92 protein-coding genes, 1 tRNA gene and 2 pseudogenes (2 of these 95 cut by a window edge) are annotated in these 115343 nt (G+C 63.1%); 40 read left to right on the forward strand and 55 right to left on the reverse strand.

The genetic code is table 11. The annotated features are described in order from the left end of the window. The 4 genes from rpoB to MTAI_RS06385 all read left to right on the forward strand — a co-directional run. Positions 1-1718 carry the 3' portion of a DNA-directed RNA polymerase subunit beta gene (gene rpoB, locus MTAI_RS06370; protein WP_027886727.1) on the forward strand. It extends 1657 nt beyond the left edge of the window, so the window shows 1718 of its 3375 coding nt (coding positions 1658-3375); the start codon falls outside the window, past its left edge; its stop codon occupies positions 1716-1718. A gap of 93 nt (positions 1719-1811) precedes the next feature. Further along, positions 1812-6389 carry a DNA-directed RNA polymerase subunit beta' gene (gene rpoC, locus MTAI_RS06375; protein ID WP_027886726.1) on the forward strand — a complete coding sequence of 1526 codons (4578 nt, stop codon included), beginning with the start codon at positions 1812-1814 and terminating at the stop codon, positions 6387-6389. A 196-nt stretch (positions 6390-6585) separates the two neighbouring features. Continuing rightward, positions 6586-7407 (forward strand): purine-nucleoside phosphorylase, encoded by an 822-nt coding sequence (locus tag MTAI_RS06380; protein WP_027886725.1) that lies wholly within the window; start codon positions 6586-6588, stop codon positions 7405-7407. Between the two features lie 66 nt (positions 7408-7473). Beyond that, positions 7474-8109, forward strand: coding sequence for a YggS family pyridoxal phosphate-dependent enzyme (locus tag MTAI_RS06385; protein ID WP_027886724.1), 636 nt, complete (start codon positions 7474-7476; stop codon positions 8107-8109). A 5-nt stretch (positions 8110-8114) separates the two neighbouring features. Here MTAI_RS06385 and MTAI_RS06390 read toward each other — a convergent pair whose 3' ends face one another. The 11 genes from MTAI_RS06390 to MTAI_RS06440 form a co-directional block, all read right to left on the reverse strand. Next, entirely contained in the window at positions 8115-8909 is a 795-nt protein-coding gene (locus tag MTAI_RS06390) for a DeoR/GlpR family DNA-binding transcription regulator (RefSeq protein WP_027886723.1), read from the reverse strand. 18 nt (positions 8910-8927) lie between these two features. Next, positions 8928-9761, reverse strand: a complete 834-nt coding sequence (gene iolB / locus MTAI_RS06395; protein ID WP_027886722.1) for a 5-deoxy-glucuronate isomerase — start codon at positions 9759-9761, stop codon at positions 8928-8930. Next, a complete protein-coding gene (gene iolG / locus MTAI_RS06400; RefSeq protein ID WP_051349787.1) occupies positions 9758-10762 on the reverse strand; it encodes an inositol 2-dehydrogenase in 1005 nt (334 codons plus the stop codon). Before iolG (MTAI_RS06400) ends, iolB begins: the two co-directional genes overlap by 4 nt. A gap of 15 nt (positions 10763-10777) precedes the next feature. Continuing rightward, on the reverse strand, positions 10778-11587 hold the full coding sequence (locus MTAI_RS06405; RefSeq protein ID WP_036196800.1) for a sugar phosphate isomerase/epimerase family protein: 810 nt from the start codon (positions 11585-11587) through the stop codon (positions 10778-10780). Further along, on the reverse strand, positions 11587-12600 hold the full coding sequence (gene iolC, locus MTAI_RS06410; protein WP_027886719.1) for a 5-dehydro-2-deoxygluconokinase: 1014 nt from the start codon (positions 12598-12600) through the stop codon (positions 11587-11589). The genes MTAI_RS06405 and iolC overlap by 1 nt, the downstream gene beginning before the upstream one ends. Further along, the gene (locus MTAI_RS06415; RefSeq protein ID WP_027886718.1) at positions 12597-13523 is read right to left on the reverse strand and encodes a TIM barrel protein; all 927 of its coding nucleotides are present in this window, start codon (positions 13521-13523) and stop codon (positions 12597-12599) included. The genes iolC and MTAI_RS06415 overlap by 4 nt, the downstream gene beginning before the upstream one ends. Before the next feature lie 11 nt (positions 13524-13534). Next, the gene (gene iolD / locus MTAI_RS06420; protein WP_027886717.1) at positions 13535-15409 is read right to left on the reverse strand and encodes a 3D-(3,5/4)-trihydroxycyclohexane-1,2-dione acylhydrolase (decyclizing); all 1875 of its coding nucleotides are present in this window, start codon (positions 15407-15409) and stop codon (positions 13535-13537) included. A gap of 60 nt (positions 15410-15469) precedes the next feature. After that, the gene (gene iolG / locus MTAI_RS06425; RefSeq protein WP_119361771.1) at positions 15470-16480 is read right to left on the reverse strand and encodes an inositol 2-dehydrogenase; all 1011 of its coding nucleotides are present in this window, start codon (positions 16478-16480) and stop codon (positions 15470-15472) included. Between the two features lie 113 nt (positions 16481-16593). Continuing rightward, positions 16594-17436 carry an ATP-binding cassette domain-containing protein gene (locus MTAI_RS06430; protein ID WP_043982465.1) on the reverse strand — a complete coding sequence of 281 codons (843 nt, stop codon included), beginning with the start codon at positions 17434-17436 and terminating at the stop codon, positions 16594-16596. A 3-nt stretch (positions 17437-17439) separates the two neighbouring features. Next, positions 17440-18474, reverse strand: a complete 1035-nt coding sequence (locus tag MTAI_RS06435) for an ABC transporter permease (protein ID WP_043982463.1) — start codon at positions 18472-18474, stop codon at positions 17440-17442. Between the two features lie 82 nt (positions 18475-18556). After that, positions 18557-19471 (reverse strand): sugar ABC transporter substrate-binding protein, encoded by a 915-nt coding sequence (locus MTAI_RS06440; protein ID WP_027886713.1) that lies wholly within the window; start codon positions 19469-19471, stop codon positions 18557-18559. 238 nt (positions 19472-19709) lie between these two features. On the opposite strand from MTAI_RS06440, the gene MTAI_RS06445 reads away from it, so the two are divergent. Further along, entirely contained in the window at positions 19710-20195 is a 486-nt protein-coding gene (locus MTAI_RS06445) for a DivIVA domain-containing protein (protein WP_043982460.1), read from the forward strand. A gap of 14 nt (positions 20196-20209) precedes the next feature. Here the strand turns inward: MTAI_RS06445 and MTAI_RS06450 are convergent, their stop codons facing one another. The 3 genes from MTAI_RS06450 to MTAI_RS06460 form a co-directional block, all read right to left on the reverse strand. After that, positions 20210-20605 carry a DUF6069 family protein gene (locus MTAI_RS06450; RefSeq protein ID WP_051349786.1) on the reverse strand — a complete coding sequence of 132 codons (396 nt, stop codon included), beginning with the start codon at positions 20603-20605 and terminating at the stop codon, positions 20210-20212. Positions 20606-20764: 159 nt separating this feature from the next. Beyond that, positions 20765-21295: a YdcF family protein gene (locus MTAI_RS06455; RefSeq protein WP_027886711.1), complete on the reverse strand. Its 531-nt coding sequence runs from the start codon at positions 21293-21295 to the stop codon at positions 20765-20767. 9 nt (positions 21296-21304) lie between these two features. Continuing rightward, positions 21305-21886 (reverse strand): HAD family hydrolase, encoded by a 582-nt coding sequence (locus tag MTAI_RS06460; protein WP_027886710.1) that lies wholly within the window; start codon positions 21884-21886, stop codon positions 21305-21307. Positions 21887-22077: 191 nt separating this feature from the next. Between MTAI_RS06460 and hflX the strand changes: the two genes are divergently transcribed. Beyond that, positions 22078-23763 (forward strand): GTPase HflX, encoded by a 1686-nt coding sequence (hflX, locus tag MTAI_RS06465; RefSeq protein WP_027886709.1) that lies wholly within the window; start codon positions 22078-22080, stop codon positions 23761-23763. 8 nt (positions 23764-23771) lie between these two features. Here the strand turns inward: hflX and MTAI_RS06470 are convergent, their stop codons facing one another. Further along, positions 23772-24038, reverse strand: a complete 267-nt coding sequence (locus MTAI_RS06470) for an acylphosphatase (RefSeq protein ID WP_027886708.1) — start codon at positions 24036-24038, stop codon at positions 23772-23774. A gap of 255 nt (positions 24039-24293) precedes the next feature. Between MTAI_RS06470 and MTAI_RS15270 the strand changes: the two genes are divergently transcribed. The 6 genes from MTAI_RS15270 to dnaG all read left to right on the forward strand — a co-directional run bounded on the left by MTAI_RS15270 (position 24294) and on the right by dnaG (position 41331). Beyond that, complete coding sequence (locus MTAI_RS15270) at positions 24294-24656, forward strand: hypothetical protein (RefSeq protein ID WP_245453138.1); 363 nt, start codon at positions 24294-24296, stop codon at positions 24654-24656. An 8-nt stretch (positions 24657-24664) separates the two neighbouring features. After that, positions 24665-32641, forward strand: coding sequence for a translocation/assembly module TamB domain-containing protein (locus MTAI_RS06475; RefSeq protein ID WP_245453146.1), 7977 nt, complete (start codon positions 24665-24667; stop codon positions 32639-32641). A gap of 77 nt (positions 32642-32718) precedes the next feature. Next, positions 32719-35295 carry a BamA/OMP85 family outer membrane protein gene (locus MTAI_RS06480; protein ID WP_027886706.1) on the forward strand — a complete coding sequence of 859 codons (2577 nt, stop codon included), beginning with the start codon at positions 32719-32721 and terminating at the stop codon, positions 35293-35295. A gap of 255 nt (positions 35296-35550) precedes the next feature. Continuing rightward, positions 35551-36012: a hypothetical protein gene (locus MTAI_RS06485; RefSeq protein ID WP_027886705.1), complete on the forward strand. Its 462-nt coding sequence runs from the start codon at positions 35551-35553 to the stop codon at positions 36010-36012. Positions 36013-36281: 269 nt separating this feature from the next. Continuing rightward, positions 36282-39419 carry an ATP-binding protein gene (locus MTAI_RS06490; RefSeq protein ID WP_223299638.1) on the forward strand — a complete coding sequence of 1046 codons (3138 nt, stop codon included), beginning with the start codon at positions 36282-36284 and terminating at the stop codon, positions 39417-39419. Between the two features lie 133 nt (positions 39420-39552). Continuing rightward, positions 39553-41331, forward strand: a complete 1779-nt coding sequence (gene dnaG / locus MTAI_RS06495) for a DNA primase (RefSeq protein WP_027886703.1) — start codon at positions 39553-39555, stop codon at positions 41329-41331. Here the strand turns inward: dnaG and MTAI_RS06500 are convergent. From MTAI_RS06500 to ligA, 12 genes and pseudogenes are all read right to left on the reverse strand, one after another. After that, the gene (locus tag MTAI_RS06500) at positions 41328-42086 is read right to left on the reverse strand and encodes a 3-hydroxybutyrate dehydrogenase (protein WP_027886702.1); all 759 of its coding nucleotides are present in this window, start codon (positions 42084-42086) and stop codon (positions 41328-41330) included. The two genes, dnaG and MTAI_RS06500, sit on opposite strands and share 4 nt — an antisense overlap. Positions 42087-42111: 25 nt before the next feature. Further along, positions 42112-42816, reverse strand: a complete 705-nt coding sequence (locus MTAI_RS06505) for an ABC transporter ATP-binding protein (protein WP_027886701.1) — start codon at positions 42814-42816, stop codon at positions 42112-42114. Next, the gene (locus MTAI_RS15710) at positions 42813-43040 is read right to left on the reverse strand and encodes an ABC transporter ATP-binding protein C-terminal domain-containing protein (protein ID WP_378989544.1); all 228 of its coding nucleotides are present in this window, start codon (positions 43038-43040) and stop codon (positions 42813-42815) included. Before MTAI_RS15710 ends, MTAI_RS06505 begins: the two co-directional genes overlap by 4 nt. A 9-nt stretch (positions 43041-43049) precedes the next feature. Beyond that, positions 43050-43529 (reverse strand): annotated as a pseudogene (locus MTAI_RS06510) (ATP-binding cassette domain-containing protein); the annotation flags it as partial. Further along, the gene (locus MTAI_RS06515) at positions 43522-44430 is read right to left on the reverse strand and encodes a branched-chain amino acid ABC transporter permease (protein ID WP_027886699.1); all 909 of its coding nucleotides are present in this window, start codon (positions 44428-44430) and stop codon (positions 43522-43524) included. The gene MTAI_RS06515 and the pseudogene MTAI_RS06510, both read right to left, overlap by 8 nt. Next, a complete protein-coding gene (locus tag MTAI_RS06520; RefSeq protein ID WP_027886698.1) occupies positions 44427-45284 on the reverse strand; it encodes a branched-chain amino acid ABC transporter permease in 858 nt (285 codons plus the stop codon). The genes MTAI_RS06515 and MTAI_RS06520 overlap by 4 nt, the downstream gene beginning before the upstream one ends. Before the next feature lie 126 nt (positions 45285-45410). After that, complete coding sequence (locus MTAI_RS06525; RefSeq protein WP_027886697.1) at positions 45411-46574, reverse strand: ABC transporter substrate-binding protein; 1164 nt, start codon at positions 46572-46574, stop codon at positions 45411-45413. Positions 46575-46593: 19 nt separating this feature from the next. After that, positions 46594-46998, reverse strand: coding sequence for a MaoC family dehydratase (locus MTAI_RS06530; RefSeq protein ID WP_027886696.1), 405 nt, complete (start codon positions 46996-46998; stop codon positions 46594-46596). Next, complete coding sequence (locus MTAI_RS06535) at positions 46995-47798, reverse strand: alpha/beta fold hydrolase (protein WP_027886695.1); 804 nt, start codon at positions 47796-47798, stop codon at positions 46995-46997. The genes MTAI_RS06530 and MTAI_RS06535 overlap by 4 nt, the downstream gene beginning before the upstream one ends. Continuing rightward, positions 47791-49266, reverse strand: a complete 1476-nt coding sequence (locus MTAI_RS06540; RefSeq protein ID WP_027886694.1) for a class I adenylate-forming enzyme family protein — start codon at positions 49264-49266, stop codon at positions 47791-47793. Before MTAI_RS06540 ends, MTAI_RS06535 begins: the two co-directional genes overlap by 8 nt. Next, entirely contained in the window at positions 49257-50267 is a 1011-nt protein-coding gene (locus MTAI_RS06545; protein WP_027886693.1) for a 3-oxoacyl-ACP synthase, read from the reverse strand. Before MTAI_RS06545 ends, MTAI_RS06540 begins: the two co-directional genes overlap by 10 nt. A gap of 68 nt (positions 50268-50335) precedes the next feature. Next, positions 50336-52336, reverse strand: coding sequence for an NAD-dependent DNA ligase LigA (ligA, locus tag MTAI_RS06550; protein ID WP_027886692.1), 2001 nt, complete (start codon positions 52334-52336; stop codon positions 50336-50338). A 186-nt stretch (positions 52337-52522) separates the two neighbouring features. Between ligA and MTAI_RS06555 the strand changes: the two genes are divergently transcribed. Both MTAI_RS06555 and MTAI_RS06560 read left to right on the forward strand, forming a co-directional pair. Next, positions 52523-53656 carry a BMP family lipoprotein gene (locus MTAI_RS06555; RefSeq protein ID WP_027886691.1) on the forward strand — a complete coding sequence of 378 codons (1134 nt, stop codon included), beginning with the start codon at positions 52523-52525 and terminating at the stop codon, positions 53654-53656. A 126-nt stretch (positions 53657-53782) separates the two neighbouring features. Further along, positions 53783-55360: an ABC transporter ATP-binding protein gene (locus MTAI_RS06560; protein ID WP_036196798.1), complete on the forward strand. Its 1578-nt coding sequence runs from the start codon at positions 53783-53785 to the stop codon at positions 55358-55360. Here the strand turns inward: MTAI_RS06560 and MTAI_RS06565 are convergent. The 4 genes from MTAI_RS06565 to MTAI_RS06580 form a co-directional block, all read right to left on the reverse strand. Then, positions 55348-56337 (reverse strand): DUF5666 domain-containing protein, encoded by a 990-nt coding sequence (locus tag MTAI_RS06565; protein WP_027886689.1) that lies wholly within the window; start codon positions 56335-56337, stop codon positions 55348-55350. The genes MTAI_RS06560 and MTAI_RS06565 overlap by 13 nt on opposite strands. Position 56338: 1 nt before the next feature. Then, positions 56339-57253, reverse strand: coding sequence for an LptA/OstA family protein (locus MTAI_RS06570; RefSeq protein WP_027886688.1), 915 nt, complete (start codon positions 57251-57253; stop codon positions 56339-56341). Between the two features lie 344 nt (positions 57254-57597). Further along, the gene (locus MTAI_RS06575) at positions 57598-58167 is read right to left on the reverse strand and encodes a hypothetical protein (protein ID WP_027886687.1); all 570 of its coding nucleotides are present in this window, start codon (positions 58165-58167) and stop codon (positions 57598-57600) included. 162 nt (positions 58168-58329) lie between these two features. Further along, on the reverse strand, positions 58330-59052 hold the full coding sequence (locus MTAI_RS06580) for a GntR family transcriptional regulator (RefSeq protein ID WP_027886686.1): 723 nt from the start codon (positions 59050-59052) through the stop codon (positions 58330-58332). 108 nt (positions 59053-59160) lie between these two features. Here MTAI_RS06580 and MTAI_RS06585 point away from each other — a divergent pair, with 108 nt between their 5' ends. The 5 genes from MTAI_RS06585 to MTAI_RS06605 are packed head-to-tail and all read left to right on the forward strand — an operon-like array spanning position 59161 to position 65967. Continuing rightward, the gene (locus tag MTAI_RS06585) at positions 59161-60897 is read left to right on the forward strand and encodes an ABC transporter substrate-binding protein (protein WP_027886685.1); all 1737 of its coding nucleotides are present in this window, start codon (positions 59161-59163) and stop codon (positions 60895-60897) included. A 37-nt stretch (positions 60898-60934) separates the two neighbouring features. Then, on the forward strand, positions 60935-61903 hold the full coding sequence (locus MTAI_RS06590; RefSeq protein WP_027886684.1) for an ABC transporter permease: 969 nt from the start codon (positions 60935-60937) through the stop codon (positions 61901-61903). 4 nt (positions 61904-61907) lie between these two features. Beyond that, positions 61908-62990 (forward strand): ABC transporter permease, encoded by a 1083-nt coding sequence (locus tag MTAI_RS06595; protein ID WP_027886683.1) that lies wholly within the window; start codon positions 61908-61910, stop codon positions 62988-62990. Positions 62991-63003: 13 nt separating this feature from the next. After that, complete coding sequence (locus MTAI_RS06600) at positions 63004-64773, forward strand: ABC transporter substrate-binding protein (protein ID WP_027886682.1); 1770 nt, start codon at positions 63004-63006, stop codon at positions 64771-64773. Positions 64774-64824: 51 nt separating this feature from the next. Then, positions 64825-65967, forward strand: coding sequence for an exo-beta-N-acetylmuramidase NamZ family protein (locus MTAI_RS06605; protein ID WP_241768727.1), 1143 nt, complete (start codon positions 64825-64827; stop codon positions 65965-65967). Here MTAI_RS06605 and MTAI_RS06610 read toward each other — a convergent pair. From MTAI_RS06610 to cysK, 4 genes are all read right to left on the reverse strand, one after another. Continuing rightward, positions 65956-68568: a hypothetical protein gene (locus MTAI_RS06610; RefSeq protein ID WP_027886680.1), complete on the reverse strand. Its 2613-nt coding sequence runs from the start codon at positions 68566-68568 to the stop codon at positions 65956-65958. The two genes, MTAI_RS06605 and MTAI_RS06610, sit on opposite strands and share 12 nt — an antisense overlap. Positions 68569-68658: 90 nt before the next feature. Then, positions 68659-69726, reverse strand: a complete 1068-nt coding sequence (locus MTAI_RS06615) for a PIN/TRAM domain-containing protein (RefSeq protein ID WP_027886679.1) — start codon at positions 69724-69726, stop codon at positions 68659-68661. Then, positions 69723-71039 (reverse strand): DNA repair protein RadA, encoded by a 1317-nt coding sequence (gene radA, locus MTAI_RS06620; RefSeq protein WP_027886678.1) that lies wholly within the window; start codon positions 71037-71039, stop codon positions 69723-69725. The genes MTAI_RS06615 and radA overlap by 4 nt, the downstream gene beginning before the upstream one ends. 53 nt (positions 71040-71092) lie before the next feature. After that, the gene (gene cysK / locus MTAI_RS06625; protein ID WP_027886677.1) at positions 71093-72028 is read right to left on the reverse strand and encodes a cysteine synthase A; all 936 of its coding nucleotides are present in this window, start codon (positions 72026-72028) and stop codon (positions 71093-71095) included. 128 nt (positions 72029-72156) lie between these two features. Here cysK and MTAI_RS06630 point away from each other — a divergent pair, with 128 nt between their 5' ends. After that, positions 72157-72627: an FKBP-type peptidyl-prolyl cis-trans isomerase gene (locus MTAI_RS06630; protein ID WP_027886676.1), complete on the forward strand. Its 471-nt coding sequence runs from the start codon at positions 72157-72159 to the stop codon at positions 72625-72627. 409 nt (positions 72628-73036) lie between these two features. Here the strand turns inward: MTAI_RS06630 and MTAI_RS06635 are convergent, their stop codons facing one another. Then, positions 73037-73582: a hypothetical protein gene (locus MTAI_RS06635; RefSeq protein ID WP_027886675.1), complete on the reverse strand. Its 546-nt coding sequence runs from the start codon at positions 73580-73582 to the stop codon at positions 73037-73039. Next, positions 73569-74333 carry a bifunctional demethylmenaquinone methyltransferase/2-methoxy-6-polyprenyl-1,4-benzoquinol methylase UbiE gene (ubiE, locus tag MTAI_RS06640; RefSeq protein ID WP_027886674.1) on the reverse strand — a complete coding sequence of 255 codons (765 nt, stop codon included), beginning with the start codon at positions 74331-74333 and terminating at the stop codon, positions 73569-73571. Before ubiE ends, MTAI_RS06635 begins: the two co-directional genes overlap by 14 nt. Before the next feature lie 133 nt (positions 74334-74466). On the opposite strand from ubiE, the gene MTAI_RS06645 reads away from it, so the two are divergent. The 6 genes from MTAI_RS06645 to MTAI_RS06670 all read left to right on the forward strand — a co-directional run bounded on the left by MTAI_RS06645 (position 74467) and on the right by MTAI_RS06670 (position 80724). Further along, complete coding sequence (locus tag MTAI_RS06645; RefSeq protein ID WP_027888924.1) at positions 74467-76341, forward strand: ABC transporter permease; 1875 nt, start codon at positions 74467-74469, stop codon at positions 76339-76341. A gap of 3 nt (positions 76342-76344) precedes the next feature. Beyond that, complete coding sequence (locus MTAI_RS06650) at positions 76345-77256, forward strand: ABC transporter permease (RefSeq protein ID WP_027888923.1); 912 nt, start codon at positions 76345-76347, stop codon at positions 77254-77256. 276 nt (positions 77257-77532) lie between these two features. Further along, complete coding sequence (locus MTAI_RS06655; RefSeq protein ID WP_027888922.1) at positions 77533-77787, forward strand: Sec-independent protein translocase subunit TatA/TatB; 255 nt, start codon at positions 77533-77535, stop codon at positions 77785-77787. 12 nt (positions 77788-77799) lie between these two features. Then, entirely contained in the window at positions 77800-78552 is a 753-nt protein-coding gene (gene tatC, locus MTAI_RS06660; RefSeq protein ID WP_027888921.1) for a twin-arginine translocase subunit TatC, read from the forward strand. Between the two features lie 48 nt (positions 78553-78600). Next, positions 78601-79680, forward strand: coding sequence for a bifunctional 3-deoxy-7-phosphoheptulonate synthase/chorismate mutase (locus tag MTAI_RS06665; protein ID WP_027888920.1), 1080 nt, complete (start codon positions 78601-78603; stop codon positions 79678-79680). A 78-nt stretch (positions 79681-79758) separates the two neighbouring features. Beyond that, positions 79759-80724, forward strand: coding sequence for a 4Fe-4S dicluster domain-containing protein (locus MTAI_RS06670; protein ID WP_027888919.1), 966 nt, complete (start codon positions 79759-79761; stop codon positions 80722-80724). A gap of 9 nt (positions 80725-80733) precedes the next feature. Here the strand turns inward: MTAI_RS06670 and MTAI_RS06675 are convergent, their stop codons facing one another. Then, positions 80734-81204: an Lrp/AsnC family transcriptional regulator gene (locus tag MTAI_RS06675; protein WP_027888918.1), complete on the reverse strand. Its 471-nt coding sequence runs from the start codon at positions 81202-81204 to the stop codon at positions 80734-80736. 127 nt (positions 81205-81331) lie between these two features. Here MTAI_RS06675 and MTAI_RS06680 point away from each other — a divergent pair, with 127 nt between their 5' ends. From MTAI_RS06680 to MTAI_RS06710, 7 genes and pseudogenes are all read left to right on the forward strand, one after another. Then, the gene (locus MTAI_RS06680; protein ID WP_043982261.1) at positions 81332-81682 is read left to right on the forward strand and encodes a hypothetical protein; all 351 of its coding nucleotides are present in this window, start codon (positions 81332-81334) and stop codon (positions 81680-81682) included. Positions 81683-81774: 92 nt separating this feature from the next. After that, positions 81775-82934: pseudogene (locus MTAI_RS06685) on the forward strand (integrase core domain-containing protein). After that, a tRNA-Gln gene (locus MTAI_RS06690) sits at positions 82920-82993 on the forward strand. The pseudogene MTAI_RS06685 and the gene MTAI_RS06690 overlap by 15 nt, the downstream one beginning before the upstream one ends. A 159-nt stretch (positions 82994-83152) precedes the next feature. Then, a complete protein-coding gene (locus MTAI_RS06695; protein ID WP_027888744.1) occupies positions 83153-83545 on the forward strand; it encodes a response regulator in 393 nt (130 codons plus the stop codon). Positions 83546-83606: 61 nt separating this feature from the next. Then, positions 83607-85853 carry a transglycosylase domain-containing protein gene (locus MTAI_RS06700; RefSeq protein ID WP_027888745.1) on the forward strand — a complete coding sequence of 749 codons (2247 nt, stop codon included), beginning with the start codon at positions 83607-83609 and terminating at the stop codon, positions 85851-85853. Between the two features lie 178 nt (positions 85854-86031). Then, complete coding sequence (locus MTAI_RS06705; protein WP_027888746.1) at positions 86032-87030, forward strand: aspartate-semialdehyde dehydrogenase; 999 nt, start codon at positions 86032-86034, stop codon at positions 87028-87030. Positions 87031-87065: 35 nt separating this feature from the next. Continuing rightward, positions 87066-87515, forward strand: coding sequence for a hypothetical protein (locus tag MTAI_RS06710; RefSeq protein WP_027888747.1), 450 nt, complete (start codon positions 87066-87068; stop codon positions 87513-87515). Between the two features lie 106 nt (positions 87516-87621). On the opposite strand, the gene glpX is transcribed toward MTAI_RS06710, so the two are convergent. The 4 genes from glpX to MTAI_RS06730 all read right to left on the reverse strand — a co-directional run bounded on the left by glpX (position 87622) and on the right by MTAI_RS06730 (position 91429). Next, positions 87622-88590, reverse strand: coding sequence for a class II fructose-bisphosphatase (glpX, locus tag MTAI_RS06715; protein WP_027888748.1), 969 nt, complete (start codon positions 88588-88590; stop codon positions 87622-87624). An 83-nt stretch (positions 88591-88673) separates the two neighbouring features. Next, a complete protein-coding gene (gene hisIE / locus MTAI_RS06720) occupies positions 88674-89309 on the reverse strand; it encodes a bifunctional phosphoribosyl-AMP cyclohydrolase/phosphoribosyl-ATP diphosphatase HisIE (RefSeq protein WP_027888749.1) in 636 nt (211 codons plus the stop codon). Between the two features lie 28 nt (positions 89310-89337). Continuing rightward, positions 89338-90123 carry an imidazole glycerol phosphate synthase subunit HisF gene (gene hisF / locus MTAI_RS06725; RefSeq protein WP_027888750.1) on the reverse strand — a complete coding sequence of 262 codons (786 nt, stop codon included), beginning with the start codon at positions 90121-90123 and terminating at the stop codon, positions 89338-89340. Between the two features lie 67 nt (positions 90124-90190). After that, on the reverse strand, positions 90191-91429 hold the full coding sequence (locus MTAI_RS06730) for a class I SAM-dependent RNA methyltransferase (RefSeq protein WP_027888751.1): 1239 nt from the start codon (positions 91427-91429) through the stop codon (positions 90191-90193). Between the two features lie 98 nt (positions 91430-91527). On the opposite strand from MTAI_RS06730, the gene MTAI_RS06735 reads away from it, so the two are divergent. The 3 genes from MTAI_RS06735 to MTAI_RS06745 all read left to right on the forward strand — a co-directional run bounded on the left by MTAI_RS06735 (position 91528) and on the right by MTAI_RS06745 (position 95096). Next, entirely contained in the window at positions 91528-92475 is a 948-nt protein-coding gene (locus tag MTAI_RS06735) for a TAXI family TRAP transporter solute-binding subunit (protein ID WP_027888752.1), read from the forward strand. Between the two features lie 159 nt (positions 92476-92634). Further along, positions 92635-94683 carry a TRAP transporter permease gene (locus MTAI_RS06740; protein ID WP_027888753.1) on the forward strand — a complete coding sequence of 683 codons (2049 nt, stop codon included), beginning with the start codon at positions 92635-92637 and terminating at the stop codon, positions 94681-94683. After that, a complete protein-coding gene (locus MTAI_RS06745) occupies positions 94680-95096 on the forward strand; it encodes a hypothetical protein (RefSeq protein WP_131455684.1) in 417 nt (138 codons plus the stop codon). The genes MTAI_RS06740 and MTAI_RS06745 overlap by 4 nt, the downstream gene beginning before the upstream one ends. Here the strand turns inward: MTAI_RS06745 and MTAI_RS06750 are convergent. Then, complete coding sequence (locus tag MTAI_RS06750; protein ID WP_027888755.1) at positions 95010-95927, reverse strand: patatin-like phospholipase family protein; 918 nt, start codon at positions 95925-95927, stop codon at positions 95010-95012. The two genes, MTAI_RS06745 and MTAI_RS06750, sit on opposite strands and share 87 nt — an antisense overlap. Before the next feature lie 157 nt (positions 95928-96084). Between MTAI_RS06750 and trpC the strand changes: the two genes are divergently transcribed. The 3 genes from trpC (at position 96085) to MTAI_RS15090 (ending at position 101386) form a co-directional block, all read left to right on the forward strand. Continuing rightward, the gene (trpC, locus tag MTAI_RS06755) at positions 96085-96864 is read left to right on the forward strand and encodes an indole-3-glycerol phosphate synthase TrpC (RefSeq protein ID WP_027888756.1); all 780 of its coding nucleotides are present in this window, start codon (positions 96085-96087) and stop codon (positions 96862-96864) included. 69 nt (positions 96865-96933) lie between these two features. After that, a complete protein-coding gene (locus MTAI_RS06760) occupies positions 96934-100203 on the forward strand; it encodes an ATP-binding protein (protein WP_027888757.1) in 3270 nt (1089 codons plus the stop codon). A gap of 169 nt (positions 100204-100372) precedes the next feature. Next, positions 100373-101386, forward strand: a complete 1014-nt coding sequence (locus MTAI_RS15090) for a hypothetical protein (protein WP_210210037.1) — start codon at positions 100373-100375, stop codon at positions 101384-101386. A gap of 175 nt (positions 101387-101561) precedes the next feature. On the opposite strand, the gene MTAI_RS06770 is transcribed toward MTAI_RS15090, so the two are convergent. The 7 genes from MTAI_RS06770 to MTAI_RS06800 all read right to left on the reverse strand — a co-directional run bounded on the left by MTAI_RS06770 (position 101562) and on the right by MTAI_RS06800 (position 107892). Continuing rightward, complete coding sequence (locus tag MTAI_RS06770; RefSeq protein ID WP_027886931.1) at positions 101562-102167, reverse strand: superoxide dismutase; 606 nt, start codon at positions 102165-102167, stop codon at positions 101562-101564. A gap of 71 nt (positions 102168-102238) precedes the next feature. Next, positions 102239-103630, reverse strand: a complete 1392-nt coding sequence (gene fumC, locus MTAI_RS06775) for a class II fumarate hydratase (protein WP_027886930.1) — start codon at positions 103628-103630, stop codon at positions 102239-102241. A 27-nt stretch (positions 103631-103657) separates the two neighbouring features. Then, positions 103658-104779, reverse strand: coding sequence for an MFS transporter (locus MTAI_RS06780; RefSeq protein WP_051349792.1), 1122 nt, complete (start codon positions 104777-104779; stop codon positions 103658-103660). Between the two features lie 217 nt (positions 104780-104996). Beyond that, positions 104997-106082, reverse strand: coding sequence for a glycosyltransferase family 4 protein (locus MTAI_RS06785; RefSeq protein WP_223299697.1), 1086 nt, complete (start codon positions 106080-106082; stop codon positions 104997-104999). Then, positions 106054-107256: a lipid-A-disaccharide synthase-related protein gene (locus tag MTAI_RS06790; protein ID WP_027886927.1), complete on the reverse strand. Its 1203-nt coding sequence runs from the start codon at positions 107254-107256 to the stop codon at positions 106054-106056. The genes MTAI_RS06785 and MTAI_RS06790 overlap by 29 nt, the downstream gene beginning before the upstream one ends. Further along, entirely contained in the window at positions 107253-107657 is a 405-nt protein-coding gene (locus MTAI_RS06795; RefSeq protein WP_027886926.1) for a type II toxin-antitoxin system VapC family toxin, read from the reverse strand. The genes MTAI_RS06790 and MTAI_RS06795 overlap by 4 nt, the downstream gene beginning before the upstream one ends. Next, the gene (locus tag MTAI_RS06800) at positions 107644-107892 is read right to left on the reverse strand and encodes a ribbon-helix-helix domain-containing protein (protein ID WP_027886925.1); all 249 of its coding nucleotides are present in this window, start codon (positions 107890-107892) and stop codon (positions 107644-107646) included. Before MTAI_RS06800 ends, MTAI_RS06795 begins: the two co-directional genes overlap by 14 nt. Before the next feature lie 132 nt (positions 107893-108024). Between MTAI_RS06800 and mfd the strand changes: the two genes are divergently transcribed. Then, positions 108025-110988: a transcription-repair coupling factor gene (mfd, locus tag MTAI_RS06805; RefSeq protein ID WP_027886924.1), complete on the forward strand. Its 2964-nt coding sequence runs from the start codon at positions 108025-108027 to the stop codon at positions 110986-110988. A gap of 8 nt (positions 110989-110996) precedes the next feature. Here mfd and MTAI_RS06810 read toward each other — a convergent pair whose 3' ends face one another. The 5 genes from MTAI_RS06810 to MTAI_RS06830 all read right to left on the reverse strand — a co-directional run. Then, complete coding sequence (locus MTAI_RS06810; protein WP_027886923.1) at positions 110997-111383, reverse strand: HEPN domain-containing protein; 387 nt, start codon at positions 111381-111383, stop codon at positions 110997-110999. Next, a complete protein-coding gene (locus tag MTAI_RS06815; protein ID WP_027886922.1) occupies positions 111373-111690 on the reverse strand; it encodes a nucleotidyltransferase domain-containing protein in 318 nt (105 codons plus the stop codon). Before MTAI_RS06815 ends, MTAI_RS06810 begins: the two co-directional genes overlap by 11 nt. 9 nt (positions 111691-111699) lie before the next feature. Beyond that, positions 111700-111969 (reverse strand): hypothetical protein, encoded by a 270-nt coding sequence (locus MTAI_RS06820; protein ID WP_027886919.1) that lies wholly within the window; start codon positions 111967-111969, stop codon positions 111700-111702. Positions 111970-111984: 15 nt separating this feature from the next. After that, positions 111985-114564 carry a type I DNA topoisomerase gene (gene topA / locus MTAI_RS06825; protein WP_027886918.1) on the reverse strand — a complete coding sequence of 860 codons (2580 nt, stop codon included), beginning with the start codon at positions 114562-114564 and terminating at the stop codon, positions 111985-111987. Between the two features lie 254 nt (positions 114565-114818). Further along, a protein-coding gene (locus MTAI_RS06830) for an acetyl-CoA hydrolase/transferase family protein (RefSeq protein ID WP_043982167.1) crosses the window boundary here: on the reverse strand, positions 114819-115343 show its end. It continues 855 nt past the right edge of the window; 525 of the gene's 1380 nt are visible here — the last part of the coding sequence; its start codon lies off the right edge, out of view — the gene reads right to left on this strand; its stop codon occupies positions 114819-114821.

The raw sequence follows: 115343 nt of genomic DNA on the forward strand, positions 1-115343 counted from the left end.
CCTTCCTCGAGCACGACGACGCCAACCGTGCCCTGATGGGCTCGAACATGCAGGCCCAGGCGGTGCCGCTCTTGCGTGCACAAAGCCCGGTGGTCATGACCGGGGTGGAGGAGCGGGTGGTGCGCGACTCCCTCACCTCGCTGTATTCCCCGGTGGATGGGGTGGTGGAGTACGTGGACGGCTCCAAAATCCTGGTCAGGGGTGAAGACAAGGGCCTGTACGAGTTCAATCTGCGCCGCTTTATCCGTTCGAACCAGGGCACGGCCCTCGACCAGCGGCCTCGAGTCTCCAAAGGCCAGAAGGTGCGCAAGGGCGAGCTGCTGGCCGATGGCCCGGCCTCCGAGGAGGGCTACCTGGCCTTGGGACAAAACATCCTGCTAGCCATCATGCCCTTTGATGGCTACAACTACGAAGACGCGATCGTCATCTCCGAAGATCTCCTGCGCCGCGACTTCTACACCTCGGTGCACATCGAGCGCTACGAGATCGAGGCCCGCGACACCAAGCTGGGCCCCGAGCGCATCACCCGCGATATCCCCAACCTCTCCGAAGCCGCTTTGCGCGACCTGGACGAGGACGGCGTGGTGCGGATTGGGGCCGAGGTCAAGGCCGGGGATATCCTGGTGGGCCGCACCAGCTTCAAGGGTGAGACCGAGCCCACCCCCGAGGAGCGGCTGTTGCGCAGCATCTTCGGGGAGAAGGCCCGCGACGTGAAGGACACTTCCCTGCGGGTGCCGCCCGGTGAAGGTGGCATCGTGGTGCGCACCCTGCGCCTGCGCCGGGGCGACCCTGGGGTGGAGCTCAAGCCGGGTGTGCGCGAGGTGGTGCGGGTGTATGTGGCCCAGAAACGCAAGCTTCAGGTGGGCGACAAGCTGGCCAACCGCCACGGAAACAAGGGGGTGGTCTCCAAGATTCTGCCGCCCGAAGATATGCCGCACATGCCCGACGGCACGCCGGTGGATATCGTGCTCAACCCGCTGGGCGTACCCAGCCGTATGAACCTGGGCCAGATCCTGGAAACCCACCTGGGGCTGGCGGGTTACGAGCTGGGCCTGAAGTTTATTACCCCGGTATTTGATGGTATTACCGAGGAAGAGATCAAGCAGCTGCTGGGCAAGGCCTTCGATAAGAAGTGGGAAGCCCGCATCCAGGCTGGTTTTGGCCTGGATAACCGCGAGCGGGAGGTGCTGGCTCGAGCCGCCAAGCTGGGGCTGGTGAGTGCCGAGGCCAGTGAGGTGGAGCAGCTGCGTGAGGTGTTCCAGCAGGGTAAGAGCGTGCTTTACGACGGCCGCACGGGTGAGCCCATCGAGGCCCCAATTGTGGTGGGCGTGATGTACATCATGAAGCTTTACCACATGGTGGAAGACAAGATGCACGCGCGCTCCACTGGCCCCTACTCGCTCATCACCCAGCAGCCCCTGGGTGGCAAGGCCCAGTTTGGTGGGCAGCGCTTCGGGGAGATGGAGGTGTGGGCGCTGGAGGCCTACGGAGCGGCCCATACCTTGCAGGAAATCCTCACCATCAAATCCGACGATATTGAAGGGCGCAACGCGGCTTACGAGGCCGTGGTCAAGGGCGAGGATGTGCCCGAGGCCAGCGTGCCGGAGAGCTTCAGGGTGCTGGTGAAGGAGTTGCAGTCGCTGGGTCTGGATGTGGAGACCTACGACGAAAATTCCCGCCACCTGGATATCTTTGAAGGGCTGGCCAGCAGGCGATAGGCATTGATGCTCGAAGGTCAAGCCCTATAGCGAGGGTACCAACTGCAAGGGGCCCAGATCTATTGAAAGAGGCAGTGCACGGAGTGAGCGATGATTAAACGAGAAGTTCGTAAGGTACGAATCGGCCTGGCCTCCCCCGAGAAGATTCGGAGCTGGAGCTATGGTGAGGTTGAAAAACCCGAGACCATCAACTACCGCACCCTGAAGCCTGAGCGCGACGGGCTTTTTGACGAGCGCATCTTCGGGCCGCAAAAGGACTACGAGTGCGCCTGCGGCAAGTACAAGCGGCAGCGCTTCGAGGGGAAGGTGTGCGAGCGCTGTGGGGTGGAGGTTACCAAGAGCATCGTGCGGCGCTACCGCATGGGCCATGTGGAGCTTGCTACCCCGGTGGCCCACATCTGGTACGTCAAGGACGTACCCAGCAAGATCGGCACCCTACTCGACCTGTCGGCCCAGGAGCTCGAGCAGGTGCTGTACTTTGCCAAGTACATCACCATCGATCCCAAAGGGGCCATGCTGGGCGGTGTGCCGGTGCAAAAGCGCCAGCTCCTCACCGACGACGAGTACCGCGAGCTGCGCTTTGGCCGTCAGGAAACCTACACCATCCCAGCCGGGGTTGAGACCTTTGTCAAAGACGGGGACGAGGTGAAGAAGGGCCAGGAACTGGCCCCCGGTGTGGTGAGCAAGATGGACGGGCTGGTGCTCTTCCGCTTCCCCCGCCGCATCCGCCTGGAGTACATCGAGACCGAGCGGGCCAGCCTGACCCTGCCCAAGGCAGCCTGGATTGAACAGGAGACCTACAAGCCGGGTGAGCCCCTGGCCGAGCTCGAGGACTCCTACCAGATCGTGAGCGAGCACGCGGGCGTGGTGAAGGTGGAGGAGATCGGCGATGGGGCCCTGCTGCACATCCTCGACCCGGATAACGAAGACCTTGTCGCCACCTACCTCATCCCTGCCGGTATGCACCTCAAGGTAGGGCAGGGTGAGCTGGTTGGTAACGGCGATGTGCTGGCCCAGGGCAAGGGGCAGCTCCGGATGCCCCGGGGCCGCAAGGTTGTAAAGCTGGTGGCCGATGCCTCCAAAAAAGAGGTGCATCTCAGCCTTACCCTCGAGCGCGTCCGGGTGGTGGACTACCCCCTCCAGCCCCATATGCACGTGCTGGTGGGGGAGGGCACCCAGGTACGCAAAGGCGACAAGCTGGTGGGGGCCATTGAGCCGGAGGAAGAGGTCTACGCCGAGGCCGACGGGGTGGTGCACCTGCACGAGCCGGCCTCCATCGTGGTGATGAAGGCCAAGCTCTACCCCTTCGAAGACGATGTGGAGGTGACCAACGGTGACCGGGTCTCGCCCGGCGATGCCCTGGCCGATGGCGGCAAGGTGACCTCGGAGATCTACGGCCGGGTGGAGGTGGACTTCATCCGCATGGCGGTGCGGGTGATCGAGTCCTACGACATCGACGCCAAGATGGGGGCCCAGGCCATTCAGGAGCTGCTCAAGGAGATTGACCTGGGCGTGCTCGAGGCCGAGCTGGTCGAAGAGATGAAACACCCCAGCCGGGCCCGGCGGGCCAAGGCTAGAAAACGCCTGGAGGTGGTACGGGCCTTCCGCGACTCCGGCAACCGCCCCGAGTGGATGATCCTCGAGGCCGTGCCGGTGCTGCCGCCCGACCTGCGCCCCATGGTGCAGGTGGACGGCGGGCGTTTTGCTACCTCCGACCTCAACGACCTCTACCGCCGCCTGATCAACCGCAACAACCGCCTGAAAAAGCTCCTCTCGCAGGGTGCGCCCGAGATGATCATCCGCAACGAGAAGCGGATGCTGCAGGAAGCCGTGGATGCCCTGCTGGACAACGGGCGCCGGGGCACGCCGGTCACCAACCCCGGCTCCGACCGGGCCCTGCGCTCCCTCACCGACATCCTCTCGGGCAAGCAGGGCCGCTTCCGCCAGAACCTGCTGGGCAAGCGCGTGGACTACTCGGGCCGCTCGGTGATTGTGGTGGGGCCGCAGCTCAAACTGCACCAGTGCGGCCTGCCCAAGCGCATGGCCCTGGAGCTCTTCAAGCCCTTTTTGCTCAAGAAAATGGAGGAGAAGGGCATCGCCAACAACGTCAAGAGCGCCCGCAAGATGCTGGAGCGTTCCCGTGACATCAAAGACGAGGTCTGGGACGCTTTGGAAGAGGTCATCCACGGCAAGGTGGTGCTCCTGAACCGTGCCCCCACCCTGCACCGCCTGGGCATTCAGGCCTTCCAGCCGGTTCTGGTGGAGGGGCAGAGCATCCAGCTGCACCCCTTGGTCTGTGAGGCCTTCAACGCCGACTTCGACGGCGACCAGATGGCCGTGCACGTGCCGCTGTCCAGCTACGCCCAGGCCGAGGCCCGCGTGCAGATGCTCTCCTCGCACAACATCCTCTCGCCGGCCTCGGGGGAGCCGGTGGCCAAGCCGGCCCGCGATATCATCCTGGGCCTGTACTACATCACCCAGCTGCGCCGTGAGAAGAAGGGCCAGGGCCTGGAGTTCGCTACTCCCGAGGAGGCCATCCAGGCCTATGAGGAAGGCCGGGTGGCCCTCAACGCCCGGATCAAGGTGGCCGGCAAGGAGACCAGCGTGGGCTGCCTGAAGTACGTCTTCAGCAGCATCGACGAGGCCCTGCTGGCCGTGCAGAGCGGGGTGGTGGATCACCAGGACGTGGTCACGGTGCGCCTGGGCGACAAGCTTTTGGAAACCTCGCCGGGCCGGATGCTCTTCCTGCGGATTGTGAGCGAGGCCATCGAGGACCCCGAGAAGGCCCAGGAGCTGGTGAACCTCGAGGTGGCCCAGGAGAAGAACTCGCTCAAAGACCTGGTCTACAAGAGCTTCCTGCTGCTGGGGATCGAGAAAACCGCCAAACTGCTGGACGCCCTCAAGTACTACGGCTTTGTGCTTTCCACCACCTCGGGCATCACCATCGGGATCGACGATGCGGTGATCCCGGCGGAGAAGAAGCAGTACCTGCAGGAGGCCGATGCCAAGCTGGCCCAGATCGAGCAGGCCTTCGAGATGGGCATGATGACCGAGGAGGAGCGCTTCCAGCAGATTCTGCAGCTCTGGAGCCAGACCACCGAGAAGGTCACCAGCGCGGTGTTCAAGAACTTCGAGGAAAACTACCCCTTCAACCCGCTTTATGTGATGAGCCAGTCGGGGGCCCGGGGGAACCCCCAGCAGATCCGCCAGATCTCCGGGATGCGCGGCCTGATGGCCAAGCCCTCCGGCGAGACCTACCCGGTGCCGGTCAAGGCCTCCTTCCGCGAGGGTCTCACGGTGCTGGAGTACTTCATCTCCACCCACGGGGCTCGTAAGGGTGGGGCCGACACCGCGCTGCGCACCGCCGACTCCGGGTATCTCACCCGCAAGCTGCACGACGTGGCCCACGAGGTGATCGTGCGGGAGGCCGACTGCGGCACGCCCGACTACATCTCGGTGCCCCTCCTGCAGTTCGACGAGGCCTTCCGCAACAAGCGCCTGCGCAAGAAGAGCGACATCGAGTCGGGCCTGTACGGCCGCACCCTGGCCCGCGAGATCGAAGTGAGGGGCCGGGTCTTCCCCGAGGGGCACCAGCTCAGCCTCGAGGACGTGGGCTTCATCATCAAGGCCGCCGAAGAGCGCCTGATCGAGGAGGTGCCGGTGCGCTCGCCCCTGACCTGCCGCACCCGCTACGGGGTCTGCCAGCAGTGCTACGGCTGGGATCTGTCGGCGGCCAAGCTGGTCTCGATCGGCGAGAGCGTGGGGGTGGTGGCCGCCGAGTCCATCGGCGAGCCCGGCACCCAGCTCACCATGCGCACCTTCCACACCGGCGGTGTGGCCACTGGCACCGACATCACCCAGGGTCTGCCCCGTGTGATCGAGCTCTTTGAGGCCCGCCGGCCCAAGGTCAAGGCGGTCATCGCCGAGATCGACGGAACCGTGCACATCGAGGAGCTCGAGGACAAGGTGATCATCTACGTCACCAGCGAGGGCTTCTCCAAGGAGTACAAGGTGCCCAAGGACGCCCGTATTACCGTCAAGGAGGGCGAAACGGTGGAGGCCGGCCAGCCCCTGACCCGTGGGGCCATTGACCCCCACCAGCTTCTGGAGGCCAAAGGCCCCGAGGCGGTGGAGCGCTACCTGACCGACGAGATCCAGCGCGTCTACCGGGCCCAGGGCGTGAAGCTGCACGACAAGCACATCGAGGTCATCGTGCGGCAGATGCTCAAGTACGTCGAGATCACCGACCCCGGCGATAGCCGCTACCTGGAGGGCCAGGTCATCGAGAAGTGGGATGTGGAATCGGCCAACGAAGCCCTGATGGCCGAAGGCAAGACCCCGGCCAGCTGGAAGCCCGTGCTGATGGGGGTGACCAAGAGCGCCCTCTCCACCAAGAGCTGGCTCTCGGCGGCCAGCTTCCAGCACACCACCCACGTGCTCACCGAGGCCGCCATTGCCGGCAAGCTCGACGAGCTCATTGGCCTGAAGGAGAACGTGATCCTGGGCAAGCTGATTCCCGCCGGTACCGGCTCCGACTTCGTGCGCGGCACCCAGGTGGTGGATCAGAAGACCCTCAAGCGCCTCGAGGAGGCCCGCCGCGAAGCCGAGCAAGCGCCCCTGGCCCCGCGCCGTCCGGGGGTGCGTCCGGAACAACCCGTGCGCGAAGCCTAAGAGCGGCTGTTTGATCCACGGGCTGTAGGCCACAGGTCTACAGCCCGTGGTCTGTATCGGCCCCTACAAGTATGATCGATGTTTGTCAGGCATTTACCACACCGGCCTGCCTGTGATCAAAAGAACAGCCTGGGTATCTATTTGAATCCGGTATTACCCTGCTCCCGGGGCTATGTTTGCGGTAGATTGTGGGGGTATGCGCTCGACTTACGACCAGATTCAAGAGACCGTCAACCACATTCGCGCCCAGACCGACTTTGTACCCGAGGTGGGCATTGTGCTGGGCTCGGGGCTGGGGCCACTGGGGGACGAGATTGAGGTGGTGGCGAGTTTTCCGTATGTGGAGCTGCCCAACTTCCCCCAGTCCACCGCGCCGGGGCACGAGGGCAGGCTGATTTTGGGGCGGCTCGAGGGCAAAAACGTACTGGCCTACAAGGGCCGGGTGCATTGCTACGAAGGCTACACCGCAGCGCAGGTCGCATTTCCCGTGCGGGTGGGCTTTTTCCTGGGAGCAAAAACCTTTTTCATCACCTCGGCGGCCGGGGGGCTCAACCCCAACTGGAACGCCGGGGAGCTGATGCTGCACAACGATTACATCAACTACGCGCCCCTCTCACCCCTCACTGGCCCGAATGACGAACGCCTGGGGCCGCGCTTCCCCGTGACCTTCGACGCCTACGACCCAGAGCTGCGGGCGCTGGCCCATAAGGTGGCTCGAGCCCAGGACTTCACCCTGCGCGAGGGCGTGTATGCCTGGTGGCCGGGGCCGCAGTTTGCCAGCCGGGCCGAGCTTAAGCTGCTGCGCACCCTGGGGGCCGACGCCATCGGGATGTCCACCGTGCCCGAGGTGATTGCCCTGCGGCACCTGGGGGCCCGGGTGCTGGGTCTTTCCACCATCACCGATATGGCCGTGCCCGAGCGTGACCACCACGCCACCGAGCAGGAGGTGCTGGCTACCGCGGCCCGGAGCGGGGCGCTGTTCCGCAGGTTTGTGCGGGGGATTCTGGCAGCCATCTGAGGCGGCCCGGGCTTTTAGGGCCTCGAGCCGTCCAAGACCCTGCAAATTTCCAATAAAGTACCCACCATGAGTCTTCCCGCTGTCCTGGAGCGTATTGCAAAAGCCTGCGGCCGTGTGGGTCGGGATCCGAAGGGTGTCCGGCTGGTGGCGGTTACCAAGGAACACTCGGTGGCCGAGATTCAGGAACAGGTGCTGCGCTATGGTCGCTTCCCTTTGGGAGAGTCGCGCATTCAGGAGGCCCTGCCCAAGATGGAGGCGCTCGAGGCCGAGTGGCACTTTATCGGGCCCTTGCAGCGCAACAAGGCCAAGTTTGCAGTGCGCTTCGAGCTAATCCACTCCATAGACTCGCTGCGCCTGGCCGAAGCGGTGGCCCGCAAAGCCCTTGAAAATGGCAAGGTGCAGCGGGTGCTCCTGGAACTCAACCTGGGGCGCGAACCCCAGAAGCATGGTTTTTTGGAAGAAGAACTGCCCCAGGCCATGGCCCAGATCCAGGCCCTGGAGGGGCTGCGGGTGGAGGGTCTGATGACCGTGGCCCCCTATACCGACAACCCCGAGACGGTGCGGCCCATTTTTGCCCAGCTTTCCCGGCTGGCCGACCGCTATGGGTTACCCGAGCGCAGCATGGGGATGTCGGGCGACCTCGAGGTGGCGGTGGAGGAGGGGGCCACGCTGGTGCGGGTGGGGCGGGCGATCTTCGAATAGGCGACCTACACCGCTGCGGGGTGGGTTTCGGCCCGCAGCGGGGCCAGCTTGTAGGGCAGGTTGCGCTGTTCTAGCTGGGCCAAAAAATCCCTGGGGGCCCCCTCGTCGCTGATGAGCAGGTCTATCTCGTCCAGGGCTGCAAAACTGGCCAGGGTGGCCCGGCCCAGCTTGCTCGAGTCCACCAGGGCGTAGCGGGTATCGGCGGCGCGGAGCATGGCCTGCTTGGTCTGGGCCTCGTAGGGGTTGGGGGTGGTGTAGCCGGTCTGGAGGGAGACCCCGGTGGCGCACATAAAAGCCTTGTCGGCATGGTAGACCTCGAGGGTGCGCACCGCTGCAGGGCCGATCAGGGCCATGCTGTGGTGGCGCACCAGTCCGCCGGTCAAAAGCAGCTCCCAGCGGGTCTCGGAAAGCTCGGAGGCGATGGGTACCGAGTTGGTGATGATGTACAAGGAACGAAAAGCCCGCTTCATCAGGCGCACCAGGGCTAGGGTGGTGCTTCCGGCGTCCAGAATCAGGGTGTCGCCCTCCTCGATCAGCTCCAGCGCAGCTCTGGCAATGGCCTGTTTCTCGGCCTGCTGGAGGTGGATTTTTTCCCTGAAGGAAGGGTTGAACAGGCTCTTGTGGGTGTAGGTGGCCCCGCCGTGGGTGCGGTGCAGAAGACCGCGGGCCTCGAGCTCGCTCAAATCTTTACGGATGGTGACCTGGCTGACCTCAAACAGGGCCGCCAGATCCTCGACCAGTACCGAGCCTTTTTGCTCCAGCAGCTCGATGATTTTGCTGCGGCGTTCCTCGCTGCGCATACCCCTCCCAACATACGCTTACTTTTGGCCGATGGGTAGTGTGATGGGTCGTCCCGACCAGTCCTGTCGCATCCAGGCCCAGTCGGGTTCGTCTACCGGGGGGGTGGCCCGCTGTTCGCACAGGGCTTCCCCGGCCATGTAGTTGAGGTAGTAGACGTTGGAGCCGGGGGGGGCCACCACCGGATGGTACCCTTTGGGGGCCAGGATCAGGTCGCCGTCGTGGGCCAGCAGCAGCTCGTCCAGGCCATCCTCGGGGCTGTAGTTGCGGTGGATGGCCCAGCCGCTCTTGGGGCTCACCTTGTAGTAGTAGGTCTCCTCAATGTACAGCGAGCCCATCTGCCCATCGTGCCGGTGGGGGGGCCAGCCCGACCAGGTGCCCGAAGGGGTGTAGACCTCGTAGAGGATCAGCCGCTCGGCGGGCAGGTGGGGCCCCAGGATGTGCGAGACCTGGCGCAGCGCAGGGCCTCCACCCCGCATCTCCACCCGCATCTCGGGGGGTTGGAACAGGCGCAGGGGGTAACGCCCCTCGGCGGGGGCCCCGCCCCAGGCCAGCTCGCTTGCTTGCAGGGCCGTCACCCGGTAGGTGCTGGCCGGCGGCAGGTAGAGCACCGAGGGCAGCGCGCTGAAGACATCCTGGCGCTTCAGGTGGAACAGCGCCGAGCCAACCTGCACTTCCAGCTCACCAGTTATGGGCACCAGGGCCACCTCGAGGCCCCCGGTCTGTCCTGTGCGGCTTTCTCCTTCCTGCAGCGCCCAGACCCCAAACGACAGGTAGCGCCAGCCCGCCGTGGCCGGGGTGACCTCGAGCGGGGTGGGGCCCGCCACAGGTCTGAAGTGGTGCCCGGTGCTCATACCACCTCCGAAAGCCGCACCACCCGGCCCTCCCGCAGGCTGCGGGTGGCTGCCACGGCGATGCGCAGGGACTCGAGGGCATCCCGAGGGCCGGGCGTGGGGGCCACCCCCTGGCTCAGCGAGCGGAAGAAGGCCTCGAGCTCCAGCCGGTAGGCCTCCTTGAAGCGATCCATAAAGAAGTGGTAGTGGTCGGCGCTGATGCCGCTGCCGTACTGCCACAAAGGGGTTTTGGGGGTGGCGTCCATCACCAGCTTGCCCCTGGCCCCGAAGACCTCGGTGCGCACATCGTAGCCGTAGACGGCGCGGCGGGAGTTCTGGATCACCCCCAGCACCCCGTTGGCGAAGCGCAGGCTCAGGTTGGTGGTGTCCACATCGCCAACCTCGCCAATCCGGGGATCCACCCGCACTGCGCCCCAGGCCTGCACCTCCTCCACCTCGCCTACCAGAAACCGGGCGCAGTCGATATCGTGAATGGCCATATCTACAAAGAGCCCGCCCGAGGTGCGCAGGTACTCCAGGGGAGGCGGGGCCGGGTCGCGCATCACCGCGATGAACTGCTCGACTGGCCCAATCTCGCCGGCCTCGATCTTGCGCTTGGCCTGGGCGTAGGGGGGGTCGTAGCGGCGCTGGAAGCCAATCTGGAAGGGTACGCCCTTCTGCTCTACCACTTCCAGAACCCGCCGGGTTTCCCCCAGCTCCTTGGCCACCGGCTTCTCGCAGAAGATGGCCTTGCCCGCCAGGGCCGAAAGCTCGATGTAGCGGGCGTGGGTATCGGTGGGTGTGGCGATCACCACCGCCTCCACGCCGGGGTGGTGGATGGCCTCCTCGGGGTCGGGGTAGGTCTTCTCGGCCCGTAACAAGAGCCGGGCGGCCTCGGCGGCCTGCAGGTTGGGGTCGGCTACGGCCAGTACCCTGGCCTCGGCAATTCCCAGCAGGGTGCGGGCATGCTCCATGCCCATCCTGCCTGCACCCAGCAACGCTACACCAAAAGATCTGGACATATCACTCTTCCTCCACTACTGCGCCCTGGCCCGTAGCCAGCGCAGGCTTTTGCTCAGATCGGCTTCCAAAGTTTGGAGATACCCTGCCCCCTTAACCGGGGTGAAGGGGTGGGGGCCGGGGGCGGTGGCCTCCAGGATGAGGGGGCCGGTATAGCCCACCTCCCGCAGCGCAGCCCAGATGCCCTCAAAGTCGGTATGCCCATCCCCAATCCCCCGGCGGTTGGAGTCGGCCAGGTGAAAGAGGCCCAGGTGGGGGCCGGCCTGGCGGATGGCCGTGGGCAGGCTGGCCTCTTCGATGTTCATGTGGTAGGTATCCAGCAGCACCTTCAGGTTGGGCTGGCCTACCTGCGACAACAGCGCCAGGGCTTCCTGGGTAGTGTTTACCAGGTGGGTCTCGTAGCGGTTGAGCACCTCGAAGACCACCGTGAGCCCCAAGGCCCTGGCCTGCGAACAGATCTGACCCACGCCCTCTACCAGCCAGGCCCATTCCTGGGCTTGCGTCGCCAGCGGGGCAAAGCGCCCCACCGCCCCGTGGCAGGAGACCAGCGGGCAGCCTGCTTCTGCGGCAAACTCGAGCAGCCGATGGTAATAGTCCAGGGCCTCGAGCCGCCGGGCCGGGTCGGGATGGGCCAGGTCTACGTTGGCCGGGGTGAGGGAGAAAAGCCTGAGCCCATGCGACTCTAAAACGGCCCGTACCTTGCTGGCCTCGAGCGGCAGCTCACCCAGCAGCTCCACCCCGTCAAACCCCAGATCCTGGAGCCTCGAGGCGATCTGTTCTAAAGGCAAAGGGCCAAACGTCCAGGTGCAAACCCCCACTGGCTGCATCAAAAACCTCCCTTTTGCTCGATGAACTCCAGAACTTCCTCCAGGTAAGGGGTAAAGTCGGCACAGCCGATGCGCGTGACCACGATGGCCCCACAGGCGTTGCCCATGCGAGCGCTGCGGTACCAGTCCCAGCCCCGCAGGCGCCCGTAGATGAAGCCCGCCGCGAAGGCATCGCCCGCCCCCAGCACGCTCAGCACCTCCACCGGAAAGCCCGGTGCCCGTACCACGCTGCCGTCCGGTAACCAGACCTCCGAGCCCCGGGCCCCCCGCTTGACCACCAGGGCCCCCGGGCCTTTAGCCAGCAGCGCGCGAATATTGGCCTCCAGGTTCCCGCGAACCTCCGGGGCGGTAATCTGCGAGTCGCGGATGGTGAGATCCTCGGGGCGGCGCAGCATGGCCGCGTTGACCTCCTCCTCGGTGCCGATGGCCACATCCACCAGAGGCAGCAGCGCCCGCACCTGCACCCCGTAGGCGCGGGGATCGTGCCACTGGTCGGCCCGGAAGTCCAGGTCGAGAAAGACCGTAACCCCGGCGGCTTTGGCCTCTTCAGCGGCGAAGAAAGTGGCGCTGCGGCTGGGCTCCTTGGCCAGGGCCGCCCCCGAGAGCTGGAGGGCCCTGGAAGCGGCGATGGGGGTGGCCAGCACGTCGTCAATGCCGAGCTGGATATCGGCGGCGTTCTCCCGGTAGAAGGTGATGGGGAAGCGGTCGGGTGGCTGGATACCCAGCACCACCGCGCTGCTGCGGGTGCCGGGTTTCTGGGGGATGAAGCGGGTCTCCACCCCTTCGCGCCTGAGGCGCTCCAGGATGAACTCCCCCACCTTGTCGGGCCCCACCGCGGTCAGAAGGGCGGTTTTGAGGCCCAGCCGCCGTGCGCCCACCGCGATGTTCAGGGGGCTTCCACCGATGTAGGCCCCGAAGGCGGTGATATCGGGGAACGCCGCGCCGATGTCGGTGGAGTAGAGGTCGATGGACGAGCGCCCAATGGTGATCAGGTCGAACTCGAGCGCCTTCACAGCCCGGTCACCCTCCGCAGATAGTCGCGGTTGCGCTGGGCGCTCTCTTTGGGCTGGCCCATGCCGGGCAGTACGTCCTGCTCCACGGTAATCCAGCCATCGTAGCCCAGTGCTTGTAGCTTCCGGGTCACCGCGCCAAAATCGATCTGGCCCTGGCCCAGCTCACAGAACACCCCCTGGCCGATGGCCTCCTTGTAGTTCCAGCCCTCGCGGCGGGCCCGGCTGGCAATTTGGGGGTGGCAGTCCTTGTAGTGCACGTACCAGAGCCGATCCTTGAAGCGCTCGAGGCCCTCCAGCACACCTTCTGGCTCATTGAGGCCGGTACCGTACAGGTAGTGCCCGGTGTCGAAGACCAGCCCCAGCACCCGTTCGTCGGTGTGCTCGAGCAGGGCCTCGATCTCCCAGGGGGTCTCCACATAGCCGGCGCAGTGGTGGTGAAAGACCGTGCGCAGCCCGGTTTCATCGTGGACGGCTCGGGCGATGCGGCTGGCCCCTGCGGCAAAAACCTTCCACTGCTGGGCGCTCAGGCTCTGCTCGGGCCGGATTCTTCCGGCGTGCTGGAAGCGCACCGGGTCGCGGCTGTGCTCATCGGCCAGCACCACCAGGGGCGACCAGTTGTCGTTGAGATCGGCCACGCTTTGCAGCAGGCGGGCGGTCCGCAGCACACGGGCCTCGCCGGCGGCGTGCTCGCCGGGCTCGAGCAGGTAGACCCCCTCGTAGGCCCCCAGCATGCTCAGGCCGCGCGTTTGCAGCTCCTGGCGAAGCCGGGCGGGCTCGGTGGGCATGTAGCCCCAGTCGCCCAGTTCGGTGCCGTGGTAGCCGCTGGCCTTGAGTTCGTCGAGCATCTGGCTGTAGCCGATGCCCTGTCCCCAGCCTTCGATGGTGCCCCAGCTACAGGGGGCGTTGCCAAAACGGATCGCCATGCAGGTTCCTTTCAAAAGTGACGTTGTTTCTTCAGGTGGGCCTCGTAGGCCTGGCGGGCCTTCTGCACCTCGGGCTGGTTCGAGACCTCGGCCACCGGCACGTCCCACCAGCCCTCGAAGCTGGGAACCCGATCCTCCAGGCTCACCGGCACCACGATTACCCGCACCCCCCGGGCTGTGCGGGCCTCCCGCAGGGCCTCTTCCAGCGCCTGGTAGTTCTGGGGGTTCCACACCCGCGCCCCCATGGCCCGCGCGTGGGCGGCAAAGTCCAGCTCGAGCACCGCCCCGTCGGTGCGGCCTGTCCGGGCGTCGCGCCGCCGCAGCTCGTTGTTGAAGGAGGGGGAGCCCACCGAGAGCTGCAGGCCGCGGATGGAACCAAAGCCCTTGTTGTCTACCAGAACGACCGTGAACTCGAGCCCCTCGGCCACCGCGGTGACAATCTCCGAGTTCATCATCAGGTAGCTGCCGTCCCCCACAAAGACCACCACCTCGCGCCCCGGCTCGGCCAGGGCCACCCCCAGCCCGGCGGGAATCTCGTAGCCCATGCAGGAGAAGCCGTACTCGAGGTGATACGCCCTGGAATCCTCGCAGCGCCACAGCTTGAGCAGGTCGCCCGGCAGGCTTCCCGCCGCGCAGATGACCGTGGCCTGGGGGCCGAACACCTCGTTGACCAGACCAATCACCTCGGCCTGGGCCATCTGTGCTTTTTCGGGCCTGGGCGTGCGGTAGTGCTGCACCAGTGCGTCCCACTCCTGCTTGAGCTGGGCCACCTCTGAGCGGTAGGCGGCCTGGGTGCCAGCAAAGCCGGCCAGGGCCGCCTCGAGGGCCTCCAGGGCCCGCCGGGCATCGGCCACCAGGGCAAGGCCGCTAAGTTTGGCCGCATCGAAGGGCAGCACGTTCACCCCGATAAACCTGACCTCTGGGTGCTGGAAGGCGGTTTTGGAAGCGGTCACAAAATCGCCCAGCCGCGTACCGATAGCGATAACCAGATCGGCCTCGCGGGCCAGGCGGTTGGCCGCGGTTCCGCCGTTGGCGCCCACCGGCCCCACGCACATGGGGTGGTTCCAGGGCAGGGCTCCCTTGCCGCCCTGCGACTCGGCCACCGGGATGCCAAAGCGCTGGGCAAAGGCCGCAAGCGCCTCCTGGGCTTCGGCATAGAGCGTGCCCCCGCCGGTCACGATCAGCGGGCGCTGGGCTCGCCGGATGAGCTCGGCGGCCTGGGCTACCAGCTCCGGCTCGGGGGCGGGTCGGCGGATGCGCCAGACCCTGGGGGCGAAGAAAGACGCGGGCCAGTCGTAGGCCTCGGTCTGCACGTCCTCGGGCAGGCAAATTGTAACGGCCCCGGTCTCGGCGGGGTCGGTGAGCACCCGCATGGCCTCGGGCAGGGCCGAGAGCAGCTGGGAGGGCCTGGTGATGCGGGTGAAAAAGCGGCTCAGGGGCCGGAAGGCATCGTTGACGCTGACGTCGTGCTCGGTGGGGTGCTCGAGCTGCTGCAACACCGGGTCGGGCAGGCGGTTGGCAAAGTAGTCGGAGGGCAGGAGCAGCACCGGCAGGCGGTTTACGGTGGCGGTGGCCGCTGCGGTCAGCATATTGGTGGAGCCCGGCCCCACCGAGGCGGTGCAGGCAAAGGTACTCAAGCGGCGGGTGTGTTTGGCATAGGCGATGGCGGCGTGCACCATGGCCTGTTCGTTCTGCGGGTGGTAGGTGGGTAGGCCGACCTGGTCACCGTACTCTTCCAGGGCCTGCCCCAGCCCGGAGACGTTGCCATGCCCGAAGATAGCCCAGACCCCTCGGATAAGCCGCTGCTCTTTGCCGTCCCGCTCGGTGTGTTGCGCGGCGAGGAACTGAACCAGGGCCTGGGCTACGGTAAGACGTTGGGATTTCAATCGCTACCTCCTTCTAGGGCTCTAACCTCAAACATTTTCATGGGCAGGGTTCCGCATTCTTCACTCCAAAGAACCAAGGGCGGCCACCTGTACCGTACGCCCCGTCTCCAGGGCTTGCTGGGCGGCCAGGGCCAGGCGCAGCGAGTACCAGGCCTCGCGGGCATCGGGCTGCAGGGGCTGGCCGGTCTGTAGATTCTGGGCGAAGGCCTCCAGCTCGGCCCGGTAGGCCTCGGCGAAACGCTGCTCGAAGTTGCGCGGGCGCTCAAAATGGCCCCCTTGCGCGTCGTAGAGGGTGAGCTGGGGTTTGCGGTCGTACTCGATGTGGATGCGGCCCTTTTCCCCCAGCACCTCGCAGCGGATGTCGTAGCCGTAGGCGGTGCGCAGGGCCACCTCGAGCGTCCCCACCGCCCCGTTCTCAAAGCGCAGGGTAGCCACCGCGGTGTCGAAGAGGCCATATTCCCGCAAGCCCGGCTCGGCGAGGGTGCCCCCGATGGCCGAGACCTCGAGCACCTCGCCCAGCAAAAACCGGGCCGAGTCCAGGTCGTGGATGCCCATATCCACCAGCAGGCCCCCACTGCTCTTGAGAAACTCCAGGCTGGGTGGGTGGGGGTCGCGCCCCACCAGCCGGATGCCCTCCAGGCGGCCCAGGGCTCCCTGCTCGATCAGCGCCCTGGCCCGCTGGTAGGCCGGGTCGTAGCGGCGCTGGAAGCCTACCTGGCACGGCACGCCGTGCTTTTCGATGGCCTGCACCACCCGTCTTCCGGCCTCGAGGCTCTCGGCGATGGGCTTCTCCACGAATATCGCCTTTCCGGCCCGGGCTGCGGCCTCCACCACCTCGGCGTGGGTGGGGGTGGGCGTGGTGATGATCACCGCATCCACCGAGGCATCCTGCAGGGCCTCTTCCAGACGAACGCCGGCTTTGGCCCCCAGATCGGCGGCCACCGCGCTGGCTCGAGCCTCCGCCGCATCCACCACCCAGACCACCCGGCAGTGCCAGAGGCCGGCCAGCACCCGGGCATGGGCCTGCCCCATGCGACCCGCCCCAATCATGGCTACGTTAAGTCGTTTCACGCCTTCTAAACCTCACTTCTAGGGCGATAACCCAGGTTCTATTAGTAAAGTTCCACATTACCAAAGGTTGCAAAAGGACTCTTGTGAAGCTCTGGCTGTGTATAGCCCAAGTTCTAGCTGGGTTTGTGTAGCTCCTCTGCGGCCTGGTGTTCAGCGGCGGCGGCAGCGCTGGGGTCTTTTTTGGCAATCAGGTCCAGCTCCACCGCCAAGGCCTCGAGCTCCTCCCCGCCGGCCATCATCTGCAAAAGCTGTTCCCGGCTCACCTCATTTTTGCTGAAGGTGCCGTAGCTTCTGCCCCGGTTGAGCACGGTGAAGGTGTCGCCCACCGCCCAGGCGTGGTGTACGTTGTGGGTGATGAAAATCACCCCCAGGCCGCGCAGCTTGGCCTGCACGATGTACTTGAGCACCACCGCCGACTCCTTGACCCCCAGGGCCGAGGTGGGCTCGTCCAGAATCAGCACCTTGGCCCCAAAGTAGACGGCCCGGGCAATGGCCACCGACTGCCGCTCCCCGCCCGAAAGGGTGCCCACGGGCTGGTCGGGGTCGCGAATGTCAATCCCGATCTTCTTCATCTCCTCGCGGGCCACCCGAGCGGCAAAAGCCGCGTCGTAGATACTAAAGGGCCCCACCTTGCGCCTGGGCTCCCGGCCCAAAAAGAAGTTCCGGCTGATGCTCATCAGGGGTAGCATGGCCAGGTCTTGATAGACCGTGGCGATGCCCCTGTCCAGAGCATCGCGGGGCGATTTGAAGACCACCGGCTGTCCTTCCATGTAAATCTGGCCCTCCGAGGGCTGGTGCACCCCGGAAAGGGCCTTAATCAGGGTGCTCTTGCCCGCGCCGTTGTCGCCCAGCAGGCAGTGCACCTCGCCGGCGTAGACCTTCATGTCAATGTCTTTGAGCGAGACCACCGGCCCAAAGTACTTGCTTACCTTGCGCAGTTCGATGAGGGGGGTCATGCTCTACCTCCGTACCTGCATGGAGAGCTTGCGCAGGTGGTTGTTGAGGATCACCGCGCCCAGAATCATCCCCCCCACCATCACCTTGAACCAGTCCAGGTCGATGTTGGTGTAGATGATGCCCTGCTGCACGATGGCCAGAATCAAGGCCCCGATGCCGGCCCCGATCACCGAGCCATACCCCCCGGTGAGCAGGCAGCCGCCGATCACCGCTGCGGCGATGGCCTCGAGCTCCTTCCCCTGGCCCTGCAGCACGTTGGCCGAACCCAGCCCCATCACCTGAATGGTGGCCAGCAGGGTGGCGGCGGCCGCGGTCAGCATGAAGAGGGTGATCTTGACCCGCCGCACCGGCACCCCCACGTTACGGGCGGCGTTGGCGTCGCCACCCGCCCCAAAAATCCAGTTGCCAAAGGGGGTTCGTAACAGCACAAAGCTGAGCACCCCCGTCACCCCCAGCCACCACCAGACCGCCGCCGGCAGGCCCAATAGCGTGCCGGTAAACAGATGGGCGATGGGATCTTGGGCGATTTTCTCGTTTAGGCCCGAAACGATGGTGAGCTTGGTGATGAGTTTGGTAAACCCGATGTTGGCCCCGGCCAGGATAAACATCATGGCCAGGGTCACGATAAAGCTGGGCAGGCCCGTGCGCAGCACCAGGTAGCCGTTGAGGTAGCCCACCGAAAGGGCCAGGCCCAGGGTGAGCAGGATGGCCAGCCCCAGGGGCAGGTTGCCGTAGTCGGGGTGGGCCAGCAAGGCCATGCTGACGGCCGCCACCCCGATCATCGAGCTCACCGAGAGGTCGAACTCCCCGGCGATCATCAGCAAGGCCACCGCCGAGGCCAGGATGCCGAGCTGGGCGGCGACCTCGAGGTAATTGCGGGTTCCGGCCCAGGTTAGAAAGCCACTGCTGCCGGCCATCAGGGCAAAAAACGTGAAAACCACAATCAACCCGGCAATCGAGCCCAGCTCGGGCCGCAACAGCAGCCGTTGCCAGAGGCCAATGGGTTGTAACCGTTCGTCGCGTGACTGCGCTGTCATGTTTCCTCCGGAGCACGGGGGCTCCCCGATATACCCCCCAGGGAGCCCCCAAGCCAAGCCAGTCTTCGCTTTCTCGAAGCGCTTAGCGGATGCCCTTCTTGGAAAGCTCAATTACCTGGGCCGCGTTCTCCGGGGTGACAAAGCCGGGGCCGGTCAGGATGACCGGGTTGGCCGGCAGCAGACCGTACTTGATGTAGTTGTTGAGGATGATGATGGGCAGGTAGCCCTGGAGCCACTGCTGCTGGTCAATGGCGAAGGCCATCTTTTTCTGGCTGAGCGCGGTCAGTACCGCCGGCGAAAGGTCGAAGGTGCCGAAGGTGACTTTTTTGCCCTCCAGGGCTTGCAGCACCGGCTCGGCGGCCGTGGGGCCCAGGGTCAGCACCCCATCGATGGTGGGGTCTCTCTGTAAGGCGGCGGCTACGGCGTTGCGGATGCCGGTGGGGTCGCCGATCTTGACCGGAATCACGTTGGCCTTAATGCCCAGTCCATCGAAGAAACCCTTGCAACGCAGGTCGAGGGCCACGTTTCCCACTTCCTGGTTGATGCAGATGGCGTTCTTAACCCCGGCAGCCTTCATGCGCCTACCAGCGCCCAATCCCGCTTCGTACTCGGTCTGGCCCACGTGAACCAGCACCCCCAGGCTTTCGGCCACGTCGGAGCCGGAGTTCATCGAGATTACCGGGATGCCGGCCCGCACCGCTGCCCGGATGGAGCGCTCGAGGGCCTTGCCATCGGGAATCGAGACCACAATGCCGTTGGGCCTCGAGGCCACCGCCGCGTCAATGAGCTGGGCCATGCGCACCATGTCGAAGGTCTCGGGTGCCCGGTACTCCACCCGAGCCCCGGTTTCCTTGGCGGCGGCGTCCACCCCGTTTTTCACCACCGACCAGAACGGATCCGAAGCCTGACCGTGGGAGATTACCACGATCCGCACCTGCTGGGCCAGCGCCAGGCCCATCCCCAAAACCAACAAAGCTGCCAACCACACCTTTTTCATGCCAGACACCTCCCTGCCAAAAACCGAGGCTACACCGCTAAAGCCCCTTTCTTGGCCATGACCGTTAACTCTGAGGTCGAGGGCATTGTATGCCCCAGACTTTCGTTTGTCAAGATTTTACTTACGTAACGAAAGATAAACGAAATATAAAGTTTCGATTACGAAAAGCCAGGGGCTGGCCCACGCCTTGTGGAAATACCCGAAGCCTGACGGGTGGTGGGTGTAGTAGTCTAAGGCCGTGGAAGATCGTATAACCGGTGAGTTACGCAGCGAACGCAGCGACCTAACCCCCCTGGACATCCGCTACCAGGAGTTTCGCCAGGGCTTGCGCGGCTATTTGGTGGCCGAGGTGCGGGAGTACCTGGGCCGGGTGGCCGATGCCCAGAGCGCCCTCATCGAAGAAAACGAGCGCTTGCGCAGTCATATTCGTGAGCTCGAGGCCCAACTGGCCAAGGCCAAAGAGGGCGAGGCCGAGCTCAAACGGGCCGTGGTGGCTGCTGAGCGCATTGCCCGTGAGATCAAGGCCCAGGCCGAGCGCGAGGCTGAGCTCATCCGGCGGGAGACCGAGTCCGAGCGCCAGGCTGCGCTACAGGAGCTCATCGAGCAGATGAAGCGGATCAAAAACGACATTGAACAGGTGCGCAATGAGCGCGACCTGTTTGTAAGCCAGTTTCGCGCCCTGCTCGAGGGCTACCTGGCCTCGCTGGATCGCTTCAAACGCTGAGGCCCGGGGTTACCTCAGGGTACCCGGGTAAACCTCCAGAGCGCTCCCACAATCGCCACCGCTGCGACCACGTGCATCAGGTTCAGCACCAGCTTGGTGGTGGTGTCGGCCGGTATGTTGAGTGGTCCGCCGAAGGAAAGCAGGAGAAACACGCCCGAAATACCCAAAAACACCGGCCAGGGATTGCGCGCAAAGCGGCCTAAAATTGCCAGCAAGCCCCCTGCAAACAGTGCTGGAATCAGGCTCGCCCAAATCACCTGTCCAGCCGTGAGTGGGACAAGGGTAGTTGAACCCGGCGCAGACGGAACTTGCAGGTTTGCTCCCAGAACATTTGCGATAGCAAAAACCAGCAGATTTCCCCCAGCCGCCAGTCCACCCCCCAGCAGCGCCGCCCACCAGATCTTGCCCATTGCTACCGTAGAGACTGTTCTCTCAACCGTGTTGGGCATTTTCAACCTCTGCTAACAATGGACTCAGAAATATCAAAAATAAAAAATAGCCCTAGTCGGCTGAGTGTTTTGTGTCAGGGGCTTCCATTGACCGGCAGAGCCTCGAGCCCAAAGGTCGGCTCAGCGTATCCCCAGCCGGGCTAAGAGGGCCAGCAAGCTTTCCCGATACCGGTAGGATTCCTTAAAGTTTCCGTGTACGGCAAACCCTGTGGCCTGAAGGCCGAGCTGTTCAGCCAGGATGAGGGCGCGGGGTAGGTGTGGCTCGTCGGTGACGATAATGACCTGGGATTTGCCGACCACCGGGGCAATGTTGGTGAGGTTTTCAACGGTGCGCCGGCTTTCCTGCTCGCAGTAGAGGGCCGTGGGCGGAACCCCCCTGGTTTCCAGATACGAACAGCCCACCCCGCCCTCGCTGTAGCGGTCGCCGGGCGCACGGCCTCCGGTCACGGCGATGCGGGGGGCATAGCCTTGGCGGTAGAGGTGCAGGGCAGCCTCGAGGCGGTTGCGGAAAATTGCCGAGGGCTCGCCGTTGTACTGTGCGGCCCCCAGCACCACAATCCAGTCGGCCTTTTGCAAGGTACCGGGCGAGGCTTTGGGGCTAAAAAACAACAGTCCCACCGCCACAAACAACAAGGCCCACCACACGCGCATGCCTGAATTTTACCCCCAATTTTGCATAAGCGAGCGCAACAGATGCGCGGGACGCTCGAAGCGGGGTTGTAAGGTCTGGTTGTGCGGCGTGGCTAGAAACCACACCGGCAGGCCGATGGCCTGCGCTGCTTGCCAATCGCCCTCCGAGTCCCCGATGTACAGGGCTTCGTGGGGTTGCAAGCCAAAATGCTCCAGGGCCCGCTCTAAAAGGGCCGGGCTGGGTTTGGGCGCGGCATCCTCGCGGGTGAGCACCAGGGTAAAGGCCAGGCCGTGCTTTTGCAAGGCCAGCTCGGTGGCGGCCCGGTGGTTGTTGGTGAGCAGGGCAGTGGGTAGTCCCAAGGCGGCCAGCGCCTCGAGCAACTCCCGCATACCTTCACGCACCTCTGAACTGGCCGCCAGGGCCTGTTCGTAGGCCAGCAGCCACTGGTGCAGTTTGGCCTGCTCGTGGGGTGGGCGCAGCGCGATGCCGTCCAGGATGAGCAGATGAGCCGGAAGCTGGTGGTCTTGCTTGAAGGCGGCCCAGGGGTTGGTGGCCCGTGGGGCCAGTACGGTATCGTCTAAGTCGAAGAAAACAGCCCTGGGTCTTCCCACAGCGCCAGCCTATCAGGAAGGTGAATGATAAATAAAAGCCCAGGAAGCCCTACTGCTGTAACCTTTATCATCTTTTCCTGACAAAACAGGTGCTATACTCTTGGCAAGTTGAGACTGCGTACCGCGCTCCTTGAAGCCCGAAAGGTGGAAGGAGCGGGTTTGTCTTTTGGCTCAGCTTAGGTGATCAATTAGTGGAGAAAATCTTCGGTCGCACCAACGGTCTGAAGCCCAGCGAAAAGAAGCGCCTTGCCAACCTGTACAACCGCCGCGTGGGGGCCAACCGGCTGCTTACCGCTGAGCTGGCCCGTACCCTGGCGGCATTGTCGGGGGAGCTCGAGAAGCCCATCAGCCTGCTCTTCGACCGGGGCGGGCGGGTGATGCGGGTGGCGGTGGGGGATGCCAAAGAGCTGCCGGTGCCCGAGAGGGCCCTGGTGGAGACCCGGCTCTCCGGGTATCGCATCCTGCACACCCACCTGGGCCCGGGGGGGCTTTCGCGCCCGGATCTCTCGGTGCTCTTCCTGCACCGCCTGGATGCCATGGCGGCCCTCGAGGTGGAGCAGGGCCACCCCGGCCGGCTGCATCTGGCCCAGCTCTCACCGCCCAAGGCCGAGGAAGAAGACTGGCGGATCTTCCCCTCCAAGCCCTACCACGAGTACCTCGAGTGGGATCTGGCTGCTTCTGTGGCGGCGCTGGAAGAGGAGCTCTCGCGCCAGGCCCGCGGCCTGGATCTGCGCGACGGCTCGGGGGAGCGGGCGGTGCTGGTAGGGATCGACCGGGGCGAGGGGGTGCAGGCCGAGGTGGATCTGGCCGAGCTGGCCGAGCTGGCCCGCACCGCGGGGGCGGTGGTGGCCCACAAGGAGCTGGTCTTCCGCCCCAGCCTCGACCCGCGCTATGCGGTGGGGCGCGGTAAGGTGGAGGAGCTGGTCTCCCACGCCTACCACCAGAACGCCGGCACCCTCATCTTCGGCATCGACCTGAGTGCGGCCCAGGCCAGGGAGCTCGAGGCCATCACCGGCCTCAAGGTGCTGGATCGCACCCAGCTTATCCTGGACATCTTTGCCCAGCACGCCCGCACCCCCGAGGCCAAGGTGCAGGTCGAGCTGGCCCAGCTCAAATACCTGCTGCCCCGGCTGGTGGGGAAAGGCAAGGACTTGTCGCGCCTGGGGGGTGGCATTGGCACCCGGGGGCCGGGGGAGACCAAGCTCGAGGTGGACCGCCGCCGCCTGCAAGACCGCATCGCCGAGCTCACCCGCAAGCTACAAGAAATTGCCGGGCGGCGCCAGGAAACCCGCCGCCAGCGCGACAAATCGGGCCTGCCCATCGTGGGGGTGGTGGGCTACACCAACGCCGGCAAGACCACCCTGATGCAGGCCCTGGCTAAAAAAGGCGATGAAGGGGAGAACAAGCTGTTCGCCACCCTGCGCCCGCTCACCCGCCGGGGTTTTCTGGCCGGCATAGGTGAGGTGCTGTTCACCGATACGGTGGGCTTTATTCGGCACATGCCGGGCGACTTGCTGGAGGCCTTCCGCTCCACCCTGGAGGAGTTGCGCGACGCCGATGTGCTTTTGCACGTACTGGATGCCTCGCAGGAAGGGGCGCTGGAGCGCTATCAGGTGGTGGAAGACCTGCTGGCCGAGCTGGGCGTGGAGTCGCCGCGGGTGCTGGTGCTCTCCAAGGCCGATGTTGCGGGCGGCTACGACCTCGAGTTCCTCAAGGAGCGGCTGGGTGGTTTCCCGGTTTCGGCGGTGCGGGGGCAGGGCCTGAGCGAGCTGAAGCAGGCCGTGGCCGGGGCCTTGCTGGCGCAGGGGGTGCGTCCGGCGGCCTGGGCTTATATCCCAGCCGAACCCCAGGTTGCTGCCCCGGCTTCCACCGACTGATCTTGCGGTCAGAAGATTTGAAACCCCTGGAGGCCGGCGGCCTTGCTCCATTGTACGTCGATCTGCTCGACCAAAGCCCCCCGGGGCCCCTGGCGCAGGTGGTGGATCAGGAGCTCCAGATCGGTTTTTTCCCCTTCCGCCACCACCTCCACCCGACCGTCCGATAGGTTTTCGGCATAGCCGGAAAGGCCGAGCTCGAGGGCTTTTTTCCGGGTGAAGTAACGGTATCCAACGCCCTGCACCCGCCCGCTGACCAGTACCGTAATTCTAAACACGCCCTCAATCTACAACAGCCTGGCTAGAGGCCTTTGTTGTATCAAACCCTTCGGACGGTACAAAGCCCGCTTGCGCCCCCGAAGTGTTGATGCCCCTTCACAAAGGGGCCGTTTCGCAATGCTGATACAAGATCTTAACCGGGGTCGGCTATTTTGGACTCGGATCAAGTTCCTTTGAGTAAAAGTCAGATTTGATTGGCTCTGGATGGGTTTTTTTCCTAGATTCCCCTCAGAGTTCTGGGCTAGACTATATGGGTGCGGTTTTGGCGCTGGGTTCCGGCAATTCTGCTCCTCCTTCTGGTGGGGCTCCCGGCCTTTCCCCCGCTCATCAGCTACGTCCTGCAGGAAGGCCTCAAAGCGGCCAATTTCACCGGTCGGTGGCAGGCGGTGGGGGGGTATCTGCTGGGGGGGCTCGAGCTGCGGGGGGTGGAGCTGGAAGGCAACGGGCTGCGGCTCGAGGCCCAGCGGCTGCGCATCGGCTACAACCTGCTGAGCCTGCAACGGCGCGAACTGCCCCTGCGCATTCTGGCCGAGGAGGGCGAGGTGTTCTTGCGCTGGGAGGCCATCATCCCCGAGCAACGCCAGCCGGGGGCCCCGCGCCCTTTCAGCTGCGGGTAGATGAGCTGGTGCTGAACCGTGTGAGCGTGCAGATTGAGCAAAGCCGGAAGTTTTTTTTGCCCACCCTGCAGGCCACCATCCGCGGCAGCGGCCCCTATCAGGTGGCGGTGGCGCTGCCCGACGGCAGGCTCTGGGCCACGGTTCGCCGCACCGGGCGCGAGTTTGAGGCCTGGCAGATCGAGGCCAGGGGCGAGCTGCGGGCGGCCCGCTACTGGTTCGATGGCTTCGAGTCGGGGGAGCTCGAGGGCACCTGGACGATTGGCCCCAGGGTCAAGAACGGTATCCTGGGCAAGAACCAGATCAAAAACGCCACCGTCAAAATCGTGGGTTTCACCCTTACGGACATCTTCGGTGCGGTGGATTTCGACGGACAGATGGTGACTGCCAACCTGGTCGGGCGCGGCCTGGACGGCCCCCTCAAGGGTTCGGCCACGGTGGATTTGCGGGGCCAGGAGTACCGCTTCCGGGTCGAGGGCAACCCCACCCTACCCGCCCTGGCCGCCCACTTCGGCCTGCGGCTGCCGGTGAGCGGGGGCGGCCCTCTGGTGCTTTTGGGCCGGGGCTGGCAGAACATCGTGATAGATGGACGCTACAGCGGCGAAGGCCGCCTGCTGGGCGAGCCCCTGACCTACGAGGGCCGGCTGGCCTTCGATAAAAAGTTCCAGCTCGACGCGGTGGTGGATGGGGCACTGTTCGACCGCACCTTTCAGGCCACGGTGGCCCTGCGCAACACCGACGAGTACACCGTCCGCCTGCGCGACTCCTTTCAGAGCAACCTGCGCCTGACCGGCAAGGGCCCCAACACCCAGGCCCAGGGCACCCTGGTCTGGCCGCGCCCTCTGCTGGGAGAGGCCGGGCTGCGCTTTGAGAGCCGCGGGCCGCGCTGGAACCTGAGCGTGCAGTCGGAGAACGTGGGCCTGCCTGCCGCCAGGCCCTTTAGCCTCTCGGGCAGCTTGCAGGGCCAGGGGGCGAGCGTAGCGGGCCGGCTGGGGCCGGTGACCTTGGGCGGCACCTGGGACAACCTGCAGATGCAGCTTTCGGGCCTCGAGCTCGTGGTGGGTCGGCTCACGGGCCGGGCCGCCCTCGAGGCCGGGCGTTTTAGCGGCAACTTTAACTACGACTCACCCTACACCCGCTTTCCCATCGCAGTGCAGCAGGACGGCCAGACCTGGCGGCTCTCCAACCGCTGGGCCAGCGGGGTATATCGCAATGGGGTGTTTACCCTGGACGTACGCGACCTGCCGCTGCAAATACTCGAGGCCTTTGAACTTTCCGGCAATGTACGCTACGCGGAGGGCAGGCTCTCGGGCAACTGGAACCTACAAAGTGAGCGGGTGGGCATAGACGGAGAACTCTATGATCTGGCCACCCGCTACCAAGGCGAGGTGCGCACCCCCTGGCGGGTGCTGCCTTTGCGCGGAACCGCCGACAGCACCGGGCTCCAAGCCCAGCTCGATACCCTCCGCATCACCGCCAACGGCCCCGAGGGGCTGCTGCTGCGGGGGCCGCTCGAGCTCGGTTCGCAGATCCGCCTCGAGGCCGACCTGGGTCTGCAAGGCTCGCTCTACAAAGGGCAGGTGCGCTTCGACACCCCATGGTTGAGCGGGCGGCTGGAGGGGCGCGGCCCGGTGCTGTGGGCCACCGCCGATGGCTATGCCCAGCTCGCCGGCCCCATCTGGCCCAGCACCGCGCTCAGGGGTCGCCTGACCCTGCCCTTATCGGGGTTTGTGGAGGTGCCCGCGGTGCCCCTCGAGGTGAGCCGCACCGAGGTGCGCTGGCCGGGGGGGCGGGTGGCGCTGCAGGCCGGTTTTCCCTTCGAGGGCACCCTGCCGCTTTTGGTGAACCGCCAGGCCGGCCGCCTGGAGGCCCGGGGCAACCTCGAGCGCGGCCGCCTGGAGTTGCGAACCCCCTATGGAGCCGTGAGTGGAGCAGGAGCCTGGCGCAACCTGGCGGTGCGGGGCCGCCTGAGCTACGCGGGGTATGCGGGTGAGCTCCAGGGGCAGGCCGACCTCTTTGGGCTGGCCTACCAGGGGCGCTTGCAGGTGCCCCGGCTGGAGGGGGCGCTGGAGTTCAGGGGCCGCAGCACCAACCTTAGTTTTGCCGGCCTGTTCCAGAACAGCCGCCTAAGCATTGCCGGAGATTATCGGTGGGTGGCTGGAAAACCGCTGGACGGGCTGCGCCTGCGGGTCATCGCCAGCGACTACGACCTCACCCGCTGGGGGCTGCCCGGAACCCTGCGGGGCAACTGGTCGGAACGCGGGGGCCGCCTGAGCCTGAGCACCCCCTACGGGCAGGCCCAGCTAAGCGGCTCGAGCCTCTTGGGGCCGGCCAACCTCGAGGCCCAGAGCCCCTACGGTACGGTGCGCGGCACGGTTAGCAGCGAGGCCATCGCCTTGCGCGGGAGCCTGCGCCTGCCCTATGTGAGCGGCACGGTAGAGGTCTCGGGGCCCTGGAACAACCTCGAGGCCTGGGGCCAGGGGCGCTACAGCCTGCCCTACCTGGAGCCGCAGAACTGGCGCCTGAGCGCGGACGTGCTGGCCCAGACCTGGAAGCTGGAGGGGCCGCTGGAACTCGAGGGCAGGGGCTTTGCGTATGCGGGCCGGGTCAGCTGGCCCTACCGGCTGCTGGAGCGACAGGGGGTGTTGCAGGGTGGCCTGGAAGGCCAGGGCCTCTCGGTACGGGGCAGTCTGCGTACGGACTATGCCGGCCTTCCCCTAAGCGCCACCCTGCAGGCCGAAGGGGCCGACCTGGAACGGCTGCGGGTCGCCCTCGAGCTGCCGGAAGGGCGGGTGCAGCTGGCCCAAAAGCAGGTGGTCTTCGACCTCGAGACCACCCCCCTGGCCCGCCTCTTCCAGGCCGAGGTGCAGGGCCGGCTGCGGGGCCGCCTCGACCTGGCGGAGGTTTTATCCTCTGGCGCTGCCCCAAAGGGTGAGCTGGCAGGGGCCTTGCAGGTGTACGGCCAGCAGGTGGTACTCGATTACAAAGACCGCTCCCTTTCAGCTTTCCTTCCGGCTTACGGGGTGGGGGCTTTGGTGGAGCTCGAGCCCGGCCAGAATCCCCAGGTCATCGGGCTCGGTAACCTGGAGGGCCGGCTCGAGCTGGGCGAAGAGCTCAAGGGCCGCCTGGCCTACCAGGTGGAAGGGATTTGGGCGGAGGCCCAGATTAGCGGGCCGCGCCTGCACCCGGAGTTCACCCTGGAGGCCCAGGCCCCGGCCCTCAAGCTACAGGCCCAGGGCCGCTACGCCCTCCAGCAAAACCGGGGGCTGGCGCAGGTGCAGCTCGAAAGCCCCTACGCCCAGGCCCGCCTGGAGCTCTCGAGTGCAGGGAGTCGCTACCAGGCCAGTGGGTGGTTCTCCAGCCTGCAATACCTGCGGCAAAGCGGCCCGCTGCAGCTTAGTGGGGAAGGTGCCCGCTGGACGTTGGCCTGGGCGGCCCCCCTGCGGGTCGAAGCCCAGGGCCAGGCGGCCAATCTCCAGGAGGTGCGCCTGGCGGGGCAGGGGAACCTTGAGATCGGGGGACGCATTTTGGCCCTCTCGGGCGGTATGGCTCTTACCGGCGAGGCCTTCTCCGGGCAGATGCGGGCCCAGGGCGAGCAGATCTCGCTCGAGCTGCTGGGCCGGGGCAGGGAGTTGTGGGCCCGCGGAACGGCTTATGGGGTTTATGTGGAAGCCCGCACCAACCGACAGGGTGAACTCGGCGGCCAGGTCGGCTATACCCGCAGCCTGGGCCCCAGCACCCTAAAAGCCCGTGGAACCCTGGGTGGAACCTTGTGGCAGCCGCTGCTGCAAGGTGAGGGCAGCCTGACGGGGCGCGGCGCGGTGGTGGCGCTGCGCTTCGGGTACGGTTCGGAGGCCCCCTCGGGCACAGCCGGGATGATCAACGGCCTGCCGGCTGCGCTATGGGCCCAGGCCGAAGGGGCGGGGCTCTCGGCCCGGCTGGCCGGGGGCGTGCTGAGCCTCCAGGCGGACAGCGACCTCGAGCCCTTCGTGGGCCTGCCCATCCGCCTCCAGACCCAGGGCGAGGGGCCTTGGGAGAGCCTGCGCCTGCCCTTCACCCTGAGCGGCTCGGGCCTCGAGGCCAGCGGAACAGCCTTCCCGGCGGGGCTGCAGGTACAGCTTCGGGGCCGCTACCAGGAGCAGCGTTTTGACCTGCGCTACGACCGGCAGGTGCAGTTGCAGCTCGATGGTCCATACGCCACCGGCACGGCCCGCTGGGCGGGGAATGCACCCAGCGGTTTGTTGCGGCTCGATCTTCCCCTGCCCGGTGGACGGCTGGTGGGGCAGGCCAGCCTGGACGAGGGCCGGGTGGCGCTCGAGGGCCGCGAGGGCTGGCAGGGGAGTCTGAACGGACGTCTGCGCGAGGGCTGGAAAGAGCCCACCCGCTGGACGCTCGAGGCCAGCCTCAAAGGCCCCTTCCCAGCCCAGAGCACCCCGGTGAGCCTGGAGGGGCGGTTTGAACTGGACGCGGCTCCCCTGGCCTTGCGGGGCAACGGACAGGTACAGGTGCCGGAATGGGGGGCGGTGCAGCTTCTGGCCCAGGGCAACGAGATCGACCTGCGCGGTCTGGACGGGCTGGCCCCCCTCAGCGGGCGCTTGCGGCTGAGCCCTTTGCAGGTTAACTGGTCGTATGTGGGGGCCCTGCCGCGCGGCCTGGGCACCCTCGAGGCCCGGGGCACCTACCCCGGGCCGTGGGTGGAGGGCCGCTATCAGATTGCTGGGCAAAGCCTCAGCCTAGCTGGGCAGGAGACTGTGCTCCGCCTTAGCGCACCGGGGCTGGAAGCCAGCCTCACCCCCGAACGGCTCGAGGCCCGCCTGCAGGACTACAACCTGAGCGGCCTGCGCCTGAGCGGGCGCATCGCCGGGCCATGGAATGCTTTAGAAAGCAGCCTGGACTGGACTGGATTTGGCCGCACAGGGGCTTTACAGGCAAGCTGGCAGCAAAGCCGCCTGCAAGCGAGCCTGCAGGGTGACCTGGAGGGCTCTCTCAGCTACCAGGGGGGTTGGTCGGGGCGCCTGAAGTTTCGCGAGGGGAGCCTCGAGCTCTCCGGCAGCGGGATTCCCGTGGTAGAGGGTGATGTCCTGGGCCTGGCCTTGCGCCTGCGCTACCCCATGTTGCAGGTAGCCCCCGACCGCGAGAGGCTTCCAGCCAGCAGCCTGATGATTAATCTCTCCGAGCGCAGCGCCACAGGTGAATTAGGGGTGCGCAACCTCGAGGTGCGGGGCCGGGGGCCCGGGCTCGAGGCGGTCTATCCCTTGGCCGGGGGGCGCCTGGTGGCAGCCCTGAACTTACAGACTTTGGCAGTGAGCCTCTCGGCGCCGGAGCTGGGAACGGGTGAGCTGGTTTTCCAACAGGGGCAGCTCAGCGGTGGGCTCGAGCTTAGCGTCTATGGGCTGGATCTGAGCCTCGAGGGCACCGGGCCGCAGGCCAGCGTGCGGGTGGTGCACCCCACCACCGAGTGGCTTCCCTGGAAAAGCGGCGCTCTAACCGGGCAGATTGGCCTCGACGGTGGCTGGAAGCTGCTGTACCGCGACCCCGAGCAAAAGCAGCAGATCGAGGCCGAGGGGCGCCTGCTCGAGGCCACCCTTACTGCAAAGGGGCCTTGGATTGAAGGGCAGATAAGATACCCTGGCCCGGGCAGATGGCAGGGGCGTTTACAGCTCGATCTGCCCCTCGAGCCCCTTTCCAGCCGCCTGCGGCTGCGGGTGGATGGTCAGGATACCCTCAGCGCCACCGGTAGCCTGGATGGCGACGTGGGTGTCCTCGAGATTCGGGGAAGCCTGGCCCCCAGCGGCCTGCAGGCGCGGGTTGGCTTCAGGGATCTGGCTATTGAAGAGGTTCCCCAGTTCGCCAGCCGCCTGCCCTTTCTGGCGGGTCGAACAACCGGCTCGCTGGTATATGACCAGGGCCAGGTCAGGTTCAGCTTAAGCAGCCCAGGGCTCAAGGTTAAGGGTGACGAGCTGGTGCTGGCTATGGAAGCCAAGGGCGCGATTACCAATGGCCTATTGCAGGCCGAAATTGACTTCGAGAAGGCCGATCCATCGGGTGGTTTGGCGCAGAACGGCAACCTGGGTTCCAACCGCACTACGGCCAGGATTCGCCTGGAAAACGGCATCCTGAGCGGAGAGGCCGTGGCGGCCGCCTTCCCCTTGCACTGGCTTTTCTCAACCTGGGCTGGTGAACTGGCCGGCCAGGCTTTTTGGACGGGGCGCACCAGTTTCAGCTATAACATCCGCGACCCCTGGGCCTCCAAGGGCATCTGGGTAGGGGAATACCTGCGCTTCCAAGGTGGGGGCGACACCCTGGTGGGTGTGGCTGCGTTGCGATTTGAGCAGGAGCGGCTGTACATAGATCAGTTGAACCTTTCGGGCAAGGGAACCTGGACGGGGTCGGGGTACTATGGCCGGCGGGGCAGCAACCTGCGTCTCAGCCTGGAGAACACCAGTTTTACGCCGGTTTTGCAGGTTATACCCAACCTCAAGCCGCTGGCCCCCGAGGGCAGCGGTACGCTGCGCTTGGTTTCGAATGGCGAAGCGTTTGACCTTACGTTGGAAAACTTTGGCTTCAAACTGGGCCCGGTGCGGGCCGAGACCCCCCGTGCGGTGCTGCGCGTCGGTAACACCACCAGCGCAGAGGGTCGTATCAAACTGACCGCTCCCTACCCCGCCGAGGCCCAGCTTTCTGGTGAGGGCGACCTTAGCAACTTTACGGTGCGGGCTACGGGCCTGGTTAACCTGCCGCTTCTGAGCCCCGATGAGCCCTTTGACTTGAGCTTTAATTACCCGGCCTACACGGTGGATGCCCGTTTGCAAAAACAGGATGCCCGCTTGTATGGTACGCTTTTCCCCCAGCTCATCCTGACCCTGCAGGGACAGGTGCCGGTCAGTTACCCGCAGTACTTTTTGCTGGATGGCCTGCTCGAGACCAACTTAATTTTGCGTTATCAGCGTGGAACCTACATTGTGCAGGGGGCTACCAATGTGATCCGCGCCCGGCTGGGGCTGCCCGCGGGCCAGCGCGAGGTAACCATTAACGCCCCACCCGAAGCCGGCTCGGCCCGCTCGTCCAGTGCGATCCCTGTGGAGTTCGCCAACGTTCAGTTCAAGGCCGACCGGGGCATTATCATCCAGGAGTCGCTGGCCCAGGGCGAGCTTGCTGGGGAGGTGTTCCTCAACGGTGAAATCACCAATCCCTACCTATCGGGGGAGGTGGTGCCTTTGCGGGGGAACTTCCGGCTGTGGGACCGCGACTTCACCATCCGGGATCGCTCCGCCGAGCAGCGCAGTTACGCCCGGTTTAGCCCGGCCGCCGGTATTCTGCCCGAGCTGCAGATCGTGGCCGATACGCAGGTGCAGGATCGCGCCCAGGACAACCGCCGGATTCAGATCAACCTGACCCTCAAGGGGGAATTTCTGCGGCAAAATGGGCGTATCAAAGTTAGTTTGACCCCAACTTTTGAGGCTATCTACAACAACGAAACAGCCCGCAAGGCCGACGGCCAGCCATACAGTGAAGCCGAAATCTACACCCTGCTGCTGCTAGGCCGTTCCGACCTATCGGCCCTGCCCAGCGATATTGCCCAGACCGGCCTTCAGGCCGCGATACAGAACTTTATTGTAGGGCAGCTCGAGCGCGAGCTAGCCAAGGCTTTGGGGCTGGATCAGGTGCGGGTGGAAATCCCCGCCCTGAACGGCGGCACCATCGAGGAGACCCGCTTCACCGTCGGGCGCTACCTGTCTCCTGAGCTGTTTTTTGCCTACTCGGTGGACCTACGGGGCTACCAGACTATTTTTGCCGAATACCTGCAAGGCGACTATCGTCTGCGCTTCAGCACCGAGCTCTTCCCCCAGCCCAGGCCGGAAATTTCATTTGGCTGGACAATCCGCCCCCTTGGGGCCGACCTCACCATTGACCTGGCCACGGGGGTGGGGGATGGTTACCGCAACGATGGTATTAAGTTTGGTGTGGGCTTTACTTTCCGCTTCTAAAAAGCGAAACAGTGGGATGTGGGTGTATTGAAAGCTCTCTCACTCACACTTCACCCGCTTCGCATATGTTTGGCAGCATGAAGCGACTGTTCGCCGTTTTGCTTTTGCTGGGCGCGGCCTGGGCGGCCCCTATTCAGGAAGTGGAAGTGCGGGGTACCGATGCCGTGCTGGTTGCTCTGGTACGTATTGCGCTGCCTTTTGGGGTGGGTGATGAACCGGGTGACCTCGAGCAGGCCCGTGCAGCCGTACTGGATACCGGCTATTTCCGGGATGTAAAAATTCGACTGGAAGGCAGCAAGCTGGTGGTTGAAGTGGTAACCAACCCCAGCATCACCAAGGTGGCTACCTCAGCCAAGGCTTTCCCCGAGGCCAATGTGCTGCGCTACTTGGAGACCGAACAGGCCATCGGGGTGGGCTCGGTTTTCAACCCCAAAAAAGCCAGCGAGGCGGCCCAGGCCTTGGCTAGGATCTACCGCAGCGAGGGCTTCCCGTTTGAACCCAGGATTGTGCCCGAGGCCAAGGAGGTGGCCGGGGGCGTGGAGCTTTTTTTCAATGTGGATGAAAGCCCCGAACTCAAGTCGGTGGAGGTGGGGGCTGCCACCTATGTTCCCAAGGAACGCCTCGAGCCGATCTTTCAGCCGGTTATCGAAAACGGGCGCTTCTCCTTCGAACGCTTCCGCGATGCAGTAGGGCGTACGGCCGATGTATACGCGGCGGCCGGCTTTAGGGGCAGCGGAGTCAACCTGGCCGCTACCAGCCTGGTGGACGGCGTGCTCAAGGTGGCTTTTAGTGAGTTGAAGATTGTTGAGATCAGCGCTCGAGGGGTGGATATCAGCTCCCTGAACCTTAAAGTGGGCGACCCGTTCAACCTCGACCGCATACTGGACGGGGTTAATGCTCTATCCCGTAGCCTTGGGCGTGTGGTGGATCTAAGGCCTGAGCGGATAAGCCAGGAGGGGGTGCGCCTGACTTTTCAAGCCGGCGAGCAGCGCTATGGGGCAATTCGTGAGGTGCGCATAGAAGGCAACACCGCCATCCCCACACAACAGCTGCTGTCGAAAATGCGTCTTAAGCCCGGAGACGAGTACAACCCGACCCTTGCCAATGAGGATTTCGCCCGTATTCTGCGGGAATACCGCGACCTTGGCTACGACCTCGTTGCCCAGCCCGAGATTAGCTTCCGCGAGGGGGTCTATGTGCAGCGGCTGCGTGAGCTACGAATCGCGGGCTACCGTATCGAGCCGGCCCTGACCCGCACCGACCCCAGCGTGTTTTTGCGTGAGATGCCTCCGGTGGGCAGCCTGTTTTCGGTGAGCGCTTTGCGCCAGGGTATTACCAATGTCTTGCGCACCGGTTTGCTGCGTGAGCCGCCGGGGGTACGCCCCCAGCAGGGTGAAAAACCCGAGGATGTGATCCTGGTGCTGAGCTTCCGCGAAGCCCAGACCGGCAGCTTTGTACCTGGAATTTCCTGGAGCAGCCTGACCGGCTGGGAAGGCAGCATTAGCATCAGCGATACCAACCTGTGGGGGCTGGCCCACCAGTACAACGTAACCCTGGGTGTTAACCCCAACGACGCCGGCCAGTTTCTAACCTTCAGTGCCTCTTACCGCATTCCCTGGATCTACATCGACTTTGCCGACTTCAAGCAGGTGCGCACCTCTTTTGGGGTGAGCATCTACAGCCAGCCGCAAGCCAACATTGGCTTTCCCCTCGAGCAGCTTTACAACGGGAATACCCCTGACCTCAATGGTGACGGGATCATCGACGATAACGATAGAACCTCAAAGTGGCAGTACACCGAACGCAAAACCGGCATTAGCTTCACCATCTCACGTCCCCTGAGCAGCGACCTACCCAACCTGCGGGTTTCGGCAGGGCTCGGCTGGGAATGGAGCATTCCCTTTCTGGAGGTCGGCGACCCCAACCGGCCCCGCTGTTTGGTGAAGGTCTCGGACTCGAGCAACATGGCCAACCCATCGGTGGCTGAGGATACTGCCTGCAGCGAGGCTTTGCTGCAGGATGCCCAGAACAGATTTGAACAGAGTGTGCGGGAGTTTCAGGCTATTACCCTGAACCTGGGCGCGACCTACTCCACCCTCAACAGCCCTACCTTCCCCACCCAGGGCTTCTCGATCAACCTCAGCACGGGCTACGGCATCACCTTCCCTAAAGGCGGCGAGGCGACGCAGTACGTTCCGGTGGTGGTCAGTGGAAGAACCTATTTCCAGCTAGACCAGGCGGCCCGCCAGGCCCTGGGTTTGCGGGTTTCTGTAGGCACCATTCTGGGCACGGCGCAGGACAGCCAAAAGTTTAGCCTCGGGGGTAACAGCACCGACATCACAACCCTGCGCGGTTACGACCCCCGCTTCCTGGATAAAGGCACCACCGTGTTGAACGGCTCGATTGAGTACGGCTACGACTTTGGACTGAGTCCCACCGGCGGAACCAACCTCTACGGCTTTGTGTTTGCGGATTTTGGCCGCCTATGGCCTGCTTCGGGCGATTTGGATGCTTTCTTCCTGGGGGCTGGTGTGGGTCTGCAGCTCAACCTCGACCTGCTGGGGGCCATTCTGCCGCCCATTCGCCTCGACTACGGCTTTAGCCAGCGCAACCCCACGGGCCGCTTTGCCTTACGCTTAGGTCTCGGCTTCTAAGGCGGGCTGGGTGTCCTCGAGCCCGCCGGTGGTTTGGGTTGTGCTACCGGTTCCGCTTGGATCTTTATACCAGATTGGGTTGGTTCGGCGCCTTCCGGTGCTGAACCAACCCGACCGAAGTTATCCGCTTAGCGGAGGGCGATACCGCCCCTTTCGCCGAGCATAGCGAGGGGTGTGCTCTAGGATTCAAAAAGATAGCCCCTGAATGTTTTTTGTTTGAAGATTATCTTTTTGAATCCGGTATGATAGAGCCCGATGAAGGCAACCGCCCGACCTGCAGCGCTCGAGGATAGCCCGGAATCCTTCTGGGAGCGTTTCGCGCAGTACGCTCAGACCTGGCCCGTAAGCCCAGAACCCCTGGGCAGTCCGGTGCTCGAGGTACTGACCCCATGGGGTGTTCTATACCTTTTCGATAGAGGCATAACGCCCTTTTCTGGGGGAGAGGCCTCGCTGCTTATTCATGGGCAGGTGGTGCACTGGGAGGCGGCCTCAGAGGCCCCTGCCATCGAGCACCTTGGTGGGGGACGTTATAAGGTGCGGGGCCGTGTGGAAGCGCTGCTGGACAACCGATACTTTTTGCTGGGCCTGGCAGGGGCCGGGCAAGAGAACCGGCTGCACCTGGTACTGGCCGGCTCGAGGCTGCCGGAGCTGGGCACCCCAATTCAGGCCCATTTAGCTCCTCCATTGATGGCCTTTCGCTCGGAAGTATCCCGCTAGGCTGGCTGTGGGGTAGGCGGGGTCGTTCACCCCTTTGAGGGGCCTAGACAGTGTTTATAGAGGCTTGCTAGCTGGCTTGGAAATCGTTACCCGATTGGCTATACTTGCTGGTGTTGGGCATCACGTACTCGTAGCAGGCTGCTAGGCGATGTAATTCATTTTCATCGCACCGATCAATATTTCCAGTGTGGTTTTGCCCTATGATTTGCCCTCGCTGTGGTCACAGCAATGCGGATGGAGAGGAAAATTGCGTCCGTTGTGGCAATGCTTTGCTGCCTGGGGGGACTTTCGTTCAGGAACGGCGCTGGGTCAGTGCGGTGTTTTTCGATCTCTCGAGGTTCACCGAGTACGCGCTGGCCCACCCGCTGGAAGATACCTGGGAAGCCGCCAACACTGCTCTACAGACCGCAGCCAGCCATGTTCGGGTCTATGGTGGGCACATAGATAAGTTTTTTGGAGACGGTTTCCTGGCGGTTTTTGGTGTGCCGCGCAGCCAGGAATCGGATGCGCGGGCGGCCCTGGAAGCTGCCCAGGCGATGGTGGCTTCCAGCACCCTACCGGGCCGCGCAGGGGTCGCTAGTGGCCTGGTTCTGCGCACGCCCTTAGGGGGGGGGCTGGCCGGCGACCAGACCGTGTTGGGGCCGGCCATCAACCTCTCGCAACGCCTGTCGCAGGCGGCCCCGCCGGGTGAGGTGTGGTGCGATGAGACAACCATGCGCCTGGTTCCAAGCGCAATTACCGAGGCCCTGCCACCCCAACCCCTCAAGGGGTACGCCGAGCCGCTTTCTCCATATCGCTTTCTGGGGCTGCGCCCGGATCCGCCGGAGGTGCTGGGACGGGAGCGGGAGGTGCACATCCTGCGGCAGGCCTTAGAAGCTGTGCGGGCTGGGGCCGGTCGGCGATTGGTGCTTTATGGGCCAATGGGGGTTGGTAAGTCGCACCTGGCCCGCCACCTCATAGAAACCCTGCCGGAGGGGGTGCATGGCGTGCTGGCACCTCGGTTAACCACCGGTGTGACTTTGCGCTACGCCCTACAACAGGCTTTGCACAGGCTGTTGCCGGGGGGGCTTTCCCAGCTCCGGCAGATCAATTTGCCAGAACATCTTCGTACGGTGCTGGACTTCAGTATCGGCATTGAAGAGCACCCGGGCCTGCCCTCCGACGAACTGGATCGCTTGCTGATAGAGGCTTGGTGGACTTTGCTGGCCCGGATAGCCCAGCGGGTTCCGATTGTGGTGGTGTTGGAAGACATGCACAACGCCGACCCCACCGTGCTCGAGTTCACCCGCCGTCCAGCGCCGCCCGGTGTAATGCTGCTGCTGGTATCCAGGCAGAACCGTTGGGAGCCGGCCGATGATCTGGAAACCCTCTTGCTCGACCCCCTTTCACTGGAGGATGCGCAGCGTCTCATTTTACGCATCCGTCCCGACCTGGGCCCGGCAGCCAGTCTTCATCTGGCGGAGGCCAGTGGGGGCTATCCCCTGGCCGTACAGGCCCTGAGCCTCACCCCCACCGGTGAGCCTGAACCGATTCCGCTGTTTCAGCCCAGGTTGGATAGCCTGCCCCGCCTGGCCCGGGTGGCCCTGCAGGCTGCAGCTGTCCTGGGTGCGACCGTTCCACCTGAGCTGGTGAGGCATCTGGTAGGAGAGGAGGCCGACCTGACCCGGCTGGTGGGGGAGGGGTACCTGGAAGCCGACGACCGGGGGCAGCTGCGCTTCGCGATTCCCTGGTTGCGGGAGGCGATTCTGGGTCAGGTGGGGGGGCAGCAGGTTAAGACCTGGCACCAGCAGGCTGCGCGCTGGTATCAGCGTCAGGGCCGTCTGGCCGAGGCGGCCACCCACCTCGAGGCCGCGGGCGATCTGGCCACGGCCTATCGCATGTGGCGGGTGGTGGCCCAGCAGACCTGGGCCGAGGAGCGGTACTCGGCGGCCATACTGGGCTTCCTCGAGGCCTTGCGCCTGGCTGAGGGCAATGTGCGCTGGCAAGCGGCGCTCGAGGCCGCCGAGGCCCACCTGGCCCTGGGCCGCTATGCCGAGGCCCTGGAGCTGGCCGGCCTTCCGCTGGAGGCCCAGGAGCTGCCCCTGAACCTGCGCCAGCGGGCCTGGGCAATCCGCCTCGAAGCGGGTCTGGCCTTGGGACAAACCGATCTGGTGGAGCGTCTGGTAGCACAGGAGACCGCCGGCATCCACCAGGTGGGTTCAGAACCGCTTGCGGCCTCCCTGGCAGGCGAGGAAGGCCCCGGGCTTCCAGGTCATGAGAGGAACGCTTTTCCTCGACTGGAGCCTCGCTGGGCGCTGGCGCTGGCCCGTACCCTTCCGCTGGATCAGGCGCTGGCTTTGCTGGAAGGGCTACCCCCGCACCTCGAGGGCCCAGCCAAACTGATCCGCGCCCGGGGCTGGCTGCGCTCCGGACAACTAAAGCGGGCCCAGGCGCAGTGCGAGGCCTACCTCCGGGAGTGCGCCTACAGCCCGGTGGGAACCTTCGAGGCGCGACAAATTCTGTCAGAGGTGCTCTGGAGGCAGTTCAGGCTCAACGATGCCCTGAACGCCCTGGGCCCGCCGCCGGGCGAGGTGCTGCCGTCGTGGTTTAGTAGTCTGTACAACAGCGATCTGGCCGATCTGCAGCTGGATATGGGCCGGCTCGAGGAGGCGGGGGCTTTGCTGGAAGAGAGCCTGCTGTTGCTGGAGGGGGCACCGGCCTGGGCGATCGAGCGGGTAAGCCGGGTTCGCTTGCGCTACTTGCTGGAGTCGGGCCAGCTCGATGATGCCTTGTTCTTTGGGGAATCGGCGGTGGCTCGAGCTCCCTCGCCCGGCCTGCTGGCTGTTCTGGCCCTGGCCTATGCCCTGGCCCCTGGGCAAACCAACGGTCAGATGCTCCAGCGCATGCTCAGGGGCCTCGAGGGTCTGCAACACCCGGAGGTGCAGGCAGCCTGTGCACTGGCTAGGGCAATCCATTCATGGCACTGGGAGCGGGGCGGGGTCGATCATATGCGCCAGGCAGCCTTGCTGGCGCGGCAGGCGCACAACCCCAGGCTCTTTTTCTATGCGCTGCTGGGCCTGGGCTTCCTCTATCAGGCCCGAAACCCCAAAAAGGCCCTGACGATTGTGCGGTACCTGCTTCGAAAAACCATGACGGCCGGTTTTGTAGCGCAACACAGCTATGCCCGCCTATTGCAGGTGCAGATTTTGCTAACCATGGGCCGCGACCCCGTTGACCCGCTGGACTTCGAGGCTAAGACACCCCTGGCTGAGCTATGGTTTACGCTGGTGCGGGCGGCCTTGAAAGGTGAAAAACCTTGCTTAAGCACCCATAGCTTCCGGGGATATGGGGTTTTGGGTGTTCTGGCTCGTTGGTTTTCTCAGCAGGCCGCTGTACCCTGGAAACCACGCCCTATGCAGCTTGAGTAGCCTTGTGCGGCGATGCGTATGGTTGGTGGGAGTATTGCCAAAGAACCCCTTTAGCTTCAGGCCCTTTCCAGCCAAGGCGGGTTAGAATAGGGTTCTAAATTTGCTGACCCAAGGGTCTGCTAGAGGCGCACCTATGGATGCCCAATTGGCCCAAGCCATCGAACTGATACGCTCTCGGATGTCCATTCGTGAGCTGGTGGGCCGGTATGTGGCGCTCAAGCCCAGTGGAAAGGGATCCTGGAAGGGCTTGTGCCCTTTTCACCAGGAAAAAACCCCCTCCTTTCAGGTCAGCGAGGACAAGGGGCTGTGCTACTGCTTTGGCTGTAAGAGCGGTGGGGATATCTTTGCTTTTTTGCAGAAGATTGAGGGGATTGAGTTTTGGGAGGCCCTGGAACGTCTGGCCCAGGAGACCGGGGTGGAACTGCCGCAGCCCAAGGGGCGTTCCTCCCCGCGCAAGGAGGTTTTGCAGATCCTCGAGCTTACCCAGTCCTACTTCCGCGCCAACCTATCCGGCCTGGCCGAGCGATACCTGCAGGAGCGTGGCCTGGGCTCGGCCTCCATCGAGCGGTTTGGCCTGGGTTATGCGCCCAAGAGCTGGGATGGTCTGATTAAATATCTTCAGGGGCACGGCGTGGATCCCCAGGAAGCCGCGGAGGCCGGGGTGCTGGTGGAGCGCGAGGGCCGCTACTTCGACCGCTTTCGCCACCGTGTGACCTTCCCAATTCTGGATCCGCTGGGCCGCATTGTGGCTTTCACCGCTCGCGCCCTAGAAAAAGACGACAACCCCAAGTACCTCAACTCCCCGGAGACCGCCCTGTTCAAAAAGAACCAGCTCCTCTATGGCTATCCTCAGGCCCGCTCGGCCATCCGCGAGCGGGGGCGGGCGGTGGTGGTGGAGGGGCTGTTTGATGTGATCGCCCTGCACCAGATGGGCTTTACCGAGGCGGTGGCGGTGCTGGGCTCGTCGCTTTCCGGTGAGCAGGCCCACCTTTTGCGACGGGCCGATGCCGCCGAGCTTTACCTGGCCTTCGACGCCGACGAGGCCGGGCGCAGGGCCACCTTGCAAAGCCTGAACCTGGAGATTGCCCGTGGTTTCGTGGTCTATGCCGTGTTGCTCGAGGACGGCAAGGACCCCGGCGACCTGCTGCTGCTACCCGATGGCAAGGAGCGCTTCGAGGCGGCGCTGCAGGCGGCCCTGCCCGAGGTGGAGTACCGCTTTGAGGCGGCGGCGGCGGGGTTGGACCTCAGGCGCCCCGAGCATAAGCAAAAAATCCTCGAGGCTCTCAGGCCCCGCTTGATCTCGAGCGAGCCTTTCGACCCGGTGGTGGAAAAGCTCAAGGCCAAGGTCATAAGCGCCCTGGAACTGAGCCCGCGGGCCCTGGAAGACTACCTGGCCCGGGCCCGATCCCCCAAGCGTGCGGCCCCTTCAGCGCCCGACCGAACCCTGGGCCTGGGGCTGGCCCGGCCCGACCTCACAGAGAAGCGGCTTTTACGTGAGCTGGACGTTATTGCCCTTTTATACTCGGTGCCCGAGGAGGAGTTTTTGCACTGGGCGCTTTATGTGGAGGATCACACCTGGCCGCCCGAGGGCAGCCTTTTGGCCGAATTCATGCAGGCGGCCCGCTCGAAACAGGGTAAGAGCCGCATCCTGAAGCACTTTGAGCAGCGGGGGGAAGGGGCCCGCTTGATGGATGTCCTGATGAAAAGCCCCAGTTTTGAGCATCAGAACCTCGAGACCCACCTGAACGTAGCCCTGGCCCGGGTGCGTGAGGTGTACTACGAAATGCGCCTGGACAAACTCAAGGCCCAGCTCAAAAGCACCTCCGACCTGAACGAGATTCGCGCACTGACCAAAGAGATCCAGGAGGTGCTGCAGGCCATCGAGGCGGAGCGGCGGGTGTATAAGCGCTAACGGGCCGTCCAGCCCAGATCCATAACCTGCGCCGAGCCGGTAATTGCGCTGGCCCGGTCGGACGCCAGGAAGAGGGCGTACTCGGCCACTTCCGCAGGCTCAATCAAGCGCTTGATGGCGGCGGGGGCCAGCATCACCTGCCCAACGACCTCGCTTTCGGGGATGCCCAGGGTACGGGCCTGGTCGGCGATTTGCGACTCCACCAGGGGGGTGCGCACATAGGCTGGACAGATGGCATTGCAGGTGATGCCGTACTCGCCAACCTCGAGCGCCACGGTTTTGGTCAGGCCCAGCAAGCCGTGCTTGGCCGCGATGTAGGCCGACTTAAAAGGGCTGGCAACCAAGCCGTGCAGCGATGCGATGTTGATGATCCGGCCCCAGCGCCTTTGCTTCATGCTGGGTAAGGTATATTTGATGAGCTGGAAAGGAGCCGTGAGCAGCACCTGGAGCATCCGATTCCAGGTTTCCTCAGGGAACTCCTCGACCGGATGTATGCGCTGCAGGCCGGCGTTGTTGACCAGGATATCGATGGGGCCCAGCTCGAGCGCCCGTTGGGCCAGGTCGTAAACGGCCTGCTGATCGGAGAGGTCGGCCTGCACAAAGGCACCCCCCACGGCCTCGGCGACTGCGCCCGCCGCAGGCGACAGATCGTTGAGGATTACCCTGGCCCCTTCCCGGGCGAACACTTCCGCGATGGCCCTGCCAATGCCGCTACCTGCGCCGGTGATGAGGGCGGTTTTTCCCTTTAGTTGCATAGTTTCATGCTACCTTGAGGCCGGTTTACAGGGCCAGGTAGGCCTTCTGCACGCCCGGGTTGCTTAGAAGCTCTCGTGCACTGCCGCTCAGCACAACCTTCCCATGTTCGACCACGTAGCCCCGGTCGGCCACTTCCAGCGACAGCGCCACGTTCTGTTCGACCAGCAGCACCCCTACCCCTTCGGCCTTCACCTGCGCCAGGGTGGAGAGCACCTCCTCGGCCAGCTTGGGGGAAAGCCCCAGGCTGGGTTCATCCACCATCAGGATTCTGGGCCGGCCCATCAGAGCCCGTCCGATGGCCAGCATCTGCTGCTCCCCCCCCGAGAGGGTGCCGGCCACCTGTTTGCGCCGCTCGGCCAGGCGGGGGAAGAGGGTGTAGATCCGCTCCAAACCCTCCTGCCTGTACGGCCAGGCCAGGAAGGCCGCCCCCAGGCGCAGGTTTTCTTCCACGCTCATAAGGGGAAAGAGTTGCCGTCCCTCGGGCACGTGCCCCAGGCCCCGGCGGGCCCGCTGGGCTGCCGAGAGGCCCTGCAGGCTGGTCTCATCGAGCCATACCTGGCCGCCCCAGGGCCGCAGCAGGCCGGAGATGGTGCGCAAGGCGGTGGTTTTGCCGGCCCCGTTGGCTCCCAGAAGGGCCACCAGCTCGCCTGTGGCTACCTCGAGCGTGAGTCCAAACAGCACCTGGGCCTTACCGTAGCCGGTTGTTAGGTTGCTTACGCTGAGTCTCACGAAGCCCTCCCCAGATAAGCCTCGCGCACTTTGGGGTTGGAGGCTACCAGGTCGTAGGGGCCTTCCGCAATGACCTGGCCGTAATCCATTACCACCACCCGGTCGGCCAGGGCCCGCACCACCGGCATCAGGTGTTCGATGAAAAGTACGGTTACGCCGCTGTTGCGGATGCGCCGCACCAGCTCCACCGCCTCCAGGGCTTCCGAGGGGCGCAGCCCGGCCATTACTTCGTCCAACAACAGCAATTTGGGTCTGGTGCAGAGGGCCCGGGCGAGCTCGAGGCGCTTGTCTTCCAGAAGTGTGAGCTCCCCGGCCAGGGTTTGGGCTTTGGGGGTCAGACCGGTAAGCTCAATCACCTCCTCTACAACGCGCTCAGCTACCCTTGCAGGGGTGTTGGGTTTGCCATACAGGGCTCCAACCAGGAGATTTTCCCATACGGTCATTTCGGGGAAAGGCTGCACGATCTGAAAGGCCCGGCCCAGCCCCTTCCAGGCGCGCACCTCGGGCGGGGCCTGGGTAATGGTTTCACCCAAAAACTCAATCCGACCCTCGTCGGGCCGTAATAAACCGGAAAGCAAGTTGAGCAGAGTGCTCTTGCCTGCACCGTTGGGGCCGATAACCGCCAGAATTTCACCGGCCTCTACCCGCAAGTTGACCGCGTTGGCCGCGTGCACCCCGCCAAAACGCTTGGAAAGGCCCTGGACGCTAAGCATGCCCTACCCCTTTGCGACGAAAGAGACTCACCAGCCCTTTGGGTAAAAAGAGGATGGTCAACACCAGAATCACCCCGTACACCACCAGGTAGCCCTCGCCGATGCGCAGGCGTAACCAGGTCTCGAGGCTCACGATGATCAATCCCCCCAACAGGGGCCCGGTGGTGGTGTAAAGCCCGCCGAAAATGGGAATTACCAGTGCCTCCACAGCCCGCCCCAGGCCAAAGGCATCGTAGGGGGAGAGAAACAGGGTTTTCATGGCGTAAACCCCACCGGCCAGCCCGGCCAAAAAGGCGGAAATCATAAAAGCCAGGAGCTTAACCCGTACCACCGGAACCCCCAGCACCCGGGCCACGGCCTCGCCCTGCCGGGTAGCGGCCATGGCATAGTGGAGGCGGCTTCTGCTCACAAGGAGGCTGGTTCCAGCAGCCAGGGCCAGCACGCCCACAGCCAGGTAGTAGCCGCCGAGGGGGAAGGCCCCTCCGAACGCGGGCTGTACCGGCAGGCCAATGGCCCCTCCAGTGAAGGGGGCTTTGAGCACCAGGGTGCGCATCACCTCGCTAAAGGCCAGGGTGGCGATGGCGAAATACATCCCATGCAACCGCAAGGTGGCCAGGCCCAGGAAGAGGCTCGAGGCGCCAGCCACCACCCCTCCAACCAGCAGCGCGGGAAGGGTGCCCAGGGCGGGGGCCGTGAGCGCAGCAGCATAGGCCCCTAAGCCAAAGAAGGCCCCGTGGGCCAGCGAGAGCTGTCCGGTACGGGCCAGCAAGTCCCAGGCCAGGGCCAGGGCGCTGATCAGAAAAGCAAACTGGGCGGTATCCAGCAAAAAGGCCCGCCATTCGCCCAACGGTAGTCCGGGCAGTACCAGGGCTACCAACAAAAGCAGTCCCACCAGGATCATGCGGCCCTCCAGCTACGCCAAGTGAGGGTCACGAAGATAACCAGAAAGAACACGGCCTCTACCCAGCCCCCGCCGCCCGGCACGTAGGTGCTGACCAGGGCCTCGGCCATAGCCAGGGTGATGGCCGCTGGTACCACCCCTCGCAGATTGCCCAGCCCTGCCATCACGATGATGGCAAAGGCCTTGAGGGTATAGGCAAACCCCACCGTGGGGGAGGCGTAGAGCATCACCGAGAGCATTACCCCGGCCACCCCGGCCAGGGCCGCCGAAAGCCCAAAGGCCAGCAGGTAGACCCGCTGGGTCTCGATGCCCAGAAGCCCCGGCGCCAGTCGGTTTTGCGCCACCGCTCGCACGGCCAGGCCCAACCGGGTGCGATCCAGAAAGCCATATAACGCACCCAGAATGACAACTGAAAGAGCAAAAGCCAGCAGCGGCGGTACACCAAATGAAAGACCGCCCAGAGCGAGGGTGGCTCCCTGGTAGCTGGTGGAGACTACACGGGTATCGGCCCCAAAGACCAGCAGGGCGATGTTTTGCAAGGCTACCGACAGGCCAAAGGTAAGCAGCATCTGGTTGAGCTCAGGGGCGGCCAGCACAGGCCGAATGAGCCCCAGGTAGGTGATGGCTCCTACCATAAAGAGCACCAAGGCAGCCAATCCCAGGGAAAGGAATGGATCCAGGCCGGTGCTCACAAAGAGCAGATAGGCGATGAAAGCCCCGATCATGGTGAACTCGCCGTGGGCAAAGTTGACGATGCCCACCACGCCCACTGCGAGGGCCAGTCCGCTGGCTACCAGGGCGTAGATGCCGGCGGCCAGGATGCCGTTGATGATGGTTTGCAGCAGTAATTCCATAGTTTGTCGGGACGGGCTTCCCAAGCGCCAGCGGGCCCACCTTTTGTCGAACAGCCCGATCTGAGCCTGGTGTGGGAAGGAACCCCAACGGGCCCCGTTGGGGTTCGCTACAGCTTCAGCCCAGGATTAGTAGTTGCCCGGGAAGCGCAGGGGCCGGGCTGCGCGGCTCGCTGGGAAGACCGGACGGCGCGAGCCCTCCAGATACTGGAACTGCAGCCAGATGTTCTGGTTAAAGCCCTGGAAACGGGTACGCCCGGTATCGGAGGGCTTGAAGGATAGGGGGCCGAAGGGGGTTTCCATCTGCACCTTGGCCAACTCGGCGGCAATCCGGTCTTTGTCGGTGGAGCCTGCGGCCTCGAGCGCTTTACCCAGACTCAAGGCGATCACGTAGCCCATGGGGGCCATGTACTCGTCGGTCACCTCACCGAACTTGCGGCGGTACAGGTTCACGAAGCGGCGGCTTTCGTTGTTGGCTACCGAGGGCAGCCAGGCGGTCATGCCGGCTACGTCGTTGGAAAGGTTGTTTTTCTCAAAGCCGGTTGGCCAGGCCGGGGGGGCGCCGTAGATCAGTTTGGGCTCGAGCCCCACCTGCCGGGTCTGGGCGGCGATGGGCAGGGCGTCTACGTCGTAGCCGATCCAGTACAGAATATCGGGCCGGAACCCCTTAAAGCGGGTCAGGATGGCGGTGAAGTTGCCCGACCCCGATTTGAAGGGTTCGGCCTGCACGGTGTAGCCCTGGCGCTCGAGCTGCTGCCGGTAGGTCTGGATGCCCGCTGAGCCAAAAGGCCCATCCTCGTAAAGAATGGCCACCCGCCGGGCCCCCTGGTCGTAGAGGTACTTGAAGAACTCGAGGGCCGCCGCCACGTTGTGGTAGTCCCAGGGGTGGTAGTGGAAGAAGCGACCATAATCGCTAAAAGCCTGCTCCACTACGCTGCTGGCCGCCCCGATGCAGAGGAAGAGCGGCTGGTATTGCTTGACCGGCCCCGAGAGGGCAAAGGTGACCCCCGAGGCCAGCCCACCGATCACAATGTCCACCCGATCCACGGTCATCAGCTTGGTGAGGGCCGGCACCGCGGTGGCCGGGGCGTTGCCGTCGTCCACCACCACCAGCTCAATCTTGACCTTTCCGCCCGCGTTGACCTGATCCACGCCGAGCTGCACCCCGTTCAGAGCGGCCTTGCCCGCTACGGTCGAGATGGGCAGCAGCACGCCCACCCGCACCGTGGTCTGGGCCAGGGCCAGCCCGGCCAGACCCAGAACTGCCAAAAGAACCATCCAAACTTTTTTCATGCCTGCCTCCTATTCGCTTTCACAGAACCTCCTCGTAAAGCACCGTGGCCTCGCCCTCGACGACCCGTTCACCCTTCTGGTTGGTGCAGAGGGTCTCGAGGCTCAGGATGGGTTTATCCGGGCGGATGGCCCGCACGGTCACGGTAGCGGTGATGGTGTCGCCCAGGTAGGTGGGCTTTAGAAAGCGCAGGCTCTGGCCCAGATAAATGGCCCCCGGCCCCGGCAGCTTGGTGCCGATGGCGGTGGAGATGAGGCCGGCCACCAGGATGCCCTGGGCGATGCGGGCTCCAAACCGGCTCCGCCGGGCGTACTCGGCATCCACGTGCAGCGGGTTGGTGTCCCCTACGGCGCCGATGAACAGGGTCACATGCGCCTCGCTGAGGGTCTGGGTGTAAGAAGCGCTGTCTCCTACCTGGAACTTCATGCCTGTACCTCCAAAAACCTCAGGATGGCCCCGGCCAGCCCGGCAGTGTCTTCAACTGGGGCTACGTGGCCCACCTGGGGTAGCACCCGATGGATGGCCTGGGGAATGGCGGCCGCAATCTCCTGGCCGTAGCGGGGCGGGAAGAGCAGATCGTCCTCACCCGAGAGCACCAGCGTTGGGGCTTGGATCCGGCTTAGGCGGGGGCGCAGGTCTTCCATCGCCAAAAAGCCGTCCAGTAAGTATTTCTGGGCCTCGGGGGTGGGGGCCATTTGCTCCATCTGCACCAGCGAGGCCTCGCCGGCGATCTCCGGATGGGCCTCCAGGAAGGCCCGGCCCCAGATCCAGGGCAGGGCAATCTGCAGGCGCCCGCGGGTGCCACCCCAGGCCAGGGCCTGCCGCCAGCTTTCCACCTTGGCCCGCAAAAGGGGGTCGAGGCGGGGGGTGGTGCACAGCAGGATGAGCTTTTCCAGGCCCGCCGGCTGCCGGGCGCCGTGAACCTGGGCCACCACCCCACCGTTGGACAGGCCCAGCAGGTGGTAGCGGGTGATCCCCAGGGCTTCCAGCAGGGCGGCCAAATCGTCGGCGTGGAGCCCGGGAGGGTAGGGCCCGGGGGGTACGGCGCTCTGCCCCTGGCCTCGCATGTCGTAGCGCAGCACCCGGAAGCCCTGCAGATAGGGCATAAGCGGCTCCCAGGCCTCGGTGCGCTGAAAGATGCCATTGAGCAGCACCAGCCAGGGCCCACGCTCGGGGCCGTCCAGCCGGTAGAAAAGCGTGGTGCCGTTGACGCTTAGCTCAGGCATGGGATCCCTCCCGGAACCTGCGGTACAGCTCACCCTTCAAAATCTTGCCGGGGCCGCTCTTGGGTAGCTCGGATAGGAACAGGAAATGCCTGGGCACCTTGTAGCCTGCCAGGCGGGCCTTCAGAAAACCCTTTAGCTCTTCCTCGCCAATCGGCGATTTGAGTACCACCGCCGCCAGGCCCACCTCGCCCCAGCGGGGGTCGGGAACCCCCAGCACCGCGCACTCGAGCACCGCCGGGTGTTCGTAGAGGGCCCGTTCCACCTCGATGGGATAGACGTTCTCACCCCCCGAGATGAACATCTCCTTGACCCGCCCCACGATGTAGTAGCGCCCTTCCGCATCGCGCCGGGCCAGGTCGCCGGTGCGCAACCAGGTGCGCCCCTGGTGGACGACCAGGGCCTGGGCGGTCTCGTTTGGGCGCTCGAAGTAGCCGGACATCAGCACCGGCCCCGAGAGCCAAAGCTCGCCCTCCTCTTGGGCCTCCTGGCCGTCGGGCCCGGCCAGCCGGGCCCAGAGGTGGGGCATGGGACGGCCTACCGACTCGGGGTGCGCCTCGGCCTCCTCGAGGCTCTGGGTAAAGCAGTTGACGCCGCACTCGGTCAGGCCGTAGCCCTGCTTGAAGCGCACGCCTTTGGCCTCGAAAGCCGCCCGTACCGGCCGAGGGCAGGGGGCCCCGCCGGAGATGGCCCAGCGCACCGTGCGCAGGTCGGCCTGGGCAAAGTCGGGGTGCTGGGCCAGCATCTGGTACATGGTAGGCACCAGGAACAGCAGGCTCACCCGGTGTTCCCGCACCCAGGCCAGGTACAAAGCGGGGTCGAACCTTTCCTGTATGAGCACCTGGCCGCCCAGGTAGAGCAAAGGCGTGGCCAGGGCGTTCAGGGCGGCATGGAACATGGGGGTTGCCACTATGTAGCGGTCTTCGGGAGAAAGCCCCCAGCTCATGCAGGTCTGGATGGCGTTGACCAGAAGCTGGCGGTAGGGGATCAGGGCCCCTTTGGGCAGCCCCGTGGTGCCGCCGGTAAAGAGCAGCAGGGCCGGGTCTTCCAGGCTAGGGGTAAAATCCGGGATCTTTCTTTCGGGTAGGGTCTGCAGGGCCTCTAGAGGATGCGCCTGGGGGTGTAAGCGCTGGGCCGGCAGAGCGAAGTCTTCGGTGTAGAAAAGGGCTTTGGGCCGGGTGTACTCGAGCAGTTCCTTTAGCTCGGCCTCGCTCAAGCGGTGGTTGAGCAGGGCGGGGATAAAGCCCAGTAGCGGGGCGGCGAAATAGAGCTCGAGGTAGCCCAGGTGGTTGGGCCCCAGCACCGCGACCCGATCCCCCCCGGCGACCCCAAGACCTGCCAGCGAGGCCGCAGCCCGCCAAGCCCGCTGGTACAAATCGGCATAGCTGATCCAGTGGCCGCGCCAGTAGACCGCAGGGCGGTTGGGGTGGTAGGAGGCCAGCCGGGCCAGCCAGTTGGCGTTTAGCTCCATTTCTCCCCCTCCACACGCAACACCGCCGCTCCCCAGTGGTAACCCACCCCGGCGGCCGCCAGGGCCACCAGGCTGCCAGGCCCCAGCCTGCCCGCATCCACCGCCAGCCTGAGCGAAAGAATGGGGTCGAGCTGGCCCAGGTGGCCGTAGTCAGATAGGTAAATGGCGCGCTCTTCCGATAGCCCCAGCCCGGCCAGCACAGCCTGGTGGGCCGAGGGTTTCATGTGCAGGAGGGCCAGGTAGTCCAGATCGGCAGCGGTGTAACCGGCCTGCCCCAGCGCTCCTTGAATAACCTCCAGAAAGCCGGGTAGTGAGACCTGCTCGAGGCGAGCTTTCATAAGCTCCGGCTCGGCCACCCGCAGCTTGTACCGCTCTACATTGGCTGGGGTTAGGGGCTCGACCGTGCCCCCTACCGGCACCCGCACGCTGGCAGCCAGGCTGGGGTCGGTTTTGAGCCGCGTGGCTAGCAGCTTGAAACCCGGCCCTTCCCGCGCCATCACCGCAGCCCCACCGCCCGCGGCCAGATCGTACATGAAGCGCACCGCCGGGTCGGTGTAGTCAATCAGGTCGCCGTTGCGATAGCCGCCCGCTATCAGGATGTGCTGTAGGCTGGGCTGGCTGGCCAAAAGCCCCTCGGCCACGGCCAGGGCGCTGATAAAGCTGGCGCACTTCTGGTTCAGATCGAAGGCCCAGGCCCGGCGGGCCCCCACCATCTGGGCGATGAGGGGGGCGCTGCACCAGACCGGGTAGTCCTTGTGCTCATCGGTGATGCTGATTACCACATCCAGCGCGGCCCCCTCGAGGCCCGCCTCCTCGAGCGCAGCCCGGGCCGCCCAGCCCCCCATGCGGGCCGGATGATCCTCAGGGCCGGGAATGGGTTTCTGATGAATGCCCAGCTTCTCCCGCACCACCCACTCCGGCAGCCCGCTGGCCGCGGCAATTTCGCCGCTGTGCATGCGCGGTGTGGGAAGATAGACCCCTAGGCCCCGAAGGTACGCCATCTCAAACCTCTAAACCCGATTGAGGTGAGTGTACCCAAGGGGTGTTACAACCTTGTTACACAAGGTTCCTAGATGGGGGCTGCCCCGAGCTTCTGCTCCAGCAGCGCCCGCAGGCCCGCCTCGTCCAGAATAGGAACGCCGAGCTCTTTGGCCTTGCTGAGTTTGGAGCCGGCCCCCGGCCCGGCGATCACATAGCTGGTCTTCTTGCTTACGGAGCCGGAAATTTTGGCCCCGTGGGCCTCGAGCTGCCGCGCGACCTCTTCCCGGGGGCGGGAAAGCTCGCCGGTCAGGACAAAGGTAAGACCCTCGAGGGCCTGGCTTTGCTGCTTTTCCCGGGCCTCGAAGACCAGGCCGGCGGCCCGCAGACGCTCGATGAAGCTCCGCATCTCCGGGCGGGCCAGGGCCTGGTGAATGGCCTGGGCGGTGGTCTCGGCGATATCTGGTACGGCATCCAGCTCTTCGACCGTGGCCTGGAGGATGTTGTCCAGGTGCCCGAAGCGTTTGGCCAGGGCCCGGGCGGTGCTCTCGCCCACCTGGGGAATGCCCAGCGCAAAGAGCAGCCGCTCGAGGCCCCGGCTTTTGCTGGCCTCGATCTGCTCAATAAGGTTCTGGGCGCTTTTTTCGGCTTTGCGCTCGAGGGCAATAATGTCTTCTTTCTTGAGGCGGTAGAGATCGGCGGCATCCCGCACCAGACCGGCTTCCAGGAGCTGCTCGATGAGCTTCTCGCCCAGGCCCTGGATGTCCATGGCCCGGCGGCTGGCAAAATGCCTTATCGCCTCGAAGGCCTTGGCCGGGCATAGCGGGTTGGGGCAGAGGTGAATCTTGCCCGAAAGCTCGAGGGCTGTACGGCACTCGGGGCAGTGGCTGGGCCACTCTACAGGCGCATGGCCCCTGGGGGCCTCGCTGACCACCCGCAGCACCTCGGGAATCACCCCGCCCGACTTGTGTACCAGGACGGTATCCCCGATGCGTAAGCCCAGCTCCTGTACGTAACTTTCGTTGTGCAGGGTTACCCGGCTCACCGTGGAGCCGTCCAGGAAGACCGGCTCGAGCTCCGCCACCGGCGTAACCCGTCCGGTACGCCCCACCTGAAAGATCACCCGCAGCACCCGGGTGGTTTTTTCCTCGGCGGGAAACTTATAGGCAATGGCGAAGCGAGGGGTTTTGGCGGTGTAGCCCAGCTCGTTCCAGAGGGAAAGGTTGTTCAGCTTGACGGTCACCCCATCGGCCTCAAATGGCAGGCTTTTGCGCGCGGCCAGCATGGCCCGGTAACCCCGCTCGATACCCTCCACGCCCTGCACCACCTGGTAATGCGGATCCACCGAAAAGCCGAGCTGGCCCAGCTTCTCCAGCAGTTCCTGCTGGGTGCTGGCCCCCAGGCCTTCGGGCCTTCCCACCCCATAGAACAACCCCCGCAAGCCCCGGCTGGCGCTGATCCGGGGATCTTTTTGCCGCAGGCTACCGGCTGCGGCGTTGCGTGGGTTTTTGAAAGGAGGCTCCCCGGCCTCCTCGAGCTGTGCGTTCAGCTGCAAAAAGGTCTGAATGGGTAGGTAAATTTCACCCCGAACCTCGAGGTCGAGGGGCTGCGGTAGCCGCCTGGGGATGTCGGGAATCGCCAGCAGGTTGGGCGTTACGTCCTCGCCGGTCAGGCCATCGCCACGGGTAAGCCCCTGGCGGAACACCCCTGCCTCGTAGAGGAGGTTGACCGAAAGCCCGTCAATTTTGTACTCGAGCACGTATTCGCGCGGCTCCTCCCGGCCCAGGAAGCGGTTGATGCTGGCCTCGAAATCGGCGATGTCGTCCGGTGAAAAGGCGTTGCCCAGCGAGTACATGCGGGTGGGGTGGGGCACGGGGGTGAAGGGGGTCTCGAGGATGGAGCTGCCCACGGTCTGTGTGGGGGAGTCAGGGGTGACCAGCTCGGGATGGGCTTCCTCCAGGGTTCTTAGCTCGTGCAACAGGCGGTCAAACTCGGCATCGGAGATTTCCGGTTTGTTCAGCACGTAATAGCGGTAGTTGTGGTAGCGAATCAGCTCGCGTAGCTCCGCAATGCGCTGCTTAGGGGTCTGCATAGGGTGATGCTATGAAGCTCGAGGGCGGTTGTCAAACAGGCTTTAGAATGGCGTGAAGGGCGGCCAAAGGCGGTTTCACTTATTTGTCAAGCCCTTTCAACCCCCCTGCTTTGTGCTCTATAATGCCGGAGGCTAACAGCCAGTTCAGCGCTTGTAAGGTACACAAGCGAAATGGAGGCGAATCACATGAAGAAACTCGTGGTGCTCAGTGTTGCCCTGGCAACTGCGCTAGGTCTGGGTCTAGCCCAGGAGATCCGCGTGGGTATGGCCTTCGATGCAGGCGGTAAAAACGACCGCAGCTTCAACCAGTCCACCTTTGAAGGTGCCCAGCGAGCTGCTAGAGAGCTAGGGGTCAGGGTCTTCGACTTTGAACCCGGCGACCCCGGCCAGGTGGGCCAGGGCATCCGCCGCTTTGCTGAGGAGGGCTTCGACCTGATTGTGGGGGTGGGCTTCGCCAACGAGCCCTCGATAACCAGGAACGCCCAGGAGTTCAAAGATGTCAAGTTCGCGGTAATCGACTCGGTGCCCTGTGAGGGCAAGTGCGCCAACGCGGTAGGGCTGGTCTTCCGCGAGCACGAAGGCAGCTACCTGGTGGGCTACATCGCGGGCCGCATGACCAACACCGGTGTGGTGGGCTTCGTGGGGGGTATGGATATCCCCCTGATCCACAAGTTTGAGCAGGGCTACCGGGCCGGGGCCATTGCCGGTATGCGCGAGCGGGGTATTTCCAACCCCCGTGTGCTCATCAACTACGTGGGCAACACCCCGGCGGCCTGGAACGACCCGGGCAAGGCCAAAGAAATCGCCACCGCGCAGGCCAAGCAGGGGGCCGACATCATCTACGCGGCGGCCGGGGCTTCGGGCCTGGGTGTGCTGGACTACGTCAAACAGCAGCGCTGCTTGAAGCAGAACGAGCTGCCCTCGGGCGTGCGCTTTATCTCCAACAACGGCTCCAACGTGCCGCGTTACGCCGCCTACAACCAATCCTGCCCGGCGGCAACCTCCCGTCCCATGTTCATGATTGGGGTGGATGCCAACCAGAACTACCTGGGTGACACCGACAACAACCCCAACACCCTGAACCATGTGCTCACTTCCATGCTCAAGCGGGTGGATGTGGCTACCTACGAGGTCATCAAGTCGGTTAAGGACGGCACCTTCAAAGGCGGGGTGCGCGAGTTTGGCCTGAACAACAACGGTGTGGGCTATGCCCTGGACAACTACAACAAGGCCCTGATCCCGCAGGCCGTCATCAACCGCCTGGCGGTTCTGCGCAGCCAGATCGTCTCGGGGGCCATCAAGGTGCCCGACAAGCGCTAAGTGATGGTTTTTGCTGGCGCCTGGGGTTGATACCCCGGGCGCTTTTTGCTGCGCTTGGCTGGCTGTGGGGGTTGTTTTGAGCCTCGAGCAAACCATTAGAGGCTGCTTGCCTGTATGATTGGGAACATGAACGATTCTGCTGCTGCCTCGAGCACGCGTGCTAAGGGTTCGGTCGCGCTCGAGCTCCGCAACATCACCAAACGCTACCCCCTGGTGCTGGCCAACGACCGCATCTCACTGGACGTGCGCTGGGGTGAGGTGCTGGCTGTGGTGGGTGAGAACGGTGCGGGTAAATCCACCCTGATGAAGATCGTGTACGGCCTGGTCAAACCCGATCAGGGCGAGATCTGGGTGGATGGTCAGAAGGTGCAGATTACCGAGCCGGGGGACGCTATCGCCCAGGGGATTGGGATGGTGCACCAGCACTTTATGCTGGTAGACCCCTTTACGGTGCTGGAGAACGTAATTCTGGGTTCAGAACCTACCCAGGGGGGCCAGCTTAACCTGGCCCAGGCCCGGGCCGAGGTCGAGGCTTTGATGCGGGATCTTGAGTTCGATCTGCCGCTGGATACACCGGTGGAGGAGCTGCCGGTGGGTTTACAGCAGCGGGTGGAGATCCTCAAGGCGCTTTACCGCAAGGCCAAAATTCTCATCCTGGACGAGCCCACCGCAGTGCTGACCCCGCAGGAGGCCGATGAGCTGTTCGATTTCCTACAGCGCTACGTGGAGCAAGGCAACGCGGTAATTTTCATCAGCCACAAGCTGGCCGAGGTCATCAAGCTCTCCCACCGTGTGACGGTCATCCGCGATGGCAAGGTGGTGGGCACGGTCAACACCCCTGAGACCAGCGTGAACGAGCTCGCGCGCATGATGGTGGGGCGGGAGGTGATCCTTTCGGTAGACAAGTCGGAGGCCAGGCCCGCCGAGGTCGTGCTCGAGGTAATCGACCTGCGTATGCCCGAAAAGGACAAAAAGCACCGGCTCAATGGGGTGTCGTTCCAGGTGCGGGCCGGCGAGATTGTGGGCATTGCGGGGGTGGAGGGCAACGGCCAGACCGAGCTGGTGGAGGCTATCACCGGCCTGCGGCCCTACCAGGGCACCATCCGCTACCAGGGCCAGACCCTCAAACCCAATGCCCGGCTGGTGCGCGAGTGGGGCGTTTCGCACATCCCCGAAGACCGCAACCTGCGCGGCCTGGTGCTCGACTTTACCACCCGCGAGAACCTGATCCTGGGGGATCACTACCGGCCGCCTTATGCAGGGTTTTTGGGCTTTCTGGACGCCGCGCAGATGGAAGCCCACGCCCGGGAGGTGGTCGAGACCTTCGATGTGCGGCCCCGCAGCACCGAGCTGGCCGCCCGCCGCTACTCGGGGGGCAACGCGCAGAAAATCATCGTGGGGCGGGAGCTGAGCCGCAAGCCTAAGGTGTTGGTTGCGGCCCAGCCGACCCGTGGGGTGGATATTGGGGCCATCGAGTTTATTCACGAAAACATCGTTAAGGCCCGCGATGCTGGGATGGCGGTGCTATTGGTATCGGCCGATCTCAACGAGGTGCGCTCGCTATCCGACCGCATTTTGGTGATGTTTGAAGGCCGCATTATGGGTGAGCTCAAAGCCAGCGAGGCCAGCGAGGAGCGGCTCGGGTTGTTGATGGCCGGCATTACCGAAGGCCCTGCGCAGGCCGCCGGGGCTCAGGGATCCTGAAACTCCCCCTGCACCCCTTCCAGCACCACCACATCGCCGGTATCGAGGTGGTAGAGCACGCGGGTGCCCTGCACGAAACCATCCTTGTTCTGGCTTCGCACCGGTCTGTCCTTGCTGCCGTACAGGTAGGCGATGCGGTCTTTTTCGCGCACAACTGCGCTTTCTGCCGTGGAGGTACGGCCATCCTGCACCAGCCTGATCTCTCCAAACAAGCGCAGGATCTCGTCGTCCACGTTGTAGACCATGCGTTGGGCGCTGCCTTGCAGGGGTTTGTTGCCGGAGCGCTCGAGCTCGATGGGCCCCGCCACGCGGGCATCGCCGCTCTGATTGTCGTAGTCGAGGCGGCTGCCCCAGGCCTTGCTTTGCCCCTGCTGAACCTCTACGGCCCGGGGGCCGGGTTGGAGGTCGAGCTCGAGGCGATCTTCTTCCTCTATGTACCGGGCCGTACCCCCGGTCAGAAAAACAAAGTCGTTCACTTCGCGGATCTGCTCCACCCGGGCGATGGCCCCGAAGGCCTTGGCATCTTCACCAAAGGTGATCTGGACGCGGTAGGGGGGCGGATCGGCGAACAGCGAACGGCTCAGGGAGGGGCCTTCGGGTTTTTTGCCAATCTGCACATCAAAAGCCTTAAGGCTGCCGTCGTTTTGCTCGGCGGCCTCGAGGCGCACCTGCTGGCCCACCTTCAAGTCGCTAAACTGCACTGGTTTACCCTCGAGCCAGAAGCGGGTCAGCTTATCGGTGGTAAACACCCTTTCACCTAGGTGAAGGGATTTCTTCTCGGCGTCCAGCGCGGTAATGACCCCTCCGTACAGGTCGCGCAACTCGATGATGGCGGGGGGATTGTCCGGGCCGCTCTTGACGACCACTATTTTTTTGCCGCGTCGCTCGATCTCGGCGGTGGTTTGAAACGAGGGCTCGGGCTCCTGCTGCGCGATTGCTACCAACAACAACCCCAGAAGCAACCAGGCCCAGCGCATATTATCGCTCGCTCAGCTTGCGAAACTCGGCGACGGGTAGCCGGGGCGCCTGGGCCAGCACCCGCACTTGCGAACGGTTGACATTGTGCAGCAAGGAGTTGCCCGACAAGGTGGCCCGCTCCTTGGCGTTCACGCTCCGGGCCGGCACGTTCTGATTGCCCACCCGGCCTGCTAACACCGTGGCCTCGCCGGTGTTGTCGTTGTAGAGCAGACTGGCCCCGGTGGTGGTGATGTCGCCATCGACCAGGGTGACCCCACCCGTGGCTAGCAAACGCTTTTCCTCGGTGAGGCTGCGCACCTCTTTGGCACGAATCACCAGATCGCCCTTGCCCTCGCGTTTGCGCAGCAGCACGACCTCTTTGGTATCGCTAAAAACCGCCAGCCCCCTATCTTCTTCGTAGTAAACCGCTTCAGAGCGCCCTTCTTGTCGGCCATTCTTTAGGGTTACGCCCCCTTCGCTGGTAGAAATATTGGTATCCACCTCAAAGGTCATGCGAGGTGCCAGCACCTCCACTGGGTCGCTGTTTTGATCCTTGGGCTCCTGGCGCATCCGGGCGTTGCCCTCGAGGGTGCCGCGCCCGTTGCTCTCGCGGTAGACCAGCTTTGGCCCGGTAGCGGTCATGCGGTCGCGCTTCACTGTGACGCTGCCTTCAAAAGAGGCCACCCGCTCCCCCTCGGCCTCTTGCATGGTTTTGCCCTGGGGGGCTTCCAGCGTGGCACGGGTGGCCTGGATTTCCAGGTCTTTGACCCGGCCAATGACCCCGCCCGGTTTGCCGGCTTCGTAAACCCAGGGGCCGTTGCGCAGGTTGCCCGAACGCTGTCCGCCTGGGGCCTCAATGGTGATGATGCGCTGCTCTTTGCTCTGGGCCAGTACCGCCAACGCTAGGAGAAAAAGAAGCCATGCTGCACGTTTCATCCGATTGGGGTCTGGGGCGGGAGACCCCGACCAAACCTGGCCGGGGAGGTAGAACCCCTGGGTGAATACCGGCAGGGGGTCGTCCCCAGGCCGCCCTTTAGGCGGCCACACCCACTCACCTCCTTTGCACTATAACCTTCGAAGGATTTGCTCCAAACGCACCCACCTTGTGGGATGGCTTTAGGAGCAGATGCATTGCCCAAAGCCCAGGTGCCATGGGCATGGCCGCCGGGCGCTGTGCGCCTGACCTGTGTAGAGCGGCCCGGATTCGGGGGATGTCTTCTCTGCATGGTCTTTCCTCGGAAAGCCCTAACCAGAGCGCGTTGGCACTTGGTTGGGGCGGTTTACGAACTACCCCCTTCGATGGGACAAGGCGGCTGTTCCCCACCGGAAATAAACTTCTCAATAGGGTCACGCCAACTGGGGTTCTCGATACCAAAATCACTCTTGAAGTCCTTGCCCTGCACCTCGAGGCTGGGCGCGGTGATATAGACGCTGGGGGCCCGAAAACCTTCGCGCTGATCTATGGTAACCGGCATCTCACCCGGCTTGCCAAGGTTGACCGTGTAGCAGCCCTTGAGAATTTCCACCTTAGCGTAGGGCAGCCGAAGGTTATCGACGCGGTCGATGACGACCTCGGGTGCGAACAGCCGCATGTCGAGCCGGCCCTCCACATACCGTTCCCCGGACTGCAGGCCGGTTACTTTAGCCTCGCGGGTGCTGGGATCCTGATCGACCTGCGCTGCGGAAAACTCCCAGCGGGCTTTAGGGTCTTGCTCTGGGTATAGGGTGAGTTGAACCTGCTCGAGGCGCACCCCCCGGTTGGGCGTGGCTGGGCTTGGAATGGGGCGGGTGACCAGGAAAACCGAAAGCAAAGCAATGGTCACCAGAGCGACAATGGCAGCTCGAACCACGGCTAGAGGTTAGAAGCTAGACGGCTTAGAAGCGTGAAACTCAGCCTAAGTCACCGAGTGGAGTCCGGTCATACCGGATTCAAAATTAAGGCAAAGACCTCTACGAGTCGGGCCAATGAACCGAACACGGCCCCTGACTCGTCTTAAGCCGCGTGCTCTGTCTCAGGCCCGGCGTAGCTCGGCCACGAAATCGTAGCGGTCGCCACGGTAGTGACTGCGGGTAAACTCCAGCACGCTGCCATCGGCCAGGTAGCTCAGGCGCTCGATGTACAGCACCGGCTCGCCTACTCGAAGACCCAATAGTTCGGCTTCCTGGCGGCTGGCAGCAACCGAGCGCAGGCGTTGCAGGGCCCGAACCGGACGCAAGCCTTTGCTCTCCAGATAGGCGTACAGGGATTCTTTGACCTGCTCGGGGTGGGGGAGAAGATGAGCCGGCAAAGCGGCCCGTTCAATAGCCATGGGCTCACCCTGTGCGCTGCGCACGCGCTCGAGCCGGGCCACTTTCTCGCCTGGTGAGAGCGACAAGGCCAGCACCTCCTCGGGAGAGGCAGTGAACAACCCCCGCTTGAGCCAGCGCGTGCTGGGCTCGAGGCCGCGGGCCCGCATATCCTCGCTGAAGCTGGTCAGCGCCGAGAGGGGCTGCTCGAGGCGGGGGGCCACGTAGGTGCCCGACCCCTGGCGGCGCTGTACTAAGCCCTGGGCCTCGAGGCGCTCGAGGGCTTTGCGGAGCGTGAGCCGTGAGACCCCATACTGTTCGGCCAGCGCGCGCTCGGGGGGCATGGCCTCACCGGCTTTCCAGGTATTGCGGGCCAGGGCTTCACGCAGAAGGGCCTCGAGCTGCAGGTAAAGCGGGGTGGCAGAGTGAGGATCCAGCTTGGATTCCATAGATTGCCAGATATTATACCACTTGAATACCAATAACGGCTGACGTATACTTCAACCGAACCAATGCATGTGGGGCCCCGGGCTGAGGCACCAGATGGAGGAGTGAAGATGAAAAGACGTGTTTGGCTTATAGCTATGGTTTTGCTGGCTTTGGGTCTGGGCTATGCTCAGCCCAAGGTACTGCCGGCCTATACCAGCCTGGGTGTGACAACCGGCAAAGCTGGGGGGAGCCTCACCCTGTCGCTGGCCAGCGCACCGCAGACCTTTTTTTACTACGGTGCAATTGACTCGGCCATCCAAAACCTGACCAACCAGATGTTCGACGGCCTGATCGAGTACAACCTGGCCAACTACCAGATCGAACCGGCCCTGGCCACGCGCTGGAGCATCACCGATAGCCGGGTTTACACCTTCGATTTGCGCCGGGATGTGCGCTGGCACGATGGCCGCCCCTTTACCGCCGACGACGTGGTTTTTACCTACACCCAGATTGTCGCCAATCCTGAGGCCCGTGGCGGCGACGCGGCCAACTTTGAGGGCGTGAAAATTGAAAAGCTGGGGGATTTCCGGGTGCGCTTTACCCTGCCCAAGCCCGCGCCGGCCTTTATCCATTACATGCGCCTGCCCATCATGCCCAAACACAAGCTGCTGCCCTTCAGCCAGGAAGGGGGCAAACCCCGCGCCGAAATCAACAACGCCTGGCCCACCAACGTCAACCCCGAGGAAGTGGTGGGCACCGGCCCCTTCCGCCTGCGCAGCTACACCCCTGGGCAGCAGGTTACCCTGGTCAAGAACCCCAACTACTGGAAGCGCGATACCGCTGGCAACCCCCTGCCTTACCTCGAGCAGCTGCAGTACCTGATCATCACCGACTCCCAGGCCCGGGTAGCGCAGTTTTTAGCGGGTAATATCGGTCAGATCAACATCACCGGGGCCGAGTTCCCCGACCTCAAACGCCGCGAAACCCAGGGGGCCCCGTTCCGGGTGGTGCAGTTCCGCGCGCTGTTTGGCTCGCCCCCGCACATCGGCTTCAACTACAACGCCAAGAACGCTGAGCTGGCGAACCTGTTCAAAAACAGCGACTTCCGCCGTGCCCTGCAGTTTGCGGTCAACCGCGAGCGCATCATCGAGGATGTGTACAACGGGCTGGCCGAACGGGCCAGCTACGGGGTGGCCCCGCTTTCCGAGTGGTACTACCCGGAAGTGGCCCGTCTGCAAGGCCGGTTTGACCTGAATGCGGCCAACGCCGCTTTGGATCGGTTGGGGCTGCGGCGGGGCCCGGACGGCATCCGGCGCCTGCCGAGTGGAAGGCCGCTCGAGTTCACCCTCACCTACGGCTCCAACTCCGCGGTCTTTACTGCCATCGCCACCATCCTGCAAAGCGACTTCCAGCGGGTGGGGGTCAAGGTCAACCTGCAAGGCATCCTGGCCGCCAACCTGCTCTCAACCGGGCGGGGCCAGGACTGGGAGGCCATCCTGCTGGCCCTGGGCGACCAGCCCGACCCCGAGCTGCGCACCCCCATCTGGAAGCCGGGCGGGGCCCTGTACTACTGGCACCAGGCCACCCAGCCCACCACCCCCACCGGCCAGCCCCAGTTCAACAACTTCCTGCCCTGGGAACGTGAAATCTACGATCTGTGGGAGCGGGCGGCCAGCACCACCAACTTCACCCAGCGCAAAGCCCTCTACGACCGCTGGCAGTCCATCGTGGCCCGCGAGGCCCAGGTGATCATGATTGCCAAAGAGTATGCGGTAGGAGCGGTTTCCAACCGCTACGGCAACTACATCTACAGCCTGGGCGTGATCCCCGGCTTCAACCCCGTGCCGCTGATGTTCCAGCGGTAAAGCTTATAGCCAGGGCTGGAGCTGGCAGGGAAGGATTATGGGCGTTTACCTTTTACGACGCGTCTTGGTGGCGATTCCTACCCTGTGGTTGATTTCGGTGTTGGTGTTTGCTGTGATCCAGCTCCAGCCGGGCGGTTTTTTGGAAAACCTGCTGGAAGATCCCAGGGTAAGCCGGGAGACCATCGAGAACATTCGCCGGCAGTACCTCCTGGATCAGCCGGTCTGGGTGCAGTACCTGCACTGGCTGGGCGGGATTGTGCGGGGGGATTTTGGCTATTCGTTTCTGAATAGTCGCCCTGTCTCGGAGCTAATCTGGGAACGCATGGGCTGGACGGTCTTTCTGGCCTTTCTGACCATCCTGGTCACCTGGGTGATCGCCATTCCCCTCGGCATCTACACTGCCCTCAACCGCTACGGCCCCTCGTCCACCGCACTCAACTTTGTGGGCTACTTTGGGCTGGCCACCCCGGACTTTTTGGTGGCGTTGCTGCTTATTTACTGGGTGTTGAGCACTGGCGGCACCAACGTGGGGGGGCTGTTCAGCCCGCAGTACATTGATGCCCCCTGGAGCTGGGCCAAGTTTCAGGATATGCTGGCCCACCTCTGGATTCCCCTGATTGTAATTGGCCTGGACGGTACGGCCACCATCATGCGGCAGATGCGGGCCAACCTGCTGGATGTGCTCTCGCAGGACTACATCCGCACCGCCCGCGCCAAGGGGCTGGCCGAACGGGTGGTGCTCTGGAAGCACGCGGTGCGCAACGCCATCAACCCGCTCATCAGCCTGGCCGGACTGCAACTCCCCACCCTGATCTCGAGCACCATCATCGCCTCCATCGTGCTGAGCCTGCCTACCATTGGGCCCTTTTTGTACGACTCGCTCCTGAACAAAGACCAGTACGTGGTGATGGCCCTCTTGATGCTTTCGGCGCTGCTGCTGATGGTAGGCAACCTGCTGGCCGATGTGTTGCTGGCCTGGGTAGACCCCCGTATCCGTTACGAGTAGGCCTATGGACAAGCGCAATAACCCCCTCTACCTGGCCTGGCGGCGCTTTTTGCGCTCCAAGCCGGGGGTCATCAGCGGCATAGTTCTGCTGGTGCTGTACCTGGTGGCCTTCTTGGCCGGCTTCCTGGCCCCCAACAACCTGACCGTGCAACACCCGGACGCTGTCTACCAGCCCCCCCAGCGGGTTTACTTCTTCCGCGATGGCCGGCCGGTACGGCCCTATGTGTACCAGCTCAAACGCGAACGCGACCCGGTTACCTTCATCAGCACCTACAGGGAAGACCGCACCCGGCCTACCCCCATTCGCTTTCTGATTGCCCAGGGTGAGCCCTACCGCTTTTTGGGGTTCAAAACCAACTGGCACCTGTTTGGGGTGGCCGAAAGCGAGGGGTACTTTTTCCCTTTGGGCACCGACCAGTTTGGCCGCTGCCTCTTCTCGCGCATCCTGGTGGGCTCGCAGGTCTCGCTCACGGTGGGGGTGATCGGGGTGCTGATCTCCTTTGCCATCGGGATTTTGTTGGGGGGCATCTCGGGCTACTTTGGCGGCTGGGTGGACACCCTCATCCAGCGCATCACCGAGGTGCTGCTCTCGATTCCCCGGCTGCCCATCCTGATGGCCCTCTCTACGGTGATTCCGGCCAGTTGGCCCAGCACCTACGTCTACCTGGGCATCATTGCGGTGCTCTCGTTCATCGGCTGGGCAGGGCTGGCCCGGGTGGTGCGCGGGCAGGTGCTGGCCCTGCGTGAGGTGGACTACGTGACCGCCGCGATGGCTCAGGGAGCCTCCAACCTGCGCATCATCCTGCGGCACATCGTGCCCAACCTGAGCAGCTACCTGATCGTGACCGCGACCCTGGCCCTGCCCGGCTACATCATTGGGGAGTCGGCGCTTTCGTTTTTGGGGCTGGGCATTAAGGAACCCATGGCCAGCTGGGGCCTGCTTTTGAAGGACGCGCAAAACTTCCAGTCGCTGAGCCTCTACCCCTGGTTGCTGACCCCCGGCATCCTGATATTTATCTCGGTGCTGGCCTACAACTTTTTCGGCGATGCGCTGCGGGACGCCGCGGATGTGCGCTCGAGGGACTAGAAAGGAGCGAGGTATGAATAGAAGAAGGTTTCTCCGTCAAACTGCGCTAGGGCTGGGTGCAGGCGTGCTGGCCCCCGGCCTCTGGGCCCGTGGGCTGGCCCAGGGCGGGGCCGCCAATGTTCCGGCCAACCTGTTCCAGGAGATTGGGCGTCGCGGCGGTACCCTGACCCTGCCGCTGGGCTCCACCCCGCAGAGCTGGAACTACTTTGCGGTGATTGACAACTTCGCCTACACCGTGCTCAACAATGTGTTTGATCGCCTGATGCAGCTCGACCAGGTCAGCTTTGAGCTGGTGGGCGTGCTGGCCGAGTCCTGGAGCATCTCCAGGGATGCCCGCACCACCACCGTCAAGCTGCGCAGCGGCATCAAGTGGTCGGACGGCACCCCTTTTACCGCCGACGACGTGCTCTTCACCTTTACCGAGGTGGCCTCCAACACCAACCTGCGGGCCAACCAGGCCGCCACCCTCACGGTGGCGGGGGTGCCCTTGCGCTTCGAGAAGGTGGACGACCTTACCTTCCGGGTGATCTCGAGCAAGCCCTATGGGGCAGTGCTGCAGGCCCTGACCTTCTCGCCCATCCTGCCCCGGCACAAGCTGGCCCAGTTCAAGCCCAGGGAAGACCCCGGCGGTTTCAGCCGGGTCTGGGCCACCAACACCGACCCCAAGGAGATTGTGGGCACCGGGCCTTTTATCCTGCAAAGCTATGTGCCGGATCAGAAGGTTACCCTGGTGCGCAACCCCAACTCCTGGCGGCGCGACCCCCAGGGCAACCAGCTGCCCTACTTTGACAAGCTGGAGTACCTGATTATACGCGACCCCAACGTGCAGATCGCCCAGTTCCGGGCCGGTAACCTCGACCAGGTGCCCATCACCGGGGCCCAGTTCCCCGAGCTGAAGCGGCTCGAGGTCGGAGGGGCCAAAATCCGTGTGTTGAGTGGCAGTACCATCTACACCTCGCCCCCCCACTGGGGCTTCAACTTCGACGTGCCCAACCCCGAGCTGCGCGAGCTTTTCCGCAACCTGACCTTCCGCAAGGCCATGCAGTTTGCCGTCAACCGCAAGCGCATCATCGAAGACGTGTACAACGGCCTGGCGGTGCTGCCGGGGCATGGAGTGGCGCCGGGCACCTTCTGGTACTACGATACCCGCAGCTACCTGGGGGAGTTTAGCCTCGAGCGCGCGGCGGGCCTGCTGGACTCCCTGGGGCTGCGGCGCGGCAGCGACGGACAACGGCGGCTGCCCAGCGGAAGGGTGCTCGAGTTTGCCTTTACCTACGCCTCCGACTCGGCCCCGTTTGCAGCCATTGCGGCCATCCTGCAAAACGACCTGCGCCAGATTGGGGTCAAGCTCAACCTGCAGGGCATCCAGCAGGGCACCTTGCTGGCGACTGCTACCGGCGGCAACTTCGAGAGCATCCTGATGGCCTACGGCGACCAGCCCGACCCGCAGCTGCGCAAGGACATCTGGCAGCCCGGCGGCCAGCTCAACTACTGGCACCGCTCGGTCTGGCCCGACCGGGGCAGCAGCGAGCCCAAGTTCGACCAGATGTTCCCCTGGGAGAAAAACATCTGGGAGATCTTCCGCCAGGCCGAGCAGCTCGGCGACCAGAACGAGCGCAAACGCCTCTACGACCGCTGGCAGCTTCTTTCTGCACAGAACCTGCCCGTGATTATGATTGCCAAGCCCACCGCAGTGGCCGCGGGACACGCCCGCCTGGGCAATTTCTTCGCCCGCGACAACCGCATCATCTTCACCAACTTCAGCATGTTTGAGAAAGCCTGAGTGGCTTGATGCTTATTGGCCTAAAGACCTCTGACGAGGCCTACGCAGCTTATGAATCAAGGCCTACCGACTTCGCATGGCTCGCGCCCTACGGGCCTCGAGCGGCTGCTCGATGAACCCAGCCTTCTGGGAAAAACAGGGCGCGTTGGACTTCTGAGCCATCCGGCAGGGGTGACCCGCGACCTGGCTCCCTCTGCGGTGGCCCTGTTGCAGAAAGGCATCCGCCTCGAGCGCCTCTTTGGGCCCGAGCACGGGGTGGATGGCTCGGGGCAGGCCGGCGAGGCCCCCGAGATGGCCGCCGATCCCCTTACCGGCCTGCCGGCGCATAGCCTCTACGAAAAAACGCCGGATGAGCTGGCGGCCCTCGTGGCCCGGGTGGATACCCTGCTGGTGGACTTGCAGGACGTGGGGCTGCGTTATTACACCTACGTTTCCACCCTGGTGCAGGTGTTGGGGGCGGCCCGACAAAAGGGGGTGCGGGTGGTGGTGCTCGACCGGCCCAACCCCCTGGGCTTTGCAGTTTCGGGGCCCGTCCTGCAACCGGCCTACCGCTCGTTTGTGGGGATGCTCGAGCTTCCCCTGCGCCACGGCCTGACCCTTGGGGAGTGCGCCCGCTTTGTAGACCCAGATGTTGAGGTTATCCCCTGTGACCCCCAGGCCGTCTTTGGCCCCGAGGCCCTGCCCTGGGTTCCGCCCTCACCCAACCTGCCCAACCTCGAGAGCGTCTGGCTCTACACCGGCGTGGCCCTGGTAGAAGCCTCGACGGCCTCGGAAGGGCGGGGCACCGCGCTGCCGTTTGGGCTGGTGGGGGCGCCGGGGCTGGACGCGGCCCGGCTGGCCCGACAGCTGAACCAACTGGGGCTGCCGGGGGTGCGCTTCAGGCCCGTCTTTTTCACCCCTTACTTCTCCAAGCACCAGGGGCAACGCTGCGCGGGCGTGCAGGTGCACCGGATAGGCCCGCCCACCGACCTGCTGGCCGCGGGCCTGGCCCTCCTGGGGGCGCTGGCCGAGCAGGGCGTTCAAATCAACCCGGACTGGCTCCAGAAGCTGCTCGGTATTCCTTTCACCCCGGATTTGCTCGAGCCCACACAGGCCCTGGCCCATACCCACCGCTGGACTGCGGCGGCGCGGGCTTATGCCCAGGCTCAACTGCAAACTTGCTGGCTTTATCCGCGTCCCAATTTAGCTGCCTAGCTCGAGCTCCTCTAAGGCTTCCTGGTGGATTCGCCGGGCTAAGGCGGCCAGCTCGGTGTGCTCGAGGCGGGCCAGCAAGTCTTCGTCCAGCGGGTCGAGGCGAAGCCCGAAGAGCCATTCCTCTGGCGCGTCGCTCTGGCGGCAGGCCCGCAGAACGTCCTGCAGCCAGGCTGCGCGGTAGCGCTCGAGCAGCGGATGATCCAGCCCTTCGAAGGGCCACTCTTTGCTGGGGCTGGCTTCCCACAAATCCACCCGCAGCTCGGGAACCCTGCACAAAGCGTAGGGCCGGAGGAAATACCCTGGCGCGCGGGGCGGACGTCCGGGCTCGAGGGTGCCCAGCAGCTCCGACCACAGCACCCTGAACTCGCCGTCGGAGACCTCGAGGGCCTCCATCAGGGCCTCTTTATTCCAGTCCTTGATGAGCAGCAAGGCCAGCAGGGTGCGGGTCTTTTCGCGCTTAAAGCGGACTTCCTGGTGGTTCACCCAGACCTGAAACGGGCCTCGCGCGCGAATTTCAACGCTTACGCCGGGGTGATAGGCCACATCCAGCTTTCCAGCCTCCCACAGGAGCCGGCGGCTGCGATGCAAAGGGGGGGCAAAGAGGGTGGGCTGGCTGAGGAAGGGGTAGCGCACCAGCATGCCTTCCGGGTCGGCTGTCCAGGGGTGGCTGGCGGCCAGTGCGCGCAAAAAGGGGTCTTGTAGCCCAGGCAATGCGGGCAGGTTGAAGGACAAGCCCCGCCGCAGGTGGGCCTGGGCGGCCACCAGGGTCATGAAGGCCTCGACCCAGGCATCCCCGGCCTCGCGGGCCTGGCGTACCATCTCTTCGAAGGCACGGGCTTCGCCGAGCGCGGCTAGGCCTCCTAGGGGTTCCACCCGCAAGCGAGCCGGCCCACCCTGCGAGAGGGAAAGTGCTCTGCGGTAGGCTTCCCCAGCCTCGGCCCAGCGGTTTTGGGCCAGCAAGGCATGACCAAGCCGGGCTTCGGCCAGCGCCACCACGAAAGGGCTGCCCAGCGTCTCACCCTCGCGGCGGCCCCGGTGGGCGGCCTGCTCAGCTACCATTGCATCGCCTGCGATGGCTTCCAGCAGGGCCAGCAGCAGGGTGCCCTCGCGGTGGTTTTGTGGGGCCCGTGCGGTGGCATCCCCCTGCAACCGGCGCAGTTCCGCCAGCGCCCGCTGGGGCTGGCCGCTGCGCAGCCAGACCCGGGGGCCTTCCAGGCCGAGTGCCCTGGCTTCCTCGACCCGCCCCGCGTTGAGCAGGTTCTCGGCCCAGAGCCTTTCAACCTCGAGGGGAAAGCGCACACGGGCCGCCAGCAGATAGCCCTGGGCCTTGGCTGGCTCCACCGTGTCGAGATACAGCCTCGATAGGCCCAGCAGGGCCTGATCCACACCGGCCCGCAAGGCCTGCTGATAGGCCGCCTCGGCCTCGCTGTAGCGCCCGGCCTGGCGCAGGGCTTCCCCGTGCAGGTAGCGCAGGTCGGGCCGGGTGGCCCGCATGGCCTCGGGCAGGCGTTCGAGCAGGGCCAGCACGGTGTAGGTAAGACCTCGAGCCAGCCAGGCCTGGCCCTGGCGTTGAAGCAGGTCGGCGGCGTGCCCCAGCCGTCCAGCCTCCAACAGATAAACCGCTGCCTGAATTTCTTCACCCCGTTCCAATGCCAGATCGGCGGCTTTGGTCAGCAGCCCTCGCACCTCGCTGGGCTCGAGCAGGCTCATCAGGGCAGCCCGCACCAGGGGGTGGAAACGGATGCGCCCACCCACGTGCTCTAGAAGAAGGTCAGGGGCATAAGGTTGCAGGGTTTCCAGCTTGCCTACCCAGGCTGCTTCCTCAGGCCCAACTTCACCCAGCACGCTGGCCCGGGCTGCCAGGTGGAGTATCTTCTCGGGCAGGGCGGGCATCAGGTAGGCCAGTAAACCGGCCGGATCGGGGTGTGCGTAGAAGGCCTCCTCCGGCTTGGCCCCTCGCTGCATGGCCCGCAGCAAAAGCCGCAGCCCTAAGGGCCAGCCCCGCACCAGGCTGTGGGCCTGCTCCACCTCAAAGGCGTTTAGCTCGGGGGCAATGGCCTGGCCGAGCTGCAGGGCCTCGGCGGGGTCGAAGGCCAGCTCGCTTTCATCCAGTACCTGTCCCAGCACCTCCCAGGGGGCGGCCCGGCGGGTGAGCAGGGCCAGGTGCAGCCCCGGTACCTGGGTGAGGGTGCGCAGAAATGCCACGGCCTCTCGGCTTGCGACCCGCTGGGCTTCATCGAGCACCAGGGTATGGCCCGGCTGATTGGCCAACCGCTCGAGCAGGAGTTCGCTGGCTACGGCCCAGGCACCCCGTTCGAGCGCCCCCACCACGCCATCCAGTCCATTCCCCAGGCGGGGCCGGTAGACCTCGACCAGATGCCAGCCCAGCACCACCGGGTCGGCGCAATCCTCGCCCAGGGTCAGCCACAGGGCTGGAAGGCTCGAGAGCAGGGTGGATTTGCCGTACCCGGCCCCTGCGGCCAGTACCAGCACCGGGCTTTTGGCAAAACCCTGCCGAAGCCGCTCCAAAAGCCGCAGACGCTCCACCTCTCGAGCGGTACGGGGCGGCAGCAGCCGACTTTTAGGCACACGGTAGGGCATTTACCACAGTTTACCGTGTGTGGGCCGGGGTTCACCTCGACGCGGCAAAGATCCCTCTGAAACTCGCCGGCATCGCTGCGGCTGGATCTGCTATCGCTCCGACTTGTGAGCTGAACGCTCGGCCGGCTCGTTCTGGAGCTTTCCAAACAGCAAACGGCCCACCTGGGTCTGGATGGACTGGGTGATGACCACCCCCACCTCCTTGCCCTTGAAGGGAATGGCGTCGTCCACCACGACCATGGTGCCGTCTTCCAGATAGCCCACGCCCTGACCGGGTTCTTTGCCTTCTTTGACAATGGTGATGCTCAGGGTATCGCCCTGCTGCAAAGGGGCCCGCAACGCCGAGGCCAGGGCCTGCACCGAGAGGGTTTTGACCCCGTAAATGCGGGAAAGCTGGGCCAGCGCGTGGTCGTTGGTTACCAAAGCCGAGCCCAGCCTTCTGGCCTCGGCCAGTATTTGGTCGTCCACGGGTTCGTCGCTCTCGGAGCTATCGAGCACCTCGAGCCCCACGCTCAGCTTAAGACGCTCGAGGGTGTCCAGCCCCCGGCGCCCTTTGGCCCGCTTTTGCGCGTCGGAGGAATCGGCAAACTGCTGCAACTCCCGAAGCACCTGCCGGGGCACGAAGAGCGGGCCCTCCAAAAACCCCACCTCAGCGATATCCGCAATGCGCCCATCTATTAGTACCGAGGTATCGAGCAGCTTGCCCCCGCGGGGTTTGCTGGGGGGTGGGGTGGGGCGGGCCAGGCGGAAATATTCCCGATTGGCCACTGCAAAAGCCGAGAGCGAGACCACCAACACCGTTGCAATGATCAGGGAGTGAATCGCGGAAAAGCCGGGAATCTGGTTCAACAGGTTGGTTAGCAACACTGCCAACAGAAGCCCCAGGCCGGAAGCGGCCGTGATGGCCACGGGAATCTCGGGCGGAAGCTGCTTAAGCCAGTTCTGGGTGAGCACCCAGCGCTGTTCCAGCCAGTGGGTTAGGCGGGGCACCAGTAAAAAACCCACCAGCAGGCCCACCACGCCCAGGTACATCTGATTCAGGCTGGTCAGGCTGCCCAGGGGGCTGCTTCCAATAAAGTTGTTGGTCTCGAGCCATACCCCAACCCGGTAGCCCATATAGGCGAAAAGCCCGTATAGAATCCATCGCACCATACTCATACGAACATGTTCACAACAGCTTCCAGGTTCCTGAACTGGGGTGGGTGCACCAGGCGTTCAAAACCTGCCCGCTGGCCTTCCCGCAGGCGGCGCTCGAGGCCCTCCACGCTGCGCAACTCCCCAGCCAGCCCCACCTCGCCTACCACTGCCACATCCTCTGGAATTGCACGGCCCACCACAGCAGAATACACCGCCAGCCCCACGGCTAGATCGAGCCCTGGATCGAAAATTCGCAGTCCGCCGGCCAGATTCACGTAGATATCCAGGTTGCCCAGGGGTAGATTGAGCCTGCGCTCCAGCACCGCCAGCACCACGTCCACCCGGCGGCTGTCCAGCCCTTGCGACACCCGGCGAGGGGCAGGGAAGGGGGTGCGGGCGGCCAGGGCCTGTACTTCCAGGGCCAGGGCCCGTTCGCCCGAGAGGCTCAGGGCCACCACCGACCCCGGCGCACCCCGCGGCCGCTCGGCCAGAAAGGCCGCCGAGGGGTTGGGCACCTCGGTCAAACCTTGGTTCACCATGCTGAAGACCCCCAGCTCGCCCACCGGCCCGAAGCGGTTTTTGCTGGAGCGCAGTATCCGGAAGTTTCCGGCGCTTTCCAGGTACAAGGTGGCGTCCACCACGTGCTCGATGACCTTGGGCCCGGCTACCACGCCCTCTTTGGTGACGTGCCCGACCAGCACGGTGGTCACCTGATGACGCTTGGCGAAGCGGGTCAGGGCTGCGGTGGCATCGCGCACCGCGACCAGTGAGCCTGGTGAGGCCGTGGTTTCGATGGTCTGGATAGAGTCCACCACCAGGAAGTCGGGTGGGGCGGCCTCGAGGGTAGCCAGCATGGCCTCCAGCTCGGTCTCCCGTAGCAGCTCGAGGCCCCCCGAGATACCCAGCCGGCGGGCCCGCAAACGTATTTGCCCGGGCGACTCCTCGCCGGCCAGGTAGATCACCCGCTGGCCTGCTTCCAGCATCTGCTGGGCCACCTGCAACAGCAGGGTGCTCTTGCCAACCCCCGGTTCACCGCCCAGCAGCAGCACTTCACCAGGCACGAAGCCCCCGCCCAGCACCCGGTCGAGCTCGCCGATCCGGCTGGAAAACCGCGCCTCGCCCTCCTCCGGCACATCCTCGAGGCGGGTGAGTGCCGCTGGATTGGGTAAGGGGCGGGGGCGCGCTGTACCGGCCTTACCAGTGCCCACAGACTTAAGCGAGGGTGCTTCTTCTTTGAAGCTGTCCCAGGCCCCACAGTTAGGGCAGCGGCCGAGTGCCTTGACCGACTTGTACCCGCACTCGGTACAGCGAAGCTGGATAGATGCCCTGGCCATCTGAGAGCAAGTTTAGCCTACAAATCGTGCAAACTACAGGTGTTGAAAGGCCCTCAAGGTGCAACGGTTTCGGGCTGGGCATCGGCAAACAGTTGGGTCGAGAGGTACTTCATACCCGAGTCGCAGGCGATGGTTAGAACCCTTTTGCCGGGCCCGAGTTCGCGGGCTACCTGCAGGGCGGCCCAGATCATTCCGCAGGCGCTCATTCCAACAAAAAGCCCTTCTTCGCGGGCCAGCGGCTTGGCCAGAGGGAAAGCGTCTTCTTCCAGCACCTGAATCACCCGATCCAGCATCTTCACGTCGAGGTTGGGCGGAATGAACCCAGGCCCCATGCCCTGGAACTGGTGTGAGCCCATCTGGCCGCCCGAGAGCACGTTGCTCCGACGGGGCTCACAGGCAATTATCTGGATATCGGGCAGGCGCTCGCGCAGGTAACGCCCAACCCCCATGATGGTGCCGCCGGTGCCGGAACCATATACAAAGGCGTCCAGCCGGCCCCCCATCTGCTCAAAGATTTCCGGCCCGGTGGTTTCGTAATGGGCCCTGGGATTGGCGGGGTTGTCGAACTGGTTGGGCATAAAAGCCCCCTGCTCATCCACAATCCGCTGGGCCTCCTCGATGGCGGCCAGCATCCGGCGGCTGGGGTCGGTGAGTATCAGTTCGGCCCCGTAGGCCTTGAGAATGCGCTTGCGTTCTTCGGACATCTGGGCCGGCATGGTCAGGATGAGCCTGTAGCCCCGACTGGCGGCTACCATAGCCAGCCCAATGCCGGTGTTGCCGCTGGTGGGCTCTACAATGAGCTGCCCCGAGCCCGGTTTGAGGAGGCCGCGCTCCTCTGCATCTTTGATCAGATACCAGGCGGTGCGGTCTTTGATGGAGCCGCCGGGGTTGTTGCCCTCGAGCTTGACCCAAACCTCCGCCATATCTGGCGTTACCAGGCGCTTCAGGCGAACCACCGGGGTCTTCCCAATTACGTCTTCCACGTTCATGTGTATAAGCATAGGCCATGGCCCGGTGGCGGGCTTCGCTTTGGTTTACGATTGCTTAATCCAGATGGCTTATACTTGGTTGTCTCGCGGAAACGAAGGTTGGTTTCTGTGAATGGAGAGGAGTTGTTATGACAGCAAGCAAAGGCAATGTGGTGACCATTCGATACACCCTGCATGTGGAAAACGAGCTGATCGACCAGGGTGAGCTGGATTACCTGCATGGATACCGCAATATTGTGGCCGGCCTGGAGGAGGCCCTCGAGGGCAAGGTCGCCGGTGACCGTGTGGTGGTTTCTGTGCCCCCGGAAAAAGGCTACGGTCTATACGATCCTGAAGGGGTGCAGGTGGTTGATCGAGCGGCCTTTCCCAACGACGCCGAGCTGGTAGAAGGCGCCATGTTCTACGCTGAAGATGCCCAGGGGAACCCCATGCCCTTCACAGTGCTGAATGTGGACGATCAGGACGTGACCATCGATTTCAACCACGCCCTAGCAGGCGAGACGCTCAACTTCGATGTCACCCTTACGGCCATCCGGCCTGCTACTCCGGAAGAGCTCGAGCACGGCCACGCGCATAGCGCGCACCAGCACAGCCACTGATGCGCATTTTGGCAGTATCGCTCACTGTTGAAGTCTAGGCGATGCTGCCGAAATGCCCTTCTACTTCCTTCGGTCGGGCTGAATCCCTCACCCCTGGCTGCGCAGGCCGGTGGAGGATTCGAGCAAAAACGGTATGATACCGGATTCAAAAACAAAGCAAAGACCTCCAGAGGCTATCTTTTTGAATCCTAGAGCACTCCCTTCGGTCGGGTTAGTTCGCCACCATTCGGTGACGAACTAACCTAATCTGGTATGACCCATCCGGGGTTGCTGCAGCAGGGGAGCGCTCCCCTGCTTTTGTTATGGATTTTTCACAACCACTCGAGGGCGTGGATAGCCTGCCTTTGGCCCAAAGGGCAGGCCACAGTAGCGAGTTCGGTGCCGTTTTGGGCACTTTATGAGAGCCATTCTAGGCTAACACCGGGTAGAGCACCGGCTGGCCTTGAGGGAGCTTGAACATCAGATACTCTTCTTTGCTACGAAACAGCAGCAGCAGGTGCGTAGGTAGCTTGAGGCGCATGAATAGCGGCAGGGCATAACGGGCCTCACCCCGCTCGATACGGGTTTGCTCGAGGGTGTAGGCCATATAAAAATCCAGGTCGCTTTGCATCAAATGGGGCGTGTAGAACATGGTGAGGTCGGCCTGGTCTTTATCGGCTCGGGTGAGGGCCTCCCAGACCAGCTCCTGGGCTTCCTGGGGTGATAGGTACTGGCCCTGCACAGGGCCCGAACGACCATAGAACGCAGCAGGAAATTGCTTAAACTCGTAATAAAACCCGCTTGGGCTATGCCACCAGCGCACAATTTCGTTCTCGCCGCTGCTGCCTTGGGCCAGCTCCTGGGCGTACTCGCGGGCCAGCTCGAGCGGCTCTAAGTCGGGTAAGGCCCCTGTTTCCATGCTTTCCAGCAGCAGGCGCTGGGGATCTACTTCGATGGCAGGATCAGGCTGGTTCATCGGGGTCAGACTCTCCGGTTCGGACGACCCGGCTGGCGGGGGCCGGGCTGGGTTTATCGCCAATGTGCAGCGCGGTGATACCGCCGGTAAATAGTTGATACCGGGTGGCAAAGCCAGCCAGATTCATCATATTAGCCAACGTGTCGGGATCGGGGAAGCGCTCGACCGATTCGGGCAGGTACCGGTAGGCCGCGGCGTTGCCGGAGACCAGCCCCCCAATGAGGGGCAAAATGCGGGTGAAGTAGAAGCGATAGAGCAGGCCCAGGCCGTTGCGGGGCGGGGGGGGAAACTCCAGAATGCACAGCCGCCCCCCCGGTGCTATAACCCTGTAAAGCTCGACCAAGGCCCTGTGATAATCGGTAAAGTTGCGGAAGCCGAAGGCGATGACCACCGCATCGAAGCGCTGGTCGGGGAAAGGCAGCCGAAGAGCGTCGGCCTCTACAAAGGAAATCTCGAGCCCTGCCTTGAGCGCTTTTTGACGGGCTAGCTCGAGCATGGGGGGCGCAAAGTCGCCGCCGATCACCTCGGCTTCCGGGGCTACCTTTTTGAGCAGCAAGGCAATATCACCGGTGCCGGTGGCTAGGTCGAGGATGCGCGAGGGATTTTTCTCCAAAGCTGCCCGGACAGCCGCCACGCGCCAAAGGCGATCCACTCCAAGCGATAGCACCCGGTTGAGTAAATCGTAGCGCGGGGCTATTTCCGAAAACATTTGCTGAATGGCCCTGGCCTTGGTTTCAGTCGAATCTTGCACCCAACAAGTTTATCACCCTGAACTGCATGTATTATGGGCCTAGCGTTTTCAGAGGATCACTAGCGGCCAGGAATGCGGCAGCCCTGTGCTATGCATCTGAGCCGCGCAGTGTAGAATCCGCTCTGAGGAACTTATGGGTAGGTATCTTTTCTTACTTACGGGATTGATTGTGCTGGTGCTGATGATTTTGTCTCCCTGGGCTGTACCCATGCGGGAGTTCGATGGCACCGGTTACTTGCTCAACCCCCTTGGGGCCATGAACCCCAAAGGCCTGACTTTGCCGGAGGGGCTGAGTTTCGGCTGGTTAGGGGTGGTGTTTGCGCTCTGGGTGCTGCTGCTTCTGGCGGCCAGCGTGGTTGTGTTTTTACCAGACGCTGCAATCCGGGCCAGAGCCCTCTATGTGCTAGGGGGGCTGGGCCTGGCTTTGTTTGCGCTCGAGGCCTACCTGTTCTATCAGGCCATCGCTGCCGCCAATGAGGCGGCCCTGGCCGCCGGGGCCCGGCGACCTCCTTTACGGCGCTACGCCCTTTCGCTGGGAGCCTATTTGGGACTGTTCTACTCCCTGGGGCTTTTGCTGGTTGCCCGGATGCAGCTACCGGGCGGGCGGGCTTTTTTGGTGCGCCTGCGCGGGGTGGTGGTTCCGGTGGTATCGCTCTTGCTGGCGGTGGTGGTGGGGGCCGGGGTGGTGGCCATCCTGCGCCCTGGGCTAGGCACCCAGGGGGTGGAAGGTCTGGGCCTGCGCGAGCTGATTGCCGGCAAGCTCGACCTGGTTACCTACACCTTCCAAATACTGTTCAGTCCCATCCTCAATCTGCCCGGTATCTTCAACAGTCTTAGTTTTGCCACCCCCCTGATCTTCACCGGGCTGGCCGTGGCTTTTGGCTTCCGGGCGGGGCTTTTCAACATCGGAGCTCCCGGACAGCTTACCATCGGGGCGCTTTTTGCGATGCTGGCTGGGGTTTACCTACCTTTGCCGGGCTGGTTGCTGCTGCCCGTAGCCATACTGGCCGCGGCCCTGGGTGGGGCCTTGTGGGGTGGACTGGTGGGCTGGCTCAAGGCCCGTTTTGGGGCCAACGAAGTAATCAACACCATCATGATGAATTACATCGCTGCTTCGGTGTTGCTGTTCATGCTGGCCGCCAACGAGTACAGCTTTTTCGGCAACAAGGTGACCCTGCCCTTCAAGGCTGAAGGCTTTGAAGGCCGCAGCGAGGAGATCCAGGAAGCGGCCCGCATCCCCTCCATGATCAATATCCTGGCCCCCAACAGCACGTTTTCGTGGGCCCTGCCGCTGGCGGTGGTGGCGGCCATAGGGGTTTATTACGCCCTGCGGCAGCTCGAGCTCGGCAAGCGCTTGCTGGCTACGTTGGCGGCTTTGCTGGCGGGCTATTGGCTGGGGGGGGCTCTGCCGGGGATCCCGGTGACCATCAGCTCGGCGCTTTCCTCGCAGCTCCTCAACGGTTCGTTCCTAATTGCCGTTCTGGCCTTATTGTTCTACAACTTTTACCTTTTTCGCACTTCCGGTGGCTACGAACTGCGGGCCACTGGCCTGGCCCCCAAGGCGGCAGAATACGCTGGGGTTAATCTGAGGCGAAAAATGATACTGGCTATGTTTATCTCAGGGGCTTTGGCCGGGTTGGCTGCGACCCACTATGTTCTGGGTGCAGGCATGGATGGTACCTATCGGCTTAAAACCGCTATTCCATCGAGCGTTGGCTTCGATGGCATCGCCGTGGCCCTAATGGGGCAGAATACGCCGCTGGGTATTTTCCTCTCGGCAACCCTGTTTGGTGTTTTGTTGGCGGGGGGGGTTTCGCTTAATGCCCAACTGGGTATTAGCAACCAAATAATTCAGGTTTTGCAGGCCCTGATTATTTTGTTCATAGCGGTGGGTGGCTTCCTGCCACGTTACTTTACCGATCCGCTACGGGCCGCCCAGGTCGAGACCGAAGCCAAGGCCGAGCAGGAGGCCCGTCAGGCCAAGTCGTCGCCGATTGCAGGAGATTAACCTATGGAGCTCATCATCGCACTGTTTTTCTCAACCTTGCGTCAGGCAGCGCCGCTGCTGCTCACCGCGCTGGGCGGCTTGTTTTCGGAGCGCAGCGGGGTGGTTAATATTGCCCTCGAGGGCATGATTCTATTTGGTGCGGCCGCCGCGGCCATCACCGTCAACCGCATCGAGGTAGCCACGGGTGGCCTCGAGGCCTTCTGGATTCCCTGGGTGGGCCTCCTGGTGGGGGCCATTGTGGGCGGTCTGGTGGGCCTGATTCACGCCATCGCTTCCATCAAATACCGCGCCGACCAAATTGTTTCGGGAACAGCCATCAACATCGCCGCGCTGGGGGCACCTTCGATCGTGCTGCAGGTGCTTTACAACAACACCTCCACCTCTCAAGAGGTCAACAACCGCCTGCCGCTGGTCAACCTGGGAATAGGGGAAGTTTCTGTCCTGGTTCTGATTGCCTTTCTGCTGGTGCCGGTGGTCTGGTGGGTGCTCTTCAAAACCCCCTGGGGCCTGCGCTTGCGGGCCGTGGGGGAACACCCCGAGGCTGCCGAGACCATGGGTGTTAATGTCATACGGATGCGTTATACCGCGGTAATTTTGTCCGGTATGCTGGCTGGCATTGCGGGTGCCTACCTCTCGATAGGCTTCCTGAATCAGTTCATCCGGGCCATGAGCGCCGGGGCTGGTTTTATTGCCCTGGCCGCGCTTATCTTTGGGAAGTGGCATCCATTTGGTGTGCTGGGGGCGACCCTGTTGTTTGGCTTTGCCCAGGCGTTGGCAATTCAGCTTCAGGGCGGGGATATCCTGCCTGCGACCATCGTGCAGGCCCTGCCTTTCATTCTGACCATGCTGGTGCTTGCGGGATTTATTGGGCGGAGCCGTCCCCCTGCTGCTGTTGGCAAGCCCTACGATAAGTAGGGTAGAGATGACCAGTAAGCGCTTCAGCAAGCTGATTGAGCGTTCGCTTGCACACGCGCAAACCTGGCCGCAGGTAAAACCGGATCCAAAAAGATAGTCATCCAGAGCAAAAACCTCCGGAGGCTATCTTTTTGAATCCTTGAGCGCCCCCTTTGGCCGGGCTGGGGTGCCGCGCCAGCCAAGTCTGGTACGAGATGCAAGCGGGAAGCCCCTTGCAGTACCCTGGATTTCAGATGGATTTCAGCCATCGGAGTAAACTATGTACAGGAGACTGCCATGAACCTAGGAATGACGGAAATCCTGATTATCTTGCTGATTGCCTTGCTGCTGTTTGGGCCCCGCAAGCTTCCCGAGCTTGGGCGCAGCCTCGGCCAGAGCATACGCGAGTTTCAGCGTGGGGCTAAGAGCATCCGCGAGGAGTTTGAGAAAGCCGCCGATGTTCGCGAGTTCAAGGAAATTAAAGAAGAGGTGGCTAAGCCGCTGGAAGAGCTTAAGCAGCCCCTCGAGGTCAAGGAAGAATCCAAGTCCTGAATGGGGGTGGCCATGCGTGAAGCCCCTTTGATGGAACACCTGGAGGAATTGCGCAGCCGCCTGATCTGGGCCATCGTGTCCTGGGCGGTAATGACCGTAGTGGCCTTTACTTTTCGGGTGCAGATCCTCGAGGCCCTGCGGCGGCCCCTGGACGCTTACAACGCCAGCGCTTCGCTCAAAGCGGAGCTTATCGTCCTGAACATTACCGAACCTTTCCTTACCGCCTTCAAGGTGGCCGCGTTCGGAGGGCTGGCCCTGGCGCTGCCCTTTATCGTCTACCAGATATGGGCTTTTATCGCCCCTGGACTGTACCCGCACGAACGCCGGCTGGCGGTTCCGTTTATCCTGGGAGCGGGTTTTAGCTTTGCACTGGGAGCGGTGTTCGCCTATTTTGTGCTGCTCCCCTTTGCGGTGCCGTTCTTGCTGGGCTTCCTGGGGGATGTGGTCACCCCGCAAATTTCTATCGGAATGTACATGGGTCAGGTGGTGACCTTCCTGGCCCTGATGGGCATCCTATTCGAGATGCCGGTGGTGAGCTTCCTTTTAGCCAAGCTGGGCCTGCTCTCGAGCCGCTTCCTGGTAGATAACTGGCGCATTGCGGTGGTTTTGCTGGTTACCCTGGCCGCCCTGATTACCCCCACGGTGGATGTGGTCAACCTGAGCCTGGTATCCATTCCTCTGATGGTGCTTTATGGCATTTCTATTTTGCTGGTAAAGTGGGCCGAACGGGGCCGCCCCAAAGAAGTGGAGACCAGCCCGGCTTAGGGGATTGGGCTTGCCTGCAAGGAACAACTTTGGTATACCATTGGGTTCATGGATCAGCGAATCTTAGACCTGCGCAAAGAGGTTGACCGGATTAACCGTGAACTGCTCCGCCTTCTCTCTGAGCGCGGCAAGCTGGTGAGTGAGATCGGCCGGGTACAAACCGAACTGGGCCTGCCCCACTACGACCCCAAAAGGGAAGAGGAGATGCTGGCCTACCTGACCCAGGAGAACCCGGGGCCTTACCCGGCTGAGACCATCAAGCGGCTGTTCAAGGAAATTTTCAAGGCCTCGCTGGACTTAGAAGAGCAGCAAGATAAACAAAAATTCCTCTACTCGCGCCAGGTCAAGCCCGAGGACACCACGGTTAGGGTAGGGGATGTGGTCTTTGGCCGGGATAAGGTGTTGGTGGCCGGGCCCTGCTCCATTGAGTCGGAGGAGCAGATGCTGGTCACAGCCAAGTTTCTGGCCGGGCGCGGGGTGAAGGTGTTGCGCGGTGGGGCCTACAAGCCCCGCACCTCCCCATATGGTTTTCAGGGTATGGGGGAACCGGCCCTCAAGATAGGCCGTGCGGCGGCCGATGCCAACGGGATGGTGTTTGTGACCGAGGTGATGGATACCCGCGACGTGGAGCGGGTGGCCCAGTACGCCGATATCCTGCAGGTGGGCACCCGCAACGCGCAGAACTTTGCCCTGCTGCGTGAGGTGGGCAAGGCCAACAAGCCGGTGCTGCTCAAGCGGGGTTTTGCCCAGACCATCGAGGAGTGGTTTTATAGCGCCGAATATATACTTTCGCAGGGCAATTCCGAGGTGATCTTGTGCGAGCGCGGCATCCGCACCTATGAGAAGTGGACCCGAAACACCCTCGATCTATCGGCGGCCATCCTGGCTAAACAGCTCACCCACCTGCCGGTGATTGTGGATGTGACCCACGCGGCAGGGCGGCGGGATCTGCTGGCCCCCCTGGCTCGAGCTGCTCTGGCAGCCGGCCTCGATGGGGTGCACGTAGAGGTACACCCCAACCCTAAAGTGGCCCTCTCCGACAACGAACAGCAGCTTGACTTTGCCCAGTTTGAGCAGTTTTTGCAAGCCATCGAAGACCTGATGCCCAGGCCGGCCTCGAGGGTGTAGTAAATACCCCACAGCCCTTTGGCCGGAACTGTTGGTTTTTCCTCTCTTTGCCTCAGGCAATCCGGTAGGCTGTAGATTGTGGGACTGCTTGACAACCTCGTAGGGGCCTTTCTAAAACTTACCGACCCCACCCCGGAATACACCGGGCCGCGCTGCCTGCTCGAGCGCAACAGCGTTGGGGGATGCGACAAATGCCAGCAGGTTTGCCCGCACGGGGCAATTAACCTGGAGAGCTTTACTGCTGAGATTGACGAGATAAAGTGTACAAGCTGCGGGCTGTGCACAGCCGTCTGCCCCGGCCTGGCCCTCGAGTTTCCCCTGGGCCCCATACAGGAGAAATTGCACCGCGGACGCGGCCAGATACGCTGCTCTAAGGCGCCGGGGGCGGGCGACGAAATCCACTGCCTGGGCCAGTTAACCCCTGGCGCTTTGGCCGAAGCCGCCTCTCGCTTTGGTGTGCTCATCCTGGCGCGGGGCGACTGCGAAAGCTGCCGGATTGGTGGCCCCACCATTCCAGAGCGTGTGCAATGGGCGGCGCAGGAGGCTCAGAGGTATTTTCCCGGGCTCGAGGTGCAGATACAAAACCAGGCCCTGCGCGGGGCCGAGGTAGGCCGCCGGGAGTTTTTTGGGGCCCTGCTGGGAGGGGCCAAGCGCTCGGCTGCGGAACTGGTGCCCAACCTGCCCCTACCGCCTTCAGAACCCTATGAGGACAAACGGGGTGAGCTACCTGCCGAGCTTCGCTTGCGCAGGCTGGCCGCTTACCGGGCCCAGACCGTTCGCTGGCCGCGCATCTCGGTGGCTGAAGGGTGTACCTTATGTCCGGTCTGTAGCAATGTCTGCCCTACCAAGGCCGTTGAGCGTGAACGCGCCACCGACGGCGAAGAGTACGTGCTCAAGTTGAATGTGTCGGCCTGTACAGGGTGCGGGGCTTGCGTGGAGAGCTGCCCACCACAGGTCATCTCGCTGGTGGAGGCTGGAAGGGAAGAGGTCTTGGGGGCGCCCATTGAGCTGTTCCGAGGTCGGCCCCCCTGGTACGACCTGTGAATCACGGCGTTACTGGATTGCTTGCGCTTTGCTGAGAACGCGAAAGGCCACCGGTTTGGAAAGCACCAGGGCCGTGGTGGTCGTGCCGTAAACGCCCAGCTTCTGGTTTAGCACCTGCTCGAGCTCTTGCACAGAACGAAACACCGCCCGGATCAGGTAGCCGTCGCGCCCTGTCAGATTCCAGAACTCGAGCACATTGGGTAGCTGGGCTATATAGCGGATGGCGGCCTCGTGGTTGCTGTGTGTGACCTCGGCGCGGATGAAGACCTCGAGGGTGTACCCCAGCTGGCTGGGATCCACATCGGCCCGGTAGCCCCGGATAATCCCGGCTTCCTCCATTCGACGAACCCGCTCGGCCACGGCGGGCGCCGATAGCCCCACCTGCCGGCCCAGTTCGCTGTAGGGCAGGCGGGCGTTTTGCTGAAGCAGCTCCAGGATCTTCCACGAGACCTCGTCTAGATGTTTAGATTCAATAGTCATAAGCAAATTTTACTTTGTTTTCGTTTGTAAAGTCCGATTCTTTATTTCGATTTGCCATTCTCAGTTGCCAGCCTACCCACTACCATAAAGACATCGGCTCGAGCCTGGCCGATCAGGGAGAACAAACATGAAACATGCTCTCGACGTCAAAACCCTAGAACAAAGCGCCCTTACTGCCCTGGCCCTGTTTGTCCAGAAGCAAGGTACTCAACTGGACTGGCTAATTGATCGGCATTTTGTGGTGGCGCACCTGGTGCCCACCTTGCACTACCGCTGGCAGGCCCACCTGCCCATCAAGTCGACAGAGCTGGTCGAGCTGTGGGCCGAGCACCTGGGCCTTTCCGAGGCTGTGTTGCGCGCCTGGATGCCCCAGCTCGAGCCCGTCTTTGCTGAATACTTGAAGCTTCTTGCGGCCGACCTGCAAGCCCATACGCAAAACCCCCGTCTTTTACGGCGGATGCTAGGCTATGCAGCCTAGGCTGGCCGGTGGGTTGTGCTCGGCCGGATACATGTGAGACTCTGAGCGAAAGAGAATAGGGGGAACCGACTCTGGAAAGGAGGTTCCCCCAGATGCAGCTTACTACAGTTGGAAAACCCCTGCTCAAAGCCGCCAACCAAGCCAGCCAGCTCGAACAAGCAGGCGCCGGCGACCCCGTCGTGGCCGAGCGCCTGCGGAAGCTCAAACTGGTAGAGACCCTCAGAAAAAAGAAAGTTCCCTGGGACGAAGTCCAAAAGCTGGTAGGCATCAGCAAGGCCACCTACCACCGCTGGAAAAAAAGACTCGAAGAACAAGACCTTGCCGGCCTCAAACCCAAAAGCCGCAAACCCAGGAAGCTGCGCCGGAAGGTACACTGGAAACCCGATGTCCTCATACGCATAGAGCGGCTGCGCAAACAAAACCCCACCTGGGGCCGCTGGCGCATCGGGCAGAGACTGCACAGAGAGGGCTACACCCTAAGCGAACGCACGGTAGGACGCATCCTGAGCTACCTGGAGCGAAGCGGCCGGGTGGAGCCGGTGAGCGCTTTCCTGGCCAGAAACCGTAAGGCCCGTTTGCGCAGGAAGAGCCAGCGGCCCTATGCCCGGAGGAAGCCCGCGGAGTACACGGCGCTGCGGCCTGGGGATCTGGTACAGGTGGATACGCTGTGGGTGGATCTGGGGGACGGGACGGGTCTGCGGCAGTTTACGGCGGTGGACACGGTAAGCCGCTGGGGGACGGCGGGGGTGTACAGCCGGGCGAGTGCTAAGACGGCGCTGGATTTTCTGCAGCAGCTGGTGCGGCGATGTCCTTGTGTCATCCGTGCGATCCAGGTGGATGGGGGCAGCGAGTTCATGGCGGAGTTTGAGGAGGGTTGTCGGGTATTGGGGATAGAGCTTTTTGTTTTGCCGCCGAGGAGTCCGAAGCTGAACGGGATGGTAGAGCGGCTGCAGCGGACGTTTCGGGATGAGTTTTACACGCGGGCTTTACCGCTGGGGATAGAGGCTATTCAAGGGGAGCTGGAGGGTTATCTGGAGCACTACAACCTGCACCGGCCGCACATGGCCCTGGGGGGGTTGGCGCCGGTGGAGTACCTGGCTAAGCTACAGGAGGTGTCGGTTCCCCTGGAGTCTCAAATGTATTGACCGATTACATGGGTTTGACACACGCTGCGAAGACCCCTAAAATACCGATTGCTGTCCTGCGGGGTTTCTGGCAACCCGATGGCGCCTCCTGCTGGGGCATCGTCTAATGGCAGGACAACGGTCTTTGGAACCGTCGGTCGTGGTTCGAGTCCACGTGCCCCAGCCAGCAGCAGGACGCAGCAACCCGAGGGATGTTCACCCTCGGGTTGTTTGTCTTACGACAATGTCACGCTAGGAAAGGCGCCTCCAGCCCCGCTGGCGCTTATTGCATGACTGTGATATTTGGGCCTGTTCTAAGCCCTGGGTTTGCTACCATCTAGCTAGTATGTCGGAAGCGATGCCAAGCAATAAAGTGTTGATAGTAACCTCGAGCCAGACCTTGCGGGCTTTGCTTGAGCTGGTCATCGAGGAGCAAGGTATTGAGGCACAATTCTTCGAGAGTGCTAAAGAAGGCCTGGATTATCTGAAAGCCCATACCCCCCGTGCCATCGTACTGGACGATGCGATTGAAATAGATCCCTTTTCGATTGCCTCCCGTCTCAAAATGAGCCGTCGCCTGCGAGAAGTGCCGGTGGTGCTGTTCATTACTGATGGTGACGAGCGAACCAAGCTAACCGCTGAGTTTGCCAGGGTGGAACACGTGATTTCCAAGCCGGTAGACCGTAGGGCCTTTTCCAATATCCTTCGCAACCTGGCAAAGCCGCAGCCCAGCCCTTAGGCCTTTGTGCTCACAACGAGCCTTACAAACCCTCTAATACAATGCTGCTAAACTAGGGCACGTGCGAAGATTGCTTCAGGTTTTGCGGCTGGTGCTACTCGCAGGGTTTCTGGGCGCACTGGGGGCCGCAGGGTATGTGACCTGGCTGCTTCTGCGCGACCTGCCCAGCCTCGAGACTCTTGAAGATTTGCGCTTCACGGCAACCTCTACCTTCTATACCCGTGATGGCATTCCCATTGCCGATCTGGCCTCGGTGGAGGATGGGCGGGCTATTGCCCGGCAGTTGGTGCGGCTTTCCGAGGTATCCCCTGCAGCGGCCGTGGCGGTGGTGGTTTCGGAGGATCAGCGCTTTTTCAGGCACTACGGCATAGACTTCATTCGTTTGCTGGGCGGGGTGTACTACACCTTACGCGGTGATCTACAGGGGGGCTCAACCATTACCACCCAGGTGGTCAAGAACACGCTGCTGCGTGATCTGGCCCTCGAGCGGCGGGGTATAAGCGGCCTCGAGCGCAAACTGAAGGAGTTTCCCCTGGCTATTCAGGTCGAGCGGCGCTACTCCAAAGAGGAAATTCTGGAGATGTACCTGAACGTGGTGCCCTGGGGCGGCAACGCACAGGGAATCTGGGCTGCGGCCCAGGCCTATTTTGGTAAAGAGCCGTCCGAGCTCAACCTGGCCGAAGGGGCCTACCTGGCCGTGCTGATTCCTGCTCCGAACACCCGTTACCTGGATCTCAGCTCAACCCGACGGCGCATGCGGGTATTGCTCAACAACATGGTCTCGGAGGGGTGGATCAGCCAGGCCGAGGCCGATGCAGCGTGGCGTTATAAGTTGGTGCCCAAGGGCTGGGAAGCGGAATACGACGAAAACGGCAACCTCAAAGAGGCCAAGCTGGTCGACCCCAGCGTGCGGATCGTACCTGAACGCAATGTGCGCCTGGCCCCTTATTTTGTATACGAGGTGCAGCGCTACCTGAAAGAAAAGATAGGTACAGCAAAGCTGCGTGAACAAGGCGGCCTGCGCATAATTACAACCCTGGATCTCCGGATGCAGACCGCTGCGGAAAAGGCGGTGACAGGCCGCCGTCTACCCGACCAGGCGCAGCTTGCGCTGGTCGGCCTCGAGCCCAACTCGGGTGAGGTGCTGGCCATGGTAGGGGCCCGGCCAGGCACCGAGGGTGAGTTCAACCGGGCCACCCAGGCCTGGCGCAGCCCCGGCTCAGCCATCAAGCCCTTTACTTACGGGGTCGCCCTGGAAGCTGGCTGGACCCAGGCCACCACCGTGCGCGACTCGCCGATTGAGTACCGCACGCCCCAGGGGGTGTGGCGGCCCAAAAATTTCGATGGCCGCTACCTCGACCGCCCGGTTAGCATCCGCTACGCCCTGGATCGCTCGTTGAACCTGCCGGCCATTCGCACCGCCGAGGCCATTGGGGTGCAGCGCCTGGGCGATAAGCTTCGCACCGCTGGTTTTCGCCTGACCGGCAATATGGCCGTGCTGGCCAACGCCATTGGGGGTGGTGCCGAGATCACGCCCATGGGCCTGGCTGCTGCTTACGCCAGCTTTGTCAATGGTGGCTACTGGGTGGAGCCCCGGCTGGTGCTTCGAGTTGAGGATAGCAATGGTCGCATAATCTACCAGCCCGAGACCAAAAAAGTACTGCTCTGGACACCCCAAGTGGCCTATCAGATTTGGGACATGCTCAAAGGCTACGTCTACGACGTGCCACCTGGATTCAGCTCGAGCCTGGCCTCGGCGGCGCGCATCCCTGGGCGTATTGTGGGAGGCAAAACCGGAACCAGCGACGAGGCCATCGACCTATGGTTTGCTGGGGCAACCCGTGGCCTGGTGGCTACGCTCTGGGTTGGGCGGGATGACCACAAACCCCAGCGCATGGGCGGTGTGGAGCCCAGCAGCTCGGTGGTGAACCCCCCCATCTGGCGCGACTTTGTAGAACAGGCCCTGCGCGGCCGCCCCGCCGGCGATTTTCCACAACCCCCGGGGCTGGCTACGGCCACCTTCGACCTGCTAACCGGAAATATCAGCTCCAGTGGTGTTGCAGCCTTGTTTCCTGCCCGCCAGGTGCAGCGCACCCAGGTGGCTGGTGCCCCCTCTGCTGTGCTGGAGTCCCCACCCCAGCCCACCTACATCGCCCGCCCCGGCCCAGCGGTGGCCTCCGGCCGGACTTACCTCACCATCGCGGTCAACCGCGTGACCGGCTGCCTGGCTTCCCCGGATACCCCAACGACCCAGGTGGCATGGCTACAGGTGCCCGAGGCGCGGGTCGGTGAGTATCGCTGCAACTGAGGGCTTATCTGCTTCTACCTAGGTTGAGTGGGGGTTGGGTTTGACTTTTGCTTGAGTTGCTTATATTGTTGTTCGCAGATGGTTTGGTATACCACCACCACCAGCTAAGCGGCGGCTCGCTCGAGTTGCCGCTACCTGCCAGTTCTGGCAGGTTTTTTGTTGAAGAGAGGTGAAGGCTATGAAAATCGCGATTGTAGGGGCGACCGGGGCGGTTGGTAGAGAGTTGCTGAAGGTGCTCGAGCAGCGAAACTTTCCGGTTTCAGAGTTGCGGCTGTACGCCTCGGCACGCTCCGCTGGTCGAGGCATGGTTTTTCGAGGAGAGGAAATCGCTGTAGAGGCCCTGCCGGAGGCCCCATTGCCGGTGGATGTGGTGTTGGCGAGTGCAGGCAGCGGCATCTCCAAGCAATACGCACCCATATGGGCTACCCAATCGGTGGTGATCGACAACTCTTCGGCCTTTCGCTATGAGCCGGATGTGCCCCTGATTGTGCCGGAGATTAACCCACACGCCATCCGGAGCCACAAGAACATCATTGCCAACCCCAACTGCACCACCGCTATTTTGCTGATGGCCCTTCATCCCCTGCACAAGGCCTTCAAGGCTCGAAAGGTGATTGTCAGCACCTACCAGAGTGCTTCGGGGGCCGGCGCAAGCGGGATGGAGGAGCTGTTACAGGGCACCAAAGAGTTCCTGGCCGGGCGTGCGGTTGAACATAAAACCTTTGCTCACCCCCTGCCCTTTAACGTGATTCCGCAGATCGATGCCTTCCAGGAAAACGGCTATACCAAAGAAGAGATGAAGGTGCTGTGGGAAACCCAAAAGATCATGGAGGACCCCGAGATCCGGGTTTCCTGCACAGCAGTGAGGGTTCCTACCCTGCGGGTGCACTCCGAGGCGGTTACGGTGGAGTTTGAAAAACCCGTAAGTCCAGAGGCGGCTCGAGCGGTGCTAAGCGCAGCCCCGGGGGTGGATTTGGTCGATGATCCCGCTACCAAACGCTATCCCATGCCCCTGAGCGCGACCGGCAAGTTTAATGTGGAGGTCGGGCGCATCCGTAAGAGCCTGGTTTTTGATAATGGGCTGGATTTCTTTGTGGCGGGAGACCAGCTGCTGAAGGGAGCGGCCTTAAATGCCGTGCAGATTGCTGAACTATTGCAAAAGCCAGTAGCCATCTAGGAAAGCGCCCATTTATACTTGGCGCGGAGGTTTGTATGCGTAAATGGCTGATCCTGCTGGTTTTACTGTTCGGTTCGGCTCTGGCCCAGAGTGTGCAGGTGACGGCTGGGAGCCCTTTTGGCGTTAATGCCGGTGTTCGTTTTTCCTTGGTGCCCTTGCTAGTGGATGGCCGGGTGTATGGCGGTGCCAACTTCTTTACTGGCGGGCCGGCTTCGCTGGGGGGTGGTGCCGATGTGCTGGTTTCGCTGCCCCTGACTGATCTTTACGCGGGTGGTGGTTTGTTTTATGCCTCCGGGACAACCGTATCCCTGCTATCACAAGGCCCCAGCAGCGGAGGCTTGGGGGCTCGAGGGGTGATCGGAACCTATTTGAATGTGGGCCTGCCGCTGGTGGGTATTTTTGTTGAGGTACACCCCATGCTGTTCTTTGGAAGCCCGAGCGCCTTTGGTTTGGGCGGTGCTGTGGGCGTAAACATCGGTTTCTGATCCGAACCGACCCATATTCGAGATGCCGCTTGCAGCTGGAATCCTTCATCACCGTGGGCAGTCCAAGGTGAAGGATTCCAGCCGAGCAAGAGGAGGGGTTCAGCCACTAAACCCGGATGTTGACCCTGGCGCCGCTTTCGAAAAGGTGAATAGAGTCGATAAACCGCACCACCCTGGTCTGGTAGCCCATCACGATCGAGTGGGTGCGGGCCCCACCGCCAAAGTAGCGCACCCCTTCGAGCAGCTCTCCGTGTGTGATGCCGGTTGCTGAAAAGACAATCTGCCGGCCCGGGGCGAGGTCGTTGGTGCGGTAGATCTTCTTTTCGTCCACCCCCATGGCATGGAGCCGCTCGAGCTCTGCGGGGCTGCTGGGCAGGAAGCGCCCTTGAATCTCCCCGCCCATACACTTCAAAGCAGCCGCGGCCAGCACCCCTTCCGGGGCACCCCCACTGCCCATCATGACGTGAACGCCGGTTCCACGAACGGCCACCGAGACCGCCGCCACCACGTCGCCGTCGGTAATCAGCTTGACCCTGGCCCCGGCTTCCCGCACCTCGCGGATGAGCTGTTCGTGCCGGGGTCGATCCAAAATGACCACCACCAGGTCTTCTACCTTGCGTTGCAGGGAGTCGGCAACGATACGAAGATTGGCCTCTACTGGAAAATCCAGGCTCACCTTGCCGGCCGCCGGTGGGCCCACCACCAGCTTTTGCATGTACATGTCGGGGGCCCCCACCAAGCCGCCTTTTTCGCTAATGGCAATGACTGTGATGGCGTTGGGCAGACCTTTGGCGGTGATGGTGGTGCCCTCTACCGGATCCACCGCAATGTCCACCTCCGGCCCGCCCCGTCCGAGGCGCTCGCCGATGTAAAGCATGGGGGCTTCGTCCATCTCGCCTTCGCCAATCACGACCCGGCCATTGATGGGGAGCTCGGAGAGCACGGTGCGCATGGCCTCGGTGCCAGCCGCGTCCACAGCGTCTTTTTTACCCATTCCGGCCAGCCGGCTGGCGGCCAGTGCAGCCTGCTCGGTTACCCGGGCGATCTCGAGCACCAGGAGCCGCTCAATGTCCATATCGGTATCGAATTCCACTTCCATATCTCAAGATTACCAAGCTTTGTGGCAGCACAGGCCTTGGTAACACTTCCAGAGCATTCCTATGCTGAGCCCTGATCCTTCGGTTTGTGGCGGCTCCAGAGTGTGCGGGCAAGATCCGCGGGGGTGACGCCTTGTTCAGCGAGCACGAACAGCAGGTGGAACAGCAGATCTGAGGCTTCCCAGACCAACTCCTCGGGGCGCTGGTTTTTAGCGGCGATAATTACCTCACCGGCCTCCTCACCGATTTTTTTGAGCAGGCGGTCGAGGCCTGCTTGGTGCAGCTTGGCGACGTACGAGCCCTCGGGTAGGGTCTCTAAGCGTTGCTGAATGGTGCGGTACACCCGCTGCAAAACCTCACCCAGGGGTGGGTCGGTAGCGGGGGTCAGGGGATGATGGAAGCAGCTCTCGGCCCCGGTATGGCAGGCCGGGCCCTCCGGGATTACTTTGTACACCACCGCGTCCTGGTCGCAGTCGAGCACAACCTCCACCACCCGCTGGGTGTGCCCTGAGGTCTGGCCCTTGACCCAGAGCGCGCCGCGGCTGCGGCTCCAGAAGGTGCTTTGTCGGGTCTGTAGGGTCTGCTCGAGGGCCTCGAGGTTGGCGTAGGCCAGTGTGAGCACCTGGCCGGTCTGTGCATCTTGCACGATGACCGGAACCAGGCCGTTGGTATCGAAGCGAACAGCAGCGAGATTCATAGGGCTCCTCTTTGCCCATTCTTGGCGGTCATGCGGGGGATTGCAACCCACCGGAAGCCTCGAGCCGAACGGGAATACCCTGCTGGGCCAGGTACGCCTTGAGCTGTGGGATGTGAATCTCGCCAAAATGAAATACGCTGGCGGCCAGGGCTGCATCGGCGATGCCATCCTGCAGCACCTCGACAAAGTGCTGGGGGCTGCCTGCACCGCCGGAGGCGATGACCGGTACATCCACCACCCGCGACACGGCCTGGCACAAGGCCAGATCGAAGCCGGCCTTGGTGCCATCGGCGTCCATGCTGGTTAGCAGGATTTCCCCCGCACCCAGGCTGGCGCCCCGCTCAGCCCAGGCCAGCGCGTCCAGTCCAGTGGGGGTGCGGCCCCCAGCCACGTAAACTTCCCAGGAGTGGCCGCTTCTGCGCGCATCAATGGCCAGCACCACGGCCTGGTTGCCAAAGTGCTCGGCCAGCTCCCGAATCAGCTCGGGTCGCCGAACAGCCGCCGAGTTAATGGAGATTTTGTCGGCCCCAGCCAGCAGCAGGGCCCGGGCATCCTCGAGGCTGCGCACCCCCCCGCCCACTGTAAAGGGAATAAACACCTGCTCAGCTACCTGGGTGGCTATATCGAGCATAAGGCCACGCTTCTCGTGGGTGGCGGTAATATCCAGGAAGACCAGCTCGTCGGCCCCGGCCAGGTTGTAGGCTTTGGCCGCCTCGACTGGATCCCCGGCATCCCGCAGGTTCACGAAGTTAACGCCCTTAACCACCCGCCCATGGTGGACATCGAGGCACGGGATGATGCGCTTGACCAACACAGCGACGATTCTCGGAGAAGCGGCCGCAAAGTGCAAGGGGTGCATTGGTGGAAGCCCACCGGCATCCTCAGAGCGATAGCAGACTTAACACCTCCACGTGATGGGTGAACGGGTAGAAGTCGTAGGGGCGGGCAAAGCGCAGGTGATAACCGCTCTGTACAAGCCGTCCGACATCGCGGGCCCAGGTGGCCGGGTCGCAGGCGATGTAGAGGATCTGTTGGGGTCTGTTCTCCAGCAGGCCAGCCAGCACCTCGGGGGCCAGGCCGGCTCGAGGGGGATCAACCATGACCAGGTCGGCGGGAAGGTGCTGGCCCAGCACCCTGGCGTCGTCCTGAATAAACACCAGGTTCTCTACCCCCAGCCGGTCGCGGTCGGCCTCCCCCCGCTTGACCGCGCTGGGGTTAATCTCGATGGCCACCATCTCGGTAAAGCGATGGGCCAGGTGCAGGCTCAAAACACCGCTGCCGGCGTAAAGCTCTACAGCTTTGCGGCCGGGCTCGACCACTTGGGCGGCCTCCTGGAACAGCAGCCCGGCTGCCTTGGGATTGACCTGGGCGAAACTTTGCACGTTTACGCTGGAAAGCACCCCACCAAAGTCCTCGAGGAGGTGGGGGGTTCCGGCCAGATGCTGGAGTGGCCCGCGGAAACGACCCCTGGGGCTCGAGGCACCCCAAACCACACCGGCGATGCCTTCCTGCACCAGGGCCTGCGCGGTTTTTTTGTAATGCCGCGCGTGCCCACCAATAAACCCGATCTGCACCTTTTGTTCATAGATTGAGCCCCGTAAGACCACCTCCTCGAGGTTAGCGAGCGGCCAACCGCTCAATAGTTCGAAGGCCGGTTGGAGGGGTTCGGCGATGAGGGGGTCGTGGGGTACGGGCACCAGCTCGTTGGAGCGGGGCAGCCGGTAGGCCAGCCCCCCCTGGGGGTGCAAGGCGTACTGGGCAGCCGTGCGGTAGTGAAGGCCGGGCTGGGCGGTGTAGCTGGGGGAGGGCTGAACCGGGGCCAGCTCAAATTGGAGCTTGCCAATGCGCTCGAGCGACTCCTGTACGAAAAGCTGCTTAATGGGCAACTGGTGGGGGTATTCCAACGGCAGATCGGCTGAGGGGGGCAATGCCTGGCGGTACCGCGCCGGATGTGCCTCCAGAACGCGGATCACCCGACCCTCGAGATGGTTTTTGCGCTGCCAAAGCTCTGCTTCTACCGTCTCACCTGGCAAACCACCCCGTACCAGGGCGGTTCCCGAGGGGGTGCGGGCCAGTCCCAGGCCGCCGGCCACCAGCTTCTCAATATGTAACCTGACCACACTTCACTCTACCCAATCGCTTCAAGCTAAGAACAGAGGTTGACGCAGCCCCGATACTGAGAAATAATCAACCCGGCTGACACAAGGAGGGAACGCAAATGAAAAAGACCCTGTTGCTTTTCACCTCGCTTGCGCTGATGGGCTCTGCTCTCGCGCAAACCTTCGTCACCATTGGTTCGGGTGGTACCACCGGGGTTTATTTCCCCGTGGCTACCGGTATCGCCAAGCTGGTCAACGATGCCAACATTGGGGTGCGGGCCAATGCGCGCTCTACCGGCGGTTCGGTGTTTAACATCAACGCCATTGCCTCGGGCGAGCTTCAGATGGGCCTGGCTCAGAACGATATTGCTTACTATGCCTACAACGGAACGGGCATTGCGGCTTTTGAAGGCAAACCGGTGAAGAACATCCGTGCAGTGGGCATCCTTTACCCTGAAGTGGTGCACGTGGTGGCCCGCGCCGGGGCCGGTATCAACACCATTGCCGACCTCAAGGGCAAGCGGGTGGTCATCGGCGATGTGGGCTCTGGAACCGAGCAGAACGCCCGCCAGGTGCTCGAGGCCTACGGACTCAGCCTGAACGACCTGCGTGAAGCCATCCGGGTCAACCCTAACAACGCCCTGGCCCTGATGCAGGACGGCCGCGCCGATGCCTTCTTCTTCACGGGGGGCCTGGGGGCTTCGGTGATCAGCCAGGCCGCCCAGACCCTTCGCATCCAGTTGGTGGAGGTGGAGGCCAGCCGGGTGCAGGAGCTGGCTAAGAAGTACCCCTTCTACCGCGCCTTCAACATCCCAGGCGAAACCTACCGCGGCGTGGATGTGACCACCCCTTCGGTGGCGGTGCTCTCGATGTGGATTGCGGCCGAGAGCCTGAGCGCCGACGTGGTGTACAACATGCTCAAGGCCACCTTCGATAGCCCCGATTTCAAGTCCATTCATCCCAACCTGCAGCGCTTTTTCAACGTGAACCTGGCCGCTCGCAACCTGCCGATTCCCCTGCACCCCGGCGCCGAGCGCTACTACCGCGAAAAGCGTATCATTCGCTAAATTCTTGAACCTGTCCGGGCCGACCGTTGAGTCGGCCTTACTTTTTGTGGGCCAAAAATGGACGTTGTGGGTTTTTGGGTGTAAAACTATGCCAGCTTGTGAGCCAGGGGGCTGCCTCCTGCTCGAGTTCAATAGGGGACGTGAAGATGGAGGTTATGAATGCATAACAATAAGCCGGAGGTTGAAGCGACCCGCTTGGTTGAGGAGACCGAGCTAGGGGGGCGAAAACCAACCGACTGGACCCGCTGGGTCATCCTGGGACTGGCGGTGGGTTGGAGTGTATTCCAGGTTTGGGCGACTTGGGTTGGTTCACTGGATCAGCTCTTCTTTCGGGCGGCCCACCTGGCCTTTGCTTTCGCCCTGGTGTTTCTGGTATACCCCTTCAACCGCCGCAGCCGGCGTGACCGGATTCCCCTGTTCGATTGGGTGCTGGGCATCACCGCAACCCTCTCGGCCGGCTATGTGATGTGGCAGTACAAGGAGATGATCGAAATCCGGGGTGGGCTGGCCAACCAGACCGACCTGATTGTGGGAAGTGTAACCATCCTGATGCTGCTGCTGGCGGGCTGGCGTTCACTGGGGCCGGCCATGCCTGTCATCACCGTTGTCTTTATGCTGTTTGCCCTTACCGGGCCCCAGGGGCTCTTCCAGGGGCAGCTGCCCGGTGCCTTGGGCCAGCTCCACGCGGGGGTGCAGTGGCGCTCGCTGGTGAGCCAGCTCTTCATGAACGCCTCGGATAGCATCTGGGGCACGCCCATTGGGGTGGCAGCCCGAACCGTGTTTGTGTTTGTGCTGTTTGGGGCCATCCTCGAGCGGGCCGGGGCTGGCAAATGGTTCACCGATCTGGCTTTTAGCGTCTTGGGGGGGGTGCGGGGCGGGCCCGCCAAGGCCTCGATTGTCTCTTCCGCGCTCACTGGGGTGGTCTCGGGCTCTTCCATCTCCAATGTGGTCACCAGCGGCACCTTTACCATCCCGGCCATGCGGCGGGCGGGTTACTCGGCAGAGAAGGCCGGGGCGGTCGAGGTGGCGGCCAGCTCCAACGGGCAGCTGATGCCCCCCGTGATGGGAGCGGCGGCTTTTATCATGGCCGACTTCCTGGGCATACCGTACTCGGCCCTGGTGCTGATGGCTATCGTGCCGGCCTTGCTGGCTTACACCACCCTGTTCATTCTGGTGGATTTAGAGGCGGTCAAACTGGGCCTTAAAGGACTGCCCAAGTCCGAGCTACCCAGGTTCTGGCCGACCTTCCGGGCGGGACTGCACTACGTCTTTCCCCTGGCCTACCTGCTTTACGCCTTATTGATTGTCGAGATGTCGCCCGAACGGGCCGCGCTCAACACCATCTTCTTGATGATTGGGGTGGCGCTGCTACAGGAGCTCTACCGTGCCCAGCGCAGTGGACAGGGGATTGTCAGTGGCTTGCGTTCATTTGCGCGGATCGTGATCGAGGGCTTCGCCAACGGGGCCCGCAACATGGTGGGCATCGCCATCGCCACCGGTCTGGCCGGCATCATCATTGCGGTGGTGCTCATCACCAATATTGGGTTTGGTCTGACCGACCTGCTGCAAACCCTTTCGGGAGGCAACCTGCTGGTGGCTCTGTTCCTGGCCCAGCTCATCAGTTTGGTGCTGGGCATGGGCCTTCCCACCACCGCCAACTACGTGGTGATGGCAAGCCTGGTGGTTCCGGTGATTACCAGAATTGCCGAGCAAAACGGCATCGACTATGGCTCCCTGACCTTCTCAGGTATAGAGGTGCCCATTCTGAAGATTGTGGCCCACATGTTTGCCTTTTATTTTGGCATTATGGCCGACTCGACCCCGCCGGTGGCCCTGGCGGCCTATGCGGCTTCGGCCATTGCCAAAGGCGAGCCCTTTAGAACCGGTGTGCAGGGCTTCGTCTACGAGCTGCGAACCGCTTTGCTGGCCTATATGGTTTTCTTCAATCCGGGTCTGCTGCTGATTGGGGTGGAGAGCGTGCTCGAGGGTGGGCGTATCATCACAACCGCCCTGCTGGGGCTTACAGCCTTCTCAGCAGCCACCCTGGGCTACCTGCTGGGGAAGGCCAACTGGCTTCAGCGGCTTTTGTACCTGGTAGCAGCGCTCATGCTGATGCCCAACAACCCCAGCACAGAAATTGTGGGCCTTGGGATGATGGCCCTGGCCCTGGGCTGGCAGTGGTGGGCCCGTCGCGCGCTGGCCCGATGAAGTCATGGACGAATCTGCTGAATCAAGAGGCGCCTCTGGCCTCGAGGCGGCGGGGTTTGTTGCAGCTAAGCGCGCTGGCCCTGCTGGTGCAGTTTTTTCACCTCGGCCTGGCCTGGCTGGCTCTGCCGGTATTCGTTGGGCTGCCGGCCTGGATGGTCTGGGCCCTCAATGGTTTTTTTGCCCTGCTGTGGGTGGCCGTTGGGGTGCAGCAATTCCGTCCATCCACTAAGCAGCCCCTCGAGCCCGTGCGCAAAGTTTTCCTGAATGCGCTGTGGCTTGGGGTGGCCTGCCTGGCGGCGATTTTTGCTCTGCGGATGGGGTTTGACTTAGGAGTGGTGCTGTTTTTGACCCTGGGTTGTGTGGGATACGGGGCTGCTTTTTGGCGCCTGTGGCTTGAGCTGGGCAAAACGTGACCACCAGGGTTTGCGGCTTGGGACGGGTCTGAACAGCAGCTCTTTGATTCTGGGTAAGGCGGCCTCGGCCCTCTGGCGGCCCAGTTCGTAGGCCCTCTGGGCCTTGGTATAGTCGAAGGTTTCGATGGGGGGGTCGGCCTCCAGGGCAATTACCAGGTCGGCCTGGGACAGGGCGATGCTCAACAGCCGGCGGCGCGAGGCTTCACCGGCTTGCAGGGCTGCTTCCAGGGCAGTTCTGGGCTCGCTGGGTATCACCCGGTTGGACACATCGACTGCAACAACTGGGCCGGCCTGCAAGGCTTTGGCGGCTGTGACCGGCACCTTTTCGGCCACGTCGCCATCAATCAGCAGCCGGCCATGCCAGGCCACCGGAGGGAAAATGCTGGGTACGGCGCTGCTGGCGGCCAAGGCTTCGGCCACCGGCCCGGCCCGCAGCATAACCGCCTCCCCGGTGGTCAGGTCGCAGGCCTGAATAACCAGGGGAATCGGGCTTTCTTCGATGCGCCGCTCACCGAACAGCGCGCGGTAGCCCTGGCGAATCTTGACCCCCTCGGCCAGATAAGGCCGCCGTATGAAATCGACCAGGCGGCTTACCTGGTGTATAGCGCCGTTTTTCTGTAAACGCTCGAGCTCGGGGTCTTTGAGCCACTCGCCCAGCTCGCTGTGGTGTACACGGATGCCAAAAGCGTATAAAGCCGCTGCCAGCGCGCCAGCGGAGCTACCGGCCAGCCCTGCAATTGGAATATTGGCCTCGCTTAACACATCCAGTAGGGCCATATGCGCGCTGCCCCGCACACCACCGCCCCCCAAAGCCAGCACAATACCGTTCATATTGTTATGCTAGCAAAATAATTGAACCAGGTGCAGTAATTTCGATTAAACTTTGACCGGGGCGGCTTCATGGGCGGGCATCGCGTGCGAGCAGGGTGCTAGAAGTTTCAGCAGTTTGTCATGTCGTGCTGGGCTATAAAGCGGTAGCATAAAACACATGATTCCAGAGCTATCCAGTGTACCGGGCGTGCTGGGTGAGATTGCACGCCGACGCTTGCGTGAAGTGGAAGGTTTGCAAGCCCCGACAGAGCCGGCGCTGCCCAGCCCGCCTCTGTTGAGCCAGGCCTTGCGTTTGCCGGGCCTATCGCTTATTGCCGAGGTCAAGCGCAAGAGCCCCTCGCAAGGCGAGATAGCGGTGGCCCTCGAGGCCGCCGAAGTGGCCCGTGCGTATGTGGCCGGGGGCGCTCGAGCCATTAGCGTGCTGACCGAGCCGCACTACTTTGCCGGTTCAGACCAGGATTTGCGGGATGTGCGGGCTGCGGTGGATGTGCCGGTGCTGCGAAAAGACTTCACGGTGCATCCGGTGCAGGTGGCCGAGGCCAGGGCCTTGGGGGCCTCGGCGGTGCTGCTCATTGTGGCGCTGCTGGGCCGGCTCACAGCGTCTTACCTGCAACTTGCCGAGCAGGCGGGGCTCGAGGCCCTGGTGGAGGTGCACGACGAAGCCGAACTCGAGCTGGCCCTGGCGGCAGGGGCCCGCATCATCGGGGTGAATAACCGCAACCTGATCGATCTGAGCATCGACCGTCGAACAGCCCCACGCCTGGGAGGTATAGCGCGTTCCGCGGGGTTTAGAGGTTTGCTGGTGGCCGAGTCGGGCTACAACCACAGGGCCCAACTGCAGGAGCTGGAGGGGCTGTTTGATGGGGTTTTGATAGGCACCAGCCTGGCCCGCAGCCACGACTGGCAGAGCGCGGCCTCGCAAATGACCGGGGTTTAGCAATAAGGGCGCGGCAAAGGTGATAGGGTTCTTGTGCGGTTGAGGTAGCCCAACCGGTGCGAGGATTGAATGGCCCTCTACCTGAGCCTGCTTGGTCCACCCCAGCTCTGGGTGGATGGCCGGCTGGTGCTGCTCCTGCCCCGGAAAGCGGCGGCGATGGCGGCCTACCTGGCGGTGGTGGGCCACCCGGTGGAGCGGGGTCGTCTGGCCGATCTGCTATGGGAGGGCGACGAGGTGGCCGCACGCAGAAACCTTCGCCAGGAGTTATTCCGCCTTAAGCGCACCCCATGGGAGCAGGTGTTTGTACAAACCACAGCCTCGATCGGCCTGGGGGTGGTTGAGACCGACCTCGAGGTATTTCTGCAGCGCATGGCTCAGGGGGCTTGGGCTGAAGCGGCAGCGCTCTGGCGGGGTGGTTTTCTGGCCGACCTGGAAGTGAAAACCTCAGAAAATTTCCAGGACTGGCTGATTCCCGAACGTGAACGCTGGGCTGGCCTTTATCGTGAGGCCCTGCTCGGCCTGGCCCGCAGCTACGAGGCGGGTGCTAATTACCATGAGGCCCTCAAAGTATACCTCCGGCTTCTGGGGGATGATCCCTTGCAGGAATCCGAGCAAATGGCGGTGATGCGCCTATACCTGCAGATGGGGGATCGTGCGGCAGCGCTGCGGCAGTTTGAACAGTTTCGGAGGCTGCTCAAGGAGCAGCTGGGCCTCGAGCTAAGCCAGGAAATGAAGGCTTTCGGAGCACAAATGCTGGCTGGCAGGCTCGCTGCTCCGGTAAACAACGGCACCAACCCCTGGGCTGAGCCGCCCCTGGTAGGCCGTGAGCCGGATATCTTTTGGCTCGAGACCCACTGGGGGCAGGGCCTGCTGCTGCTGCTGGGTGAAGCTGGGGTGGGTAAAACCCGGCTGGCCCTGGAGTACGCCAGGCGGCGGACGAGGGCCGGTTCTGCCGAGGTGTTGCGGATTCGCCAGCGCGAAAGCGGCCAGGGAATTGGCTTTAGCGCTGTGTTGGAGGTATTGCGCCAGGCCTACGAGGATCGCAGGCTTCACCATCTGGCATCACCGTGGCGAGAGGAGCTGGCTCAGCTTCTGCCTGAGCTGGGGAGCCCACCCGGTAACATGCACAAGACACGCTTATTTGAGGCGCTTTGCAGGGGTTTGCTAAGCATTGTTCGGCCCGGTGGGGTGGTGCTCTGGGATGATCTTCATTGGCTGGACTGGGCCAGTCTGGAGTTTCTGCCCTACCTGGTGCGCCGGGCGGGGAGGCTGGGCTTTGCAGTGCTGGGTACATCCCGGCCTGAGGTACTTCAAAACAATGAGCCTGTGCGGCGGGTGCTGCAAGAGCTGGCCCAGGAAGGGCGTATGCAGCAGCGAATCCTGGAACCCATCGACCAGTCGGCCCTGCTCGATCTACTGCGCCAGCTTTCGGGCCAGCGGGAGGGTGGCGAACGCTTCGCCGAACGCTTGTTTAAGGCCACCGGAGGGAATGTCTTTTATGTTCTGGAGACGCTGCGCTACCTGTTCGACCAGGGCCTGCTCAGGGCCGAAGCAGGGGCCTGGCATACCCCCTTCGACAGCTTTACCAGCGACTACCGCGAACTGCCCCTTCCGCCCAGCGTGCGTGATGCACTGCTGGAGCGGCTTAAGCGACTCGGCGAGGGGGCGGTTCCTATCGTGCAGGTCCTGGCGCTGGCCGATTTTCCCCTGCCGCCCGCACTGGCCGCTGGGCTGTTGCGCCACCTCGAGGCCCCCATCGAGTCCCTGGAGCGCCTGACCCAGAGCGGCTTCTTGCGACTAGACCCGACCGGCTATACCCTGCACCACGAACTGGTACGGCAAGCGGTGATGGCCGGGATGAGCGAGTCCCGCCGCCGCTGGTTGCACGGGCGTATCGCCAACGCCTTGCGCGAAGTGGGGGGGCCGTTGCCCCAGCTGGCCGCGCACCTGGAGGCTGCTGGTCAGTATGCCGAAGCCTACGTGGCCCATCTGATGGCCGCTCGCAGCCTGCGCCGGGGACCCCTGGCCCGGCAGGCTCTGGAGCACTATTTCCGCGCCCAGGTTTTGTGCCCGCCCATGGAGCCAGATGCGGAGCGCTTCCGTATGCTGATCGAAGCCGCCGAGACCCGTGTTGCACTGGGGCAACTGCAGATCCCCGAGCGCCAGGAGATGGCCCGTTTGCTTGAAAATTTGGGCGATCCTGAGCGTTTTCGTGTACATTTGCTGGCTGCGGATGTGGCCCTGGTCTCGGGCCGGGCGGCCGAGGGGATCGAAGCCATACGGGCGGCCATGCCCCTGGCCCAAACCCCCTGGCAGCGGGGGCATGCCCTGTTCAAACTGGCCTGGCTCGAGTACCGCGGTGGCGACCCCGATGCCCAGCTCGAGCCCCTACTAGCCTCTATACAGGCTTTCCACGATATCGGCGACCAGGCCATGCAGGCCCTGGCTTTGCGCAACCTCTCGGGCTACTGGTTTCGGCTGGGTGAGCTGGAGCAGTACCAACAGGTGTATGCCCAGGCCCATGCGCTGGCAGCCCAGCTCAAAGACGACCTCCTGCTGCGCCGGCTAAGGGCCGACAAGCTGGTGGTGGACTGGGTCAAAGGCGACTATGCCGCCAGCACGCAGATGGCCGACCTACTGTACCAGGAGGCCCGTGAGCGCGGCGACTGGTGGGCGGTGTGGGATGCGTTGCAGGGCCTTCTGCTCAATGCGGCGGTGCTGGGCCTGGAACCAGCGCTCGAGGCCACCGTGCAGCGGGCCATGGTTGAGGCTGCCGAAGTTGGGGCTTGGCGCGACCTGGCCCTGCTCCGCTCCGACTACGGCAACGCCCTCATGGTATCGGGCCGCCTGGAGGAGGCACGCTGTGAGCTCGAGGCCGCCCTGCGCGACCTGCGCGAGATGGGTGAGCGGGCCCGTCTGGGCCATGTGCTTTTTAACCTGGGCTTTACCCTGCTCGAGCAGGGGTATCTACAACAAAGCCAAGAGACCCTCGAGGAATCGGTACAGGTCTGGCGTGATAGAAAGGAATACCGCCACACCGCCCGCTCACTGGCAGCCCTGGCCCTGAACCACCTGCGGGCCGGTAACCGCAAGAAAGCCCGGCAAATTTCTGCCGAGGCCTACGAGCTGCGCGCACCGTGGGCACTGGGCGTCTACGACCTCCCCCTGGTGCTCTATGCCAGGGCGCGGGCCTTGGGTGAGAAGCAGGGGAGTGCTTTGCTGCGTGAGACCCAGAACCTACTGCGCGGTTTGGCGCAGCACCTGCCCCCCCACCTGGCCGAGCGGTTGCTGCAAAACCGCTACGTGGTCTGGGCGCTAAATAAAACACCTGCAAAATAACGGGTAGTAGAGTGAGATTATCCCAGACAGGGGTTGAAGGGGAGGCCGTTTTCAACGCAGATTGCGTTGTGTGAAAACAAACAAACCTCCCCTCTCAAGTCTGGCATGCCCGATAGAAGGATGCAAGCTGTACGGGAAAACCGGACAAGGCAATCTCAAGGTACGCAAAGTGTACAGCGCAGAAAAGATACGATACCTGCGTTGCAAGAGCTGCGGGCAGGAGTTCAGCGAAAGGAAGGGCACGGCCCTCTGGAACTGTAAACTGCCCGAATCCAAGGCCGTAGCGGTCGCAGAGCAACTGAGCGAGGGCAGCAGTCAGGCCGCCACCGCTCGCCTGCTCAAGGTGAGCCGGGAGAGCGTGCGCAGACTGGAACGCTGCCTGGGTCGGCACGGGCGGCTGTTTCATGACCAGCAGGTGCAGGGCCTGGTGTGCAGCAGCCTGCAGGCCGACGAGCGGCACGGGTACGCCGGGAGCAAGAACCGGCCCTGCTGGGAGGCGGAGCTGCTCGAACCCAAAAGCCGCCTGATCGTGGAGCGGGTGCAGGGCGAGCGCAACGAGGATCTGGCCCGCCGCCTTCTGCGCGGGGGGAAGGCCCGGCTGAGAGACTTCCAGGATCTGGCCTTCTTCAGCGATGGCTGGGAATGCTACGCCACCCTGTTCCCGCAAGTCTTCGGAACCCCCTACCAGCCCAAGCGGCGAGGGGCTCGCGGCAGGAGGCCGCGAGAGCGCTATCGCCTGACCCGCCGGCAGGCCCATGTCCAGGTGCTCAAACGGCGTGAGGGCCGGCGGGTGGTGGAGGTCAGACTGCGCATGGCCCATGGCAGTCGCAAGCGCATTGACCTGGAGTTAGAGCGTCTGGGCTACACCACCCCTAACACCTCTGCCATTGAGCGGCTCAACGCCACGGCCCGGCGTATGGACGCCTTCTCCGTGCGCAAGACCCTGGCCTTTGCCCGCAGGCCTGAGTCCCGGGAGCACCGCGGTGACTGGCGGATGACGGTCTACAACTTTGCCCGCCCCCACCGCTCCCTCCGACTTCCCCTAGCAGAGCCCATCGGCAGGCGGCGCTACCAGCCTTGTTCTCCGGCTATGGCAGCAGGTCTCACGGAACGCATTTGGACGATCCGAGAAATCCTTCTTCATCAGGTTTTCCCCAGGCCTGTCAGAGATAATCTCACCTAACTACCAAATAACGCAGGGCTTACTAATCTCGCATTGGCTCTGCCCAAGCAACGGCTGGCCGGGCCGGTACAGGGGGTGGTTGTGGAGGTACACGGCAGTACAGCGGGTGCAAATCCGTAGAACGCACGCAGTAAGGAGGCCAGGGGATTCCCGGCCTCCTTAGCAGCGCTTGCGGCTAAAGCCGCTCGGCCACCTTGTCCCAGTTGATCACGTTCCAGATGGCCGCCAGATAGTCCGGGCGGCGGTTCTGGTATTTGAGGTAGTAGGCGTGCTCCCACACGTCAATTCCCAGCAGCGGGGTGTGGCCTTCCATAAGGGGGGAGTCCTGGTTGGCGGTGCTGTAGACGTGTAGTTTGCCGTCTTTATCCTTGACCAGCCAGGCCCATCCGGAGCCAAAGCGGCTGGCTCCAGCCTGGGTCAGCTTGGCCTTGAGCTCATCAAAAGAGCCGAAGGTGGCCTGGATGGCCTCGGCCAGCTTGCCGGTGGGTTCTTTGCTGCCGCCGGGGGTGAGGATGTCCCAGAACAAGGTGTGGTTGTGGTGGCCGCCGCCGTTGTTGCGCACGGCGGTGCGGATGTCTTCAGGCACCTGGTTAATTTTGGTCAGCAAATCCTCGAGGCTCCAGCCATGCAGCTCGGGGTGCTTTTCCAAAGCCGCATTCAGATTGTTCACATAGGCCGCGTGGTGCTTGCCATGGTGAATCTCCATGGTTTGCGCGTCAATGTGGGGTTCCAGTGCATCCTTTGGGTAAGCGAGCTCGGGTAGTTTGAACGGGTAACTCATGGTTGAACCTCCCAGGTGTACTCTATTACCGCAAGTCCGGTTCAGGCTGTGACTGAGCTCTCAAAAGGCCGCTAATTGTGGGTCATCTCCAGGGGTACCACCCACTTGTCGAACTCTTCCTCGGTTAGGTAGCCCAGTGCCAGGGCTGCTTCCTTGAGGCTAATGCCTTCCTTATGAGCTTTTTTGGCGATGGCAGCCGCCTTGTCGTAGCCGATATGACGGTTAAGGGCGGTGACCAGCATAAGGTTTTTCTCGAGGTTCTCTCGGATGCGCGGTAGGTTGGGTTCAATGCCCACGGCGCAGTTATCGTTGAAAGCAGCGCAGGCATCGCCCAGCAGCTGGATGCTGGTAAGAACGTTGTAGACCATCACTGGCTTGAACACGTTAAGCTGGAAGTTGCCCTGACTACCGGCGAAGGCCACCGCCGCATCGTTCCCGAAGACCTGCACACACACCATGGTCATAGCCTCGCTCTGGGTGGGGTTGACCTTGCCGGGCATGATGGAGCTGCCGGGTTCGTTTTCTGGGATGATAATCTCGCCTATCCCGTTGCGCGGGCCGGAGGCCAGCCAGCGCACATCGTTGGCCATCTTCATCAGGGCTCCGGCCAGGGTACGCAGGGCGGCACTGGTGGTGACCAGGGCATCGTGGGCGGCCAGTGCGGCAAATTTGTTTTTGGCCGACACAAAAGGAAACCCTGTTTCTTTCGCAAAATACGAGGCGGCCAGGTCGCCAAACTTGGGGTGGGCGTTGAGGCCAGTGCCCACCGCTGTACCACCAATAGCCAACTCATAAAGGCCCTGTTCGGCGTGGCGAACCTCACCCAGGCAGTAGTCGATCTGCGCCACCCAGCTTCCGATCTCCTGCCCCAGGGTGATGGGGGTGGCATCCTGCAGGTGGGTGCGCCCGACTTTGACCACGTCTTTGAAAGCCTCGGCCTTGGCGGCTAGGGTATCGCGCAGCTTTTGCACGTTGGGGTAGAGCTGTCGGTGCAGTTCCTCTACCACGGCAATGTGCATGGCCGTGGGGAAGGTGTCGTTGGAGGACTGGCCGCGGTTGACGTCGTCGTTGGGGTGAATGGGCTTTTTGGAGCCCAGCACGCCCCCAGCCAGCTCGATGGCCCGGTTGGCAATGACCTCGTTGGCGTTCATGTTGGTTTGGGTGCCCGAGCCGGTCTGGAAGACCACCAGCGGGAAGTGATCGTCGAGTTTGCCAGCAATTACTTCATCGGCGGCCCGCACGATCAGATCGGCTTTCTCTCGAGGCAGCTCACCCAGGTCGGCGTTGGCTAAGGCCGCTCCTTTTTTTAGGATGCCCATGGCCCGGATGATGGAGCGGGGCATCTTGAAGCGCTCCTGCCCAATTGGGAAGTTCTGCAACGAACGCTGGGTCTGGGCCCCCCAGTAGCGGCTTTCTTCGACCTGCACTTCGCCCATGGTGTCGGTTTCGATTCGGTATCCCATAGCAGCTCCATTTTATTGGGCTTTGGTCTAAGCAGCGATGCCCCGGCGGAGCCTCCAGTAAACAAAGCCGTAGAAGACTATCAGCAACCCGCACACCACCGCCCCACCCCAGAAGGGGCCGCTGGGGCCCAGCCAGTCCCATAAAAACCCGCCCACGGCCGGCCCAGTGGCGGCCCCAAGCCCTTCAACCACCATCAACGAGCCCCAGATGGCTGTGCGATGCTCTGTGGGCAGCAGGCGCACCAAGAGGGCATTCCAACTTGGTACAAAGGTTGCAAAAGCTATACCGCCCAGCAAGCACAAGAGCAGGAAGTAGGGGTAGGAGGGCTTTTGGGCGATTAGCAAGAAAATAGCAGCCAGGGTGCCTAGGCTGGTAATTAGGGGTAGCCAGATGCCTCTGCGGTCGGGTAGACGGCCCAAGATACCGGCCCCTAGAAAAACTACTGTGGCGGCTAGACCCATGGCTAGGTAAAGCTGCCACTCGGTCAGCTTGAGGTGTGTGAGGGTGAATTTGAGGATTACCAGATTGAACAGGTTTTGCAAAAAAAGTTGGGCAAAAGCGGTTGGGACAATGATGAGCACCTGCATGAGCTGCCGGATGTTAAGGCTTTGCTTTGGCAGAGGCTCCCGCACACCCAGGCTAGTGAGGCCAAGCAGGGTGACCAGGCCCAGGGCAACAAAGAGTAGCAACGAGGTACTTTCGGGTAGATTCCTTATGAAAAAGGTTCCCAAAACCCAGCCTAACCCGATCCAGGGCATCACCAGAAACTGCGAATAGGCGATGGCCCGGCCTTCCCTTCCAGGAACGGCGATTCGACTGGAAAAAGATAGATAACCGGGTTGTAGACCGGAGATGCTCACACCCCACAACAGCATGCTGGCTAACAAGAACCAGCTGTTGGGATTAAGGATGGTGCCGGACAAAGCCAGCAGGCCCACCAGGCCCGATAAAACACCCACCGCGCCAAAGCCTATGCGCTGAACTAAAAACCCCCCAATGCCCCGGCTCAGTGCTTCGGTTAGGGAGTGCACAACCCAGGCCAGCCCGACCAGGCTCAGGCTTAGGCCCAGTTCCTTGGATGAAAAGGGTAGGTATACCCAGAAAAAGGCCGCGCGGGTGAACTCCAAGAGCCCCAGGGTAAGTAGCATGGCGGTGAATCTAGGCAAGTCTTGTTTTTGCCAAGGAAGCTTGTCTAAGGCTTTCATGGGGCCCTCCTGGGGGATAAGGGGGCAGGTGGCTTCGAACTCATGCTGCGATTCTAGCAGCCTATGAGGCCGCCTCTGCCACCCAGTGGGTTTTAGGAGCCCATCGTCCGGCTCTGCGTAGCCTCCTTGGAAATACCCTCAGGCTGTAAGAACCGATGTCTCAAGCGGTTTTCAGCGCATTTAGTATTGCTTTAATGAGCTCGGAGGTGCTCAAGTCCAGCGTGTGCTGTTTCAATACGCGTTCTCGCGCTGCTCGTCCCATTGCGGCGGTTTTTTGAGTATCGCAGGCCAGCGTATTGAGCGCTTTTGCAAGCAGTGGAGGCTTGGGGGGCACCAGCAGGCCTTCGATTTGGTCTAAGATCAGTTCGGCTTGGGCGGGTATGTTCGAGGTTACCACGGGAACCCCGCTGGCCATTGACTCCAGAGTTGCCAGCGACTGGTTCTCAGCCAGAGTGGGGAGCATAACGGCATCCACCGCCGCGTACAGCTCAGGCATATCCCATCTTTTACCCCAGAACCTCACGTTTTTGACGCCGTACTTTCTGGCCAGGTACTTTACCGCTTTTCCGGTAACCGAATCATCATCTCCAACAAAGACGAAATCCAGATGCGGGCATAGACGGGCAGTCAAGAGCGCCGCCAAGGGGTTTTTCTCCGGAGACATGCGCCCTGGAATCAGCACGGTGAAACGGTTGAAGGCGAAGTCCGATCTGAGTTTGGAGCGTGACTCAGGTCTGGGTTTGAACCTCTGAACATCTACCCCATTGCGCACGGTAAACACCCGTGGCAGCCCAAGGCTTCTCAGGAGCTCTGCTCCCCACTTTGAAACTGTAATCACTGCATTGGCTTTGTGCAGAGCTCTGGCCTTGCTAAGGTGATAAACAAAGCGATACAGGTATTTCAGGCCTAAAGGGTAGTGGAACTCCAGCTGATCGTGGATGATTGCCAGGTTGGGGCCAGGAAGGTGGCTGAACGACCAGGTATATGTTTGCGCGTTCCAGGCCTGTATTACCCGCAGGTCTGCTTTGCTCGCGGTTGGAGCGATTTCCTCCAGCTTTTTGTATCGCTGGATTCCAACCCCAGCCGCCTGTATCCGGCGGGCGTAATCGTCTAGGGAGGGCCTGCTTGAAAGGTAGAGAATCGGATCAAAACCATTCTGCTTAAGTGTTGGAAGATAGCTAAGCAGCCAGGTCTCGCTCCCGGCCACTCTGGGTGCATCAGTTAGGAAAGCGATTTTTATCGGCACTTAAGACCTCTGCTATCTCACTAGCGATCTGGGGTATCGCCCCCCGTGGCCCGTTGCGCTCGAGGCCCTCCCGGACAGCTTCCTCGCGGGCCTGGGGGTCAAGCAAAAACCCTCGGACGGCTGCTGCTGCTGCTTCCGGGCTGGCCTCTACCAGGCGCAGGGCCTTGCCCAGTAGCCGGCTTTGCCGCAGGGCGTTGGGGTAGATGTACTGCGGCCCGGGGGTGGGGAAGGCCACCACCGGGATCCCCATTCCCGCCGCCTGCTCGTTGGCAGTGCCGGCAGTGCCAATCGCTACATAGCCCACGTGCAGGATGGCCGAAAAGGCCCCACGCAGGAGCCAGACCTGCTGGCCCTCGCGATGGGCAATGGCGGTCTGCTCGTCCCGAATATCCAGTGCCCAGCCCTCGGCCAGCGGTACGTTGGTAAAGTCGCCGGCCCAGGCCACTAGCGGCTGCAACTCGGGCAGCAAGGTTGCGCTTTGCAGCATGAGGGGCAGGCTAAAGCGCACATCGGCCCGGGTGCCGGGCAGGAGCACCAGCGCCTTGCGCCCATCCAGCAGCCCGCTCAGGTCGCGCTCGGGGGGGCCCAGGGTGTCCATGGCCATGCTGCCCACAAAACGGGCCTTGTGCATGCCAAGCTGCTGGGCCCGCTGCTCACTGAGCTTGTCCCGCACGTAGACCGCTCGCACAAAGCGGTGCATCCAGCGCTCGTAAAACATGTAGTCTTCAGCAGCAAACTGATTAATTTGCCGTAGCCGCTCCCAGACACTCCGACCGCCCCAGTAATAGTGCGAAATCTGGGGCTGGAGGTGAAAAAGGGGCAGCCGCCCCCAGTCCGAGGCCAGCACCCCCACGGCCAACGCGTAGGCATCGCCTACCACCGCGATGGCCCGCACCTCGCGGCGGGCAAGCTGGGCTGCGCGGATTTGTAAGACGATTTCTTGCAGAAAACCCGCCCGCAGGTCGGCCAGCAGGTTTTCCAGGCTGTTGAAGGGAAAGCCCCCTGAGGGCATCTGCGTGCGCGGCCCCAGGATGCGTTCAACGCAGCCTTCGTAGCGCCGGCCCGGGCCTACCAGGGGCAGCGCGGCCAGCCGCAGGCCCCCCAGGTGCTGGCAGAGGGTGGCCCCGATCAGGTCTTCGGCGTTGCCGCCCGAGATGATGAGTACGTCGGTCATGGTGTTTTGGAAGGTGGGCTGGTGAACCCCTGCTCGAGGAAGTGCTGATCAAAAGCGAAAGCCTGGCGGATGTTTTTCTCGCGCATCCACAAAAAGCTCACCCAGTCTACCAGGCTTACCTCTCGACGCCCGGCGCTCAGCAAGGCGGCCAAAGCTTGCCGATGCAGGTCGAGGCTCACCGGGTATAAGGTTATCATGCCCATCAACGCCTCGAGCGCACGCACGGCCTCTATCCCCAGCCGACGCTGTACCAGGGCCGTGATTTCTAGCCCCACATAGGTGTGTGTGCAAAGGGGCTCATCTTCTTCCAGGAGCACCTCCCAGCGTTCTTTGGCCTCCAGGTGGTTGTGGTCGTCCCGATCTAGGAGGGCATACAGGGCCGAGGTGTCAACGAGGGTCAAAGGCTTCCTCCAGGTAGCGGTCGTGGTTTTTACTCACATCCTGCAAACCTGAAGCAAAGCGCCCCACCGCAGCCAGGGCCTGTTCTTTGCGCCAGCGGTAGGCTTTTTGCTTTTCTTTCAACATACCATCTACGGCCCTGCGTACGGCCTCCGCGACGGAGATGCCCTCGTGGTGGGCTATTTCCCGTAGTTGTTGCCATTGTGCTTCCTCGAGCTGAATCTGGGTGCGCACCATGCTTAAATGGTAGCATTATTCGCTACAATGATGGCATTCACCCGCCAGAACCGCCGGTAGTGCAACCGGTGCTGCCCCTGTAGACTGGAGCCGATCCCCCCAGGCTCTCCTGGTGGGCTTTGATGATTTGTTATGAACCTTACCAAGCCCTCTGTTCTGAACCATTACCTGCCCGGCCTGCCCCAGGTGGCCCGTGCCCTGATCTTTGCCCAGCACCCAGGCCCCCGGGTGCTGCTCTGCCCCGAGGAGCGGCTGGGGTTGTATGCCGACCTGGGTGCGCTGGGGGTCTCGGCCTATGTGAACCCCGGCCTGGAAGCCATCGGCGAGGCCGAGGCAGTGGTGATGAGCTACCGGGAGGCCCTCGAGGTGTTTCCTGCCCGGCCCCAAGACTGGCGGCTGGTGCTCGAGGTGGGCCGTCGCTACCTGCGCGACGAGCTGCTGGAGCGGCTTCTGCGCATGGGCTACCTGCGCGAAGAGGACTACCGGGTGCAGGGGGATGTGCTCGAGCTGGGCGAGGTGCGGCTGGAGTTCTTTGGCGACGAGCTGGAGGTGCTGAAGGTGGACGGGCAGCCCCGCCAGCGACACGTCCTCACGGCCCGCGCGGGCAAGGCCGAAACCTGGGACTCCCACAAGATTTTGCACTTCCCCGGCCCGGTCTTCCTCGACACCCCGGCTTTGGCCCCCGAGGCCCTCTGGCCCTTGCTAAGGGGGCGGGACTGCGTGGCTTTTGGTCTGGGTGGGCCGGAGCTACCCCCTTTATCGTTGGAGTACAAGCCCCTGCCCCCCTACCGGGCCCGCATTTCACAGTTTATCGAAGATGTGCACACCTGGGCGGAGGCAGGCTGGTCGGTGGTCTTCTTCTACCGCCACGCTAAAAGCCGGGCGTACCTCATCTCCAAGCTTCAGGCCCAGTACCCCGGCCTGGCCGTGCGCTCCACCCCCACCCTGAGTCCCCAGCCCGGCAGCCTCAACCTGGTTCCGGCGCCGCTCGAGGGAGCCTTTCTCGAGCCCGAACGCCGCACCGTCTACCTGAGCGAGGCCCACCTGTACGCCTTCAGCGGGGCTGAGGTGCTGCGTAACCGCAAGCTGCTCTCCGGTGAGGAGGCCGACCCCGGCGCCCTGGCCGTAGGCGACTATCTAATCCACCCCGAGCACGGCATTGGGCAGTACCTGGGCCTGGAGACCCGCGAGGTGCTGGGGGCCCAGCGCGACTACCTGGTGTTGCGCTACGCGGGCGAGGCCCGGATGTACCTGCCGGTTGAGCAGCTCCCGCTCCTCAAGCGCCACCCCGGCACCACCGACGACCCCCCGGCGCTTTCCTCCCTGGGCAAGGGCGAGTGGAAGCGGAGCCGCGAAAAAGCCGCCAAAGATGCGGAAGAGCTGGCCCAGCGTCTGTTGGTGTTGCACGCCAAGCGCGAGGCCACCCCGGGGCGGGCTTTTGGGCCGCTGCCCGACTGGGATCCCTTGATCGAGCGGAACTTCCCCTTCGAACTCACCCCCGATCAGCAGAAGGCCCTGGAAGAAACCCTGCGCGATCTGGAAGCGCCGCGCCCGATGGAACGCCTGATCTCGGGCGATGTGGGCTTCGGTAAGACCGAGGTGGCCCTGCGGGCGGCCTTCCGGGTGGTGGGGCACGGGGCCCAGGTGGCGGTGCTGGTGCCCACCACCCTCCTGGCCGAGCAGCACAAAGAGACCTTCCAGAAGCGCCTGGCCGGCCTGCCGGTGCGGGTGGCGGCCCTCTCGCGCTTCACCCCTGAGCGCGAGGCCCGCGAGGTGCTGCGGGGCCTCGAGCAGGGCACGGTGGACATCGTGATCGGCACCCACCGCCTGCTCTCACCCGATGTGCGCTTCAAAGACCTGGGCCTACTGGTAGTGGACGAGGAGCACCGCTTTGGGGTGGGCCAGAAGGAGCGCATCCGCGAGCTCAAAGAGGCCGTGGACACCCTTTACCTTTCCGCCACCCCCATCCCCCGCAGCCTTTACAGCGCCTTGGTGGGCCTGCGCGACCTCAGCAGCATCCAGACCCCGCCCCCCGGACGCAAGCCCATCCGCACCCTGCTGGCCCCCTACGACCCGGCTTTGGTGCGGCAGGGCATCATGGACGAGCTCGAGCGCGGCGGCAAGGCCTTCTACGTGCACGACCGGGTGGCCACCATCCTGGCCCGGCGCCGTTACCTGGAAGCCCTGGTGCCCGAGGCCCGCTTTGGGGTGGTGCATGGGCAGATGCACGAGTCCGAGGTGGAGGAGACCATGCTGGCCTTCGCCGAAGGGGCCTTCGATGTGCTTTTGGCGACTACCATCATCGAGTCCGGCCTCGACATCCCCGAGGCCAACACCATCCTGGTCGAGCGGGCCGACAAGCTGGGCCTGGCCGCGCTCTACCAGCTGCGGGGCCGGGTGGGGCGGCGCGACCAGGAGGCCTGGGCCTACCTCTTCCACCCCCTGCGCCTCACCGAAGGGGCCGAACGCCGCCTGGCCGCTATCGCCGACCTCTCCGACCTGGGCTCGGGCCACCTCCTGGCCGAAAAGGACATGGAGATCCGCGGGGTGGGCAACCTGCTGGGCCCCGAGCAGCACGGACACATCCGCGCGGTGAGCCTGGAGATCTACACCGAGCTTTTGGCCGAGGCCATCCGCAAGCTGAAAGGTGAGCGGGTTGAGCCCGAACGCCACGTGACCCTCGACCTCCAGCTCTCGGCTAGGCTCTCACCTGAGTACATCCAAAGCCCCGCTGCCCGCAGCCGCTACTATGGCCGTCTGGCCGAGACCCGCAGCCTGGCCCAGTTGTCCCGCATCGCCAAAGAGCTCAAGGAGCGTTACGGCCCGGCCCCCCAGGAGGTGGAGAACTTCCTGGCCCTCACCCGCCTGCGCCTGCTGGCCGAGGGCCGGGGGGTGGTCTCCATCACCGAGGACATGCTGCACCTGCAGATCGCCTTCCAGACTTCTCGCCTCGACTACGACGCCAAAGCCCTGCGGGCCCTGCCCTTCCGGGTCGAGCCCACCCAGTACCCCCCCGGCTTCCGCATCCCCAAAAAAGGCCTGCGGCCCGAGGAGTATGTGCAGGCCCTGAGCGAGGTGCTGTACCTGGTGGGTTAATATAGAGTCTAGACCTGCAGTTGTTTTTCCACCCAGGCCAGCACCCGCCGGGCAAGCTCGAGGGCTTCTAGATACTCTGCCCTGGTCAGCTCGGGAAAGTTAGAAGGATACCGCCCACGAATCGTGTAGTTTTGCAACAAAACAGCCTGGCGTACTTCTGCAGGGATGGTAATAGAGGCCTCCTCGAGCAGCTCAAACAGGAAGTCCAGGTTGTGGGTCTTGGGGAAAGGACGCTGCAGGTGTATCAGGAGCGCCTTTAGTGCCTTCTCTGCGGCTTGCTGGGCCAGATAGGTCGAGGTTTCGAAAAGCCCGCGGGTCGGGGGGTTTTCGGCGTAGGCCAGATCGCTTTGGGCCAAGCTCAGCCAGGCCTTCGGGTCGAGCGGGTTAAGCGGCATACAGAACCTGCCCGTGCGCTAAAACCTCGGGGTAAATGGTCATCCAGGCTTGTTGGTAGCGCTGCAAATCCTCGGGATAAGCCACTAAAACATCTACTGGAAAGCCTTTTTTGATCTGGCTCAAGCCCAGGTAGAGCGCCCGCATGGCCTCGCGTTTGTCCAGACTGGGCGGCACCACCACCAGCAAGTCGTAGTCGCTATCCGGGCGGGCCTGGCCGCTGGCCCTCGAGCCAAACAGAATAATCTGCTGGGCCGGTACCACTTCCAGGATGCGTTCCAATACCGGCTTTAGCTCGGGGTGGTTCATGCTTCTATGCTAGCACCCTCCGGGGTTCCACACAGCCACCACGCTGGGATCGATGGGGGTTATTTTATGCGGGCCCTGGAGGTGGGCCCCTTCGCCCTTGCGCAGGTGCAGGTAGCTGTGGTCGGGGAGGTCTATCACCAGTTCGCCCTCGAGCAGCACGTACAGGCGCGGCCCTTCTACTTCTTGAGGCCTTTCCATCAAGAGCGTGCTAAAACCCTCGAGGCCCGGAAAGCGCGCCTGCCCCTGGCGTTTGGCTAGCCGAACGAGGTGGAGCTTCATACAACCACATCCTGCCTAGGCCCTTACCGCTTCCTTGCGGGCCTTGCCATACTCCATGCGCAGTTTGAACATGGCCTGGCGGAAGAGTTTCAGCACAGCCTCCTCGGGTTGATTAAGGGCTTTGGCTACAGCCGCCACCTGCTTTTGCTGGCCCTGGGTGCGGCGGGCCACCTCGGCTTGCTCGGGGGTGAGGTTGGCTTTGGCTATAAAGGGCTCGAGGTCGGCCCAGGTGGCGCTGGCTTTGGCTTTGCTTTTGCTTGTGCCGGTGGTTTTGTTGCTGCTTTTTGTGCGCGGTTGGTTCAGGGCCTCGAGCTTGGGCCCACCGTAGCGCTCACAGCTGGGATTGGTGCAGGCCCGCCTGCCTGTGCGGCCCTTAGCCACCTCGTTCCAACCGCAAAGAGGACACTTGTCTGGCAGCAATGGGTCGAAGGATAAGAAGTCGCAGGCTGTGTTGTTGCAACGGTAGTAGGGCTTGCCGCGCTTGCTGGTTTTTTGTACAACCTCGCCGGCGTGGCATTTGGGGCACTCGATTCCGGTGGAAGGGGCCTCGTCGCGGGTGTACTTGCAATCTGGGTAGCGGTTGCAGCTAATAAAACTGCCGTAGCGCCCGTGCCGGCGCACCAGCTGCCCTTGCTGACAGGATGGGCAGGCTTCCCCAATGGGCTCGGGTTCTTTCTTGAGCTCGAGGCGCTCGGTGTATCGGCACTCGGGGTAGCCGGTGCAACCCAAAAACTGCCCAAACCTCGAGACCTTAAGTTCCAGGGGCCGCCCGCATTTGGGGCAGAGTTTTTGTGGTACCTTGGCAAAGTCTTTGAGAAAAGGCTCGTAGAACTCACGCACCACCTTGGGCCAGGCGGCCTTGCCCTCCTCGATCTCGTCGAGTCGGGACTCGAGCTGGGCGGTAAAGTCGTAGGCCACCACGTCGGGGAAACTCTTGATCAGATACTCGGTCACCTCGCGGCCCAGCGGGGTGGGCTTGAGCGATTTGCCGCTGCGCTCGAGGTAGCCCCGGCGCTCGAGGGTGTCAATGGTGGGGGCGTAGGTCGAAGGCCGCCCAATGCCCATCTCCTCGAGGGTCTTGACCAGGCTGGCGTCGGTGTACCGCGGAGGCGGCTCAGTGAAATGCTGTTCGGGTATAACCTCCAGCAGCCGGGCCCTGGCGTTCTCCTCTAGGGGTGGCAACCGGTTCTCGGCTTCGTCGCCTTGCTGTACGGGCTTCTGCCCGTCCCGAAGGGCATCGTCCCCCTCCTCCCGCCCATACACCCGCAGGTAACCATCGAACTTCAGCACCGAACCCACCGCCCGGAAGGTCAGGTCGCCGCTTGGTGTACGGGCTTCTGCCCGTCCCGAAGGGGATCGTCCGCTGGGGGTTCCACCCCCGATAACCGTTACCGTGGTCTGATCGTAGACCGCGGGGGTCATCTGCGAGGCCACAAAGCGTTGCCAGATAAGCTGGTACAGCTTGTATTCCTCGTCGCTGAGGTGCTTGCGCAGCACGTCTGGGGTTCGCTCGGTCGAGGTGGGGCGGATGGCTTCGTGCGCATCCTGGGCGTTGGCGGCCTTTTTTCCCGCAAAAAAGTTGGGCTTCTCGGGCAGGTAAGCCGACCCGAAGTGGCGTGGGATAAAGGCCCGCACCTCGGCCAGGGCTTCCTGCGAGACCCGGGTGGAGTCGGTGCGCATATAGGTGATAAGACCCACGGTGCCCTCGGGTAGGTCAATACCCTCGTAAAGCTTCTGGGCCACGCGCATGGTGCGACTGGCTGTCCAGCCCAGCCGGCTGCTGGCCGCTTGCTGGAGGGTCGAGGTGATAAAAGGAGGAGGGGCGTTGCGGCGCCGCTCGCGGCGCTCGATGCTGCCGATGCGGTAATCTGGAACGGCTTTTGCCAGACGAGCGATTTCCTGGGCCTGCTTTTCGCTGGTAATCAGGAATTTGTCGCCGGATTGCACCCGCTCCGAGCCCAGGCTGTAGAGTATGGCCTTAAACTGCTGACCCCCCGATTCGAACCGCCCCTCGATGCTCCAGTGCTCCTGGGGGACAAACGCTTCGATTTCTTGTTCCCGCTCAACCAGCAGCCGTAGCGCGACCGACTGCACCCGGCCGGCCGACAGCGCCCGGCGCCGAAACTCCATGCTCAGCACCGGCGAGAGCTGGTAACCCACCAGACGATCCAGCACCCTCCGGGCCTGCTGGGCATCGACCAGGCTTTGGTCGATTGGGCGTGGTTTCTGTACGGCGGCCCGCACCACTTTGGGAGTGATTTCATGGAACTCGACCCGTAGAGGGGTTTGCGGGTTAAGGCCCAGCAGCCGGGCCACATGCCAACCGATGGCCTCGCCTTCACGGTCGGGGTCGGTGGCGATGAGCACCCGCTTGCCTCGAGCCGCTCGCTTGAGCTCTTGCAAAATGGGTTGCTTGTCTTTCTTCACCTCATACTGCGGTGCAAAATCGGCCTGGGTGTCCACCCCCAACTCATGCTCGGGCAGGTCGGCTATATGGCCTTTACTGGCCCGCACCTCATAGCCAGCGCCCAGCATTTTTTGAATGCTTTTCGCTTTGGCGGGTGATTCCACTACAATTAGAGTTGAATCCGACATACGGTTCAGTATATGGATGAGGCGCGGCCCATTTGTCAAGTGCGCGCCAAGCACAATGAATCGCAGATATCGGATAAAAATTTCGTGCAGGTCGGTACTTTGAGTGGTGAACAGCGTCCGACCATGATAAGTTTTGCCTCTAGCGAAACATTGCTCTACCGGCCCACCACGATTTCCTGCTTCCTGAGCACGCCAAGCAAGCAACCACCCCCAGGCCCGAACCCCTAGCGCAGACAACCCCAATCGAGCGGTGTTCACGCATTCGGCTTTTCTGGAACAGAAAAACCGGGGTAGTTTCTGGGTAACAAGCCTCGTTCAAACGCAGCCCGGCTAAGCTCCTCACGGAAGTTGGGGTGCGCAATGCCGATAAGCGCCTGGGCTCGTTCGCGCAGACTTTTGCCAAACAGTTCAGCCACGCCGTACTCGGTGACCACATAGTGCACATCGGCCCGGGTGGTTACAACGCCAGCGCCGGTCTTGAGCAAAGAAACAATCCGACTAAAGCTTCCATCCTTGCCACTGCTGGGGAGGGCGATGATGGGTTTTCCACCGTTGCTGGCGGCGGCCCCGCGGATAAAGTCGAGCTGGCCACCAAAGCCGGAGTAAATCCGGGTGCCGATCGAGTCGGCGCAAACCTGGCCGGTGAGGTCGACCTCGAGGGCCGAGTTGATGGCGATCATATGGTCGTTGCGAGCTATGTTGATGGGGTTGTTGACCCAGTCGGCGGGCCGCATCTCAAAGAGGGGGTTGTTGTGTACAAAGCGGTACAGCCGCTCAGA

It is taken from the genome of Meiothermus taiwanensis WR-220, assembly GCF_003568585.1.
Lineage (GTDB): Bacteria > Deinococcota > Deinococci > Deinococcales > Thermaceae > Meiothermus > Meiothermus taiwanensis.

Coding starts and splice junctions, on each gene's coding strand:
- MTAI_RS06525 (WP_027886697.1), bottom strand. CDS start 46,574: ATGAAAAAAGTTTGGATGGTTCTTTTGGCAGTTCTGGGTCTGGCCGGG.
- iolB (WP_027886722.1), bottom strand. CDS start 9,761: ATGAGCACCGGGCACCACTTCAGACCTGTGGCGGGCCCCACCCCGCTC.
- glpX (WP_027888748.1), bottom strand. CDS start 88,590: ATGGACATTGAGCGGCTCCTGGTGCTCGAGATCGCCCGGGTAACCGAG.
- MTAI_RS06645 (WP_027888924.1), top strand. CDS start 74,467: ATGGGTAGGTATCTTTTCTTACTTACGGGATTGATTGTGCTGGTGCTG.
- MTAI_RS06705 (WP_027888746.1), top strand. CDS start 86,032: ATGAAAATCGCGATTGTAGGGGCGACCGGGGCGGTTGGTAGAGAGTTG.
- MTAI_RS06555 (WP_027886691.1), top strand. CDS start 52,523: ATGAAGAAACTCGTGGTGCTCAGTGTTGCCCTGGCAACTGCGCTAGGT.
- MTAI_RS06485 (WP_027886705.1), top strand. CDS start 35,551: ATGAAGGCAACCGCCCGACCTGCAGCGCTCGAGGATAGCCCGGAATCC.
- MTAI_RS15710 (WP_378989544.1), bottom strand. CDS start 43,040: ATGGCCGGGCTGCGCCCCTCGGAAGCCCTGGAGGCGGTGGAGCTGGTG.
- MTAI_RS06590 (WP_027886684.1), top strand. CDS start 60,935: ATGGGCGTTTACCTTTTACGACGCGTCTTGGTGGCGATTCCTACCCTG.
- MTAI_RS06540 (WP_027886694.1), bottom strand. CDS start 49,266: ATGGAGCTAAACGCCAACTGGCTGGCCCGGCTGGCCTCCTACCACCCC.
- cysK (WP_027886677.1), bottom strand. CDS start 72,028: ATGAACGTGGAAGACGTAATTGGGAAGACCCCGGTGGTTCGCCTGAAG.
- radA (WP_027886678.1), bottom strand. CDS start 71,039: ATGGCCAGGGCATCTATCCAGCTTCGCTGTACCGAGTGCGGGTACAAG.
- MTAI_RS06530 (WP_027886696.1), bottom strand. CDS start 46,998: ATGAAGTTCCAGGTAGGAGACAGCGCTTCTTACACCCAGACCCTCAGC.
- MTAI_RS06745 (WP_131455684.1), top strand. CDS start 94,680: ATGAAGTCATGGACGAATCTGCTGAATCAAGAGGCGCCTCTGGCCTCG.
- dnaG (WP_027886703.1), top strand. CDS start 39,553: ATGGATGCCCAATTGGCCCAAGCCATCGAACTGATACGCTCTCGGATG.
- MTAI_RS06680 (WP_043982261.1), top strand. CDS start 81,332: ATGAAACATGCTCTCGACGTCAAAACCCTAGAACAAAGCGCCCTTACT.
- iolG (WP_051349787.1), bottom strand. CDS start 10,762: ATGTCCAGATCTTTTGGTGTAGCGTTGCTGGGTGCAGGCAGGATGGGC.
- MTAI_RS06580 (WP_027886686.1), bottom strand. CDS start 59,052: ATGGAATCCAAGCTGGATCCTCACTCTGCCACCCCGCTTTACCTGCAG.
- MTAI_RS06560 (WP_036196798.1), top strand. CDS start 53,783: ATGAACGATTCTGCTGCTGCCTCGAGCACGCGTGCTAAGGGTTCGGTC.
- MTAI_RS06440 (WP_027886713.1), bottom strand. CDS start 19,471: ATGAAAAAGGTGTGGTTGGCAGCTTTGTTGGTTTTGGGGATGGGCCTG.
- tatC (WP_027888921.1), top strand. CDS start 77,800: ATGCGTGAAGCCCCTTTGATGGAACACCTGGAGGAATTGCGCAGCCGC.
- MTAI_RS06610 (WP_027886680.1), bottom strand. CDS start 68,568: ATGCCCTACCGTGTGCCTAAAAGTCGGCTGCTGCCGCCCCGTACCGCT.
- MTAI_RS06820 (WP_027886919.1), bottom strand. CDS start 111,969: ATGAAGCTCCACCTCGTTCGGCTAGCCAAACGCCAGGGGCAGGCGCGC.
- fumC (WP_027886930.1), bottom strand. CDS start 103,630: ATGGGATACCGAATCGAAACCGACACCATGGGCGAAGTGCAGGTCGAA.
- MTAI_RS06405 (WP_036196800.1), bottom strand. CDS start 11,587: ATGCAGCCAGTGGGGGTTTGCACCTGGACGTTTGGCCCTTTGCCTTTA.
- MTAI_RS06455 (WP_027886711.1), bottom strand. CDS start 21,295: ATGCGCGTGTGGTGGGCCTTGTTGTTTGTGGCGGTGGGACTGTTGTTT.
- trpC (WP_027888756.1), top strand. CDS start 96,085: ATGATTCCAGAGCTATCCAGTGTACCGGGCGTGCTGGGTGAGATTGCA.
- MTAI_RS06800 (WP_027886925.1), bottom strand. CDS start 107,892: ATGGTGCGCACCCAGATTCAGCTCGAGGAAGCACAATGGCAACAACTA.
- ligA (WP_027886692.1), bottom strand. CDS start 52,336: ATGCAGACCCCTAAGCAGCGCATTGCGGAGCTACGCGAGCTGATTCGC.
- MTAI_RS06735 (WP_027888752.1), top strand. CDS start 91,528: ATGAAAAAGACCCTGTTGCTTTTCACCTCGCTTGCGCTGATGGGCTCT.
- MTAI_RS06780 (WP_051349792.1), bottom strand. CDS start 104,779: ATGCTACTTACCCTGGGGCTCTTGGAGTTCACCCGCGCGGCCTTTTTC.
- MTAI_RS06770 (WP_027886931.1), bottom strand. CDS start 102,167: ATGAGTTACCCGTTCAAACTACCCGAGCTCGCTTACCCAAAGGATGCA.
- MTAI_RS06385 (WP_027886724.1), top strand. CDS start 7,474: ATGAGTCTTCCCGCTGTCCTGGAGCGTATTGCAAAAGCCTGCGGCCGT.
- MTAI_RS06520 (WP_027886698.1), bottom strand. CDS start 45,284: ATGGAATTACTGCTGCAAACCATCATCAACGGCATCCTGGCCGCCGGC.
- MTAI_RS06545 (WP_027886693.1), bottom strand. CDS start 50,267: ATGGCGTACCTTCGGGGCCTAGGGGTCTATCTTCCCACACCGCGCATG.
- MTAI_RS06605 (WP_241768727.1), top strand. CDS start 64,825: ATGAATCAAGGCCTACCGACTTCGCATGGCTCGCGCCCTACGGGCCTC.
- MTAI_RS06675 (WP_027888918.1), bottom strand. CDS start 81,204: ATGACTATTGAATCTAAACATCTAGACGAGGTCTCGTGGAAGATCCTG.
- MTAI_RS06380 (WP_027886725.1), top strand. CDS start 6,586: ATGCGCTCGACTTACGACCAGATTCAAGAGACCGTCAACCACATTCGC.
- MTAI_RS06430 (WP_043982465.1), bottom strand. CDS start 17,436: ATGACCCCCCTCATCGAACTGCGCAAGGTAAGCAAGTACTTTGGGCCG.
- MTAI_RS06695 (WP_027888744.1), top strand. CDS start 83,153: ATGTCGGAAGCGATGCCAAGCAATAAAGTGTTGATAGTAACCTCGAGC.
- MTAI_RS06515 (WP_027886699.1), bottom strand. CDS start 44,430: ATGATCCTGGTGGGACTGCTTTTGTTGGTAGCCCTGGTACTGCCCGGA.
- MTAI_RS06815 (WP_027886922.1), bottom strand. CDS start 111,690: ATGAACCACCCCGAGCTAAAGCCGGTATTGGAACGCATCCTGGAAGTG.
- MTAI_RS06650 (WP_027888923.1), top strand. CDS start 76,345: ATGGAGCTCATCATCGCACTGTTTTTCTCAACCTTGCGTCAGGCAGCG.
- MTAI_RS06710 (WP_027888747.1), top strand. CDS start 87,066: ATGCGTAAATGGCTGATCCTGCTGGTTTTACTGTTCGGTTCGGCTCTG.
- MTAI_RS06565 (WP_027886689.1), bottom strand. CDS start 56,337: ATGCGCTGGGCCTGGTTGCTTCTGGGGTTGTTGTTGGTAGCAATCGCG.
- MTAI_RS06585 (WP_027886685.1), top strand. CDS start 59,161: ATGAAAAGACGTGTTTGGCTTATAGCTATGGTTTTGCTGGCTTTGGGT.
- MTAI_RS06415 (WP_027886718.1), bottom strand. CDS start 13,523: ATGGCGATCCGTTTTGGCAACGCCCCCTGTAGCTGGGGCACCATCGAA.
- MTAI_RS06750 (WP_027888755.1), bottom strand. CDS start 95,927: ATGAACGGTATTGTGCTGGCTTTGGGGGGCGGTGGTGTGCGGGGCAGC.
- MTAI_RS06450 (WP_051349786.1), bottom strand. CDS start 20,605: ATGGGCAAGATCTGGTGGGCGGCGCTGCTGGGGGGTGGACTGGCGGCT.
- topA (WP_027886918.1), bottom strand. CDS start 114,564: ATGTCGGATTCAACTCTAATTGTAGTGGAATCACCCGCCAAAGCGAAA.
- MTAI_RS06435 (WP_043982463.1), bottom strand. CDS start 18,474: ATGACAGCGCAGTCACGCGACGAACGGTTACAACCCATTGGCCTCTGG.
- MTAI_RS06480 (WP_027886706.1), top strand. CDS start 32,719: ATGAAGCGACTGTTCGCCGTTTTGCTTTTGCTGGGCGCGGCCTGGGCG.
- MTAI_RS06635 (WP_027886675.1), bottom strand. CDS start 73,582: ATGAACCAGCCTGATCCTGCCATCGAAGTAGATCCCCAGCGCCTGCTG.
- MTAI_RS06655 (WP_027888922.1), top strand. CDS start 77,533: ATGAACCTAGGAATGACGGAAATCCTGATTATCTTGCTGATTGCCTTG.
- MTAI_RS06665 (WP_027888920.1), top strand. CDS start 78,601: ATGGATCAGCGAATCTTAGACCTGCGCAAAGAGGTTGACCGGATTAAC.
- MTAI_RS06390 (WP_027886723.1), bottom strand. CDS start 8,909: ATGCGCAGCGAGGAACGCCGCAGCAAAATCATCGAGCTGCTGGAGCAA.
- MTAI_RS06810 (WP_027886923.1), bottom strand. CDS start 111,383: ATGCCGCTTAACCCGCTCGACCCGAAGGCCTGGCTGAGCTTGGCCCAA.
- MTAI_RS06500 (WP_027886702.1), bottom strand. CDS start 42,086: ATGCAACTAAAGGGAAAAACCGCCCTCATCACCGGCGCAGGTAGCGGC.
- MTAI_RS06740 (WP_027888753.1), top strand. CDS start 92,635: ATGCATAACAATAAGCCGGAGGTTGAAGCGACCCGCTTGGTTGAGGAG.
- MTAI_RS06600 (WP_027886682.1), top strand. CDS start 63,004: ATGAATAGAAGAAGGTTTCTCCGTCAAACTGCGCTAGGGCTGGGTGCA.
- MTAI_RS06760 (WP_027888757.1), top strand. CDS start 96,934: ATGGCCCTCTACCTGAGCCTGCTTGGTCCACCCCAGCTCTGGGTGGAT.
- MTAI_RS06630 (WP_027886676.1), top strand. CDS start 72,157: ATGACAGCAAGCAAAGGCAATGTGGTGACCATTCGATACACCCTGCAT.
- mfd (WP_027886924.1), top strand. CDS start 108,025: ATGAACCTTACCAAGCCCTCTGTTCTGAACCATTACCTGCCCGGCCTG.
- MTAI_RS06790 (WP_027886927.1), bottom strand. CDS start 107,256: ATGACCGACGTACTCATCATCTCGGGCGGCAACGCCGAAGACCTGATC.
- MTAI_RS06535 (WP_027886695.1), bottom strand. CDS start 47,798: ATGCCTGAGCTAAGCGTCAACGGCACCACGCTTTTCTACCGGCTGGAC.
- MTAI_RS06570 (WP_027886688.1), bottom strand. CDS start 57,253: ATGAAACGTGCAGCATGGCTTCTTTTTCTCCTAGCGTTGGCGGTACTG.
- MTAI_RS06615 (WP_027886679.1), bottom strand. CDS start 69,726: ATGAGTATGGTGCGATGGATTCTATACGGGCTTTTCGCCTATATGGGC.
- MTAI_RS06595 (WP_027886683.1), top strand. CDS start 61,908: ATGGACAAGCGCAATAACCCCCTCTACCTGGCCTGGCGGCGCTTTTTG.
- hisIE (WP_027888749.1), bottom strand. CDS start 89,309: ATGAATCTCGCTGCTGTTCGCTTCGATACCAACGGCCTGGTTCCGGTC.